This window comes from Solibacillus merdavium, assembly GCF_014836935.1.
Classification (GTDB): Bacteria; Bacillota; Bacilli; order Bacillales_A; family Planococcaceae; genus Solibacillus; species Solibacillus ferritrahens.
Window position 1 is genome coordinate 173,014 of record NZ_JACSPW010000001.1, and the last position, 115,343, is coordinate 288,356.

At 37.1% G+C, this 115,343-nt stretch carries 121 protein-coding genes, 1 pseudogene and 1 other annotated feature (2 of these 123 only partly in view); of the genes and pseudogenes, 96 read left to right on the plus strand and 26 right to left on the minus strand.

Annotated elements, in window-relative coordinates; translation table 11 throughout:
* On the minus strand, nt 1-25 hold the beginning of the coding sequence (locus H9632_RS00700; protein WP_191702214.1) for a B12-binding domain-containing radical SAM protein. 1,709 nt of this gene lie to the left of the window's left edge; the window shows 25 of its 1,734 coding nt (coding positions 1-25); its start codon is at nt 23-25; the stop codon falls past the left edge of the window.
* A gap of 166 nt (nt 26-191) precedes the next feature.
* Here H9632_RS00700 and H9632_RS00705 point away from each other — a divergent pair, with 166 nt between their 5' ends.
* The gene (locus H9632_RS00705; protein WP_191702215.1) at nt 192-1,652 is read left to right on the plus strand and encodes an ATP-binding protein; all 1,461 of its coding nucleotides are present in this window, start codon (nt 192-194) and stop codon (nt 1,650-1,652) included.
* A gap of 65 nt (nt 1,653-1,717) precedes the next feature.
* Nucleotides 1,718-2,164 carry a MarR family winged helix-turn-helix transcriptional regulator gene (locus H9632_RS00710; RefSeq protein ID WP_191702216.1) on the plus strand — a complete coding sequence of 149 codons (447 nt, stop codon included), beginning with the start codon at nt 1,718-1,720 and terminating at the stop codon, nt 2,162-2,164.
* 175 nt (nt 2,165-2,339) lie between these two features.
* Here the strand turns inward: H9632_RS00710 and H9632_RS00715 are convergent, their stop codons facing one another.
* From H9632_RS00715 to H9632_RS00725, 3 genes are all read right to left on the minus strand, one after another.
* Nucleotides 2,340-3,032, minus strand: coding sequence for a chemotaxis protein (locus tag H9632_RS00715; protein WP_191702217.1), 693 nt, complete (start codon nt 3,030-3,032; stop codon nt 2,340-2,342).
* A gap of 63 nt (nt 3,033-3,095) precedes the next feature.
* On the minus strand, nt 3,096-3,707 hold the full coding sequence (locus H9632_RS00720) for a CPBP family intramembrane glutamic endopeptidase (RefSeq protein WP_191702218.1): 612 nt from the start codon (nt 3,705-3,707) through the stop codon (nt 3,096-3,098).
* 85 nt (nt 3,708-3,792) lie between these two features.
* Nucleotides 3,793-3,978 (minus strand): YkvS family protein, encoded by a 186-nt coding sequence (locus H9632_RS00725; RefSeq protein ID WP_191698577.1) that lies wholly within the window; start codon nt 3,976-3,978, stop codon nt 3,793-3,795.
* A 178-nt stretch (nt 3,979-4,156) separates the two neighbouring features.
* Between H9632_RS00725 and H9632_RS00730 the strand changes: the two genes are divergently transcribed.
* The 12 genes from H9632_RS00730 to H9632_RS00785 all read left to right on the plus strand — a co-directional run bounded on the left by H9632_RS00730 (nt 4,157) and on the right by H9632_RS00785 (nt 15,407).
* On the plus strand, nt 4,157-4,345 hold the full coding sequence (locus H9632_RS00730; protein WP_191702219.1) for a hypothetical protein: 189 nt from the start codon (nt 4,157-4,159) through the stop codon (nt 4,343-4,345).
* Between the two features lie 92 nt (nt 4,346-4,437).
* Nucleotides 4,438-4,641 carry an aspartyl-phosphate phosphatase Spo0E family protein gene (locus H9632_RS00735; protein WP_191702220.1) on the plus strand — a complete coding sequence of 68 codons (204 nt, stop codon included), beginning with the start codon at nt 4,438-4,440 and terminating at the stop codon, nt 4,639-4,641.
* A gap of 209 nt (nt 4,642-4,850) precedes the next feature.
* The gene (locus tag H9632_RS00740; protein ID WP_191702221.1) at nt 4,851-5,717 is read left to right on the plus strand and encodes an NAD(P)-dependent oxidoreductase; all 867 of its coding nucleotides are present in this window, start codon (nt 4,851-4,853) and stop codon (nt 5,715-5,717) included.
* Between the two features lie 91 nt (nt 5,718-5,808).
* Nucleotides 5,809-6,714, plus strand: a complete 906-nt coding sequence (locus tag H9632_RS00745; RefSeq protein WP_191702222.1) for a chemotaxis protein — start codon at nt 5,809-5,811, stop codon at nt 6,712-6,714.
* A gap of 198 nt (nt 6,715-6,912) precedes the next feature.
* Complete coding sequence (locus H9632_RS00750) at nt 6,913-8,454, plus strand: Ppx/GppA family phosphatase (protein ID WP_191702223.1); 1,542 nt, start codon at nt 6,913-6,915, stop codon at nt 8,452-8,454.
* Nucleotides 8,455-8,456: 2 nt separating this feature from the next.
* A complete protein-coding gene (locus H9632_RS00755; RefSeq protein WP_191702224.1) occupies nt 8,457-10,616 on the plus strand; it encodes an RNA degradosome polyphosphate kinase in 2,160 nt (719 codons plus the stop codon).
* A 171-nt stretch (nt 10,617-10,787) separates the two neighbouring features.
* Complete coding sequence (fadH, locus tag H9632_RS00760) at nt 10,788-11,555, plus strand: 2,4-dienoyl-CoA reductase (protein WP_191702225.1); 768 nt, start codon at nt 10,788-10,790, stop codon at nt 11,553-11,555.
* Between the two features lie 67 nt (nt 11,556-11,622).
* Nucleotides 11,623-11,853: a short-chain dehydrogenase gene (locus H9632_RS00765; protein WP_191702226.1), complete on the plus strand. Its 231-nt coding sequence runs from the start codon at nt 11,623-11,625 to the stop codon at nt 11,851-11,853.
* A 213-nt stretch (nt 11,854-12,066) separates the two neighbouring features.
* Entirely contained in the window at nt 12,067-12,510 is a 444-nt protein-coding gene (gene cbpB / locus H9632_RS00770) for a cyclic-di-AMP-binding protein CbpB (RefSeq protein WP_191702227.1), read from the plus strand.
* Between the two features lie 70 nt (nt 12,511-12,580).
* The gene (locus H9632_RS00775) at nt 12,581-13,486 is read left to right on the plus strand and encodes a LysR family transcriptional regulator (protein ID WP_191702228.1); all 906 of its coding nucleotides are present in this window, start codon (nt 12,581-12,583) and stop codon (nt 13,484-13,486) included.
* Nucleotides 13,487-13,560: 74 nt separating this feature from the next.
* Nucleotides 13,561-14,274, plus strand: a complete 714-nt coding sequence (gene dapD, locus H9632_RS00780) for a 2,3,4,5-tetrahydropyridine-2,6-dicarboxylate N-acetyltransferase (protein WP_191702229.1) — start codon at nt 13,561-13,563, stop codon at nt 14,272-14,274.
* A gap of 14 nt (nt 14,275-14,288) precedes the next feature.
* Nucleotides 14,289-15,407 carry an N-acetyldiaminopimelate deacetylase gene (locus tag H9632_RS00785; RefSeq protein ID WP_191702230.1) on the plus strand — a complete coding sequence of 373 codons (1,119 nt, stop codon included), beginning with the start codon at nt 14,289-14,291 and terminating at the stop codon, nt 15,405-15,407.
* A gap of 51 nt (nt 15,408-15,458) precedes the next feature.
* Here the strand turns inward: H9632_RS00785 and H9632_RS00790 are convergent, their stop codons facing one another.
* A complete protein-coding gene (locus tag H9632_RS00790; RefSeq protein ID WP_191702231.1) occupies nt 15,459-16,649 on the minus strand; it encodes an MFS transporter in 1,191 nt (396 codons plus the stop codon).
* A 177-nt stretch (nt 16,650-16,826) separates the two neighbouring features.
* On the opposite strand from H9632_RS00790, the gene H9632_RS00795 reads away from it, so the two are divergent.
* Nucleotides 16,827-17,288 carry an 8-oxo-dGTP diphosphatase gene (locus tag H9632_RS00795; protein ID WP_191702232.1) on the plus strand — a complete coding sequence of 154 codons (462 nt, stop codon included), beginning with the start codon at nt 16,827-16,829 and terminating at the stop codon, nt 17,286-17,288.
* A 55-nt stretch (nt 17,289-17,343) separates the two neighbouring features.
* Here the strand turns inward: H9632_RS00795 and H9632_RS00800 are convergent, their stop codons facing one another.
* Genes H9632_RS00800 through H9632_RS00820 form a run of 5 tightly spaced genes read right to left on the minus strand, consistent with a single transcriptional unit; the run spans nt 17,344 to nt 21,670 of the window.
* Entirely contained in the window at nt 17,344-18,417 is a 1,074-nt protein-coding gene (locus H9632_RS00800; protein ID WP_191702233.1) for an ABC transporter substrate-binding protein, read from the minus strand.
* On the minus strand, nt 18,414-19,214 hold the full coding sequence (locus H9632_RS00805) for an ABC transporter permease (protein ID WP_191702234.1): 801 nt from the start codon (nt 19,212-19,214) through the stop codon (nt 18,414-18,416). Before H9632_RS00805 ends, H9632_RS00800 begins: the two co-directional genes overlap by 4 nt.
* Nucleotides 19,214-20,020 (minus strand): ABC transporter permease, encoded by an 807-nt coding sequence (locus H9632_RS00810; RefSeq protein ID WP_191702624.1) that lies wholly within the window; start codon nt 20,018-20,020, stop codon nt 19,214-19,216. The genes H9632_RS00805 and H9632_RS00810 overlap by 1 nt, the downstream gene beginning before the upstream one ends.
* Nucleotides 20,010-21,110 carry an ABC transporter ATP-binding protein gene (locus H9632_RS00815; protein ID WP_191702235.1) on the minus strand — a complete coding sequence of 367 codons (1,101 nt, stop codon included), beginning with the start codon at nt 21,108-21,110 and terminating at the stop codon, nt 20,010-20,012. The genes H9632_RS00810 and H9632_RS00815 overlap by 11 nt, the downstream gene beginning before the upstream one ends.
* A gap of 17 nt (nt 21,111-21,127) precedes the next feature.
* Nucleotides 21,128-21,670, minus strand: a complete 543-nt coding sequence (locus H9632_RS00820) for a helix-turn-helix domain-containing protein (protein ID WP_191702236.1) — start codon at nt 21,668-21,670, stop codon at nt 21,128-21,130.
* 231 nt (nt 21,671-21,901) lie between these two features.
* Here H9632_RS00820 and H9632_RS00825 point away from each other — a divergent pair, with 231 nt between their 5' ends.
* Nucleotides 21,902-22,330, plus strand: a complete 429-nt coding sequence (locus H9632_RS00825; RefSeq protein WP_191702237.1) for a TlpA family protein disulfide reductase — start codon at nt 21,902-21,904, stop codon at nt 22,328-22,330.
* 59 nt (nt 22,331-22,389) lie between these two features.
* Entirely contained in the window at nt 22,390-23,052 is a 663-nt protein-coding gene (locus H9632_RS00830) for a potassium channel family protein (protein WP_191702238.1), read from the plus strand.
* A gap of 102 nt (nt 23,053-23,154) precedes the next feature.
* Here the strand turns inward: H9632_RS00830 and rnjA are convergent, their stop codons facing one another.
* Together rnjA and H9632_RS00840 are read right to left on the minus strand one after the other, a co-directional pair.
* Nucleotides 23,155-24,822, minus strand: a complete 1,668-nt coding sequence (gene rnjA / locus H9632_RS00835) for a ribonuclease J1 (RefSeq protein ID WP_191702239.1) — start codon at nt 24,820-24,822, stop codon at nt 23,155-23,157.
* A gap of 5 nt (nt 24,823-24,827) precedes the next feature.
* A complete protein-coding gene (locus tag H9632_RS00840) occupies nt 24,828-25,037 on the minus strand; it encodes a DNA-dependent RNA polymerase subunit epsilon (RefSeq protein WP_191698555.1) in 210 nt (69 codons plus the stop codon).
* 337 nt (nt 25,038-25,374) lie between these two features.
* Between H9632_RS00840 and H9632_RS00845 the strand changes: the two genes are divergently transcribed.
* Nucleotides 25,375-26,145, plus strand: coding sequence for a Cof-type HAD-IIB family hydrolase (locus tag H9632_RS00845; RefSeq protein ID WP_191702240.1), 771 nt, complete (start codon nt 25,375-25,377; stop codon nt 26,143-26,145).
* A gap of 150 nt (nt 26,146-26,295) precedes the next feature.
* Here the strand turns inward: H9632_RS00845 and def are convergent, their stop codons facing one another.
* Nucleotides 26,296-26,853 (minus strand): peptide deformylase, encoded by a 558-nt coding sequence (def, locus tag H9632_RS00850; protein WP_191702241.1) that lies wholly within the window; start codon nt 26,851-26,853, stop codon nt 26,296-26,298.
* Nucleotides 26,854-27,215: 362 nt separating this feature from the next.
* Between def and pdhA the strand changes: the two genes are divergently transcribed.
* The 6 genes from pdhA to H9632_RS00880 all read left to right on the plus strand — a co-directional run bounded on the left by pdhA (nt 27,216) and on the right by H9632_RS00880 (nt 33,360).
* Complete coding sequence (pdhA, locus tag H9632_RS00855) at nt 27,216-28,331, plus strand: pyruvate dehydrogenase (acetyl-transferring) E1 component subunit alpha (protein ID WP_191702242.1); 1,116 nt, start codon at nt 27,216-27,218, stop codon at nt 28,329-28,331.
* Between the two features lie 3 nt (nt 28,332-28,334).
* Complete coding sequence (locus H9632_RS00860) at nt 28,335-29,312, plus strand: alpha-ketoacid dehydrogenase subunit beta (RefSeq protein ID WP_191702243.1); 978 nt, start codon at nt 28,335-28,337, stop codon at nt 29,310-29,312.
* Between the two features lie 18 nt (nt 29,313-29,330).
* The gene (locus H9632_RS00865; protein ID WP_191702244.1) at nt 29,331-30,707 is read left to right on the plus strand and encodes a dihydrolipoamide acetyltransferase family protein; all 1,377 of its coding nucleotides are present in this window, start codon (nt 29,331-29,333) and stop codon (nt 30,705-30,707) included.
* A gap of 4 nt (nt 30,708-30,711) precedes the next feature.
* The gene (gene lpdA / locus H9632_RS00870) at nt 30,712-32,124 is read left to right on the plus strand and encodes a dihydrolipoyl dehydrogenase (protein ID WP_191702245.1); all 1,413 of its coding nucleotides are present in this window, start codon (nt 30,712-30,714) and stop codon (nt 32,122-32,124) included.
* A 170-nt stretch (nt 32,125-32,294) separates the two neighbouring features.
* Nucleotides 32,295-32,708 carry a CidA/LrgA family protein gene (locus tag H9632_RS00875; RefSeq protein ID WP_191702246.1) on the plus strand — a complete coding sequence of 138 codons (414 nt, stop codon included), beginning with the start codon at nt 32,295-32,297 and terminating at the stop codon, nt 32,706-32,708.
* Nucleotides 32,668-33,360 (plus strand): LrgB family protein, encoded by a 693-nt coding sequence (locus tag H9632_RS00880; RefSeq protein WP_191702247.1) that lies wholly within the window; start codon nt 32,668-32,670, stop codon nt 33,358-33,360. The genes H9632_RS00875 and H9632_RS00880 overlap by 41 nt, the downstream gene beginning before the upstream one ends.
* 39 nt (nt 33,361-33,399) lie before the next feature.
* Here the strand turns inward: H9632_RS00880 and H9632_RS00885 are convergent, their stop codons facing one another.
* Entirely contained in the window at nt 33,400-34,869 is a 1,470-nt protein-coding gene (locus H9632_RS00885; protein WP_191702248.1) for an aminotransferase class I/II-fold pyridoxal phosphate-dependent enzyme, read from the minus strand.
* A 124-nt stretch (nt 34,870-34,993) separates the two neighbouring features.
* On the opposite strand from H9632_RS00885, the gene H9632_RS00890 reads away from it, so the two are divergent.
* Both H9632_RS00890 and H9632_RS00895 read left to right on the plus strand, forming a co-directional pair.
* Nucleotides 34,994-35,956, plus strand: a complete 963-nt coding sequence (locus H9632_RS00890; protein ID WP_191702249.1) for an NAD(P)H-dependent flavin oxidoreductase — start codon at nt 34,994-34,996, stop codon at nt 35,954-35,956.
* Between the two features lie 20 nt (nt 35,957-35,976).
* Nucleotides 35,977-36,249, plus strand: a complete 273-nt coding sequence (locus H9632_RS00895; RefSeq protein ID WP_191702250.1) for a UPF0223 family protein — start codon at nt 35,977-35,979, stop codon at nt 36,247-36,249.
* A 155-nt stretch (nt 36,250-36,404) separates the two neighbouring features.
* Here the strand turns inward: H9632_RS00895 and H9632_RS00900 are convergent, their stop codons facing one another.
* Nucleotides 36,405-37,034 (minus strand): YktB family protein, encoded by a 630-nt coding sequence (locus tag H9632_RS00900; protein WP_191702251.1) that lies wholly within the window; start codon nt 37,032-37,034, stop codon nt 36,405-36,407.
* Between the two features lie 188 nt (nt 37,035-37,222).
* Between H9632_RS00900 and H9632_RS00905 the strand changes: the two genes are divergently transcribed.
* Nucleotides 37,223-37,420 (plus strand): hypothetical protein, encoded by a 198-nt coding sequence (locus H9632_RS00905; RefSeq protein ID WP_191702252.1) that lies wholly within the window; start codon nt 37,223-37,225, stop codon nt 37,418-37,420.
* Between the two features lie 138 nt (nt 37,421-37,558).
* On the plus strand, nt 37,559-38,353 hold the full coding sequence (locus H9632_RS00910) for an inositol monophosphatase family protein (protein WP_191702253.1): 795 nt from the start codon (nt 37,559-37,561) through the stop codon (nt 38,351-38,353).
* A 38-nt stretch (nt 38,354-38,391) separates the two neighbouring features.
* Here H9632_RS00910 and H9632_RS00915 read toward each other — a convergent pair whose 3' ends face one another.
* Nucleotides 38,392-38,607 carry a DUF5325 family protein gene (locus tag H9632_RS00915; protein WP_191702254.1) on the minus strand — a complete coding sequence of 72 codons (216 nt, stop codon included), beginning with the start codon at nt 38,605-38,607 and terminating at the stop codon, nt 38,392-38,394.
* Nucleotides 38,608-38,736: 129 nt separating this feature from the next.
* Between H9632_RS00915 and typA the strand changes: the two genes are divergently transcribed.
* From typA to H9632_RS00930, 3 genes are all read left to right on the plus strand, one after another.
* The gene (gene typA / locus H9632_RS00920) at nt 38,737-40,587 is read left to right on the plus strand and encodes a translational GTPase TypA (protein ID WP_191702255.1); all 1,851 of its coding nucleotides are present in this window, start codon (nt 38,737-38,739) and stop codon (nt 40,585-40,587) included.
* 26 nt (nt 40,588-40,613) lie between these two features.
* Nucleotides 40,614-41,000 (plus strand): YlaH-like family protein, encoded by a 387-nt coding sequence (locus H9632_RS00925; protein ID WP_404829001.1) that lies wholly within the window; start codon nt 40,614-40,616, stop codon nt 40,998-41,000.
* Nucleotides 41,001-41,127: 127 nt separating this feature from the next.
* The gene (locus tag H9632_RS00930; protein ID WP_191702257.1) at nt 41,128-41,766 is read left to right on the plus strand and encodes a fucose permease; all 639 of its coding nucleotides are present in this window, start codon (nt 41,128-41,130) and stop codon (nt 41,764-41,766) included.
* A 107-nt stretch (nt 41,767-41,873) separates the two neighbouring features.
* Here H9632_RS00930 and H9632_RS00935 read toward each other — a convergent pair whose 3' ends face one another.
* Complete coding sequence (locus H9632_RS00935) at nt 41,874-42,077, minus strand: YlaI family protein (protein WP_191698537.1); 204 nt, start codon at nt 42,075-42,077, stop codon at nt 41,874-41,876.
* A gap of 12 nt (nt 42,078-42,089) precedes the next feature.
* Nucleotides 42,090-42,590: a peptidyl-prolyl cis-trans isomerase gene (locus H9632_RS00940; RefSeq protein ID WP_191702258.1), complete on the minus strand. Its 501-nt coding sequence runs from the start codon at nt 42,588-42,590 to the stop codon at nt 42,090-42,092.
* A gap of 171 nt (nt 42,591-42,761) precedes the next feature.
* Between H9632_RS00940 and H9632_RS00945 the strand changes: the two genes are divergently transcribed.
* Genes H9632_RS00945 through pyc form a run of 3 tightly spaced genes read left to right on the plus strand, consistent with a single transcriptional unit; the run spans nt 42,762 to nt 47,728 of the window.
* On the plus strand, nt 42,762-43,043 hold the full coding sequence (locus tag H9632_RS00945; protein WP_191702259.1) for a YlaN family protein: 282 nt from the start codon (nt 42,762-42,764) through the stop codon (nt 43,041-43,043).
* A 60-nt stretch (nt 43,044-43,103) separates the two neighbouring features.
* Entirely contained in the window at nt 43,104-44,276 is a 1,173-nt protein-coding gene (locus H9632_RS00950) for an FtsW/RodA/SpoVE family cell cycle protein (RefSeq protein WP_191702260.1), read from the plus strand.
* A gap of 17 nt (nt 44,277-44,293) precedes the next feature.
* On the plus strand, nt 44,294-47,728 hold the full coding sequence (gene pyc, locus H9632_RS00955) for a pyruvate carboxylase (RefSeq protein WP_191702261.1): 3,435 nt from the start codon (nt 44,294-44,296) through the stop codon (nt 47,726-47,728).
* Nucleotides 47,729-47,953: 225 nt separating this feature from the next.
* On the opposite strand, the gene H9632_RS00960 is transcribed toward pyc, so the two are convergent.
* Entirely contained in the window at nt 47,954-48,865 is a 912-nt protein-coding gene (locus tag H9632_RS00960; RefSeq protein ID WP_191702262.1) for a COX15/CtaA family protein, read from the minus strand.
* 691 nt (nt 48,866-49,556) lie between these two features.
* Here H9632_RS00960 and coxB point away from each other — a divergent pair.
* From coxB to H9632_RS00990, 6 genes are all read left to right on the plus strand, one after another.
* Nucleotides 49,557-50,639 carry a cytochrome c oxidase subunit II gene (gene coxB / locus H9632_RS00965; RefSeq protein ID WP_191702263.1) on the plus strand — a complete coding sequence of 361 codons (1,083 nt, stop codon included), beginning with the start codon at nt 49,557-49,559 and terminating at the stop codon, nt 50,637-50,639.
* 38 nt (nt 50,640-50,677) lie between these two features.
* A complete protein-coding gene (locus H9632_RS00970; protein ID WP_191702264.1) occupies nt 50,678-52,618 on the plus strand; it encodes a cytochrome c oxidase subunit I in 1,941 nt (646 codons plus the stop codon).
* Entirely contained in the window at nt 52,618-53,244 is a 627-nt protein-coding gene (locus H9632_RS00975) for a cytochrome (ubi)quinol oxidase subunit III (RefSeq protein WP_191702265.1), read from the plus strand. Before H9632_RS00970 ends, H9632_RS00975 begins: the two co-directional genes overlap by 1 nt.
* Nucleotide 53,245: 1 nt before the next feature.
* On the plus strand, nt 53,246-53,596 hold the full coding sequence (locus tag H9632_RS00980; RefSeq protein WP_191702266.1) for a cytochrome C oxidase subunit IV family protein: 351 nt from the start codon (nt 53,246-53,248) through the stop codon (nt 53,594-53,596).
* Between the two features lie 547 nt (nt 53,597-54,143).
* On the plus strand, nt 54,144-55,058 hold the full coding sequence (gene ctaG, locus H9632_RS00985) for a cytochrome c oxidase assembly factor CtaG (protein ID WP_191702267.1): 915 nt from the start codon (nt 54,144-54,146) through the stop codon (nt 55,056-55,058).
* An 82-nt stretch (nt 55,059-55,140) separates the two neighbouring features.
* Entirely contained in the window at nt 55,141-55,602 is a 462-nt protein-coding gene (locus H9632_RS00990; RefSeq protein ID WP_191702268.1) for a DUF420 domain-containing protein, read from the plus strand.
* 93 nt (nt 55,603-55,695) lie between these two features.
* Here the strand turns inward: H9632_RS00990 and H9632_RS00995 are convergent, their stop codons facing one another.
* Entirely contained in the window at nt 55,696-56,052 is a 357-nt protein-coding gene (locus H9632_RS00995) for a YugN family protein (RefSeq protein ID WP_191702269.1), read from the minus strand.
* 150 nt (nt 56,053-56,202) lie between these two features.
* Here H9632_RS00995 and H9632_RS01000 point away from each other — a divergent pair, with 150 nt between their 5' ends.
* From H9632_RS01000 to H9632_RS01010, 3 genes are all read left to right on the plus strand, one after another.
* Complete coding sequence (locus tag H9632_RS01000; protein WP_191702270.1) at nt 56,203-57,252, plus strand: CAP domain-containing protein; 1,050 nt, start codon at nt 56,203-56,205, stop codon at nt 57,250-57,252.
* Nucleotides 57,253-57,325: 73 nt separating this feature from the next.
* Nucleotides 57,326-58,795, plus strand: a complete 1,470-nt coding sequence (locus H9632_RS01005) for a UDP-N-acetylmuramoyl-L-alanyl-D-glutamate--2,6-diaminopimelate ligase (RefSeq protein ID WP_191702271.1) — start codon at nt 57,326-57,328, stop codon at nt 58,793-58,795.
* A gap of 59 nt (nt 58,796-58,854) precedes the next feature.
* Nucleotides 58,855-59,301, plus strand: a complete 447-nt coding sequence (locus H9632_RS01010) for a YlbF family regulator (protein ID WP_191702272.1) — start codon at nt 58,855-58,857, stop codon at nt 59,299-59,301.
* Nucleotides 59,302-59,421: 120 nt separating this feature from the next.
* On the opposite strand, the gene H9632_RS01015 is transcribed toward H9632_RS01010, so the two are convergent.
* Nucleotides 59,422-60,330: a glycerophosphodiester phosphodiesterase family protein gene (locus tag H9632_RS01015; RefSeq protein ID WP_191702273.1), complete on the minus strand. Its 909-nt coding sequence runs from the start codon at nt 60,328-60,330 to the stop codon at nt 59,422-59,424.
* Between the two features lie 278 nt (nt 60,331-60,608).
* Here H9632_RS01015 and H9632_RS01020 point away from each other — a divergent pair, with 278 nt between their 5' ends.
* Nucleotides 60,609-60,881 (plus strand): YlbG family protein, encoded by a 273-nt coding sequence (locus H9632_RS01020; protein WP_191702274.1) that lies wholly within the window; start codon nt 60,609-60,611, stop codon nt 60,879-60,881.
* A 5-nt stretch (nt 60,882-60,886) separates the two neighbouring features.
* On the opposite strand, the gene H9632_RS01025 is transcribed toward H9632_RS01020, so the two are convergent.
* A complete protein-coding gene (locus H9632_RS01025) occupies nt 60,887-61,276 on the minus strand; it encodes a DUF7147 family protein (RefSeq protein ID WP_191702275.1) in 390 nt (129 codons plus the stop codon).
* A 52-nt stretch (nt 61,277-61,328) separates the two neighbouring features.
* Here H9632_RS01025 and H9632_RS01030 point away from each other — a divergent pair, with 52 nt between their 5' ends.
* From H9632_RS01030 to coaD, 3 genes are read left to right on the plus strand one after another with little or no spacing between them, the layout of a single operon-like run.
* Nucleotides 61,329-62,744 (plus strand): RNA polymerase II, encoded by a 1,416-nt coding sequence (locus H9632_RS01030; protein WP_191702276.1) that lies wholly within the window; start codon nt 61,329-61,331, stop codon nt 62,742-62,744.
* A gap of 24 nt (nt 62,745-62,768) precedes the next feature.
* Complete coding sequence (gene rsmD / locus H9632_RS01035) at nt 62,769-63,341, plus strand: 16S rRNA (guanine(966)-N(2))-methyltransferase RsmD (RefSeq protein ID WP_191702277.1); 573 nt, start codon at nt 62,769-62,771, stop codon at nt 63,339-63,341.
* The gene (gene coaD, locus H9632_RS01040) at nt 63,338-63,826 is read left to right on the plus strand and encodes a pantetheine-phosphate adenylyltransferase (RefSeq protein WP_191702278.1); all 489 of its coding nucleotides are present in this window, start codon (nt 63,338-63,340) and stop codon (nt 63,824-63,826) included. Before rsmD ends, coaD begins: the two co-directional genes overlap by 4 nt.
* An 81-nt stretch (nt 63,827-63,907) precedes the next feature.
* Here coaD and H9632_RS01045 read toward each other — a convergent pair whose 3' ends face one another.
* Nucleotides 63,908-64,786 (minus strand): hypothetical protein, encoded by an 879-nt coding sequence (locus H9632_RS01045; RefSeq protein ID WP_225223639.1) that lies wholly within the window; start codon nt 64,784-64,786, stop codon nt 63,908-63,910.
* A 101-nt stretch (nt 64,787-64,887) separates the two neighbouring features.
* Between H9632_RS01045 and H9632_RS01050 the strand changes: the two genes are divergently transcribed.
* Nucleotides 64,888-65,937, plus strand: a complete 1,050-nt coding sequence (locus tag H9632_RS01050) for a SepM family pheromone-processing serine protease (protein ID WP_191702279.1) — start codon at nt 64,888-64,890, stop codon at nt 65,935-65,937.
* A 3-nt stretch (nt 65,938-65,940) separates the two neighbouring features.
* Here H9632_RS01050 and H9632_RS01055 read toward each other — a convergent pair whose 3' ends face one another.
* Complete coding sequence (locus H9632_RS01055) at nt 65,941-67,149, minus strand: nucleotidyltransferase (RefSeq protein ID WP_191702280.1); 1,209 nt, start codon at nt 67,147-67,149, stop codon at nt 65,941-65,943.
* A 185-nt stretch (nt 67,150-67,334) separates the two neighbouring features.
* On the opposite strand from H9632_RS01055, the gene H9632_RS01060 reads away from it, so the two are divergent.
* From H9632_RS01060 to H9632_RS01230, 35 genes and pseudogenes are all read left to right on the plus strand, one after another.
* Nucleotides 67,335-67,868 carry a YceD family protein gene (locus H9632_RS01060; RefSeq protein WP_191702281.1) on the plus strand — a complete coding sequence of 178 codons (534 nt, stop codon included), beginning with the start codon at nt 67,335-67,337 and terminating at the stop codon, nt 67,866-67,868.
* Between the two features lie 23 nt (nt 67,869-67,891).
* Nucleotides 67,892-68,065: a 50S ribosomal protein L32 gene (gene rpmF, locus H9632_RS01065; RefSeq protein WP_008403415.1), complete on the plus strand. Its 174-nt coding sequence runs from the start codon at nt 67,892-67,894 to the stop codon at nt 68,063-68,065.
* Nucleotides 68,066-68,250: 185 nt separating this feature from the next.
* Nucleotides 68,251-69,015 (plus strand): enoyl-CoA hydratase/isomerase family protein, encoded by a 765-nt coding sequence (locus tag H9632_RS01070; protein ID WP_191702282.1) that lies wholly within the window; start codon nt 68,251-68,253, stop codon nt 69,013-69,015.
* A gap of 207 nt (nt 69,016-69,222) precedes the next feature.
* A complete protein-coding gene (locus tag H9632_RS01075) occupies nt 69,223-69,609 on the plus strand; it encodes a transcriptional regulator (RefSeq protein WP_191702283.1) in 387 nt (128 codons plus the stop codon).
* Between the two features lie 136 nt (nt 69,610-69,745).
* Complete coding sequence (locus tag H9632_RS01080; protein ID WP_191698509.1) at nt 69,746-69,958, plus strand: biotin/lipoyl-binding carrier protein; 213 nt, start codon at nt 69,746-69,748, stop codon at nt 69,956-69,958.
* 17 nt (nt 69,959-69,975) lie between these two features.
* Nucleotides 69,976-71,514 (plus strand): acyl-CoA carboxylase subunit beta, encoded by a 1,539-nt coding sequence (locus H9632_RS01085; RefSeq protein ID WP_191702284.1) that lies wholly within the window; start codon nt 69,976-69,978, stop codon nt 71,512-71,514.
* 68 nt (nt 71,515-71,582) lie between these two features.
* Nucleotides 71,583-72,476: a ketopantoate reductase family protein gene (locus H9632_RS01090; protein WP_191702285.1), complete on the plus strand. Its 894-nt coding sequence runs from the start codon at nt 71,583-71,585 to the stop codon at nt 72,474-72,476.
* Nucleotides 72,473-72,868 carry a DUF3397 domain-containing protein gene (locus tag H9632_RS01095; RefSeq protein ID WP_191702286.1) on the plus strand — a complete coding sequence of 132 codons (396 nt, stop codon included), beginning with the start codon at nt 72,473-72,475 and terminating at the stop codon, nt 72,866-72,868. The genes H9632_RS01090 and H9632_RS01095 overlap by 4 nt, the downstream gene beginning before the upstream one ends.
* Nucleotides 72,869-72,974: 106 nt before the next feature.
* Entirely contained in the window at nt 72,975-74,591 is a 1,617-nt protein-coding gene (gene bshC, locus H9632_RS01100) for a bacillithiol biosynthesis cysteine-adding enzyme BshC (RefSeq protein WP_191702287.1), read from the plus strand.
* A 175-nt stretch (nt 74,592-74,766) separates the two neighbouring features.
* A complete protein-coding gene (mraZ, locus tag H9632_RS01105) occupies nt 74,767-75,198 on the plus strand; it encodes a division/cell wall cluster transcriptional repressor MraZ (RefSeq protein WP_191702288.1) in 432 nt (143 codons plus the stop codon).
* A gap of 26 nt (nt 75,199-75,224) precedes the next feature.
* Nucleotides 75,225-76,175 carry a 16S rRNA (cytosine(1402)-N(4))-methyltransferase RsmH gene (gene rsmH / locus H9632_RS01110; RefSeq protein WP_191702289.1) on the plus strand — a complete coding sequence of 317 codons (951 nt, stop codon included), beginning with the start codon at nt 75,225-75,227 and terminating at the stop codon, nt 76,173-76,175.
* Between the two features lie 3 nt (nt 76,176-76,178).
* Complete coding sequence (gene ftsL, locus H9632_RS01115) at nt 76,179-76,559, plus strand: cell division protein FtsL (protein ID WP_191702290.1); 381 nt, start codon at nt 76,179-76,181, stop codon at nt 76,557-76,559.
* Nucleotides 76,560-76,597: 38 nt separating this feature from the next.
* Nucleotides 76,598-78,514 (plus strand): annotated as a pseudogene (locus H9632_RS01120) (penicillin-binding transpeptidase domain-containing protein); the annotation flags it as partial.
* 329 nt (nt 78,515-78,843) lie between these two features.
* Nucleotides 78,844-80,760: a penicillin-binding transpeptidase domain-containing protein gene (locus tag H9632_RS01125; RefSeq protein ID WP_191702292.1), complete on the plus strand. Its 1,917-nt coding sequence runs from the start codon at nt 78,844-78,846 to the stop codon at nt 80,758-80,760.
* 141 nt (nt 80,761-80,901) lie between these two features.
* Entirely contained in the window at nt 80,902-81,876 is a 975-nt protein-coding gene (mraY, locus tag H9632_RS01130) for a phospho-N-acetylmuramoyl-pentapeptide-transferase (protein ID WP_191702293.1), read from the plus strand.
* Nucleotides 81,873-83,225 carry a UDP-N-acetylmuramoyl-L-alanine--D-glutamate ligase gene (murD, locus tag H9632_RS01135; protein ID WP_191702294.1) on the plus strand — a complete coding sequence of 451 codons (1,353 nt, stop codon included), beginning with the start codon at nt 81,873-81,875 and terminating at the stop codon, nt 83,223-83,225. The genes mraY and murD overlap by 4 nt, the downstream gene beginning before the upstream one ends.
* A gap of 45 nt (nt 83,226-83,270) precedes the next feature.
* The gene (ftsW, locus tag H9632_RS01140) at nt 83,271-84,326 is read left to right on the plus strand and encodes a putative lipid II flippase FtsW (RefSeq protein ID WP_404829002.1); all 1,056 of its coding nucleotides are present in this window, start codon (nt 83,271-83,273) and stop codon (nt 84,324-84,326) included.
* A 7-nt stretch (nt 84,327-84,333) separates the two neighbouring features.
* The gene (locus H9632_RS01145; protein WP_191702627.1) at nt 84,334-85,185 is read left to right on the plus strand and encodes a cell division protein FtsQ/DivIB; all 852 of its coding nucleotides are present in this window, start codon (nt 84,334-84,336) and stop codon (nt 85,183-85,185) included.
* Complete coding sequence (locus tag H9632_RS01150) at nt 85,175-85,915, plus strand: DUF881 domain-containing protein (protein WP_191702295.1); 741 nt, start codon at nt 85,175-85,177, stop codon at nt 85,913-85,915. The genes H9632_RS01145 and H9632_RS01150 overlap by 11 nt, the downstream gene beginning before the upstream one ends.
* Nucleotides 85,916-85,938: 23 nt before the next feature.
* Nucleotides 85,939-86,646 carry a DUF881 domain-containing protein gene (locus tag H9632_RS01155; protein ID WP_191702296.1) on the plus strand — a complete coding sequence of 236 codons (708 nt, stop codon included), beginning with the start codon at nt 85,939-85,941 and terminating at the stop codon, nt 86,644-86,646.
* A 14-nt stretch (nt 86,647-86,660) separates the two neighbouring features.
* Entirely contained in the window at nt 86,661-87,014 is a 354-nt protein-coding gene (locus H9632_RS01160) for a small basic family protein (protein ID WP_191702297.1), read from the plus strand.
* Nucleotides 87,015-87,127: 113 nt separating this feature from the next.
* Nucleotides 87,128-88,423: a cell division protein FtsA gene (gene ftsA / locus H9632_RS01165; RefSeq protein ID WP_191702298.1), complete on the plus strand. Its 1,296-nt coding sequence runs from the start codon at nt 87,128-87,130 to the stop codon at nt 88,421-88,423.
* 40 nt (nt 88,424-88,463) lie between these two features.
* Nucleotides 88,464-89,624, plus strand: coding sequence for a cell division protein FtsZ (gene ftsZ, locus H9632_RS01170; protein ID WP_191702299.1), 1,161 nt, complete (start codon nt 88,464-88,466; stop codon nt 89,622-89,624).
* A gap of 184 nt (nt 89,625-89,808) precedes the next feature.
* Entirely contained in the window at nt 89,809-90,630 is an 822-nt protein-coding gene (locus tag H9632_RS01175) for a sigma-E processing peptidase SpoIIGA (RefSeq protein WP_191702300.1), read from the plus strand.
* Between the two features lie 13 nt (nt 90,631-90,643).
* Nucleotides 90,644-91,351 carry an RNA polymerase sporulation sigma factor SigE gene (gene sigE / locus H9632_RS01180; RefSeq protein WP_191702301.1) on the plus strand — a complete coding sequence of 236 codons (708 nt, stop codon included), beginning with the start codon at nt 90,644-90,646 and terminating at the stop codon, nt 91,349-91,351.
* A 90-nt stretch (nt 91,352-91,441) separates the two neighbouring features.
* A complete protein-coding gene (gene sigG / locus H9632_RS01185; protein ID WP_191702302.1) occupies nt 91,442-92,212 on the plus strand; it encodes an RNA polymerase sporulation sigma factor SigG in 771 nt (256 codons plus the stop codon).
* Between the two features lie 102 nt (nt 92,213-92,314).
* Nucleotides 92,315-92,554: a PRC-barrel domain-containing protein gene (locus H9632_RS01190; RefSeq protein ID WP_191702303.1), complete on the plus strand. Its 240-nt coding sequence runs from the start codon at nt 92,315-92,317 to the stop codon at nt 92,552-92,554.
* 75 nt (nt 92,555-92,629) lie between these two features.
* The gene (locus H9632_RS01195) at nt 92,630-93,298 is read left to right on the plus strand and encodes a YggS family pyridoxal phosphate-dependent enzyme (RefSeq protein ID WP_191702304.1); all 669 of its coding nucleotides are present in this window, start codon (nt 92,630-92,632) and stop codon (nt 93,296-93,298) included.
* 12 nt (nt 93,299-93,310) lie between these two features.
* Nucleotides 93,311-93,847: a cell division protein SepF gene (locus H9632_RS01200; RefSeq protein ID WP_191702305.1), complete on the plus strand. Its 537-nt coding sequence runs from the start codon at nt 93,311-93,313 to the stop codon at nt 93,845-93,847.
* A 25-nt stretch (nt 93,848-93,872) separates the two neighbouring features.
* Nucleotides 93,873-94,130 (plus strand): YggT family protein, encoded by a 258-nt coding sequence (locus tag H9632_RS01205; RefSeq protein WP_191702306.1) that lies wholly within the window; start codon nt 93,873-93,875, stop codon nt 94,128-94,130.
* 141 nt (nt 94,131-94,271) lie between these two features.
* Nucleotides 94,272-95,060 carry a YlmH family RNA-binding protein gene (locus H9632_RS01210; protein ID WP_191702307.1) on the plus strand — a complete coding sequence of 263 codons (789 nt, stop codon included), beginning with the start codon at nt 94,272-94,274 and terminating at the stop codon, nt 95,058-95,060.
* Nucleotides 95,061-95,156: 96 nt separating this feature from the next.
* On the plus strand, nt 95,157-95,702 hold the full coding sequence (locus H9632_RS01215; RefSeq protein ID WP_191702308.1) for a DivIVA domain-containing protein: 546 nt from the start codon (nt 95,157-95,159) through the stop codon (nt 95,700-95,702).
* A 67-nt stretch (nt 95,703-95,769) separates the two neighbouring features.
* Nucleotides 95,770-96,091 (plus strand) — a binding site (T-box leader).
* Between the two features lie 257 nt (nt 96,092-96,348).
* Entirely contained in the window at nt 96,349-99,114 is a 2,766-nt protein-coding gene (ileS, locus tag H9632_RS01220) for an isoleucine--tRNA ligase (protein ID WP_191702309.1), read from the plus strand.
* A gap of 90 nt (nt 99,115-99,204) precedes the next feature.
* A complete protein-coding gene (locus H9632_RS01225; RefSeq protein WP_191702310.1) occupies nt 99,205-99,921 on the plus strand; it encodes an AzlC family ABC transporter permease in 717 nt (238 codons plus the stop codon).
* A complete protein-coding gene (locus H9632_RS01230) occupies nt 99,918-100,244 on the plus strand; it encodes an AzlD domain-containing protein (protein ID WP_191702311.1) in 327 nt (108 codons plus the stop codon). The genes H9632_RS01225 and H9632_RS01230 overlap by 4 nt, the downstream gene beginning before the upstream one ends.
* Before the next feature lie 152 nt (nt 100,245-100,396).
* On the opposite strand, the gene H9632_RS01235 is transcribed toward H9632_RS01230, so the two are convergent.
* Together H9632_RS01235 and H9632_RS01240 are read right to left on the minus strand one after the other, a co-directional pair.
* Nucleotides 100,397-100,612 carry a hypothetical protein gene (locus tag H9632_RS01235; protein ID WP_191702312.1) on the minus strand — a complete coding sequence of 72 codons (216 nt, stop codon included), beginning with the start codon at nt 100,610-100,612 and terminating at the stop codon, nt 100,397-100,399.
* Nucleotides 100,613-100,629: 17 nt separating this feature from the next.
* Nucleotides 100,630-100,806 carry a DUF2642 domain-containing protein gene (locus H9632_RS01240; RefSeq protein ID WP_191702313.1) on the minus strand — a complete coding sequence of 59 codons (177 nt, stop codon included), beginning with the start codon at nt 100,804-100,806 and terminating at the stop codon, nt 100,630-100,632.
* A 155-nt stretch (nt 100,807-100,961) separates the two neighbouring features.
* On the opposite strand from H9632_RS01240, the gene H9632_RS01245 reads away from it, so the two are divergent.
* The 13 genes from H9632_RS01245 to H9632_RS01305 form a co-directional block, all read left to right on the plus strand.
* Nucleotides 100,962-101,660 carry a glycosyltransferase family 2 protein gene (locus tag H9632_RS01245; RefSeq protein ID WP_191702314.1) on the plus strand — a complete coding sequence of 233 codons (699 nt, stop codon included), beginning with the start codon at nt 100,962-100,964 and terminating at the stop codon, nt 101,658-101,660.
* Nucleotides 101,653-102,795, plus strand: coding sequence for a glycosyltransferase family 4 protein (locus H9632_RS01250; protein ID WP_225223612.1), 1,143 nt, complete (start codon nt 101,653-101,655; stop codon nt 102,793-102,795). Before H9632_RS01245 ends, H9632_RS01250 begins: the two co-directional genes overlap by 8 nt.
* A 345-nt stretch (nt 102,796-103,140) precedes the next feature.
* Nucleotides 103,141-103,617, plus strand: a complete 477-nt coding sequence (gene lspA / locus H9632_RS01255) for a signal peptidase II (protein ID WP_191702315.1) — start codon at nt 103,141-103,143, stop codon at nt 103,615-103,617.
* Nucleotides 103,617-104,519, plus strand: a complete 903-nt coding sequence (locus H9632_RS01260; protein ID WP_191702316.1) for an RluA family pseudouridine synthase — start codon at nt 103,617-103,619, stop codon at nt 104,517-104,519. Before lspA ends, H9632_RS01260 begins: the two co-directional genes overlap by 1 nt.
* 517 nt (nt 104,520-105,036) lie before the next feature.
* A complete protein-coding gene (locus tag H9632_RS01265; RefSeq protein WP_225223613.1) occupies nt 105,037-105,633 on the plus strand; it encodes a sigma-70 family RNA polymerase sigma factor in 597 nt (198 codons plus the stop codon).
* A complete protein-coding gene (locus H9632_RS01270) occupies nt 105,626-106,318 on the plus strand; it encodes a hypothetical protein (RefSeq protein ID WP_191702317.1) in 693 nt (230 codons plus the stop codon). Before H9632_RS01265 ends, H9632_RS01270 begins: the two co-directional genes overlap by 8 nt.
* A gap of 399 nt (nt 106,319-106,717) precedes the next feature.
* Nucleotides 106,718-107,263, plus strand: a complete 546-nt coding sequence (gene pyrR / locus H9632_RS01275; RefSeq protein ID WP_191702318.1) for a bifunctional pyr operon transcriptional regulator/uracil phosphoribosyltransferase PyrR — start codon at nt 106,718-106,720, stop codon at nt 107,261-107,263.
* Between the two features lie 25 nt (nt 107,264-107,288).
* Nucleotides 107,289-108,587, plus strand: coding sequence for a solute carrier family 23 protein (locus H9632_RS01280; protein WP_191702319.1), 1,299 nt, complete (start codon nt 107,289-107,291; stop codon nt 108,585-108,587).
* Nucleotides 108,588-108,830: 243 nt separating this feature from the next.
* Nucleotides 108,831-109,709, plus strand: coding sequence for an aspartate carbamoyltransferase catalytic subunit (locus H9632_RS01285; protein ID WP_191702320.1), 879 nt, complete (start codon nt 108,831-108,833; stop codon nt 109,707-109,709).
* A 1-nt stretch (nt 109,710) separates the two neighbouring features.
* On the plus strand, nt 109,711-110,985 hold the full coding sequence (locus H9632_RS01290; RefSeq protein ID WP_191702321.1) for a dihydroorotase: 1,275 nt from the start codon (nt 109,711-109,713) through the stop codon (nt 110,983-110,985).
* Nucleotides 110,985-112,085 carry a carbamoyl phosphate synthase small subunit gene (locus H9632_RS01295; RefSeq protein WP_191702322.1) on the plus strand — a complete coding sequence of 367 codons (1,101 nt, stop codon included), beginning with the start codon at nt 110,985-110,987 and terminating at the stop codon, nt 112,083-112,085. Before H9632_RS01290 ends, H9632_RS01295 begins: the two co-directional genes overlap by 1 nt.
* Nucleotides 112,078-115,275: a carbamoyl-phosphate synthase large subunit gene (gene carB, locus H9632_RS01300; protein ID WP_191702323.1), complete on the plus strand. Its 3,198-nt coding sequence runs from the start codon at nt 112,078-112,080 to the stop codon at nt 115,273-115,275. Before H9632_RS01295 ends, carB begins: the two co-directional genes overlap by 8 nt.
* 1 nt (nt 115,276) lies before the next feature.
* A protein-coding gene (locus H9632_RS01305) for a dihydroorotate dehydrogenase electron transfer subunit (protein ID WP_191702324.1) crosses the window boundary here: on the plus strand, nt 115,277-115,343 show its 5' portion. It continues 707 nt past the right edge of the window; only the first 67 of its 774 coding nucleotides appear in the window; the start codon lies at nt 115,277-115,279; the stop codon falls past the right edge of the window.

Here is a 115,343-nt window from a genome sequence, read left to right on the forward strand (position 1 = left end):
TAAGTGTACTTAATATGATTTTCATTATTTTATTCTCCTCTTCATAGACTCTATTGTAGCAGTGTAAACAGCTTCAAACAATATGGGATAATATACCCATTTTATTACAAATGTAAATATGAAATAATATAATAATAACAAGTATATTTCAGAAAATTCTATAACTTCTAAAAAATGGGGGAAATAATGTATTGGAAGGACAATTGCCTATGATGGTAGAAGCGCTTTTTAATGAATCGAATGAGCAAATTATTATCTTTAACCGCCTTGGAAACTTAGAATTTATTAATAATAAGGCGGAGGAAACTTTAAGATCTGTGCATCTTCTTTCAAACTTTTGGAGTAACACTGATAAAAATAATAGCGAATGGGAACGATTTATACGTACCGTAATAGAAAATTCAACTTCGAGTACTACTTTGTTTTTAGTAAATAAATATCATCAAAAAATGCCAATAAAGATTTGGGGATATTATCTTCAGCAGAAACAGTTGATTTTTACGCGAATTCAATTAAACCCATCTAAAGTTATTTCATTTGAAGAAAAAAATGAGATGCTACAATTTCAGAATTTAATTAACGGGATGGCACAGGGCGTTATATTGACGATGCTAAATGGAAAGATATTATCGGTGAATGAGATGGCCTTACATTTATTGGATAGAAAGCCTGCGCAAATAGAAAACAGAAGCTATGATTATCTGTTTGAAGATTGCCAATATGAGTCTTCGGTTATTGTCCAGTATTATAAAAAGATTTCAAACCGTGAAATGGCCAGCCTCTTTGTGAAAAGGGAAACCGCTGACGGCAAAACAGTTTATTTGAACTTCATAAGTAAAGTAGATGAAAATCTGGGGCTTTTAGTAACAACAATTATTGATCAGACAGAAGAGATGATGTTGCTTAAAAAGATTGAGCATCAGCAGTCACTATCTTTCATTGGGCAAAACATTGCATCAATTGCTCATGAAATTCGTAATCCAATGACTTCTATCCAAGGATTTATTCAAATGATTAAAAGCAGTTTGAATGAGGAGCAAAATCCTTATTTTCAAATTGTAGAATCGGAACTAAAACGAATGGATGACTTGCTCGTGGATTTATTGAGTATCGCTAAACCTAAAAGGCAGGTCTTTAAAAACCTAGATATGAAATTGCTCGTTGATGAAGCGATTCAACTTATGCAGCCGACGGCAATGAGTACCAATGCTATGATTGTATTTGAATATGAGGAAGAAATTGAATATATCATGATGGGAGATTATAGCCGTTTAAAACAAATGGTTATAAATATTCTTAAAAATGCTATAGAATCAGTGGAATACAATAATTATATTGTTGTGAAATTACATTATTCTAAAGGTGACTTTATTAAGCTCTCCATTAAGGATAGTGGGAAAGGCATGGACTCTGTTGATTTGGAAAATGCATTGAATCCGTTCTATACAACGAAAGAATATGGTTCTGGATTAGGGCTTTTACTCGTTCAGTCAGTTATAAAAGAGCATAATGCGACCCTTCATATTGAGAGTGAGGTCGGTGTTGGTTCCAATTTTATAGTTGAATTTAATTTACAGAGTGATATAGAATATTTGAATCCTTTGCATGCCTACAAAATAGGTGAGAATAAAATTTCGGCATATATGAAGTGATTTTGACAAAACTTTCAATCCATCGCTATAATAAGCATATTACTCAAAAATAGAGGATGGTATTTATGGCTTCAGAGGAAGTAAAACAATCGTTGAAATTATTTATTGTATTATCAAGAGCTCATAAAGCAATAAGTGAAGCGACGAATCAATTTATACAAAAAAATGGATTAAATCCAACAGAGTTCGCAGTACTTGAGCTTTTATACCATAAAGGTCGCCAGCCATTGCAACAAATAGGAACAAAAATTTTATTGGCTAGTGGTTCTATTACATATGTTGTTGATAAATTGGAGAAACGCGAGTTTTTGGCTCGGATATCCTGTCCAAACGATCGACGTGTAACATATGCGGAAATTACCGATTTAGGTGCTGAATTCATGGACAAGTTGTTTCCTGAGCATGAGCAGCATTTACATGAGTTGTTGGGCGCTTTATCAGGAGAAGAAAAGCAAACAGCAATTGAATTACTAAAAAAACTCGGGCTTTCTATAAAAGATTTATCTTATTAAAATATAGGGTCTGGAATAAAATAATAGTTCTAGTTCTTACAGAAAGGGGGCTGTGTTAAAAGTTGAATTAACTTTTATCACAGCCCCCTTAACATTTGTATGGTTAATCCTAAAATTGAATCTTAAAAAGCAATTAGGACGGAGGAATTCCGCTTATATTACTTTACCGGCAATATTATTGAATTGTTAAACCCATTTGTAAAAAGGCATCTGTTAAGTCTGCTTGAGGTGTATCGTAAATAGTTAATGTAGCAATTAAATTAGTACGTTCAAGAACTACTTTTACGACTTTTTCTCCGTCTACTACGCCTTCATATCCCGTAATATTTAAAATCTCTGGACGTTCTGTTAAAATTGTTGAGAAATCAAGATCCTTTACATTATCTGGTGCAATTGCAGAAATCGCTTCTTTTGCTGTTGCTTTCATTTGCTCGAAAGTAGCCTCTTCTTTATTGACAACTTCAATTTGCATTGAAAGGCCATCATCCTTACTAAAAATAAGTTGATCTACACCAGGTTCCTCTGCTACTAGGGTATAATTTTCAAAATGCTGAATTGAATAATTCATTTCCTCACTTTTTGCTTCAACTACTTCCTCAGTAAAAGGTTGACTATTGGAAGAATAAGTTAATGTTGTAATCTCTTCTTTATTTACTTCCTGTTCATCCTGTGTTTCTTCAATTGGTTCTGTTGATTCGGTTTTTTCTTCTTGTTGTTCCTCTTGCTGTACCTCATTTTGAGCATTTTCGTTTTCTAACTGCTCTTCGCTTGCGGATGTCGTAATAGGCTCATCTGTGTCTGTATTACAAGCTGCTAATACAGTAGATAGAATAAGTGCTGCACTGATTGCTGTTAATGATTTTTTCATATTGCTCCCCCTCTTTAAATGTATAGACGGAATTTTGAAAGATAAGTTTCTGCTTTAATTGTATCAGAATAAAGGTAAAACTAAAAATAATAGCAAAACAAACACGATATGGGAAACGATAATTAGTGGTAAACTTTTCTTCCATTCGTATAGAGTGCCCCATAAAATACCTGCGACAATAGCTGCTAATGCACCTGGGAGAAAGCCGCTAACCGCTAGTGAAAGCGAAAACAAAATAGAGGTAACAATAACCGCCCAAAAAGGTGATGTGAACTGTTTTAATTGTTGTTGTACATAGCCACGCCAAAATATTTCTTCCCCAACAGCAACTATAAATATTAACATTAGGTAATGAAAAATATTTTGTGGACCGTACACATCCAAAAATTTTGTGATTTCATTTACAGCATTTTTATCGATATAAGGCAGGAGCATATAGCCGAGTTTTACGAGACCATATGTAATCGTTCCATAACCTATACCAAAAATTAAATATTGCCAGGTTGGGATACGATCTTCAAATTTCCCCGCCACTAAACTTATAGCGATTCCTACTAGCAATGTAAACGCATATAAATACCAAAATACAGATTTTTCTTGAAATGTAAAATACATCATACTAAAAATAAAAACTAATGATACAAGGAGAATAATAATTTGTTTCTTGTTTTTCAATGATTTCAGCCTCCTTTAACGTATGTTAACAAAAAATACCCCTTTTATCATCATCTCAATGTTAAAAAGGGTATTTTGCATTAAATTATTCGTTATTAGCTAATATTTTATACCGTTTGTGATTAACAACTGTCTTTTCTTCCATTTCTAAATCATGAAAATTATCCGTAATTGTAATATCTACAATGACCGAATTCTCATTCACCTTTTCAACGACACCTTTAATGCCGTCTTTAAACTCGATTATATTTCCAACTTCAGCAATTTTCATACACAGTCAGCCCCTTCATCGACTATTAATTAACAGTTTGTTTGAAATTATACTATAAAGTTCTGTTAGTTTGAATAATTTTGTCATTTTAATATTATTTATTTATTTTTTCTTTTAGATTAGGAGCTTAATATATGGGATAATAAAAGGAAAAATTAGAAGAAGGAAGTGTGTTTAAATGGCTGACTATCAAGCGATACTAGACCAATTAAGAAACGGAGAAGTCAAGTCTGTATTAATTAAGAAGAGTGAATTTTTACAATTTCGTGAACATTTGGTGAAAGATCAGCAATTTAAACATTTCCGCGGAGTAGCCAAGCAAGGCGGAGACGTTGAATACACATTTTTAAAAAATCCAAGAACATAATTATTGTCGAATTTTGCATAATGATTTTTTTGTAAGATCCTTACAAAGAGAGTATAATAATGGTAATCCACTATGATGAGGAGGGTGTAGGATTGGGTAGAGCAATGCAGGATAGGGCGCTACTAATCGAAATTGAATTGAAACGCAAACAAATGATTCAATCAGGCTTAGAAAATGGATTACAAAGTGATATTACCCTTCAATTAAGCAAACAAGTTGATCGCTTAATAAATACTTTTGATCAATCACAAAATGCAAAAACAATGATACATTCGGCAAATGAAAATAATTTATAATTTTATGTTTAAATTTCTAATAAGGGGGAATAATATCTTTGAACACAGCAACATTCTCATTTCCCCCTTTAGAGTAGAAGCGGACAAACGCTACTGCTCTCTTTTTTTATGTATAATACATAAAACTATTCTCAATATTTAGAAATTACTGACATTGAAGTTTATCCTAGGTTTGTTAAAATAAAAGAAAATACTAAAGGGGAATAATTATGGAATCAAAAAAGATTGGCTTCATAGGCACAGGGGTAATGGGAGCAAGCATAGTAAAGCATTTACTCAATGCAGGTCACGAAGTTACGATATACACAAGAACAAAAGCCAAAGCGGATGGTCTAATTGAATTAGGAGCGAAGTGGGCGTCATCACCCGCAGAGGCTAGTAAAGAAAAACAAATTATATTTACGATGGTTGGATATCCAAAAGATGTAGAAGAAGTATATTTTGGTATCGATGGCATTTTCTCTGTTGTAAAAGAAGATTCGATTCTCGTAGATATGACTACTTCCGAACCAACATTTGCGAAGAAAATTTATAATGAGGCAAAAAATAAAGGTATACATAGTTTAGATGCGCCTGTGTCAGGTGGCGATATTGGAGCAAAGAATGGAACACTATCCCTTATGGTAGGTGGCGACTTAGATATATTCGAAAAAATGAAACCTATTTTCGAAGTGTTTGGTCAAAATATAATTTATCAGGGGGAAGCTGGCAATGGTCAACATACAAAAATGTGTAATCAGATAGCAATTGCTTCAGGAATGATAGGCGTATGTGAATCGATGGCTTATGGGCTAAAGGCGGGTCTTTCAATGGATGAAGTTCTTCGCTCGATTACAGCTGGGGCAGCAGGCTCGTGGTCCTTATCGAACCTTGCTCCGCGCATACTTAAGGGTGATTTGGATCCTGGTTTTTATATTAAACATATAATTAAAGATATGAAGATTGCTCTTGATGAAGCAGAACGTATGAATCTCCAACTACCTGGTTTGGCATTAGCCAAATCGATGTATGACCAATTGCTTGAACAAGGGTATGGCGATAACGGTACTCAGGCATTAGTTAAATACTATAAGTAAGTAATTTGACATAATATTTATAGTAGATACAAATGCTGCGTGGTACAATAGAGTTATTGTAAACCTGGGAGTTTGGAAGGAGAGTCATGTATTGGAAAATCAAAAAGGAATTTTACTGGAAAGTGGAACAAATGAACTTGAAATTGTTGAATTTGAAGTAGCAAATAATAAATTTGGTATTAATGTAATTAAAGTGAAGGAAATTATTCAACCAATTCCAGTCACATTTATTCCACATGCACATCCACATGTAGAGGGAATTATACAATTACGTGGAGAAGTGTTGCCGGTGGTTGATATGCTTAAAGTGTTGGGGATTCCGACAGAAAACCGAAATTCACAGCAAAAGTATATCGTGGCAGAATTTAATAAGCAGCGTGTAGTATTTCATGTAGATAATGTTACGCAAATACACCGTATATCCTGGGATCAGATAGAAAAGCCTTCTGATATGTATCAGGGAGGGACATCACAAGTAATTGGTGTTATAAAGCATAACAGTGAAATGATATTACTTTTAGACTTTGAAAAAATAATGGTTGATATTAATCCTGAATCGAGTATCAGTGTAGAAGCAGTGAAAAAGCTTGGTAAGCGTGAGCGAACTGAAAAGAAAGTCATAATTGCAGAAGATTCACCATTGCTCCGTAAATTATTGTACGATACGATGATCGAAGCAGGCTATGTCAATACAGAGTTTTTTGAAAATGGCCGTGATGCTTACGATTATTTGGAAGCATTAGTCAAAGCGGATAAAGAAATTGAAAAGTATGTCCAATTGGTTGTTACAGATATTGAAATGCCCCAAATGGATGGACATCATTTAACGAAGAAAATTAAATCCCATCCGGATTTACAAAAGCTCCCTGTAATTATTTTCTCTAGCCTAATTACCGACGATTTACGTCATAAAGGGGAAAAAGTAGGAGCAGAAGATCAGATTTCCAAGCCTGAAATTACAGAGTTAATTTTACGTATGGACAAGCTGATTCTGTAAATGTTCATTCAATGAATTGATACTTCCTTATAAAATGTATAGAATAATGAAAAAGCCGGGTACTTGTAAAAGTAATTCCGGCTATTTTTGTATAATGAAATGTAAAATTTCTTTAATGATAGAGTAGCTCTTATACAAATTTGGAAATTTACACCTACTTATGAATTGGAAACATGAAGAAAGAGGCGATATGCACCTATGAAAAAAATAAAAACAGCAATTATTGATATAGGTTCAAATACAATTCGACTTGTACTCTATTCTTATAGTAAAAATGAAGGATTAAAGGAATTTGGAAATATTAAAACAGTAGCACGCCTTCGCACATACCTTATGCCTAATGGAGAAATGTCCGAAGAAGGGATTCAATTATTGGCAGAGACGCTTAAGTCATTCCGATTAATATTGGCAGATTATGAAGTGACCGATATAAAGGCCGCTGCAACTGCTGCGGTTCGCCAAGCGATAAACAATGAAGCAATCATTAGCCGTATGAAAGTAGAGACAGGCATTAATGTGGAGATATTATCAGAAGAAGAGGAAGCATATTACGGTTTTGTTGCAGTAGCACAATCGATGGATACACCCTCTGCCGTGACAATAGATATTGGTGGGGGATCTACCGAAATTACATTGTTTACAAATAAAAAACTTCAAAAAACAATCAGTTTTCCATTTGGAACCGTTACATTAAAACAGAAATTTGTAGGCAATACCCTTATAAGTGAAAAGGAACGAGAGAAGCTTCGTACTTTTCTGCTGGAACAATTTTCTTCTTTAAAATGGATTGTGGATGCTAAATTACCAGTTATCGCAATTGGTGGCAGTGCCCGTAATATCGCGCAAGTTCACCAACAGCAAATAGGCTATCCATTATCAGGTGTCCATCATTATGAAATGAAGCATAATGAGCTAAAAAAGCTAGGCGGCTTTTTAATAGCATTAACGTACGAAGAATTAATGCAGCTCGATGGACTTTCCTCAGATCGTGCAGATACGATTGTACCCGCTCTCGAAGTATTTATTGCGCTCATGTCAGTTGTAGATACAGAAATTTTTCAGATTAGTAAGAAAGGTTTGCGAGAAGGTCTAATTATTAGCCGCGTATTGCAAGGAAATCCAAAAGCATATGATAAATATAATGTTTTTGAAGAGAGCGGTCGGCAGCTTGCTTTAGCTTATGGGCGTTCTGAAGAAGAAGCTGCCACATTAGAAAAACTGACAGAGCAATTTTATGTAGAATGCTGTAATGGTAAATTATTTGAATACAATGAAGTTGACTTACAGCTCTTAAAAAAATCCGCTAAAGTTTATGCAATAGGAGAATATATTGAACTGGATTCCTCAAGTCAGCATACATTTTATTTAATTTCAAACCAATCTATAGCTGGTTTATCCCATTTAGATAGAGTAAAGCTTGCCCTGCTCGCATCTTATAAAAACCGGGATTACTTTGCAAGGTTTGCCAAACCATATGAGACATGGATTTCAAAGGAAGAATTGAAGAAGCTCCGTGATTTTGGTGCCATCCTGAAATTCGCTTATGCTCTCAATATGACGAAGCGTAATGTTGTAAAGAAACTAACGATAAAAAAAGTAAATGATTATCTTCAAATAGAAGTAATTACAACAGAACGCGCTATTGCCGAATTGGCACAAGCAGAAAAACAAAAAAAGCATATAGAACGTGTTTTCAAAAGTGAAGTGAAACTTTTATTCAAAGAAGAAGGGTGGAATTAGTTATGACTAAGAATATTGAAACAGATTCCTTTTTCGAAGAGAATAATGAGGAACTGAATTCTAGAATTCATATTCTTGAGGAGATTGCCAAGCCCCAATATTATAATAACCGTGAATTGAGTTGGTTGGCATTTAATGAGCGTGTTCTGGAAGAAGCGGAGGATAAGAACAATCCGCTATTAGAGAGATTGAAATTTTTGGCAATATTCAGTTCGAACCTGGATGAGTTTTTTATGGTTCGTGTCGCGGGGTTGCAAGATCAAATTCGTGCAGGATTCCACAAACCTGAAAATAAATCGGGATTGACACCAAAAGAGCAACTTGCAAAAATTGCTGAGCGTACACAAGCATTAGTTCGTCGTCAAACTGAAGTATATCGCTATTTAGTATATGAATTATTGCCGAAAGAAAATGTGCATATTCGCGATTTGAAATTATTGAATCCCGAGCAGAAAAACTTCGTAAATGAATTATTTGAAGAGACTATTTTCCCTGTATTAACACCAGTTGCTGTCGATGCTTATCGCCCATTTCCAACTTTGTTAGGACGTACGCTTAACTTACTTGTCCGGTTGGAAAACAACATTCCGGACCCAGAAAATATGGATAGAGTGGCAATAGTACAGGTTCCGTCTGTATTGGACCGTTTTATTAAAGTACCATCAACAGGGAATGAAACGGTATTCGTATTATTGGAGGATGTAATTTCAAACAATATAAACCGTTTGTTTTTCGGTTATAAAGTAAAATCGACCCAAGCCTTTCGTTTAACAAGAAATGCTGATTTAACGATTCACGAGGAGGGCGCACAGGATCTTTTAGTAGAAATCGAAAAAGAGCTGAAAAAGCGTAAATGGGGCGTTGGTTCACGTTTGGAAGTCCGTGACGGTGAGATGAATGATGATGTTTTAGAGTATTTATTGGATGAATTTGAAATCGAGGAATCCGATGTATTTAAAATTGATGGACCGCTTGATTTAACAGCTATGTTTGCTTTTGTAAAGGTGATATCAGCGGGAAGAGAGCATTTAGAATATGAAAGCTTTATTCCTCAGCCACCCCAAGATCTACAATCAGATGAAAATATTTATGAAAAAGCATTAACGCAGGATTTATTTTTCCATCATCCTTTTGAATCGTTTGTACCTATTGTCGACTTTATTTCTGAAGCAGCTGAAGATCCGAGTGTATTAGCAATTAAGCAAACCTTATATCGAGTAAGTGGAAATTCGCCCATTATACAAGCATTAAAACAAGCTGCAGAAAATGGCAAGCAGGTGACTGTGCTGGTGGAACTTAAGGCACGTTTTGATGAAGAAAATAATGTACATTGGGCAAAGCAGCTAGAACAGGCAGGCTGTCTTGTAATATATGGAATGAATAATTTGAAAACACATTCAAAAATTACACTAGTCGTGCGTCGAAGACAAGGAAAAATTGAGCGTTTCGTTCATTTAGGTACGGGCAATTATAATGATGCAACAGCGAAAATCTATACAGATATGGGTATTATTACTTCAAATAAAGAATTTGGTATTGATGCGACTAACTTCTTTAACTATTTGAGTGGCTATACGAGTAAGCCTAAATTTAATCATATTGTCGTTGCTCCTTTTGATATCCGCGATGAGTTCCTAAATTTAATCGAAAGGGAAATTGCGTTACATAAACAGCATGGCAATGGCTTTATCCGAGCAAAAATGAACTCATTAACGGATAAGGATTTAATGATGAAACTTTATGAAGCTTCTATTGCAGGGGTAAAAATCGAGCTTATTATTCGAGGGATTTGCTGCATTCGCCCAGGAATTCCCGGAATTTCGGAAAATATAACTGTGTTAAGTATTGTAGGGCGATTCCTTGAGCATTCAAGAATTTTCTGGTTCCATCACAATGGAGAAAATAATATATATTTATCATCTGCTGATATGATGACAAGGAATATGATTAAACGTGTAGAAATTCTATTCCCGATATATTCCGAGGAAATTAAAGAACGTATCCAACGAATTATGCTGACACAAATCGAGGACAACCAAAAGGCAAGAATTCAAGACTCGAATGGTAATTACCGTTATAGGGAAGATCATAATAGTGAGCTTCGCATTAATAGTCAAGAAATCTTTTTAATTGAATCGCTTGGTACGATTGTAGAGGAATAAACAAAGTAAAACTACTATGGGTGAAAAGACCATAGTAGTTTTTAAATTTAAAATATAGAAAATTCCTGCTTAAAACAGAAAAATTTATATTTTAGTATGTATTTGCAGTCTATTGTAGTAAAATATAAATATGAATGGTTGTTCATTTTATATTCAAAGGGGATGTATGGAATGCTACAAAATAAGACGATTATTATTACAGGTGGCTCTAGCGGGATGGGGCTTGGGATGGCGAAGCAGTTCGTGAAAGAGGGAGCAAACATTGTTATTACCGGCCGCGATACAGAACGCCTTGAAAATGCAAAGAAAGAAATTTTAGCGATTGGTTCAACTATTGAGGTATTTCAAATGGATGTTCGTGAACCAGAGCATGCTCAGGCAATGGTCGCTTTTACTGTAGAAAAATTTGGTCAAGTAGACGGCTTGGTAAATAATGCAGCGGGGAATTTTATAGTCCATGCTGAAAAATTATCGCCAAATGGTTGGAAAGCGGTTATTGATATTGTTTTAAATGGTACATTTTATTGTTCTTCAGCAGTAGGGCGTTATTGGATTGAAAACGGTATTAAAGGTTCCATTCTTAATATGGTAGCAACATATGCATGGGGCGCAGGAGCAGGAGTTGTCCATTCTGCGGCTGCTAAAGCGGGTGTATTATCACTGACGCGCTCACTAGCTGTTGAATGGGGAGGGCAATATGGTATTCGGGTGAATGCTATTGCTCCAGGTCCAATTGAACGTACAGGTGGCGCGGATAAATTATGGGAATCAGAGGAACAGGCAAAGCGTACAATTAATTCTGTACCTTTAAAACGACTTGGTACCCCAGAAGAAATCGCGGATTTAGCAACATTTATGCTATCTGATAAAGCAAGATATTTAAATGGTGAGTGCATTACATTGGACGGTGGTCAATGGCTGAATCAACACCCGTTCTAAAAAGTATAGTCTGCCATTAATTGCTACATACTATTGCTAATCGTAGAAGGAGGCGATCGCGATAGGTATGTGGCTATATCCAACGATTTTCGTTGTGATTCTTCTTAGTTTTATTGGCTACTATTTGACGGTTCGTGTTGGTCATAATATAGAGGATAGTGGGCAAGAGCGAGATTCTGAAGTGCCTGAAGAAATTCAGGAGCACCCTTTTTTGCTTAATCCGATTATTTTATCCTATGTTGTTTTTGGAGCATTTACCGGGGTTATTATTTTCTATTACTGGGCAAGAGGATACTGACTTTTATGCATAATGAGACGTTTTTACTCGTCTAATTATGCTTTTTCTTTTTTTGAATAGGCACCTTTCTTAGTAATAAAGTTGATTGGTATGGTATTATAAGTATGAGAGAAGTTGTTTTGTCATAGGGCAGAACATACGAATGACGGTAGTGGTTTTAGGTTATTGACTATTGGGCTACTTGTTATTAGCGGGAAAAAGGAGTAGAATGTCATGATTTCAACGAACAACAGAGCTTTACTAGATATGCCTATTAAAGACTTTATTATTTCATCTGAGAAGGTAGCACATGTACAAAGTGGCAATAGCGCAGAGCATGCATTATTAGTATTAACGAAAACCGGATATTCTTCCATTCCAGTATTGGACGTAAAGTATCGCTTAAAGGGGTTATTAAGTACAAAAATGATTACAGAGTCGATTTTAGGGCTAGAGCGAATTGAATATGATAAATTGGCTGATATTCGTGTCGATGAAGTAATGAATCAAGAAGTCGTGTATTTAAAAGTTTCTGATACGTTCCAGCGTGCCCTTGATTTAGTCATTAACCATGCCTTTTTATGTGTTGTCGATGACGAAGGTACATTTGTCGGTATAATGACTCGTAGAATTATTTTAAAACAATTAAAAAAATATATTTATCAACATAACGCTTAAATAGGAGATCGGCAAAGTCCAAATGGATTTTGTCGATTTTTTAATCGATTAGATAGAAGGGAGAATGGCAATGACAGCAACGGAAGCCGAAATTATTAAAGTATTGGCAGAAGAAAAAAACATGCGAAAAGCGGCAGAGCGTCTATTTTTAACACAGCCTGCTTTATCGCAAAGATTACAATCAATTGAAAAGGAATGGGGGGCCCAACTTTTTATACGTTCCCAAAAGGGGCTGACACCGACACCTGCGGGAGAGCTCGTTATTCAATATTCGAGCGAAATGATTATAAAGCGGGAAGACATTTTTGAAACAATCCAAGCATTGAATTCAAAGGTTCATGGTACATTAAAAATTGCGTGTGCCTCGATTGTAGGGCAAAATTGGTTACCAAAAGTGTTAAAGGATTATGTAACAAAATATCCTGATACAAAAATCTCTCTCATGACTGGCTGGAGCTCGGAAATCGTAAAAGCACTCTATGATGGAGAAGCGCATATCGGTATTGTCCGCGGTCAATCGGAATGGAAGGGAAAAAAGATACACTTATTTCGAGATACAATGTATTTAGTAGATAAAGAAATTAAAGATATGGAAGATATTATTACATCGGATAGACCTTTTATTCAGTTTAAAAGTGATTCAAACTATTATCAGGAAATTCAGCAATGGTGGCAGCGTCATTTCAACTATAATCCAAAGCATCAAATTATCGTGGATCAAATTGAAACATGTAAGCAAATGGCATTGAACGGAATTGGCTATGCAATTTTACCTTCTATTACGTTAAACGGTGAGGAAAATGTTCATAAAATTTCCTTAACAAATAATGAAAAAGATGATGGTTTAGGTTTAACACGTGATACTTGGCTGATAGGCTATGAATCAACATTTGAACTGCGTCAAGTGCAGGCATTTGTTGATGTGGTGCAAGATCATGCGCGCTGTCTTTATGATTATTCAAAAGAAACCAATTAAAAAAGTTTTAATTTGGCTGAAAATTTAGTACAATTAGTCGTGTTAAAAAAACTAACATGCAGTGGGGTGTCTATATGGAAAAATTAAATGCACAACAAATTATTGATTTTATTTCTCAATCTAAAAAGGTTACACCAGTAAAGGTTTATGTAAAGGGTAACGGTGTTGCAGATTTATCATATGGTGAACAAAGTAAAGTTTTTGGTGAAGGGAACCATGCTGTTGTATTCGGTGAATGGTCAGATATTGAGGCTTCGTTAAAAGAACATGCTCAACACATTGAAGATTATGTTGTAGAAAATGATCGCCGTCATTCAGGTGTTCCACTTTTAGATTTAAAACATGTAAACGCACGTATTGAACCAGGTGCAATTATCCGTGATCAAGTAACGATTGGCGATAATGCAGTCATTATGATGGGTGCAATTATTAATATTGGTGCTGAAATCGGAGCAAAAACGATGATTGATATGGGCGTTGTATTAGGTGGTCGCGCAACAGTCGGAGAAAATTGCCATATTGGTGCCGGATCGGTACTAGCAGGTGTCGTGGAGCCACCTAGTGCTTTACCAGTTGTAGTAGAAGATGATGTAGTAATCGGTGCTAATGCGGTTGTATTGGAAGGTGTGCGTATCGGTAAAGGAGCGGTTGTAGCAGCTGGTGCGATCGTTATTAAAGATGTAGAACCATACACAGTCGTGGCAGGCGTTCCTGCTCGTGAAATTAAAAAATTAGATGAAAAAACGAAGTCAAAAACAGAAATTATAGATTCATTAAGACAGTTATAAGAAGGTAGGGTGTTATGAGCCATCTCATTGATATAAGACGGGACCTACATAAAATTCCGGAAATAGGATTTAAGGAATTCAAAACACAAAGCTATTTATTGCAGTTCATTTCAAGCTTAAATCAACAATATCTGCAAATCACAACGTGGAAAACGGGTATCGTCGTTTATATAAAAGGAACGAATCCAACAAAACTAATCGGTTGGCGAACAGATATTGATGGGCTTCCAGTACAGGAGGAAACGGGATTACCGTTTTCTTCGGAGTTTGGAGGGTATATGCATGCCTGTGGACATGATTGTCATATGGCGATTGCGCTTGGTTTAGTTGAAGCTTTTTCAAAACAGCCTCCAATACAGAATGTCGTAATCTATTTTCAGCCGGCAGAGGAAGGACCAGGGGGAGCAGAACCGATGCTTGAGTGGTTAAGAGCCGAACACCCACTGCTTGTTGCCGATGAAATCTATGCACTGCATATTGCTCCTGAGTATCCTGTAGGGACCATTGCGACTAAGCCAGAACTATTATTTGCGAATACGTCTGAGCTATTCATCGATTTAAAAGGTATTGGCGGGCATGCAGCCTACCCACATAAGACACGAGATATGACAATTGCAGCGGCGAATTTACTTTTGCAGCTCCAAACAGTTATTAGCCGGAATGTTGACCCGATGGATAGTGCAGTTATTACGGTAGGAAAAATGACAGCCGGCACAGTACAAAATGTAATTGCTGAAAATGCGCGGTTGGAAGGTACTATTCGAACATTGAATGCAGACGCAATGGCAGAGGTGAAACGACGTATTGAGGCAATTTGTGCAGGTATTGAAGCAGCATTTGAATGCGCTGTTTCAATTGATTATGGCTCGATGTATTATGAAGTAAATAATGATACCGATTGTGCGAATGCACTGCTTCAGTTTGCCGAACAATTCGACGGCGCTATAGCATATGAATGTCCTGCAGCGATGACAGGTGAGGATTTTGGTTATTTTATAAAGGATATACCAGGTGCGATGTTTTGGACTGGGGCAAATTCATCATATGGCCTTCATCATGCGAAAATGGTGCCGGATGAATCGTTAATCCCACTCAATTGTAGATTTGTAGAACAATTTTTGCGACAACGTTAAGAGTTTAATAAAGTAAAAGGGATGCCAGGAATTTTCCTGGTCATCCCTTTTTCAATCTGTGGAGGCTTTCAGCAAATGTGGAGCTTTTTTTGCTGTCCACATATAGGCAAGCATGAAGCAACCAATTAAAACGACTGCTCCCAAAATATAAGGAGAATTACGGTTCCAATCGAAAAGAACGCCTGCAAGTGCAGGTCCGAACATATTGCCTAGACTCATATACGCGTTATTCATACCAGCTGCAAACCCTTGTTCATTACCGGCAAGTTTTGAAATGAGCGTATTAACTGCCGGACGAATAAAGGTTGTAGCGATCGAGAATAAGGTAGCAACAACTAAAATTATGAAGAAACCACTAATATAAATAAACAACAGCATAGTCACTGCAGCCAGGAGCAAGTTTACTAAAATAACTTTTACTTCCCCGAAACGCTTAAATAATTTGTTGACAACATACATTTGCAATACAACACCTGCAAAGCCGCCAACAGTTAATATTATCGCTATTTCACCAGGTGTGTAGCCAAACTTATTATCTAAATATAGCGTTAAAGTCGCTTGGAAATTTGATATTCCAAAACTAAATGTAAAGACGACTATTAAAAAGACGAAATAGGAGGTTTTTACTGATTTAACTAATTGCTTTGATAAGTTTTCTCTTGGAGCTAAAACTGCCTGGCTATTTTTAATGTTTGGTAAATATAAAGCTGATAAAGTGGCTGCAATAAATGCAACAACTCCGGCTAAGAAAAATGGAAACGTTAAATTTACATTTGATAAAAACCCGCCGATACCTGGCCCAATCATAAAGCCTAAAGACATAGCTGCTCCAATCATGCCCATTCCTTTACCGCGTTCTTCGTGGGTTGTTATATCGGCTACAAAGGCCATAATAGGAGGCATAATAAACGCCGCGCCGGCACCACTTAAAAAACGTGATAAAAACAATACCCATACTTCAGTGGCAAGTCCAAATAAAATTTGAGCGCAGCCATAGACGATTAAACCTGCTATAATGAACATTTTTCGACCATGCCGATCCGATAAATCCCCTGCAATCGGTGAAAGTAGAAACTGGGCAAGTGCAAACCCTGCAATTAAAAATCCAAGGACTTGTCCCCCAACACCGAATAATTGCAAATAAGCCGGCATAACAGGGACAATAATACCAATCCCACCCATTGTAATAAACATATTAAACATTAATAAATAAAGAGCCAATTTATTCGATTGTTGTGTCATATAAAGCCAGCCTTCCTATTTAAATATTTCGGTTACGGAAATATATATTTCCAATAGCATACCATATTGTACAAACTTTCACGATAAAATACATCAATCCTTTGAAGGATATTATATATTGAAAATTTACCTGAATATTGCCAAAATAAATATAGAATAATTGAAAAGAGGTAGCTTATGAATTATAAATTTTGGACAGTTGTGATGGTACAAAAAGAGGATAAAGTACTGTTGCTCAATCGTCAGCATGATCATTTTAAAGGCTACATACCTCCAGGTGGCAAAGTGGATTTTCCGGAAGGTTTTGCGCAAGGGGCCATTCGTGAAGTAAAAGAGGAGACAGGGTTGGATGTACATTCTTTAACATTTAAAGGGATTTCCCATTATACAAATGAAGTAAAAAAAGATCATTTTATTATTTATAATTACTGGACTGATGATTTTACAGGGGAGCTGATCAAAACATGTGAAGAAGGGATATTGGAGTGGGTAAAAATTAGTGAAGCAAAAAACTATCCGATGCAGGAAGATATACAGGTCCGTTTCGATTACTTTTTCGAGCCAGGGACATTTGAAATTCATATGATTTGGGATGAAGAAAATGATTGTCTTGATCGACGAATTATACATAAGTTATAAAAATGGGGCAGCCAAAAGTCAGGATTAAATTGACTTTTAGGCTGCCCTAAATTTTTTAAAAACTCATTTTAAATTCCAAGAAGTATTCGTTATATTTCCCTAGCCATTCAAGCCCTAGATTTTCGTATACTTCCAACTTTTCTCGTTGCTCATGTGAAGGGTAGAAGCGTTCATCATCTACTACTTCTTCATCCAATAGCTCCCAAGCTGCTTCATTTGGTGATGAATATCCAACATAGTCAGTATTTTGAGCAGCATTTTCTGCATCTAACATAAAGTTAATGAATTTATGTGCACCTTCAATATTCTTTGAAGTTTTAGGAATAACCATATTATCAAACCATAAGTTGGAACCTTCCTGTGGAACAGCAAATTCCAATTCTTCATTTTCCCACATCATATCTGCAGCTTGCCCCGAGAATGTAAGTGCTACTGAGGCTTCGTTATTAATCATAAGCGGTGTAATTTCATCGCCAATAATTGCCTTAATGTTTGGAGAAAGCTTGATTAAATTATCTGTAGCTTCACGCAGCAACTTGTCATCTTTCACGTTTAGGGAATGGCCGATTGAGTTAAGCCCCATACCGATTACTTCCCGCGAGCCATCCACTAAAAATATTTTTCTTTCCAATGAAGGGTCCCATAGATCATCCCAAGATTCGAACGTTAAATGGTCCTCGATGAGATTAGGGTTATATACAATTCCAACCGTGCCCCAGAAATATGGTATGGAGTATTCATTGCCGGGATCAAACGGTAAATCTAAAAAGTCTTCGTTAATATTTTGCAAATTCGGTACTAAACTATGATCGATTGGAATCAGTAAGTCATCATCCTTCATCGATTCAATTGTATACTCGGAAGGAACAGCAATATCATATGCCGAGCCCCCTTGCTGTACTTTTGTTAACATGGCTTCATTTGAATCAAATGTTTCGTACGTTACTTTAATACCTGTTTCTTCTTCGAATTTATCGATTAACTCTGGATCGATATATTCGCCCCAGTTATACACTGTTAATGTATCCTTGCTTCCAGCAGACCCGGCAGACTGCATACGGTCCACTGCAACAAACAGAAGGGCACAAACAATGACTATGGCAACTGTTGCTTGAATTAAATCTCTCATCGATGTCCCCCCGTTGCTACTGATTTTGAACGTTTGTTAATGAAATAATACCCAATAACGATTAAGACCGTCACAGCAAATACCAATCCTGAAATAGCATTGATCGTCAAGGAAATTCCGGCACGGGCCATTGAGTAGATTTCTACCGACAATGTACTAAACCCATTACCTGTAACAAAGAAAGTAACTGCAAAATCATCTAGCGAATACGTTAAGGCCATAAAAAACCCTGCGAAAATACCAGGTGAAATGTAAGGTAGAATAACACGCATCAATACATCGCGTTTTGTCGCTCCTAGATCTCTTGCAGCATCAATTAATGATGTATTCATTTCAAGTAATTTTGGTAAAACCATGAGCACCACAATCGGTACACTAAATGCGACATGCGATACTAAAACAGAAGCAAACCCTAATTTTACACCAATCATTGTAAATAAAATGAGGAAACTTGCCCCGATCACAACATCCGGTGAAACGATAAGAACATTATTTAATGAAAGTAATGTATTACGCATTTTCTTATCTTTTATTGAAACAATACCAATAGCTCCCAGTGTTCCGATGATTGTTGCAATTAAGCCTGATAAAAGGGCAACGAGTACAGTGTTAAGTAAAATAATGATTAACCTTGAATCTTCGAATACTGCTGCGTAATGCTCCAGTGTGAACGATTCGAAATTATTCATACTGCCACCGCTATTGAATGAGTAAAAAATTAAATAAAATATCGGAGCATAAAGGACCGCGAATACGAAAATTAAATACATTTTCGACATAGCTGATAATTTTTTCATTAAACGCGTCCTCCTTTTGATTTTTGTCTAGTAAATAACATTGTAAGAACCATAAATAGAATTAAGAATACGGCAATTGTTGAACCCATTCCCCAGTTTTGAGATACAAGGAATTGCTGCTCGATGGCAGTACCTAAAGTAATGACTTGATTTCCGGCGATTAAACGTGTAATCATGAACAAAGATAAAGCCGGAATAAAGGTAACCTGAATACCTGATTTTACGCCATCAATTGTTAATGGGAAAATAACTCGGCGGAAGGTTGTCCAGCTAGATGCACCTAAATCACGTGCGGCATAGATTAACGATGGATTCATTTTGTCCAATGAATTGAAAATCGGAATTATCATAAATGGAATGAAAATATATACCGATACGAAAACAAAACTAAAGTCTGTAAATAAAATTTGCTTTGGGTTAAAACCAAACACTTCAATCATTGCATTAATAGGGCCATATAAACCAAAAATACCGATGAATGCATAAGTTTTTAAGAGCAGGTTAATCCAAGATGGAATGATAATGAGCATAAGCCATAATTGCTTATGTTTCGTTTTTGTTAATAAGTAAGCAGTAGGGTAGGCAAATAACAACGTAAATAGCGTAATCAGAAATGCATACCAGAAGCTGCTCAATGTCATTTTTAAATAAACAGGTGTAAAAAATTTTGCGTAGTTGGTTAAAGTGAAGTTGCCATTCAAATCAAGAACAGAATAATAAACGATTAACGCAATTGGTGCAATAACGAATAATAAAATCCAAAAAATATAGGGAATTAACGGGCCTTTTGCTGTCTTATTCATAATCTTCGTCCCCATATGCTTCCAAACGTTTGTCGAAGTCCGCTTCTGTCTCATTTAATCGCATAACGTGAATAGCTTCAGGATCAAAGTCCAATCCAATTTCTGCTCCAACATCCGCTTTTTTCAATGAGTGGACTAACCATTCATTTCCGTCCTGATCATACGTTGATAATTCGTAATGAACACCTCGGAATAATTGAGTATCAACGGTAACAATTAACTTGCCGTTTTCCGGTGTTGTGATTTCCAAATCCTCCGGACGAATGACAACGTCAATTTTTTCGTTTGGCTTCATCCCACCGTCTACACACTCAAACTCTTTTCCAGCGAATCGAACTTTATAGTCTTCAATCATTAATCCATCTACAATGTTGGACTCTCCGATAAAGTCTGCTACAAAACGGTTAATTGGCTCATCATAAATATCTACTGGAGTTCCCGATTGTTTAATTTCCCCATTAGAAAGAACAAAAATTTCATCACTCATTGCCAAAGCTTCTTCCTGGTCATGTGTAACAAAAATGAATGTTTTACCCAATCGCTGCTGTAATTCACGTAACTCATACTGCATTTCTGTACGTAATTTTAAATCGAGTGCTGATAATGGCTCATCTAATAAAATAACTTCCGGATCATTAACGATAGCACGTGCGATAGCGACACGTTGACGTTGACCACCGGACATCTCTGAAATTTCACGGTTGCCATAGCCTGCTAAATTGACGAATTTTAATGCCTCTTGCACTCGGTCATTTATTTCTGTTTCTTTCACTTTTTTAATACGTAAGCCAAATGCCACATTTTCAAACACATTTAAGTGAGGGAATAGCGCATAATCCTGGAATACAGTATTTACTTGGCGTTCATTTGCCGGTACATCATTCATACGTTTCCCATTAAAAAATACATCACCTGTTGAAGCATCAGTAAAACCAGCAATAATACGTAAAATAGTTGTTTTACCACATCCGGATGGACCGAGTAATGTGTAGAACTTACCACGCTCTAGTTCGAAGTTAATATTTTTTAAGACAACTGTACCGTCATCATATGATTTTGTAACATTTTCAAAGCGAATAATCGTGTTATTCATTTAAGTAGCCTCCTGATTTATAAGTAAGATTGAGTTGCGACAAGGAGTAACTTTGTTATCCCATTATGCGCATTAAAAATTTGATGGTTGGAAGATGCTTCGTAATAAACAGCATTTCCTTCACTTGCGATATATTCGTCGTTTCCGAGAACAACACGGATTCGCCCTTTTACTACATAAATAAATGTTTCCGCTAATGATGGTTCGAATGATTTAAATTCCGCATCCTTTTGTAAGGTAATAAATACAGGTTCCATTTCCTTTTCATTTGATGTAGGAATCAGCCATTCAATTTCATAGTTTTTATCATGGTCGGTAAAACTAGTTTGATCATCTTTTGTAAATACAATTTTTTCGTTTTTTTGCTCATCATCAAAAAAGTCCCGTGGCGAGCACCCGAGAACTTCCAATAAGTTGAATAATGTTTCAATTGAAGGTGAGTTTAAATCCCGTTCTAATTGTGAGATATAGCCTTTTGTTAAATCAGTACGTTCTCCAAGCTCTTCCTGGGTTAGACCCTTTTTTATGCGTAACGCTTTAATCTTGGTTCCGATTTGCATATTGTCACGCTCCTTATCCATTAATCGATTGAGTTTACATATGATAAACATCCAGTAAGGAAGTTTACTATTACAAAACTTTTAGTTTACGAAAATAATAATAATTATACATAATATACGGGGATTTTCAAGTGTATTTGTGAAATGAAAGATATTATTTGTTTAGTTACTGGACATTTGTTCGGTACAGAAAAAAACTCCTTTACATATGTTACAGCGAGGAGGATGCGATTGAGAATTCGGACAATAATGCCTTCGCTAAGCGGGGCAACAAAAATTATTAATAAAAAAAATATGAATGAGCTATCGGATATGCCGACATTAATTTATTTTTGGGCAATGAGTTGTTCGCAATGTGAACAATCCATAGAGAAATTGAATATTATTGGTAATATTTTCAGTGACAAATTAAATATTCAAGCGATTCATATGCCAAGGGAAGAGCTCGACTTTACTTCTGAATTAGTAAGGCGAAAAGTAAAGCAATTAGGTATAAATTACCCTATTCACCTAGATAATGAACTTATCATTAGCGATAGGTTTGGAAATAAAATTGTACCAGCCTATTATTTATTCGATCAACAACAGAAATTGCGCTTCTATCACGCTGGAGCTCTAGCGACAAAATCCCTGCAAGGAAAAATTGAGCGTATTATTTAATGACAATATACATTTTTATAAGTTAAAATGATGGCAACAGGATGTTCGGAGGAGAGACAATGAAAAAAGAGTTTGTAGTAATAGGATTAGGGCGATTTGGTGGGAGTATTGTTCGCGAACTGGTTAAACAAGGGGCGAATGTAATGGCTATCGATACAGATAGTGAACGTGTCGATGAATATGCCCGTATTGCCACTCAATCAGTAGTAGCAGATACGACAGAGGAAGAAACAATTAAATCACTAGGACTCTGGAATTTCGAACATGTTATTGTAGCAATTGGCGAAGATATTCAATCAAGTATTCTAACGACCCTTATTTTAAAAGAGCTGGGTGTAGCTCAAATCACTGTTAAAGCACAAAATGATTATCACGAAAAAGTGCTACGTAAAATAGGTGCTGATTTTGTTGTGCATCCGGAACGGGATATGGGCATTCGTATTGCTAACAATATGATGTCGAATAGTGTACTTGATTATTTGGAGATTTCCAGCGAGCACTCGATTATGGAAATTAAAGCGAATGAAAAAATAGCTGGTAATTCGTTGATTGAGCTGGATGTACGCGCAAAATACGGTGTGAATATTGTAGGCATTACACGTGGCGATGAAATTATGATTTCTCCAGCAGCGACTGAGCGTATTGAAGTAGGGGATATTCTACTGATGATTGGTGCGGATGTTGATATAAATCGCTTTGTGAAGAAAGTTATTCAAAAGTAGCAGTTACTTAAATCAAAAAATCAAATAAAAAAATGCCCGCCTACAATAAGTAAGCGGGTATTTTTTATGGAAAAACTATTTTGGTGACTTTACCAATTTTAATTATACTTCCATTATAATTGGTAAAATCATAGGGCGACGTTTTGTCTTTTCGTATAAATAAGGGCCCAATACGTCCGTAATTTCGTTTTTCAAATCATTCCATTGTGTATCTTTTTCCTGAATCGTGCTATTTAAATGATAATTCAACATTTTTTGTGCTTCGTTAATCATCATGCCTGATTCACGCATATAAACAAATCCTCGAGAAATAATATCCGGACCAGAAACGATTTTGTTTTTCGCCATATCAACACTTACAACAACGATAACTAAACCTTCCTCAGAAAGAATACGGCGATCTCGCAATACGATATTTCCGATATCTCCAATCCCATTTCCATCAATATACACATCACCTGAAGGAATGCGACCGGCAACATGTGCTTCATTTGCACTCAATGCCAATACATCACCATTTTCCATAAGGAATGAGTTTTCTAATGGTACTTCACAAGCTTCCGCCAATTCTGTATGAATTTTTAACATACGGTATTCACCGTGAATTGGCATAAAGAATTTTGGCTTCATTAAACGTAACATTAGTTTTTGTTCTTGCTGCGAGCCGTGACCTGAAGTATGAATATTATTTAATGCACCGTGGATAACTTCAGCACCAGCACGGAATAATAAGTTAATAATTTTGTTTACGCTCATCGTATTTCCTGGTACTGGAGAAGAAGAGAATACAACTGTATCACCAGGCTGAATTTGAATTTGACGGTGTGTTCCGTTGGCAATACGTGATAAAGCTGCCATTGGCTCACCTTGAGAACCTGTACATAAAATCATTACTTCATTTGCAGGTAAACGATTTAAGCTTTGCACATCGATAAAAGTTTCTTTTGGTGCAGTAATATATCCTAATTCACGGCCGATAGTAATGGCGTTATCCATTGAACGTCCGAAAACGGCAATTTTACGACCATATTTTACAGCTGCATCTGTCGCTTGCTGCAGACGGTGAATATTCGAAGCAAATGTCGCAAAAATAATGCGACCATCAACTTTACGGAAAATTTCGTCAATGCTTTTCCCGACAGTACGCTCTGACATTGTAAAATCCGTTTTTTCGGCATTTGTACTATCTGAAAGTAAACAAAGTACACCATCGCGACCAATTTCGGCCATTCTTGTTAAGTTGGCAGGCTCGCCAACCGGAGTAAAGTCAAACTTAAAGTCGCCTGTATGCACAATATTACCTGGTGGTGTTTTAACGACTACACCATATGCATCGGGAATACTATGTGTCGTACGGAAGAAACTTACGGCTGTTTTACGGAATTTAATAACATCGTCTTCTTTGAATTCGATTAATTTTGTAGAGCGTAATAAGCCATGTTCATCCAATTTGTTGCGAAGCAGTCCCAATGCAAGCTTTCCACCATAAACAGGGATATTAACTTGACGCAATAAATAAGGAATACCGCCAATATGATCTTCGTGACCATGTGTTATAAATAAGCCTTTAATTTTGTCTACGTTTCGAACTAAGTACGTATAGTCTGGAATTACGTAGTCAATTCCAAGTAAGTCGTCCTCAGGGAATTTAATACCTGCGTCAATTAAAATGATTTCATCTTGGAATTGTACTGCATATGTGTTTTTGCCGATTTCGCCCAGTCCGCCGAGTGCGAATACAGCCGCTTGATCATTCTTAACGAATTTCATAACAATTAAGCGTTCTCCAGACGGAAATTAGGGCTATTTTGTTCATATTCTAAATAGTTGCCTTCTAGAAGTTGAACAAGTTCAATATTGTAATTTCGGTCTTTTAAATAGTGACGTACTTCACGCTCAGATGACGCCTCTAAATAAAGAGTTTTTGTGTTTTCGCGAACTGGAATCTCAGTAATGTTTTCTTGATAATAAACTTTGTAAATCATAGTTACTCTCCTTTAATTACGAACATTATTACTGCATTTCTAATAAGTAGAAAAATGCATTTCCTTTATATTATCATGGGAGTCCTTTAAAATAAAGAAAAGCCCATCAAATACATGAACATACTGATTGAATAAAAATAAAAAAATGGCACGTCCTTAAATAGGGCGCGCCAATCAATGAAGTGTTTAGGCAATTAATTTTTTACCGAGGATGCCTTTTAATCGTTCCCGCCATTTCCTTTTGAGACGTTTTAACATAGGTCATCACTCCTCTACCTCATTATACTAAATATTCAGATTTCTGTAAAGGGTCTTTGAAAATAAAGGAGAATTTAAGTTGAAAAGATTATTATTTTTTGATGTAGATGGCACGCTGTACAATTCCGAAAAAAAATTGCCGAATTCTGCAAAAGAAGCGATTCTCAAAGCGCGCGAAAAAGGTCATGAAATCGCTATTGCAACAGGTCGTGCTCCATTTATGATAAAAGATATATTGGAAGAACTACAGATTGATACATATGTGACGTTCAATGGTCAATATGTCGTTTATAAAGGTGAAGTTATTTATACCAACCAAATTGTAAATGAAATGTTAGCGACTATTTTAAAATTTGGTTCACAAAGAAATCATCCATTCGTTTTTCTTAATGAGAAAGAAATGATTGCCACGGAAGGTGATTATGAGAGTATCGAGCAAAGCCTGGCTACACTTTATTTTCCATATCCACAAATTGATGCAAATTATTATTTGCATACGCCAGTCTATCAAACTTTAATTTTTATAAATGAACAGGAACAGCCTATTTATGAACAACAGTTTCCTGAAGTACAATTCGTTCGATGGCATCCACTTTCATGCGATATGTTGCCAAAAGGGGGATCCAAGGCAAATGGTATTAAAAAATTGCTGGAGTATACCGGTTTTTCAGAAGAACAGATTGTAACTTTTGGGGATGGGCTTAATGACATCGAAATGCTTTCGGAATTCCCTCAAAGTGTCGCAATGGGGAATGGTCATAAAAAGGCGAAGGAAGCCGCATCAATGATAACGGCACACGTAGATGAAGATGGGTTGGCTCTGGCGATGGAAAAGCTTAAACTAGTATAAGGTAAAGAAATTGATTTCGTTCATTCGTTTGATTTTCACTGGTAAACTTTATTTTAATCAAAAAAGACTGTAGGCAAACTCGAATTTCTTCGAGTTCGCCTGACAGTCTGAAACGCGTGTGAATATTTAATTCACACGCGTTTTTTACAATTAATCTCTACCAAATGGGATGCTATTTTCAATTACCGCGAATGGGTCCTTTTCGTTAATTCGGTCATAAAACATGATACCGTTTAAATGGTCCAGCTCATGTTGAAAGGCGATTGCAGGGAGTCCTGATAAACGCATTTTCTTTTCTTCTCCGTCCACAGTCATAAATTTAACTGTAATACGGGCATAACGAGGGACGTAGCCTGGAACAGCGCGATCTACAGATAGGCAACCCTCACCACTTGTAATATACGTCTGCTCCACAGAATGGCTTACAACTCTAGGATTGATTGCAACGAAGCTTAATAACTCACCGTCCTCGTTTTCCAAGTGTAAGGCAAACATCCGCTTTAAGCTGTTAACTTGGTTAGCAGCCAAGCCAATACCTCCGCGTAGATTATATTTTTCAGCAATTTCAGGATTTTGGCTATTAATTAAATACTGTAGTAGATCCTCAGCAAGTTTACGGTCTTCCGCAGATAATGGAAAATCAATTTCCTCCGCCCGAGTGCGCAATGTCGGATGTCCTTCGCGAATAATATGTTCCATTAATATCATGTGAAACTTCCTTTCAGTTAGAACTTATAGGAATAAGTATACACGACTCTACAGAATGGAAGTAGAAAAAACTTCGGGATTTCCGATTTAAGAATTCGAATTAAGGGAATAAATATTGTTGAAGTGCTATTAAACGAATAATATTTGGATGTTTTAAAAGTTTCTATTATAGTACAGTAGCGGCGAACTTGTGGTACAGATGATGTAACTGTATTAATTTGATGTTAATTATGAAAATTCTTTAATAAAGATGGTAAACAATGATTGACCGATAGATTTTTATTCATTATACTCGGGGTAGAGTTATATTGTACTAGTGAAAATAATGATTTTTTTAATACAGTTTAAAGGGGATGTAAACAATGGCAGATAAAATGATGAATCAATTGGACCCAGCTGGAACGTTACAGGAAATTGAAGGCAAGTTCGAGATGTTCCAAGTGTTAAATGAGCAAGGGGAAGTTGTAAACGAAGCAGCTATGCCGGATTTAAGTGATGAGCAATTAGTTGAATTAATGAGTCGTATGGTTTATGTCCGTATTTTAGATCAACGTTCAATTTCATTAAACCGACAAGGACGCTTAGGTTTCTACGCACCAACTGCTGGTCAAGAAGCATCACAACTTGCTTCCCATTATGCATTGGAAAAAGAAGACTGGATTTTACCGGGCTATCGTGATGTTCCACAAATTGTTATGCATGGTTTGCCATTATGGAAAGCATTCTTATTCAGTCGCGGTCACTTTATCGGAAACCAAGTTCCGGAAGGTGTAAATATATTGGCACCGCAAATTATAATTGGTGCACAATATATTCAAACGGCAGGTGTGGCACTTGGTTTACAAAAGCGTGGTTCAAAAACGGTTGCAATCACATATACAGGGGATGGTGGTTCTTCGCAAGGTGATTTCTATGAAGGGATTAACTTTGCAGGTGCTTTCAAATCGCCAGCTATCTTCATCGTGCAAAACAACCAATTCGCGATTTCAACACCGCGTGAATTACAGACTGCCGCAAAAACTATCGCGCAAAAAGGTATAGCAGCCGGCATACCGTCCGTATTAGTGGATGGTATGGATCCGTTAGCTGTTTATGCAGCGACTAAGGACGCCCGTGACCGAGCAATTCGCGGAGAAGGTCCAACACTTATTGAAACAATGTGTTACCGATATGGTCCTCATACAATGGCAGGTGATGACCCAACACGTTATCGTACTACTGATACTGATAATGAGTGGTCAGCAAAAGATCCATTAGTACGCTTCCGTAAATACCTTGAAGGTAAAGGGTTATGGGATGAGAAGAAAGAAGAAGAAGTAATTGAGCGTGCTAAAGAGGAAATTAAAGAAGCAATCAAACAAGCCGATAAAGCTCCGAAACAAAAAGTAACAGAGTTAATGGATAATATGTATGATGGTGAAATGCCATCAAACTTAAAAGAACAGTACGCGATTTATAAAGAGAAGGAGTCGAAATAAGCCATGGCACAAATGACAATGATTCAAGCAATTACAGATGCATTACGTTGCGAATTAAAAAATGACGAAAACGTTTTAGTATTCGGTGAAGACGTTGGTGTAAACGGCGGGGTTTTCCGTGCTACAGAAGGTCTTCAAAAAGAATTTGGCGTTGATCGTGTATTTGATACGCCACTTGCAGAATCAGGAATCGGCGGTTTAGCAATTGGTTTGGCGTTAACTGGATACCGTCCAGTGCCTGAAATTCAATTTTTCGGCTTCGTTTTTGAGGTAATGGACTCAATTAGTGGTCAATTAGCTCGTATGAAATACCGTTCTGGTGGTACGTACAATGCACCTGTAACAATTCGTTCTCCATTTGGCGGTGGTGTACATACACCGGAAATGCATTCGGATTCTTTAGAAGGTTTAATGGCACAATCACCAGGTTTAAAAGTGGTAATTCCATCAACACCATATGATGCAAAAGGTTTACTAATTGCATCAATTCGTGATAATAACCCAGTTATTTTCTTAGAGCATTTAAAACTTTACCGTTCGTTCCGTGAAGAAGTTCCGGAAGAATCATATACAATTGAACTTGGAAAAGCAGATGTAAAGCGCGAAGGAAAAGACCTTTCAATTATTACTTATGGCTTAATGGTTCACGAAAGTTTAAAGGCGGCAGAAGAACTTGAGAAAGAAGGCTATTCGGTAGAAGTGATCGATTTACGTACGATTCAGCCTTTAGATATTGAAACAATTATAGCTTCTGTTGAAAAAACAGGTCGTGCAATCGTTGTTCAAGAGGCTCAAAAGCAAGCTGGTATTGCAGCAAATGTTGTCGCAGAGATTACAGAGCGTGCCATTCTTTCATTAGAAGCTCCAGTATTACGTGTTGCTGCACCAGATACAATTTATTCATTCCCTCAAGCAGAGGGTGTATGGTTACCAACATATAAAGATGTAATGGAAACTGCGAAGAAAGTTTTAACATTCTAAGAATTGAGGGTGAGAAATATGGCATTTACGTTTCGATTACCAGATATCGGAGAAGGTATACATGAAGGTGAAATCGTCAAATGGTTCGTTAAAGCTGGCGATCAAGTCAAAGAAGATGATATTTTAGCTGAAGTTCAAAATGATAAAGCAGTTGTGGAAATTCCGTCACCAGTAGAAGGTACAGTTGAAGAGATTTTGGTGGAAGAAGGTACAGTAGCGATTGTTGGAGATGCCTTAATCCGCTTTGATGCACCAGGCTATGAAGATTTAAAATTAAAAGGTGATGACCACCACGAATCAAATGAATCAAGTAAAACAGAAGCCCAAGTACAATCCACTGCTGAATCAGGCCAAGATATGAAAAAACAGGAAGCACCAAAGGCAAAAGAGGAAGCAGCGAAGCCAGAAGCTCCATCCCAAACAGAAAAAGCTACACCGCAGAGTGAAGAGGATACTTCAAACAAACGTATTATTGCAATGCCGTCAGTACGAAAGTATGCTCGTGAAAAAGGTGTCGAAATTCAGCAAGTTTCAGGTACAGGTAAAAATGGCCGCGTTTTAAAAGAAGATATTGAAAGCTTCTTAAATGGCGGGGGACAACCTGATGCTGCATCTGAAGAAGTTAATGAAACAAAACAGACAGAAGCTGTAGAGACGCAAAAAGAAACAAAACAAGTTGCACCTGAAGGGGAATTCCCTGAAACACGCGAAAAAATGAGCGGCATTCGTAAAGCCATTGCTAAAGCGATGGTTCATTCAAAACATACAGCTCCGCACGTAACGTTAATGGATGAAGTGGATGTAACAGAGCTTGTTGCGCATCGTAAACAATTCAAGGATATTGCAGCAGAGCAAGGTGTTAAATTAACGTATTTACCGTACGTTGTGAAGGCTTTAATCTCGACTTTGCGAAAATATCCTGAATTCAACCGTTCGCTAGATGACGCAACACAGGAAATTATTCAGAAACATTACTATAATATAGGTATTGCTGCCGATACAGAAAAAGGTTTATTAGTTCCAGTTATTAAGCATGCTGATCGTAAGTCGGTATTTGGCCTTTCACAGGAAATTAATGAACTGGCTGTAAAGGCACGTGATGGTAAGTTAGCATCTCATGAAATGAAAGGTGCTTCAATATCCATTACAAATATCGGTTCTGCAGGTGGTCAATGGTTTACACCAGTAATTAATCACCCTGAAGTTGCGATTTTAGGAATTGGTCGAATTTCAGAGAAACCAGTAATAAAAAATGGTGAAATTGTAGCGGCACATGTGTTAGCATTATCATTGAGCTTTGATCATCGTATGATCGATGGTGCGACTGCACAAAACGCTTTAAATCATTTAAAACGTTTATTAAGTGAGCCGCAACTATTATTAATGGAGGCGTAAAAAAATGGTAGTAGGAGATTTTCCAATTGAACTAGATACTCTTGTAGTAGGTTCGGGCCCTGGTGGATATGTTGCAGCAATTCGTGCAGCACAAACAGGTCAAAAAGTTACAATCGTTGAACGTGGAGCACTAGGTGGAGTTTGTTTAAACGTAGGCTGTATCCCGTCTAAAGCGTTAATTTCAGTAGGTCACCGCTTTGAGCATGCACAACATTCAGATGATATGGGTGTTACTGCATCAGAAGTAAAACTTGACTGGTCTAAAGCACAAGCATTTAAAGACAGCGTTGTTAAAAAATTAGTAGGCGGCGTTGAAGGTTTATTAAAAGGGAATAAAGTAGACATCGTAAAAGGTGAAGCATATTTCGTAGATGCAAACACTGTACGTGTTATCGATGGCGATAACGCCCAAACATATACATTCAAAAATGCAATCTTAGCAACAGGATCTCGTCCAATCGAAATCCCAACATTCAAATTTACAAAGCGCGTAGTAAGCTCAACTGGTGCATTATCTTTCCCTGAAGTACCAGGTAAATTAGTAGTAATCGGTGGCGGTTACATCGGAACTGAGCTTGGTTCAGCTTATGCTAACTTAGGTTCTCAAGTAACAATTATCGAAGGCGGTAAAGATATTTTAGCTGGTTTCGAAAAACAAATGACGCAAATCGTTAAAAAAGGTCTTAAGAAAAAGGGCGTTGAAGTAGTAGTAAACGCATCTGCTAAAGGCGTTGAAGAAAACGAAAATGGCGTTGTAGTTACTTATGAAGCAGGCGGCGAAGAGAAAACAGTTGAAGCGGATTACGTTTTAGTAACTGTAGGTCGTCGTCCGAATACAGATGAAATGGGCTTAGAAGAAGTAGGAGTTAAATTCGCAGAACGCGGTTTATTGGAAGTTGACAAACAAGGTCGTACTTCAGTTTCTAACATCTTTGCAATCGGTGATATCGTTGCAGGTCCACAACTTGCCCATAAAGCTTCTTATGAAGGTAAAGTTGCTGCAGAAGCAATTGCTGGTGAACCATCAGTAGTTGACTACTTAGCGATTCCAGCAGTATGCTTCACAGATCCAGAAATGGCAACTGTAGGATACTCTGAAGAAACAGCTAAAGCAGAAGGTCTTGAAGTGAAAGCTGCTAAATTCCCATTCGCTGCAAACGGTCGTGCATTAGCACTTAACCAAACTGAAGGCTTTGTGAAATTAGTTGCTCGTAAAGAAGATGGCTTACTTGTAGGTGCTCAAATCATCGGTGCTGGTGCATCTGATATGATCGCTGAAATGGGTCTTGCTATCGAAGCTGGTATGACAGCTGAAGACGTAGCATTAACAATTCATGCTCACCCAACTTTAGGTGAAATTACGATGGAAGCTGCTGAAGTATTATTAGGCAACCCAATCCATATCGTATCTAAATAATAATGATTAAAGGCTATGCAGTTGAAAATACTGCATAGCCTTTTTGTTGTCTATATAGATGGATATATTCAAAAGTAATATTGGAATATTTTATATTATAGTAAGAGAATGAAATAGACAGAAATTTCTAATAGTCGTACAATGAAAGTGTGCGCAAGGGGGTTTTTTAAGTGGATATTATACGTACAATCGCTCAAATAGGTATCATCATTTTATTTTATTTAGTAGGAGAATACATAGTTTCAATAACTGGAATTATCATACCGGGAAGTATCGTTGGACTTGTATTATTATGGTTATCACTTTATTTCAAAATATTGAATGTGAAATTCATTCAAAAGGGTGCTAGTTTTATGTTGGCATTTTTAACCTTATTTTTTATTCCTTCCACTGTAGCGGTAATTAACTATCCGGAATTACTTACGGTGTCTGGTGGGCTCCTCATATTGGCGGTAATTATAAGTACAATATTAGCGTTAGTCATTACAGGGAAAGTTAGTAGAATTATTGAGGAAAAAGAAAAGCAAAAAAAGGAGGGGGAACATGTTACCGCAAGTTCTGCTAAGTCTATTTATCATAAGTAGTACGGTGTTACTTTTCGTTTTACTGAATAAACTGTACTTGAAAATTGGCAATCCTTTCTTGTTGCCTATTCTAACTGTTACTTGCATTACGGTAGCGGTTTTGTTGATCTTTAACATACCGTACGAAACTTATATGGAAGGCGGTCAATGGCTATCAAAAATGCTCGGTCCTGCAGTTGTAGCATTAGCCTTTCCGCTTTATAATCAACGGGATATTATTTTTAAATATAAATACTCAATTATAATTAGCATTATTGTGGCAATGTTAGCAGGTCTTATAAGTGTTGTAGCGTTTCTTTTACTGTTTGGATCGAGTAAAGCCTTTATCTATACTTCTTTACCTAAATCATTGACGACACCTGTTGCGATGCAAGTAAGCGATCTTATAGGAGGAATCCCACCTCTAACTGTCGTGTTGGTGATGGTTGCAGGTTTTACAGGTGCTATTTTGGGGCCTGTATTATTTAAAGTCTTTAAAATTGATACAGCTATTAGCCGAGGTGTTGCTATGGGAAGTGCTTCACATGGTGTTGGTTTAACGAAGCTAAAAGAATACAGTGAAGAGGATTTGTCTATAGGATCATTATCTATGGGGCTTAGTGCAGTTGTAGGGGCATTTATAATACCGCTTATTTCTTTTTATTTCATTTAAAAAAGACAGACGACATAAATGAGTCGTCTGTCAAACATATTAATATATTGCTTTTCTCTCTTTTATAACTCGTATATTTTGTAACGTACTATCTTCAGGCCCTTGAACAGGAAGACCCGCTTCAACATTCATCTTAATGAAATCAATATTACTTTGCGTAATGATTTCCCCGGGAATAAAAATCGGAATTCCAGGTGGGTAAACCATTATAAACTCAGCACAAATGTAACCTTCAGAAAGTGCAAGCGGTATGCTTTCTGTTTGTGCATAAAAAGCATCCCGTGGTGACATAGCAAGTGCCGGTATTTCTGGAATTTGAACATTTGTTTCTGTAATTGAAGCATCTGATTCAAACGTTTTTGACATACGTCTTAAAGCATTTATAAGTAAATTTACTTCTTTTTTCGAATCTCCAATCGTTACTAAACATAGAATATTGTAGAGATCCGATAGTTCAATTTCTATATTGGCGTTTACTCGAAGCCACTCTTCAGCAACATGACCTGTAATACCTAAATCTTTTACACTGATTAATAGTTTCAATGGATCCATATCGTAAGTTGCAGATGTACCAAGCTTCTCACGTCCTACACAATGAAGATGTGGTATGGAATTAATACGTTTACGCGCATCTTTTGCTAAATGAATCGCATCGTCCAACAAAGTCTGCCCATGAACAGCTAATTGACGACGGGCTGTATCAATTGAAGCAAGCATAGGGTAGGAAGTGGATGTTGTTGTTAACATTGAAAATACAGATTGTACACGTTTAGCGGACACAAGGCCCTCTCTAACGTTTAATACTGAACTACCTGTCATTGAGCCACCTAACTTATGTGTGCTCGTTGCAGCCATATCTGCGCCTGCTTGCATTGCCGATAAGGGTAAATCATCATGGAACTTAATATGAACGCCGTGAGCTTCATCTACAATTACAGGAATGTTTCTCGCGTGAACAATGTCAACAATACGTTTTAAATCTGCTACAAAACCAAAATAAGTAGGGTTAATAACAAGTACTGCTTTCGCATCCGGATATTTCAATAGTGCACGCTCAACTGACTCAGGTGAAATCCCATGGGAGATGCCAAGCTCACTATCTACTTCAGGATGGATAAAAATTGGGATAGCACCCGCGAAAACAATCGCTGACATAATTGATTTATGTACATTCCGCGGTACTATTATTTTATCGCCCGGACCGACGACGGTTAAAATCATCGTCATAATGGCGCCACTAGTACCTTGTACGGAAAAGAATGTATGGTCAGCCCCAAAGGCTTGGGCAGCAAGGTTTTGTGCTTGCATAATCACACCTTTAGGAGCGTGTAAATCATCTAGTGGAGCAATATTAATTAAATCAATTGATAAAACGTTGTCGCCTACAAATTCTCTGTAAGCTGGATCCATTCCCTGTCCTTTTTTGTGACCTGGAATATGGAACTGAATAGGATGTCTGTTGCGATGCTTGAGTAATGCATCAAACAAAGGAGTCTCTAACTGTGACAACGCAGGTACCACCTCACTATATTGTAATTTTAAAACAAGTGAATTATAGCACCTATTAAAGATGCTGACTATATAAATATTTCGAATACTTGAAATGAAGACACTAATTTTAGGAGGAATGGCTATGAATTGGCATACAAAGGTAACAGAATTATTACAGGTTCAATATCCGATTATCCAAGGTGGACTGGCATATTTAGCTTACTCAGAGCTTGCTGCAGCTGTTTCTAATGCAGGTGCATTAGGGCAAATTACCGCAATGAGTTTATCGTCGCCCGATGCTTTAAAGGAAGAAATAAAAAAAGTGAAAGAAATGACAAATAAACCATTTGGAGTAAATTTTGCGATAGGTATGCATGGAAAAGGGTATGAAAAAATGGTAGAAGTCGCTGCGGAAATGGACGTTCCTGTAGTAACGATTACAGGGGGCAATCCAGCGCCTATTTTTGATATATTAAAAGATGCATCTTGTAAAAAACTAGTATTGGTAGCAGCAAAGCGTCAAGCGCAAAAAGCAGAACAGCTCGGAGCGGATGCTGTCATGGTTGTTGGACAAGAAGGAGGCGGTCATTTAGGAAGAGACGATGTTGGAACGATGGTATTGGTGCCTCAAGTAGTAAATAGTGTATCGATTCCTGTTATAGCTTCTGGGGGCATAGGAGACGGTCGGGGATGGATGGCTGCTCATGCACTGGGTGCAGACGGAATTGAGATGGGGACGCGTTTTATTGCTACTAAGGAATGTGTTCATGCCTCATTGGCGTACAAGCAGGCATTAATTGAAAGTGAAGAAACTGATACGGCAATTATAAAACGTTCGATTGGTGCACCTGCCAGAGTAATTCGCAATGAATTTACAGATAAAATCTTGGGAATTGAGCAACATTCTCCTACTTATGAAGCTTTAAAAACTTATATTAGTGGAGAAGCAAACAAAAAATTTATATATGATGGTGATTCAGCAAATGGATATGGATGGGCAGGCCAAGTGACAGGTTTGATAAATGATATTCCAACTGTTGAGGAATTAATTCAGCGTATGGTTGTACAAGCAGAAGAAATCCGTTTAAAATGGGGGCAGCAATAATTAAAGGCAGGTAATAATCTATGGAATATTCATACCCATTATCAACAGATTGGACTACAGAAGAAATGGTCGATGTCGTACATTTCTTTGAGGTAGTGGAAATGGCATACGAAAAAGGTGTAAAGCGTGAAATCGTTATGGAACGCTACAAAAGCTTTAAAAAAGTTGTTCCGTCACAAGCTGAAGAAAAAACGATTTGCCGTGATTTTGAACAAGCTAGCTCCTACGTACCATATCGTGTTGTAAAGCTAGCGAAGGAATTGGCTGATGGACAAATTGTAAAAATGAAATAAGAAAATGAATGTGGAACATAATTTGTTTCAGCATCAAAAAAGAGAAATTGCACTTCAACTGTGCAATTTCTCTTTTTAGTTTATTAATTTTTTTGAAAATTCTTTTAGATTATTGGAATGTTTAGCAGTCTTTTGTACATATTAATAATAAATGGTTAATTGTTACCTTTGATGATTTCATAAATTGGGAGAAGTTCATCAAATGTCGTTTCCACTAGTTGTAAAAAGTGCTCTGCAGACATTTGAATAGCATCGTTGGCGGGAATATGTCGACCAATCAGGAATTCTCCTTTTTTTACATCGCGGAGACGTACAAGGAGCTGTTCCAGTTTCTCATCGCGTGCTTCCTTTAAAGGAATGGCATCCGGCTGCATATGGTCCCCGGAAATCACGTAATCATCTGATAAATCTTTAATGGTATTAATATTAGTTAATAGACGCTGTGCCATTTCATTCTTTTGTGGTGCTTCATAAATAACTGCAATAACGATGAAAAGATGTGTACCCCAGAGTCCGATCTGAAAATGCGGTAAAGCTTTATAGCCACGCTTGTACGGGGCAAATGCAACCCAAGAATCTTTTGGTGGGTTAACAGTACGACGTGCATGTTTTGCGACATGACCAAAGAATTCTTCCCCTGTCTGTGCACTGAAATAACCTGTGAAAGTTTCCGAAAGCTCATGAAACTTTGGGCGAATTAGATTTGTTAAAGCTTCCATGCGTTCATCTAAACCATCAATTTCAAATACTTGGAAGTCTTCTGCGGTCCATTTTACATTACTCAAATTTTTCAAATCCTTTCGAATTAATGTTTATTTTATTAAGTTTTTGGGAAAAAATCTGTTAATAGAAACTTTATACCGTTATATTTTACAAATGGTGTGGATATTATTATAAGTAATTAGTCATGGTATCCAAACCTTTTTATAAAAGTAGGGAAAAGTTCAAATAATATGATGAGGAAGTGATTTTTATGAAACAGATGATTAAAATTATACGCAAAGTCGATATTGAAAAGCAATATGAAGAGATTTTAATGTTGGAAATGGATTACGAGCTAGCAACACTTTATTCAGCTATGAATGATAAAAATCAATCTGAAATTGAAAAATCCAAAAAACGTTTAACAGAAATTCAAGAGGAACTAAAAGGTCTACATGTATATGCATAATAAAAAAATGTTACCAAAATAAAAAATCACTTGCCAAAGTTAGATAGCAAGTGATTTTTTGTTATAATGAAGTTATTAAAAAAAGTTCCATATATTACATATTAAAATTAGCAATGGTTGTCGGAAGGTGGATGAACGATGGATGTAAAACAGCTAGATGAATTTGCGAAAAAAATTATTATTGAAGCGGGGCAAAATATCCGTGCAGCATTTTCATACGATATTGAAATCGAAACAAAATCTAGTCCCAATGATTTAGTGACGAATATTGATCGGGAAACAGAGTTATTTTTTATCGAAAAAATCAAAGCATTTAATCCGGATCATCGTATTTTAGGTGAAGAGGGAATGGGTGAAAAAGTCGAAAATCTAGAAGGGGTCGTATGGATTATTGATCCAATTGACGGAACCATGAATTTTGTTAAGCAACATCGCCATTTCATGATTACAATTGGCATTTATGTGGATGGTGTTGGAGTTTTAGGCTACATATTTGATGTAATGCGGGAGGATCTATTTAATGCCATTTCTGGGGTAGGAGCATGGTATAACGATTCTCCACTTCGCAAACTTCAGCCTGTAAAAATTGAACAGGCTGTTATCGGAATCAATGCAAGTTGGGTAACACCGAATAATCGTATTAATCACGAAAAAATAACTGAGTTAGTCCGAACAGTTCGTGGTACTCGCTCTTATGGATCTGCTGCGATGGAAATAGCTTTTGTCGTAAGTGGAAAGCTGGATGCTTATATTTCAATGCGTTTAGCACCATGGGATATTGGTGGCGGGGTCATTATTGCTAAAGAAGTAGGAGCTATTGCAACAAACTTTAATGGGAAAAATTTCGATTTCTTATCAATGGATACATTTTTAATTGCGAATCCTTCTATCCATCAGTTAATTTTAGACAAATATATTGAAGAAAAAAAATAAAAACTTCGGTGCGTATACGCACCGAAGTTTTATGCATTTTAGAGTAAGCCTTGGTCTCTAAATTTACGTTTCGTTTTAAATGCCATTCCAAAGATTGCACACATAACGACAACCCCTACAACAACACCAATCCAACCTATCGTTTCATATTTATCGCCAATCATAAATACAAGTGAAAAGGCAAATCCAATACTGATCATTGATAGAATCGCTGCCAATGCATAAATAAACATTACAAATTTTGCTTTATTCATATTTCCTGCCTCCGGACATCTTTTATATGTGACTAAAAAATGATATTAATTATTGTGAAAAGACATTTAATCTTTCATGTGCTATAATATCACAGTTAAACAATTGAAAAAAGAATATGGAGTGGAATAATGACAAATTTACGTCAAGATATTCGTAATATCGCAATTATAGCTCACGTTGACCATGGTAAAACAACGTTAGTAGACCAATTATTAAAGCAATCAGGTACTTTCCGTTCAAATGAACGTGTAGAAGAACGTGCAATGGACTCTGGTGATATAGAGCGTGAACGTGGGATTACGATTTTAGCTAAAAATACAGCAGTAGATTATAACGGTACTCGTATCAACATCCTTGATACGCCTGGACACGCAGACTTCGGTGGAGAAGTTGAACGTATCTTAAAAATGGTAGATGGCGTTTGTTTAGTTGTCGATGCGTATGAGGGTTGTATGCCTCAAACACGTTTTGTATTAAAGAAAGCATTAGAACAACGTTTAACACCAATCGTTGTAGTAAACAAAGTAGATAAAGATTCAGCTCGCCCACTTGAAGTAGTAGACGAAGTATTAGAATTATTAATCGAGCTAGGTGCAGATGAAGATCAATTAGATTTCCCAGTTGTTTATGCTTCTGGTGTAAATGGTACAGCATCTTTAGATCCAGACCCAGCAAACCAAGAAGAAAACATGACTTGCTTATTCGAGAAAATTATTGAAGCAATCCCAGCACCAATTGATAACTCAGAAGATCCATTACAATTCCAAGTAGCATTACTTGACTATAATGACTTCGTTGGTCGTATCGGTATCGGTCGCGTATTCCGCGGTAGAATTTCTGTAGGTCAACAAGTTTCTCTTATGAAATTAGACGGTACAGTGAAAAACTTCCGTGTAACAAAAATCTTTGGTTTCTTCGGTCTTAAACGTGAAGAAATCCAAACAGCTATTGCTGGTGACTTAATCGCGGTTTCAGGAATGGAAGACATCAACGTTGGTGAAACAGTTTGTCCAATTGATCATCAAGAAGCGTTAGTACCATTACGTATTGATGAGCCAACATTACAAATGACATTCTTAGTAAACAACTCACCATTCGCAGGTCGCGAAGGGAAATGGGTAACTTCTCGTAAAATTGAGGAACGTTTACTTGCACAATTACAAACTGACGTATCTCTACGTGTAGAAGATACAGAATCTCCGGATGCTTGGACAGTTTCTGGTCGTGGTGAGCTTCACTTATCAATCTTAATCGAAAATATGCGTCGTGAAGGTTTCGAATTACAAGTGTCTAAACCACAAGTAATCATCCGTAACATCGATGGCGTGAAGTCTGAGCCAATCGAGCGCGTTCAAATCGATGTACCTGAGGATTCTGTAGGTTCGATCATCGAATCAATCGGTACTCGTAAAGGTGAAATGTTAGATATGGTAAACAACGGATCAGGACAAGTACGTTTAATCTTTAACGTACCAGCACGAGGTTTAATCGGTTACACAACTGAGTTCATGTCAATCACAAAAGGTTTCGGTATGATGAACCATACATTCGATCACTACGCTCCAGTAGTAGCAGGTAAAGTTGGCGGCCGTCACCAAGGTGTATTAGTATCTATGGAAAACGGTAAAGCAACAACTTACGGTATGATGGGTGTAGAAGATCGTGGTACATTATTCATCGAGCCAGGTACTGAAGTATACGAAGGTATGATCGTTGGTGAAAATACACGTGATTCTGATATTACTGTTAACATTACAAAACAAAAACAAAAAACAAATATCCGTTCGGCAAACAAAGACCAAACGAATGTTATTAAAAAGCCTCGTATTTTATCACTTGAAGAAGCATTAGAATACTTAGGTGATGACGAGTATTTAGAAGTAACACCAGAATCAATTCGTTTACGTAAACAGATTCTTGATAAAGGCGAACGTGAACGCGTTGCTAAAAAGAAAAAGAACGCTGAGTTAGAAGCTTAATTGGCGTCAATAAGGAAAGGTGAATGATGTTGGCTGTGTTAAGTAGCTATTTTGATTTAGTATTACTAGCATCTATATCTAGTAGTGAAAATGAATATGTCTTTAATCGTATGTCAGGGATTACAAGTTATTTATACCAAAATTTACCAAACTACGACATGGCTGGTTATGTAACATTTATTCTCGTGTTCCTTATGTCGGCAATAGTTTACAAACTAGGGTTTGCGAAAAAACTAACATTAGGAAGAAATATTGTTATCTATGCGTTCCTATTTATCGGATGTATGATATTAACTTTTCTAGCGTTATTCCTACCGATGATTGAAGGTTTAATTGTCGCTGCGTTGATTCTAATTGTTTATAAATCACGTTTATGGCGAGAAAAACGAGAAGAAGCGAAGCAGGCAAACTAATACTTTTAAAGAGGTGTGTTAATTTAACACACCTCTTTATTTTTAAGTGTGTTTATTTGAAACCGCTTCAATGGAAACGTTATAATTCATTAATGGGGATAATAAATTAAATGGAGTAGAGAATAAAATGAATTTTACTAAAAAACAAGTCATTATAACAGTCGCTTTAGCGCTAGTTATCATATCTTGCATTATCTTCGTTCCCGCTGTTCTAACAGCAAAAAACGAAGATAATGCAGCGGCAGAATTAAGCAATATTTACAATGATCAATTTGTCGTAACAAAATCGACAGCACCTGCAATTGTTGATGATTTTGAAATTACTGTCCAGTCGGAAAAGACAAATGCAGTGTATGATTTTGAAGTAAAAGACGGTGAATATTTTGGTGAATACTTTGCTGAAAATGTTAACATACAAGTTAACGAAATGATTCAACCAATTGTTGGAGAAGATATTTTAGTTATGTCCAATGTATTCCAGGATGGCTTAAAAGAAGAAGCGACTTTGGAAGAAGTAAATGTCGAGAAAGCTACGGTTCATTTAGTGGTGGATGAAGATATTTCAGAAGATACAGCCAAGAAAATTGCCGATACATTAAAAGCTCAATTTGGGGAAATCGCAGTTACGGTAGAAGCTTATGTTGTAGATGAAGAACGTGTATTTGAAGGGGTAAAAACAGAAGTAATCAATTTTTTCCAACTAAGCAAAATTAATGCACAAAGCTTTGTTGACTTCAAGTTCCACAATCAGTCATTTCAATTTTAATTAATGAAGATATTATGTATGTCTAACTGAAATTAATAAGAATAAGAAAAAATATCAATTTTCTCATGGGAGAGAAAATTGATATTTTTTGTTTTGTTCCCGACTCTTTAAAATTCTTCATCAAATTTAGACGATGTTCTGAAGAAGCGGAAATTTCCTGTTTCAATACGTTTCTGCGTATTATCTGTGATGCGTTCTGAGCACGGTGGACACATAAACGTATGAATTGGGCGATTTCGCAATTTTTTTGCTAAAGGTAGATCGTTTGGCAAATCATGTAGTGTATCACAAATGACACATTTTACACGCATGACGAATTCCTCCTATTGAATACGAATCGCACGCACATTTTTTATTGGATTTTCCACATTTGAACCGTCTGCAAAAAGTACATGTACTGGACCGTCCTCTACAAGCGGTTTACCATCTTGGCTAAATTTAAAAATAAAGTTTTCAGCCTGTTGCAGTGGGAATACAAACTCTTCATCTGTCGTACATTCGAAAACGACTTCGTTTGCACCATCTATAATTTGTGCATTATTTAAAAACGGCTTAATTTCCATTCCGAATGTTCCTGTAAGCATACCTTTTCGATCAAATTTACGCTCTGTTTTTAAAGTCGGCGGAAATACAGCACCTTCCATAATCTCGCGTGACCAGTGTGCACCCATATCACGTAAGTATTTTTCATTATCTTCTTCAACTTTTTCCGAAACAAAATACGTTTTCAGATTAAGTTTACGATCATCAAAAATCCATACGGTAGGGTCTAACGTCAATTGGAATTTGACAGCGCCTTTTATAGGAATGATTGTTTCGACCATTTGTAAGTCCCCCCTAAACTATTTTCCTTCATCATTATAACGCTATTCCCGGTAGAAAGAAATATAATTGAATTGAATGTAAATCATACAAAGACGCTTGCATTTTTGAATGTAAAAAGATACACTTTATTAAGATAGAATCGAAGAAATATCATAGATGGGGGCGTCCTCATGGATACGAAAGCACAAGCTTCCTTTCAGGAAAAAGCATTAGAGCTACTAACTGCGGATGCAGATAAAATTGCTCGATTAATTCGCGTACAAATGGATAATTTAACTATGCCGTCTTGTCCGTTATATGAAGAAGTATTAGATACACAAATGTTTGGTTTATCACGTGAAATAGAATTTGCTGCAAGGCTTGGGCTAATTGAGCGTGAACAGGGAAAGAAAATTCTCGATTCTTTAGAGAAAGAGCTTTCTTTATTACATGATGCGTATACAGACAAATAAAAGAAAACTCAAACGCTACATTGCGGTTTGAGTTTTTTTTTCAAAGAAGAGGTTTATAACATGAAACATTACTTTAAAAATTATTTTCGCAATTTCGATTACAGTCTGTTGTTTGTTTACATTCTATTAATGTTATTTGGACTTGTTATGATTTATAGTTCGAGTATTTGGATTTCTATTATTCAATATGATGCAAATCCTAATTTTTATTATAATCGCCAGCTCGTCAATATAATTTTAGCGTTAATTTTGTTTACGGTCGCTGTCATTACGCCTTATAAAAGATTATCAAGCAAAACAATTTTAGGTGTACTCCTTGCTGTTATGTTTATACTAGAGTTATGGCTTATAGTTGCCGGCAAAAATATTAACGGATCAAAAAGTTGGATTAGCCTATTTGGCCTTATGAATTTCCAACCATCCGAATTTGCAAAGCTCTTTATTATAGTATTCTTTGCGGGTACATTTTATCGTAAAAGCGTGAATCGTGGTTCAATGCAGCTACTAACATTTGATGATGTGTCGTATCCTTTGGGCATGTGGCTATTTATCGTTCTTGTTGTTGGATTTGAAACAGATCTAGGCGCACTGGTTATCATTGTTGCCATTGCACTGGTCGTTGTTATTACGAGCGGACTTAAGGGTAAAACGCTCGGCAGAATTTTTGGATTATTATCGGCATTGGGTGTTGTCGGAATGATTGGGATTTTAATATTTAAATGGGATACGGTTTTTAATGCGAGTCGTAGAGGCCGTATTACTTCCTTTTTGGACCCTTTCAGCGATCCGCTCAATTCGGGGTATCATGTTGTGAACGGCTATTACGCAATCGGTGCAGGGGGTTTGGAAGGACGTGGGCTCGGACAATCGATTCAAAAGCTGGGATATGTACCAGAACCCCAAACTGACTTTATAATGGCAATTATAGCCGAGGAATTGGGGATTTTGGGGGTATCAATTGTTATAATTGGATTAGGCTATATTGTTATGCGCGGTTACTATATCGCGATGTCAACGATGGATCCGCTTGCACGAATGTTAGCGGCGGGCATTTCTACATGGATTGGATTACAAACTTTTATTAATTTAGGTGGATTATCGGGACTTATCCCGTTAACCGGAGTAACGCTTCCTTTTATTAGTTATGGCGGTACTTCTATATTATTGCTTTCAGTAGCAATGGGGATACTTATAAATGTCTCCACACATCACAAATTGGAAAAAAGAAAGTAATTGGGGGATGAGGAGAAATGAAGTCGATTAAAAAGATTCTAGTTGCAAACCGGGGCGAAATAGCCATTCGTATTTTACGAGCATGTAATGAATTACATATTAAGACGGTAGCGATTTATTCACGTGAAGATAGTGGTTCATATCACCGTTATAAAGCGGATGAAGCTTATCTTGTCGGCATGGGGAAAAAGCCGATTGATGCATATTTGGATATTGAAAGCATCCTGAAAATTGCTAAAGATGCGAATGTGGATGCAATTCACCCAGGGTACGGATTTTTATCTGAAAATGTTGTTTTTGCAAGACGTTGTGAAGAAGAAGGCATTCAATTTATCGGTCCTACTTCGGCACACCTTGATATGTTTGGCGATAAAGTAAAAGCTCGTGAACAAGCAATTTTTGCTGATATTCCTGTTATCCCAGGTACAGATGGGCCTGTAGATAGTTTACAAGAAGTTGAGAAATTCAGTGAAAATTATGGTTTCCCAATTATGATTAAAGCAGCTCTTGGCGGCGGTGGGCGTGGAATGCGTTTAGTAACCTCGAAAGAAGAGCTTCAATCGTCCTATGAACGAGCAAAATCAGAAGCAAAAGCAGCATTTGGCTCAGATGAAGTATACGTAGAAAAGGCAATTATTAAGCCGAAGCATATTGAAGTGCAAATTATCGGTGATACACACGGTAATATTGTGCATTTATATGAGCGGGACTGCTCGATTCAACGACGACATCAAAAGGTTGTTGAAATCGCACCATCCAATTCGATTTCGGAGCAATTGCGCAACGAGATTTGTGAAGCAGCTGTTAAATTAATGAAAAATGTAAATTATATTAATGCAGGTACTGTGGAATTTTTAGTAGCGGATGATAAATTTTATTTCATCGAAGTAAATCCGAGAATTCAAGTAGAACATACAATTACAGAAATGATTACCGGAATTGATATTGTACATGCTCAAATTAAAGTAGCAGAAGGGCGTAACCTGCACTCGAAGGAAGTTGGCGTACCTGCACAAAATAAAATTCCACTATTCGGATACGCAATCCAATCTCGTGTAACGACAGAAGATCCGGCAAACAATTTTATGCCAGATACAGGTAAGTTGATGGTATATCGCTCAAGCGGTGGTTTTGGTGTACGTTTAGATGCTGGGAATGGTTTCCAAGGTGCTGTTGTAACACCATATTATGATTCATTGTTGGTTAAGATTTCAACGTGGGGTATGACGTTTGAAGAAGCAGCAGCAAAAATGGACCGTAACTTGCGCGAGTTCCGTATTCGTGGAGTTAAGACGAATATTCCGTTTTTAGGCAATGTAGTATTGCACAATAAATTTTTATCAGGCGAATTTGATACGAGCTTTATCGATACAACGCCTGAATTATTTGAATTCCCGGAACGCAAAGACCGTGGAACAAAACTATTAAACTATATCGGCAATGTAACATTGAATGGTTTCCCAGGTGTTGAGAAACGTACGAAGCCAATATTTGTACAGCCTGAAAAGCCGAAAGTGGATATTTTAATACCTTCAGCTTCTGGAACAAAGCAAATTTTGGATTCCCATGGCGCGGATGGACTAGTGAAATGGATTAAAGAGCAGGAAGATGTACTTTTAACAGACACAACATTCCGCGATGCACATCAGTCGCTGCTTGCTACACGTGTGCGTTCACAGGATATGCTTGAAATTGCGGATGAAACGTCACGTTTAATGCATAACTATTTCTCGCTTGAAATGTGGGGCGGTGCAACATTTGATGTAGCATATCGCTTCTTAAGCGAAAATCCATGGGACCGGTTAGAAAAATTACGCAAAAAGGTTCCAAACGTTTTATTCCAAATGCTATTGCGTGGAGCAAATGCAGTCGGGTATACGAATTACCCGGATAATCTAATCCGTGAATTTATTCAGGAGTCAGCAGCTTCTGGAGTGGACGTTTTCCGTATATTCGATTCACTAAACTGGATTAAGGGCATGGAAGTAGCAATTGATGAAGTGCGTAATAGCGGAAAAGTTGCAGAAGCGGCGATTTGCTATACAGGAGATATTTTAGATGATTCCCGTGCAAAATATACAGTTCAATATTATAAAGATATGGCAAAAGAGCTTGAAGCAACAGGTGCGCATATTTTAGCGATTAAAGATATGGCAGGTTTACTTAAACCACAAGCTGCATATCGCCTGATTTCAGAGCTTAAAGAATCTACAAGTCTACCAATACATTTGCACACACATGATACGAGCGGGAATGGAATTTATTTATATGCAAAAGCAATCGAAGCGGGCGTAGATATTATTGATACAGCCTTAGGTTCTATGGCTGGTTTAACATCACAGCCAAGTGCCAATTCCTTATACTATGCGATGAAAGGTTCAGAACGAAATGTAAGAGCCGATATTGAAAGCTTGGAAAAGCTATCATATTATTGGGAAGATGTACGTAAATACTACGTTGATTTTGAAAGCGGTATGAATGCACCACATTCTGAAATTTATGTACATGAAATGCCTGGTGGCCAATATAGTAATTTGCAGCAGCAAGCAAAAGCTGTAGGGCTAGGCGACCGTTGGGATGAAGTGAAATCGATGTATTCTCGCGTAAATTTAATGTTTGGTGATATCGTAAAAGTAACGCCTTCTTCAAAAGTTGTTGGCGATATGGCATTATTTATGGTCCAAAATGAATTAACAGAAGACAATATTGTTGAGCGTGGGCAAACAATCGACTTCCCTGAGTCTGTAATTGAATTTTTCCAAGGTTATTTAGGTCAGCCACATGGAGGATTCCCAAAGGAAATTCAGCAAGTTGTATTAAAAGACCGTACACCAATAACGGTGCGACCAGGAGAGCTATTGCCACCGGTTGATTTTGATAAATTGTCAGAGGAGTTAACAGAAAAGTTCGAACGTACACCATCCAAACAAGATGTACTGGCATATGCATTGTATCCGAAGGTGTTCGAGCAATATATGCAAGCGGTAGAATCATTCGGTGATATTTCTGTACTCGACACAGCAACATTCCTATATGGTTTAAGGCTGGGTGAAGAAATTGAAGTAGAAATCGAAAAAGGAAAAACACTTATTATCAAACTTGTTTCAATAGGCGAGCCTCAACATGATGGTACACGCGTACTTTATTTTGAAATGAACGGTCAATCCCGTGAGCTAGTTATTCAGGATTTAACAGTTGAAGTAGATGGCAGCATTGCGTTAAAAGCCGATCCTTCCAACCCTAATCAAATAGGCGCAACAATGCCCGGAACGGTATTAAAAGTTGTGGTGAATAAAGGAAGCTCAGTTAAACGCGGCGAACATTTATTAATCACGGAAGCAATGAAAATGGAAACGACAGTACAGGCGCCAAAAGATGGTATTGTAAAAGAAGTGTACGCTAAAGCAGGCGACGCTATTTCAACAGGTGATTTATTAATAGAATTAGAGTAATTAATAGTGATAGCGCTACTTTATAATTAGTTCAGATAAAAAGAGAAATTGCACAGTGCAATTTCTCTTTTTACGTATGGGGGATTAGGTTCAAGCATACTTTTCGGGAGGGTCCGCCCTCAATGAGTACATAAAAAAATAATAAAGCGCCGCAAATTTCAGAACAAAAATTTGCGGCGCTTTTTATTTTAAAATTGACTAGTCCTACTAATCTCTGTTTCTTTTCTACTTCGATCTTGAAACTATCATAATTAAATAACATAATAATCCGAATAATAGGGTAATCAATAAAGAATGCATTAAAGATACAAACAACTGTAGCTTTAAAAGTACTACAAGCATTCCAGCGATAACTTGTAAAATAACAATTGAAAGGGCAATAATCCAGCCCCAATAAATAACGCGTTGCTGTTTATAGTTTCTAATGACATGGATGGCAATATACGCAATCCATATAACGAATAGTAATACTGCAAAACGGTGACCCATTTGAACCCATTCGTACATATTGTATGGCAACGCAAATGGCTGATTGTTTCGGCAGAATGGCCAATCTGGACATACAAGGCTTGCATCAGTATGGCGCACTAGAGCACCCGTGTATACAACTATATATGAATATAAAGTAACGCATATTGTATGTATTTTTAATTTCTTGCTCATGTATAAGCGGTCAGCATCAAATTTTTTATCAACCTCAAATACTATTAATGTAAGAAGTAGAACCGCAGCAAAAGAGATTAATGAAATACCGAAATGCAACGCTAATATAAAGTCGCCTTGACCCCAAAGAACTTGGGCAGCACCAATTAACGCTTGGAGAACTAAGAAGAACATTGCTAAAAAGCCTAATAATTTTACTTCACGAATATGACCTAGAGTACGCCACGTCCAAACAACTAAAATTAAAATGAAAATTGATACAGATCCAGTAACAAGACGATGTGAAAATTCGATTAATACTTCCGTTGTTATTTCTTTGGGAATCAACGAACCATTACAGTCAGGCCAGTTTCTTCCACACCCAAGACCGCTGTCAGTCTTTGTAACAAGTGCTCCTCCTTGAAGGATGAGTAGCATACCGAGTGTAGACAATACAGCAAACCATTTTAAAAACTTATGATATTTTTGATGCATATAGTGAGCCCACCTACTTTAATTTTCAGGTCGCTACAAAGAGCGTCTCTAGTTTTAGATGATAGCGAAAAAATGTTAAAAATACAACTTCTATCAAGGTTTGTAATGTAAACGTATCCATTTTTTCACAAATTGTTCATAAATTCGTCTCCTATCCTTCACAAATATTGGCAGAAAATGCATTACTATAAAGATGTTGTTTTAGATTTCTGTACGCTTCGACCTGTTTGGCATGGTGAAATTTGAAATTTCTCGAAACGTGTAGAAATCCGATACAAATTTAGATATAGTTATGGTAGCGGAATATGCTTACAAATTTGAAAGGAGTAGTAATATATTGGACACATTTACCATAGTGCATGTAACACTATAGCTTTAACGATAATACTTCTAATAAGTTTTCTTGCACTTATAGATTGAAATTGGTAATCAAAACCAGTGAAGACTTAAATGAAGATTAAAAGTTAAATAGTCTAAAACGCTTCTCGCCATGCCAATAGTACGTGAGAAAGATTCGCTAAGTGAAGAAGACAGCAGGTAAAGGTGTAACCAAAATTACAATATCCTTCCTCATACGTAGGCGAAATTTTGTAAAAGATGGCATGATTCGCTGCCGGCATGTGGGGACTTATAAACATTCAGTCCCGGTTGCACATGAAAATATAATGAAGAAAGAGGGGTTTAATAAGCTATGATGAAAGGGCTTAAAAAATGGCGACTATTTTCGCTATTAACAGTAATGACAGTATTCCTTTCAGCATGTGGTGAAGAATATATTTCAACTCTTCGCCCAGCAGGTGCGGTCGGTAAAGAGCAATTAGATATTTTAATATTATCTATTTGGATTATGACATTAGTAGTAGTTGTAGTTTCGGCTATCTATTTAGTAGCATTCTTCAAATTCCGCCGTACAAAAGTTGGCGAAAACCATATGCCAAAGCAAGTGGAAGGTAGCCACACATTGGAAGTTATCTGGACAGTTATTCCGATTATTCTATTAATAATCTTAGCTGTACCGACATTAACCTATACTTATAAATTTGCAGATGTAGCTGCAATGGATGAGGTAGACGAAGAAGGTAATAAAACTGCACTTACAGTAAATGTAACGGCAAAGTTATATTGGTGGGAGTTTGAGTATCCAAACCAAGGAATTATTACAGCTCAAGAATTAGTAGTTCCAACTGGAGAAAAAGTATACTTCAACCTAATCGCATCTGACGTTAAGCACTCATTCTGGATTCCTGCAGTAGGCGGTAAGATGGATACAAACGTTGATGGCATTAACAAATTCTATTTACAGTTTGATAAAGAGTCTGCAGGCTTAAATGATGGAGAAGGCGTATTCTACGGTAAATGTGCTGAATTATGTGGTCCTTCCCATGCATTAATGGACTTTAAAGTAAAAGCGCTTGAGCCAGAAGCATTTAATGCTTGGGTAACAGCAATGCAAGCAACAGAAGGCCAAACAGCAGATAGAGAATCATCTGATATTGGTGAAGCAACATTTGCTAACTCTTGTTTAGGATGTCACGCAGTATCGGCAGTTGCCGGTAATGGTCTTGGCCCTAACTTAACAACATTTGGTGACCGTAACCGCGTAGCTGGTTTCATGGATCATACGGTAGAAGATACTACTGAATGGATTATGGATGGTATGGAGCCTGAATCAAAACTAAAACCAGGTAACTTAATGACTGGTAAATATAATGTTACTCCGGAAGAAGCAAAAGCAATTTCAGAGTACTTAATGACATTAACAGTTGAAAAGTAATTTAAAACGAGAGAGAAACTTTGAAGGAGGTTAAAGTTGTGAGCTCTGTTACACAGAAAAAGGGCTTCGGGGCACATGTATGGGACTATTTAACAACGGTCGATCATAAAAAGATCGCCATTATGTATTTAGCCGCCGGTACACTGTTCTTCGCAATTGCAGGATTTGAAGCGTTACTTATGCGTATTCAATTAATGTTCCCAGAAAGTACATTCATTTCTGCAGGCCTATTTAACGAATTATTAACAATGCACGGCACAACGATGCTGTTTTTAGCAGCAACACCTATTATATTTGCATTTATGAACGCGATCGTTCCACTTCAAATTGGTGCGCGTGACGTTGCATTCCCGTTTTTAAACTCATTAGGATTTTGGTTATTCTTTATTGGTGCGGTATTCCTTCACCTATCATTCTTTTTAGGTGGAGCACCTGATGCAGGTTGGACTTCGTATGCATCATTATCTTTATACTCACCGGGCCATGGTATTGATTTCTATATTTTAGGTCTACAAATTTCTGGTGCGGGTACGTTAATCTCAGGTATTAACTTTATCGTAACAATCATTACGATGCGTGCACCTGGTATGACGTTTATGCGTATGCCACTATTTACTTGGACTACTTTAGTTTCAAGTTCATTAATCTTATTCGCTTTCCCTCCACTTACAGGTGGATTATTCTTAATGTTAGTTGACCGTATGTTCGGAGCAAATTTCTTCGATCATACAATGGGTGGTAACACAATTATTTGGGAGCATTTATTCTGGATTTTCGGTCATCCTGAAGTTTATATTTTAGTATTACCAGCATTTGGCCTATTCTCTGAGATTATTCCAGTGTTTGCTCGTAAACGTCTATTCGGATACTCTTCAATGGTATTCGCAACAATCTTAATCGGTTTCCTAGGGTTCATGGTATGGGCTCACCACATGTTCACAGTAGGTTTAGGTGCTACTGCGAACGCAATCTTCGCTGTTGCAACAATGGCGATCGCTGTTCCGACAGGGATGAAAGTATTCAACTGGATTCTTACTATCTGGGGCGGTTCAATTAAAGTTACAGTACCAATGCTTTATGCACTTGGTTTCATCCCGTCATTCGTTGCGGGTGGGGTAACAGGTGTAATGCAGGCAACTGCACCACTTGACTACCAATTACATGATTCTTACTTTATCGTAGCCCACTTCCATTATGTAATTGTAGGTGGTATCGTAACAGCATTATTCGGTTCAGCACACTTCTACTGGCCGATTATGTTTAACCGTGCGTTGAATCCGAAACTGGGAGTACTTACTTTCTGGATATTCTTTATTGGTTTCCATTTAACGTTCTTCGTACAGCATTTCTTAGGATTAATGGGTATGCCACGTCGTGTATTCACGTACATGGGTGGTCAAGGTTGGGATTTATTCAACTTTATTTCATCAATCGGTGCTATTATGATGGGTATCGGGGTAATAATATTAGTAATCGATGTATTATTATCAATTAAATCAGAGCCGGTTAACCGTCGTGATTACTGGGGCGATGGTCGTTCTCTTGAGTGGGCAATCGAAACTCCACTGCCATTCTATAACTTTAAACAAACTCCACTTGTTCGTGGATTTGATCCTTATTGGATTGAAAAAGAAGAGGGTAACAAAGAAGGTATGGTCTATGCAGAGCCACTAGGTGAAATTCATATGCCAAACAATTCAATTTTACCGTTCATTATGTCAATTGGTACGATGATTGCTGCATTTGGTGCGTTATATAGCCCATGGGGTGATCAAGTGCAAGCAGGTACAGCTACAGGTGCTCCAGCAGTGGTTTCATTAGCATTGATTATTGGTGGATTAGGTTTAACTATTGCATGTATGATTATTCGTTCATTCAAAGATGATTTAGGATTCCATGTAACAGTTGCCGAAATTGAAAGCATTGAAGCAGATTTAGCTAACTACCGTGCAACAGGTAAAAAAGGGGGTAACAAGTAATGGATATTAATCAAAAATTTACTCCACAAACTTGGCCAAAACACCCTGAACAAGCTACATTGGAAGGGAAAAACAAGTTAGTTGGACTTTGGATTTTCCTTGCATCGGATACAGTGTTATTCGCGAGTGTATTTGCTACATATATCGCACTTAAAGATAGCGGTCCAGCAGGTATGGAGTTCGCGGCAAGAGATCTATATGAATTACCGTTAGCATTTATTATGACAATGCTGCTTTTAACATCATCGTTGACATCGGTATATGCAATGTACCATATGAAAAATTACAACTATTCAGGTGTTCGTACTTGGATGGGGATTACAGTTCTTTTAGGCTTAGGTTTCTTATGCTTGGAAATTTACGAGTTTTACCACTATGTGCATATTGGATTTGGTTATACACAATCTGCATTCTCCTCTGCATTCTTTACACTTGTAGGGATGCATGGGCTTCACGTAGTCATTGGTTTAGTTTGGATTACAGGTTTAATCATCCGTAACAGTAGTCGTGGATTAAACTTATACAATGCACCGAAGTTTTTTGCCGCTTCTCTATACTGGCATTTCATCGACGTTGTATGGGTATTCATCTTTACAGTAGTATATCTGATGGGAGTGTTGGGATAATATGGGACACGAAACTCATGTAGAAGTACGTACTCAGGCACAATATGAATATGATAAAGCTCATTCAAGAGCTCATATGCGTAAACAAGTAGTAAACTTTGCGATCATGATTTTCTTAACATTTATCGCGTTTGCTGCTGTATTAGCAGATTTTTCACCAACTTTTATCATTCCAATTATTTTATTGTTAGCTGGAATACAAGTGGTGCTGCAACTATATGCTTTTATGCACTTGGAAGATCGTTCAACTCATATGGTTGGCGTAATTGAATTCTTTATTTGGAGTGCAGCCTTTATTGCGTTTACGTTCTTCGTAGCGTTTACAACAATTATTTGGTGGGGCAATTACTAAACCAGGCGTCCTTAGCGAAAGCTAAGGACGTTTTTTTATTTTTTGGCTCAAGCCGCTTGCGCTATCGCGAGGCGCGGAGAGCGGAAATACTATGTTTTATATCTTTATTTTTGCAGAAATTCACTTTATACCAAAGCAGAGTGACGCGGAGTGAAGGGTGAGCTGCCAAAATACTTCCTTCAATGAAAAGAGTTATGCGAAGTATAGGGTGGACTCCTTGGCGATTAAGCGTGCACGGAAAATGGGTTACTCCTGTCGCTGATGCTTTCATTGCAAGGAAAGACTACCACGGAACGTAGTACAACAGACTCGAACTTCAAAAACACATGCCTCAACGCCTTTTCCCCACAGCGCAGCAGAATGGTTTTAATTGGAAAATCTTGTTTTTCAATTTTGTCATCTCCTACGTATGGTGATGAACTAATTTTTTATTATAAATAATATTAAAAAAACATGTTTAATTTCAAGCAATTGTCATAGTTCTTTCATTGATGTTGGAGAAGTTGCCATCTATAATGAAGTTACTGAGGTTAAAGGAGCGGTTCATATGCCGATAAGTATATTTGGTTTTCAAGCATTATGGAGTCCCTATTTATTGGTGGGCTTACTATTCATAACAATTTTCTATTTTTTAATAACAGTCAAGTGGCAAGGTAAATTTAAAGAAAGTGAACCTTTAAAGAAAAACGAGGCAGTATACTTCATTCTTGGAATCATTTCTTTTTATATTATTAAAGGATCTCCTATTGATTTGCTTGGCCATATTATGTTTACAATGCATATGGTGCAAATGGCATTTTTATTATTATTAGTTCCGATCCTATTTATAAAAGGAATTCCTTGGTGGGTTTGGAAGGTAGTCGTGGAGGCACCAATTATCCGGACAATTTTTCAGGTTTTCACTAAACCATTAGTTTCGATTGTAGTATTTATTGGTCTATTTTCGGTTTACCATTTACCATCTGTTTTTGACACGATAAAACTAAATGAGCTTTATCATTTAGCGTATACATCGATCTTATTTATTTCCGCTATTTTTATGTATTGGCCACTATTAAATAATGTAGAGGGTCAGCATGAAATGAAAAATATGAATAAATTAGCTTACATTGCATCGAATGCGGTTTTAATTACACCTGCATGTGCACTTATTATTTTTGCTACAAGTCCGATGTATGGTACATATAGCGATAGTGATATGTGGCTGAAGGCAATGGAATTATGTGTACCTTCTACAACATTGTCAGGGCTTACGTTATCAGGGCCAGAGTTATTCTCGAATATGGATTTAATAAGTGACCAGCAAGTAGGCGGTGTATTGATGAAAATAATTCAGGAAATTATTTTCGGAGTTATTTTATTTAAGATTTTCCGTAGATGGTGGAATACAGAACGTAAAAATCCAGAGGAAATTACAGAAAATGCTTTAAAAGAGTTCCAAAATAGAACTCGATATCAATAGCATGGTAAACTGTTTATACATGTTGGAAGCATCAAATAATTGGATTTATATTGGACATATTATTTAGATTGGGGATTTGAAAATGAATGTACCTATTTTACCGACAATAAGCACAGCGTTTATCGTCATCAGTGCGGTGCTCGTTGCAATTGGTTGGGTATTAATTGCAAAAAGAAATATAGAAGCACATAAAAAAGTGATGATGGCAGCTGGTGCATCAGCTTTGATTTTCTTTATAATCTACGCATCACGTACAGTATTCATTGGTAACACAGCTTTCGGTGGTCCAGATGAATTAAAAGGATATTATACATTCTTTTTAATTTTCCATATCACTTTAGCAACAGTGGGGGCAGTGTTTGGAATTACGAGCTTACTTTCTGGTTTTAAGAATAACCTGAAGTTGCATCGCCGTATCGGACCGATTACAAGTATTATTTGGTTTTTCGTAGCTATTACAGGTGTGGCCGTATATTCACTGTTGTATATTATATATGAAGGTGGAGAAACAACTTCTGTATTCAAAGCCATTTTAGGCTTCTAATTCAAAAAGTTCCTATACAGTATTTTGTATAGGAACTTTTTTGTATTTAATCCAAAATAAAAAAGCTGGATATTTGCCAGCTTTTTAAAAGGATTATATACCGTATGCAGCAAGCTCTCTTCGAACATCTGCCAATACTTTTTCGCATTCTTTTACAAGATGGCCAGGGAATACTTCATCAGTGTATTCAACGCCATGTGGATAATAGTATTTTCCAATTGCAGGCTTGTTAATGTTTAAAGTGGCATTATGAGCACCTACGTCACCTGATACTGCGTTACAAAAAACACGTAAATAAAAACGGCCTTCACGTACATCATAACAACGATCAAATGCCATACGGTCATAATCCCATGCACCATGGCACTCTAAACCGAATTTGCCCATTACTGTCGTTAAAACTTCTTGATCAACCTTTACATTTTCGAGTTGTGTGTCTTCAAAATACATTTCATAATCCTCCTTTTGCCTAACATACATAAGTATATGGTCAAATTTAATAATAGAACAAAATGGTAATCGATGCAATGACAACATTGTGTCATCGTGACCAAAATTGGTATAATTATACTAAGTAAAATAGTGTTATGGGGGACTTCTATGAAGGTGATGTTTCAAATATTAATAGTAGCGACGTGTCTTGTTATTCTTGTCTATTATACAGAGGGTAACTCACCACAAACGGAATTATTGGAAGGACCGCCTGTCATAACAAAACCGATTGCGGATGTAGAAAGCCAGCAGAGAGATCTTGAATATCAACCGCGTCCCGCATCAGGGATTTCTAATTTTATCGGCAAAACACCGAATGATATCCTGGAAACCTACAATCGACCAAATCGCATTGATCAATCAGAATTTGGCTATGAATGGTGGATTTATAATTTAAAGAATGGGTTGTTAATGGTCAGTATAAAAGATAATAGAGTTAATCAAATCTATACGAACAACATGAGCTTTCACTCAAGTCCGTTTGTAATAGGACAAACATTGGAAGAAATTTATCGGACAACTGTTTTTGGGCAGGAGGTAACTGTGGAGATTGATGAAAATATGTATATTTTTGCAATGAATGAACAGGATTTACATAATAGAATTTTAGTAAAATACGATGATCTATATGCCCAATTATACATAGATGACATTACAAAACAATTGCATAGTGTCCGTTTTCTGGATGGAGAAACACTTGTATTGCATAAACCTTATGAAATGCAATTTTTTGGGGAACTTTACGAGGCAAGTACACCATCAAGCTATAAGCAGATTGATATAAATTTGGCCAACAGAAGGCAATTGACTGACTTGGCTAATTCATTTCGCATAAAATATAATTTACCAGTATTATTGCCGCTGGATAGTCTATCATCATTAGCTAGTGAAAACAGCGAGGAAATGTTTTTGCAGACGATGGAGTCGCATTCTACGAATGGTGAAAACTCAATAGAGCAGCAACTAAATGAATTGCAACAGCAATATAACCAGCACGGGATAAATGTTGCAACAAATTATAAAGATGCAATCGAGGTGTTGCACGGGTGGCTAAACTCCAAAGAGCATCGGGCATTGCTAACAGATGAGCAATTTACGCATATTGGTTCGGGTGCTTATTTAAATTACTTTACACAACTTTATGTTGAACAAAAATAAAATAATGAAAATTAAACGCTGCATTTGTAGCGTTTTTTTATTGTCTTCATAAAGTATGGTAAGGAGTGAAACCGTGCAAATTGGAGAATTAATTAAAGATTGGCCTTGCACTATGAAGGGCTCCATTAGAGTGGAAATAAATCGAGTGGAAGATAACGCCAACCATATTTTACCTGGAGATATTTTTATAGCAAGAAAGGGAAATAAATCGAGTGGTATTTCTTTTATTGATAGCGCGTTGGAAAAAGGGGCGGTTGCTGTAGTCGTAGATGATGAAGCGTATTTTAATACGTCTGAATTATCTGTTCCGATAATATGGGTGCCAAATTGTTTAAGTTTTATAGCCTATGCAAGTGCAAAAATGCATAACTTCCCTGCGGAAGCCTTAAAAGTGATTGCAGTAACAGGAACAAATGGTAAAACGACTGTCACACATTTTATAGGACAAATTTTGAATAATCTTAATAACAGAGCAATGGTAATTGGAACAAATGGGGTTTTTATAGATGGGGAAAAATACTACCCGGATATGGAATCATTAACTACGCTGCAAGCAAAAAATATTCATTTTTTGTTCAGTGAAGCAATCCGTCTCGATATTCCGTACGTCATTTTAGAAGCATCTTCTATAGGGTTGGAAAAACATCGATTGGATTATTGTGATATTGATCTTGGCATTTTCCTAAATGTAACGGAAGATCATATTGAAGACCATGGAAGCTTTGAACGATACAAAATGTCGAAGCAAATTTTAGCAACTTTGGCGAAAAGAAATATTATTAATAGTGATGATAGTGTTTGTCGTTCAATCGGTTTAGCAACTAAAGGAAAGCGTATTTTCTTTGGGAAAGGGAGCCATGTCGATTATTTTTTGCAAACACTGGTCGACGGTCCGTCATCCACTACATGTTGTATTCAGCATAAAAAAGAAAAGCATATTGTGAATATTCCTTTAGTAGGAGACTATCAATGCAGTAATGTACTTGCTGCCATTACTTGTGTGAACCAACTGGATTTCCCATTGGTGGATATTTGCAACGCGGCTCAAAAACTACTATTACCAGAAGGTAGATTCGAACGGGTAGAAAACCAATTAGGTATATCAATTATCGTAGATTATGCCCATACACCTGATGCGATGAAGATGATTTTACAGACATTAAAAAAGCATACGACAGGTAGATTAATTGTTGTATTTAGCTGTGGAGGAAACCGGGATCGAGCTAAACGTCCGAAGATGGGAATGATCGCGTCTATATATGCCGATTATATTATTTTAACAACAGACAATGCGCGTGATGAAAGTCCGCAGCTCATTAATAAGCAAATTCGGCAAGGCTTTTCTTCAACGCAATCCTATATTGAACGATTGAATCGAAAAGAAGCGATTGAGCATGCATTAAACTATGCAGAAGCTGGAGATACAATTGTTTTATTAGGAAAAGGTCATGAAAAAACTCAACAAATTGGTGATAAACAAAAGTATTTTTCAGATAAGGTGTTCGTCCAGGAAATGGTAAAACAACTAGAAAAGCGGGTTTAACAACATTGATTTTCCTTTCATTTCTGTTATGATTAAAGTGAGATGGGAGGAATAAACAAATGCTCATGACTTCTGATTGGGTTTTTATTTTAGATGAGGTCGATGAATTAAGTGCGATGATCCTTTCCTCTAAACAAGCCGAAAACTTACGCCTTGCAAAGCAGGCGGTATATGAGGATATAGAATTAAGCGCACAAATTATGGCCTTTCAACGTTTAAAAGATCAATATGAGGATGTAGAGCGCTTTGGCAAATATCATCCTGATTACAATACAATTATGAAAAAAATCCGAACAGAAAAGCGTCGGATTGATATGATCGAACAGATTGCGACACTCAAGGTTGCAGAAAATGATTTTCAGGATTTATTGGATGAAATCAGCCTGATTATCGGACGCTCCGTTTCGGAAGCCGTTAAAGTTCCGGTAAGCAATCCCTTTTTTGCTAGTAGTTCCTCTTGTGGCACAGGTTGTGGCACAGGTGGAGGGTGTTCTTGTTCGGCCTAACAATAGAAACACAAAGCTCCCGTAAAAAAACGGGAGCTTTTGTGTTTTAAAATAAAGTTAATCATTGAAGCCCATTAAAGCAATATACATGGTAAACTTTAACGAATTTATTAAGCAGTCTTACTGTGAAATTTTTTGAATTAAAACTTCTGCTACATCCGGGCGGTTTGTTACAATTCCCATAGCACCTTGACGAAGAAGGCGGTTCATCGTCACTAGATCATCTATATCGCTATAGATTGTTGGTACATTTAATTCCGATAAAAACTTTACAAAACGAGTCGAATCAAAATTGAACATTCCCTGTTTAAGAGGGACTACAAATAAATCGACTTTCGGATGATACAAATGTCCGAATTGACTTGTAAAAGAAGTCATTGCCTTTTTGATATCCCCCTCGCCTGCACCTAGAGCGATGCGATTTTGTGCATACAGATTGAAACGGTCAATTTGTTCGCTATAAGGGCTGGAAACGATAATTTGATACTGAATATCTAATTCTTCTATTAAGCGCCATAGTTTAGAAGGCATTAAACTTCCTTCATACGTATCTGGACTATCCTGAATGTTAACGATAAACAACTTGTCCGGATAGGCTTCAAATAATTCACGTAACGTAACTGCAGCAACATGCTGTTCTCTATAAGGGAATGTACCTTGTAAATCTTCGAAATTATAGCCAATATTAAATTCTTTTAGTTGTTCGAATGTAAAGTCTTTCACAAAACCGGAGCCATTTGTTGTACGATCTATAGTTTCGTCATGAAAAGCAATAATTTCCTCATCTTTTGAAAGACGGACACTGACTGTAAAACCATCGACACCAATTTTCTTTGCTTGATCAAAGGCAAGCAAAGAATGTTCAGGTGCTAAACCTGCTCCACCGTGTTGTGCGATAATAATTGGACGTTCAAATTGCAATGCTTCTTTTGATTCACGCTTTTGTGGTTTCGAAATCGCTTTTGTTCCTGCCCATGCCGCTGCACTTGCCGCAGCAATTGCTAAAGCAACTTTTGTTTTCTTTCCCATTAAATTCGTCCTCCTCTAACCGTACATTGTTAATTGTAAGTTATGTGCAAAAAATAAGGTGTTGAAATCTTAGAATAGTATAGTGTGTTTATGACACGCTACTATTTTCCATTATAACGGAAAATACGTGCAACTGTCTAAACTCTGTTGCTAACAAATTGTACATTTGGTATGCTTTTATTGGATAAGAAGGTAGAAAAACAGAGGGAATTTGTAGAAATTTGTTGTATGAATTGGCTAAATATAAATTTTTTTATAGTAGAAATGGGGAGTTTTCCATGAATGAAAGACAAGGGTTAATTATATACGTTCATCAATTAAAGCACGCGAAGTCGTTAAGAAAGTATGGACATGTAAATTTCATCTCAAGAAAATTAAAGTATGTTGTAATTTATTGCAACCGAGATGAAATCGAAATGCTGAAAAATAAACTACAACGTCTTCCGTTTGTGAAAGACGTTGTAGAATCATACCGTCCATTTGTAAAAAATGAATTTGAAAATGCAAAGCCTGATAAAGCAAAAGAGTATGATTATAAAATTGGATTATAAATTGCTTATTGCATAGGTGGTATATAATGATTTAATCGTAAAATGCCAATTAGGTATTGATAAAATTGATTTTTTTCCGAAAAAATAGATGAGTGTTTAATTTCGAGGATATTTTCCTGTTGTCCAGCTGCCTGGATTGTTTGTTTAAATATTTGGATTCGCTTTGAAAGTTTTTCCTCATTATAAGGGATCCCTTCGCGGCAAATATAAATTGGCATGAATTTGCTTTCGCCTGATGGTTTAAATGCAACGGCAAGTGAAGCAACAGAAACACCCTCATGGTTCGCAGTAAAAACGAACGCGTTATGGAAACGGGTCTCATTTGTTTTAATCAGTTCACAAAGCTCGTAAATATCTCCGTAGCCTTGACCTAGTTCGATAAATTGTTGAATCAATTATAGCACATCCTTTCTTTACAATAGTATCATGACGCAGGAGGATAGGCACTTGAAAATTGCCGTAAGTATTTTTTCGTTTTTAGCCATTTTAATTGGAACTGTACTTTTTATGCAGTTCCAAGTTTATTCAGATGAAGTGGGGAGTGTAGATAAAGGCTACAAGTATTCACAGGAAATTGAAATAGTATATCGTGGGGGAAGCTTGGATATTCGACAACATTTCAAAAATTTGCCGAAAGAAGAGCTAACAATAGAATGGCCGAGAAACTCTATTAACCCGAATTGCTTTATAGAAAATGAACATAGCTGTGCGCGCTTAAGTGAGGATTCCAAGAAGTTTAAAGAAGGGGAAACTAGGGCACAATCTATTTCCTACGTTATTCCATTGGAGAATGGACTGCAGTCGCGGAAATTAATGAAAAATGTATTAGCCACATTAAAAAATGGCAATGTTCAATTTTCAACTGTACATATTACAACAGAACAGGAAATTGAAGGTCAATGGGTAACAGGCTTACCGTTAATTGGTGAGCAAAAACTATCCTTAGTCAACTATTCCATGTTCAGTGGGGAAGGTCCTGTTAAAGATTTATTCTGGCAAGATGGCGGATTTCGATTGCAAAATGAGATAGGTGCTTTATCCATCTATTCAAAAACCCCATTAAAACCAGGATTTTACGAAAAACTGCAAAATGTGAAATTTATAAGTGAAGAGCATTTGGCTGTTATTAACGGTACAAATGTAGACGGTATAGAAGGATCTCGTATGCTCTTTTTGCCAAATATAACCGTAGAAAAAGTACAGCAAAAAGTCATTATTACTCAGGTTGAAACAAATTATGATTTTGGAGAAAGTCCACATTGGCTAAAAGAGATGGTCGCATCATTTTTAACTGGTACAGTATTCGGAAGTGAAAAAACGAAATATGTCTCTGCGACAATTACCTCCCAAATGACGGATGATCAGTTGGCAGAGTGGAAAGAGCGTTTACGTGAAATGGAAGGCAAAACCTTGAATACGGAATCATTGGATGCACTATTGTCTGAAGTTTTAGGTGCTTCAACAAAATATTTAACGATGAATGCCCAAACGAATCAACCATACCCATTTTTATTTAATGACCCAAGAAAAATTTATGTGAACGAGGAAAAACAATCCGATATTCAAGTCGTTTTAAAAGATGCCGAAGTTCTTTATTCTGCAGATTCATTATTAAAACATTTAGGTTATGATGTGAGTATTGGTGAAAATGGGTATTATGTTACGAGTGAGACTCGTGCGTTCCGATTCCCGAATGACTCGGGATTCTATGTATTCAACCAAAGACGTTACAATACGGTTTCATTACCGGTTAAACAAGTTGCGGGACAGTACTTTATTGAAGAGTCATGGTTGCAGCGTCTATTTTTAGTTGAATTAAAAAAGTCGGAGGAACGTATTACAATTACGGCACCTGGAAATTAGTTATCAGAAAGTTTGGTGGAAATCATGCGCGTTGTTGCAGGGAACAGAAAAGGTATGCCTTTAAAGGCGATTACGGGAAATACGACACGTCCTACTACAGATAAAGTAAAAGAATCCATATTTAATATGATTGGACCGTTTTTTGATGGTGGTACAGCAGTGGATTTATTCGCAGGTAGTGGTGGACTTGGAATTGAAACTTTAAGTCGCGGGGCTGCGCATGCTTTATTTATCGAGAAGGATGCACGAGCTTTTCAAGTGCTCCAGGAAAATATAAAAAAATGCCGCTATGAAGAGATATCGGAACTTTTTAGAACAGATGCAATGCGTGCGGTAAAAGCATTACTAAAAAGAGATATCGTAATTGACTATTTGTTCGTAGATCCTCCCTATCATAAAAAGGAATATTATGATTTAGTGGAAACACTTGTAGAAGGCGGAAAATTGTCCAAAGATGCCATCATTATGTGTGAACATTCTAGAGAAGTGACATTGCCTGAAAGATATGGTGTATTCAACCTAGTGAGACAGGAAGTTTATGGTAGTACAATCATTTCAATTTATCGTCATGTAGAGGAAGAGGGAGAAATCGTTTGACAGAGAAAATTGCAGTAGTACCTGGAAGTTTTGACCCAATAACAAATGGCCATATTGATATTATCCGTCGTGCAGCAGATGTTTTTGATATTGTATATGTTGCTGTATTGAATAATTCTTCAAAGAACCCATTGTTTTCAATTGAAGAGCGTACCGCATTAATAACAGAAGTTACAAAAGATTTGCCGAATATTCGAATTGAAACATCATCGGGACTGCTTATTGATTATGCTCGCGAAAAAAAAGCAAAAGCAATTGTCCGTGGTTTACGCGCTGTTTCGGATTTTGAATATGAGATGCAAATTACATCGATGAACCGAGTGCTTGATGAAAATATTGAAACATTCTTCATAATGTCAAAAAACCAATATTCGTTTTTAAGTTCAAGTATTGTCAAGGAAGTAGCCAAGTATGGCGGTAAAGTGGGCGAGCTTGTACCATCTGTCGTCGAAAAAGCATTAAAAGAAAAATTTAATCAAAAATAAGAGCTTTTGCGGACGAGAAAAACCTCCGCAAAAGCTCTTTTTGTGAATTCTCTACCACAAGCTTTTACTACCAAATCTCTTCTATAGAAAAAATAAAGCAAACAGAAGAGGAATAACAATGCTGTATAGAACTCTAATCATAATATAGGGGCGAATAGCGATATTGGCAGTGCGTGCAATGACGATTACTTGTAAGTGAATACTTAGACTTTGGGTAGTTAATAATACTACAGTAAAAAATAGCAGCATATCCCCATACAAATTTTGGTGAAGCAAAAATAAACCATTTGTCATTTCAAGAAAGCTTGCAATCGCAAGTTCCAAATAGGTAGGAATTGAATCAAATACGACTTCAACACTATGTAAAAACACGTGATAAATCGTCGTGAAAAAAATAATTGTTGTTGCTACAATTAATATTGTCGGAGCGCTTTCTCGAATGCTCGTAGTGAACGGAGTAGGATCTTTCGGCACTCTATGAACTTCATTGGAAAGAGTAGGAACATTTAAATATACGATGATCAGCAAAATGAATGAAAAGCTATGTAAAAGAATTAAATATTGCCAACTAAGTGTAGAGGAATTTAATAGGTCACTACCGACAAATCCAAATAAGAAAAGTGGGCTTGGACAATGGCATATTCCTAGTAAATAGGCAGCTTGTTTTTTGGTAATCGAATTACGCTTCACGAGTTGCGTAATTGTCGCAGCACCTGTAGGATACCCACCAATTGCACTAATGCCATATGTCTGTATAAATACAAGGAAAGATACGTTTTTATGAGAATGTGTTAATTTCAAAAGCCAATTTGTTAATACTAAATATGGTAATAAATAGGGGAATAATGCCTCCATAAATAGGTTAATGCCAATATCTGCGCCTTCATGCGTTATTTCTGGAAAAAATAATAATAAACTAATTAGTGTAATACATAAAAGGATTGTCCAAATAATTTTCATCCTTTTCAATATTTTGTCATTCGCTCGTTCAAATGCTACACTAATTGTATGCAGACGACGATTGAATTAGTCTTTCAACAAATTTGGGGGCGTTATAATAAATGGGAAATAAAGCTAAATACGCGTTCGGTATTTTTTTCATTATATTAATGGGCTTATCTTTTTATAGGTTGGATTTTTATATTACAAAACCGGGTGGTACATATAATGTAAGTGAGTTTCTGGCAATTCAGAATGGTGATCAGGATGATCAGGGGTCATTTTATATGACGACTGTAGCAATGGGGCAGGCAACACCATTATCCTATGCGATGGCGGCAGTAACAGATTACTATGATGTCGTTAAAATGACCGATGTGCGCCAGGAAGAAGAAGACGATGAAGAATATACGGTGCGCCAATTAAAATATATGACCGATTCGCAGTTTAATGCAACATATGTAGCATTTGACCGAGCGGGGCTTGATTATCAAGTAACATATAAAGGACTATACGTATTGAATGTGCTTGCAGAAGGAGCAGCAGCCGGGCATTTAAAGCCTGGGGATGAAATTGTCGAAGTAGACAATGAGCGTATTGATAGCTTGGAAACGTTTCGTACTATCATTACACCGAAAGTTAAGGGAGATAAGGTTCATCTTGTTGTAAAGCGTGATGGAAAGCTTATTGATCAAAATCTGGAAATAAAAGAAATCCCCGGCTCAGATGGGCGATTTGGAATCGGAATAACCTATTCTGAAAGTAAATCCATTAAAACTGATCCGAAAGTGACGGTAAAAACAGAAGATATTGGTGGTCCATCTGCCGGATTAATGTTTACGTTAGAGCTGTTGAATCAATTAATCGACGAAGATATTACAAAGGGCTATAAAATTGCAGGCACTGGTGAGATGTTGGAGGATGGAACGGTAGGACGAATTGGAGGTATTGAGAAAAAAATTGTTTCTGCTGATAAAGAAGACATCGACATTTTCTTTGCACCTGACGATACCATAACAGAAGCAATGCTTGAGTATAACCCGAGCATTACCTCAAATTATGAAGTCGCCTTTCAAACAGCAAAAGCCATCGATTCAGACATGAAAATTATTCCTGTAAAAACGATAGATGATGCGCTAAACTATTTGAAAAATCTACAACCAAAAAAATAAAAATTAGTAACGTATAGGCGGAGTTTTATAATCTTCGTCTATTTTTTTATTTGAAAATTGTTGTATGCCTAATTGATACATTTGTGTGGCACGTAGGTCAATTGCTAATATCGGGTCTGTAACCGCTCCGACTCTACTTATTAGAGGCAGCGATAGTGACCTCTTAATACCTGAAATATATTGTTGTCCTGTTGTTGTCATTCCTAATATACGAATGTATCGGGGTTCCGAATAGGCATGGAGCTGTTCTTTCGTTACACCGGTATAAATATGTGTAAGCATCCTTTGGAGACGTGTCCACGTATAGCGTTTTGATTTAAGTGCATTCATGAAATCCATATAATTTGAGCTTGAAGCGGCATATTTAATTAACGAATTTTCAAGCCCTTCTGATACATCTGCATACTGTTTTAATTGTTGCGGAGTATGTCTTAAAATAGCATATTTTAACAAAGGCCAAAAGCTTTCCCAGCTGGCGAAATTCTTATGCTCTGCCAGCCAATTTTGCAGTTGATCCGTGCTGGCAGAAGGTAAATATTTAGTAACTTCCTGGAGCGATTGTCCACTGAATAATGCCTGTCGAATACCTGTAGCGCTTGCAATTTCATGATTTGTATCAATCGCGTCATGATAGCCCGCTACTATGCGCTGAACTGTAGCAGGTCGCATCGAGCAATGAAGCTGCTCTATTGCTTCGACATAATGAAACCCTAAAATATTGTTTGGTTTACCTAAATCAATGTATGCATTTGGGGAAAGTTGTTTAAGCTGTTCGTAGGCAATAAAGAGTGCTTGTGGGTAGCTTTTTCCGAGTTGAATATTTTCTTTTATAATTTCGTTATAGCGTGCACGATTGTTCTCTATTAAATGATATGTGCTGAGAAAGGGCTCAATGGTACCCTGTTCGCTTCCGAATGCTAATGTTGTACATTGCATTGCCTCTAACAGTTGAACAGCTCCTGAAGCAAATCCAGTGGCCTGTGCGGTACTGAAAATATAAGGGAGCTCAATGACAACATCAACTCCACTTGCGAGTGCCATTTTTGTGCGGTGCCATTTGTCGACGAGTGCTGGTTCGCCTCGCTGTAGAAAATGACCACTCATTACGGCAACGGCAACATCGCTATTTGTTGTACACTTCGCTTCTTTTACATGATGTAAGTGCCCGTTATGAAAAGGATTATATTCAACGATAATGCCAACTGCTTGCATAAACTTCCTCCTTACGATAAAATAAATTTTTGTTCGCATTATTACAATTATAAAAGAATGTAATAATGCATTATGTTAGAATTAACTTGATTATAAGCATGTTTTAAAAGAGTGACAAGAAATTATCTTGACATCTTTTTTTGTAAGCTATATAATCAACAGTGTTGTCTCGAGGTGATTAACGAATGAAATGGTCAATTCATCAATTATCAAAGTTTCGAAAAGACGGAATGCCGATTGATACTTATGTACAATTGGATGATGTAAAAACTCGTAACACAGATATACGTAACGTTTCACCCGTTCATGTAAAAGGGCTTTGCACTTTAGGTGCATCGCAAATGACTTGTCAATTAACGGTAAGCACTACGTTGACGCTTCCATGTGCTCGCACGTGGGAAGATGTTGAATTTCCTGTGAACATCGATACAGTTGAAATTTTCAGTTGGGTAGATGAAGAAAATCGCGGGGATATTGAAGGCGATATCCATTATGTTATTGGAGACGTCGTTGATATGAAACCAGTCCTGGAAGAATTAATTCTTCTGGAAGTACCGATGCAAGTATTCAAAGAGGATACCGAAGGACAAGTGCAAGGCGGTAAAGGCTGGGCCTATTCAACGGATGAAGATGTAGAAAAAGCTAAGGAAGTTGACGAACCAAAATTGGATCCAAGACTGGCTGCTTTAGCTAAGTATTTTGATCAAACAGATGAATAAATATCTGTAAGGAGGTGCCATCAATGGCTGTACCATTTAGAAGAACTTCTAAAACTGCAAAAAGAAAGCGTCGTACGCATTTCAAATTATCTGTACCTGGTATGGTAGCTTGCCCAAACTGTGGAGAAGCTAAATTATCTCACCGCGTTTGCAAAGCTTGCGGACAATACAAAGGTAAAGAAGTAGTAGCGAAATAATTCAGTATTTACGCTATATAAAGACTAGTTAAGAGGCCATGGCTCTTAACTAGTCTTTTTTCTATATATTCATGGTTTTGCGTGGATAGATTGTCAAACGAATCATGCTCCATTACTATTATGTTAGATTGAAAAAATAACAAAATATATTTTCTGCTATATTAAAAGTAAAAGGGGATGGGTGAATGGATTACTTAATTCATAATGAAGGCGGAATTATGACATTTACGATTAATCGAGAAGAAAAACGAAATGCAATTAACTATGCTGTTATGGATGGGTTAAAGGAAGTTATTACATACATAAAAAGTCATGATGATGTACGTTTTCTAGTTGTCACGGGTGCCGGTGAAAAATCATTTTGTTCAGGTGGGGATTTATCTGAATTTCATAGTTTGGAAACAGAAGAAGAAGCTTTTGGTATGCTTAATAAAATGGGACAGATTTTATATGATTTAGCGACATTGCCGGTTCCGACAATTGCGTTAATAAATGGTACGGCTGTGGGTGGTGGATGTGAAATTGCGACAGCTTGTGATTTTCGCTTAATCGCCTCTCATGCAAAAGCCGGCTTCATTCAGGGTTCTTTGGCGATTACATCTGGATGGGGTGGTGGAACGTATTTATTTGAGCGAGGTTTACGTCATGACCGAGCTTTGAAGATGTTGGTCGATGCAAAGCCGTATGATGCGCAAACCTTATTTGATATAGGTTGGGCTATGCGTGTATATATTGAAGGGACAAAAGAACAGGCGCTTGCGGATTTTATCGAACATATGGCAAAAATCCACCCTTCTGTCCACCAGGCCTACAAAGAAATTGAATTAAGGAAATGGCGTGAACGTAACATGTATGAGCGCGTCATGGAAGAAATTAGATTATGTGCAAAGCTATGGGAGTCCGAAGCGCACCATAAAGCGGTACAAAATTTCCTGAATAAGAAAAAATAAATTTGTATAAGATTTATTAATGAACAATGTTATATAAAGCAAGTTGATTGGAGTGGAGGGGGTGACTTTTGTGGAATTGTCCGAACCCAAATGGCAATCAATTCCCCTAGTTACGATGAAAACTATTTTTCTCGTAACTTTTTTTGTTTTTAAGTCTATTTTGTTCATCATGGCATATAGTAGTAAAAAATATGAGGTGGTGCAACTGTGGAACAAAAAAGAAGGAAAGATCAATGGACAATTACAGATGATGAAAAGTTAGCTGAAATTGTTATTCAAACGGTGCAAAATGGACGTACACAATTAGAAGCGTTTGAAGAGGCAGCACAGCAATTGAACAGGACAAAACAAGCGTGTGGTTTCCGCTGGAATAAAACATTACGTGCACAGTATGGACAGGTGCTAAATAGCGTCAGAAAGCGTCCTAAGCAATTAATGCGCAGTCATCTGAAATTAGCCCTATCCAGCTTCGAAGAATTGACAGAGGCGTATAACGATCTGGAAATGAAATATTCAGAACTGCAATCGGACTATGACAAAATTTCGAAGTGGCTTCAACAAGGAGTTACTCTGACAAAAGGTAAAACAAGTTGAAGGAAATGAGGCAATAGATAGAAATAAAATTATTTTTCGAGAAAATATTTGTAATTAATTTTAAGGCTACTTACAATAGAAGTAGAAACATAGCGTAATAATGCGCAAATATCTTCTAACAAGGGGGCCTTTTAGTATGGCAGAAGTAAAAGCACAAATGGCAGGTACGGTATTTGAAGTAAGTGTTAAAGAAGGGGACAGTGTGACAAAAGGGCAAACGCTTATTATTTTGGAATCTATGAAAATGGAAATCGCTCATGATGCAGAATCCGATGGAACAGTTGCGAAAGTTGTAGTAGCTGAAGGAGATTTTGTTGAAGAGAATGATGTATTAGTAGAACTAGCATAAGCGATGGAGGAATGATAATGACACAGCCTACTTATAATGAGCATTTACAGCAAAAAGTAGAAGAAATATATGAAGGCGGACAAAAGAAGTATCACGAAAAGTTAAAAGAAACAAACAAACTTTTTGTCCGTGAACGCTTAAAACAACTATTTGACGATGGAGAGTATGAGGAAGATGCTCGTTTTGCCAATTGTGAGGCTGGAGATTTACCGGCAGATGGCGTCGTAACGGCAATTGGCCAAATTGATGGACAGACCGTTTGCGTTATGGCAAATGATTCGACAATTAAAGCAGGATCATGGGGTTCGCGCACGGTTGAAAAAATAATACGTATTCAAGAGACTGCAGAAAAAATGCAGGTTCCAATGCTGTATTTAGTTGATTCTGCAGGTGCCCGAATTACAGATCAGCTTGAAATGTTCCCGGGCCGCCGTGGTGCGGGACGTATTTTCCATAACCAAGTGCGTATGAGTGGAATGATTCCTCAAATATGTATTTTATTTGGTCCATCTGCTGCAGGGGGGGCATATATCCCAGCCTTTTGCGACATAGTTATAATGGTGGATGGTAACGCTTCAATGTACTTAGGATCTCCGCGTATGGCTGAAAAGGTAATAGGTGAAAAGGTTTCGCTGGAAGAAATGGGCGGGGCCCGCATGCATTGTACCGTAAGTGGCTGTGGAGATGTATTGGCGGAAAATGAAGAACAAGCAATACTTGAAGCAAGACGCTATGTGAGCTACTTCCCTGCGAACTTTGCAGAGTTTCCGCCGGTTGACGAAACAAAGTCTCCGAAAAGCGGTAAAACATTGGAAGAAATTATTCCTGAAAATCAAAATGCTCCCTTTGATATGTATGACTGTATCGATCAATTAATAGATGAAAACAGCTTCTTTGAAATAAAAAAACTATTTGCACCAGAGTTGATTACTGGGCTCGCTCGTATAGATGGTCAGGTAGTAGGGATTATTGCAAATCAGCCGAAAGTTAAAGGTGGCGTATTGTTCATAGATTCAGCAGACAAAGCTGCGAAGTTTATTACGCTATGTGACGCATTTTCAATTCCACTATTATTTTTGGCTGACGTACCAGGCTTTATGATTGGTACGAAAGTTGAAAAAGCAGGAATTATTCGACATGGTGCGAAATTCATTTCTGCCATGAGTTCAGCGACTGTACCGAAAATTTCAGTTATTGTTCGTAAAGCTTACGGTGCTGGTCTTTATGCGATGTGCGGTCCTGCATTCGAACCTGATGCAGTCATTGCTTTACCAACTGCACAAATTGCGGTAATGGGTCCGGAAGCTGCTGTAAACGCTGTTTATTCAAATAAAATTGAGGCGATTGAGGATCCAAAAGAGCGCGTTCAATTTGTAAAACAAAAAATAGAAGAATACAAAGAAGAAATTGATTTATATAAATTGGCTTCAGAAATGGTAATTGACGATATAGTTGCACCAAATCAACTGCGCAATACATTAATTCAGCGCTTTAATTACTATAATTCAAAACAAATTGTTTTACCGTATCGAAAACATCCGGTGTATCCAGTATAATAATGTAAGCTGAAGGTCTGTCTTGAAGGCAGACCTTTTTAATTCGAAATAAATTTGAGGTATAATAAATGCGAATTGAAATCATAGGTGCAGGTGCAGTTGGTTTATTACTAGCAAGTTATTTTACGGAAAAGAAAATGGATGTATTTATTGTCAGGAAAACATCTAAACAAGAGATGAATTTAGACTTTAAATATATACGTACAAATTTGGATCAATCTATTACTACTATTCAAGGTAAGTATATTTCTGCAGTTTCAAATAAAGCGGATTTAATAATCGTGGCTGTAAAATATGGACAACTTCATGAAGTGTATGCAAGTATGGAAGGTGTAAAAACCTCTATTCCTGTTTTGTTTTTGCAAAATGGATTGGCTCATTATGAGGAAGCACTTGCACTGAACATGCAACATATTGCATTTTGCTCAATTCAATTTGGTGCGCAGAAACTTTCAGCAAACCATGTTGCACATAAAGGTAAGGGTGTGATGAAAGTTGCGGTAGCTAAAGGTGACAGTGATAAATTTGCTTTTTTAGAAAAACTTTCATCTATACAGCTTCCAATAATATTTGAGCGGGATGCAGAACTGATGTTGATGGAAAAAGCGTTATTAAATTGTTTTATCAATCCATTGACTGCGATACTAAAAGTAAAGAATGGCCAATTAATTTCCGACAACAGTACTTTTTTGTTGTTGAAAAGTCTATACAGTGAAATAATATTTACATTTCCGCAATTTGAAAAAACATTCCAATTTGATCAAGTTGTCGCATTGTGTGAACAAACAGCGGAAAACAAATCATCCATGCTGGCGGATAGACTGGCGAATAGGAGAACAGAAATTGATACAATTGCAGGTGCGGTCTTAAAAAAAGCAGAGCAAAATAATAAAAAAATGCCTATTTTACAGACGCTTTATTTGCTCGTGAAAGCATTTGAAGAGAGTGGTGAAAAAACGTGATCGTATTCCTTCAATTCGCGTTGGCGACAATTATTATATGTCCTATCATTGCTTTTATCGCCGTAGTAGCCGTTTGCCGTAAGCTGAGAATGAACAAACGTAGAACGATTGGTTTGGCGGCGGATATAACGACATTTCTTTTATTTTTTTCAATTCCGATTGCGATGAGGGGACTATGGGATATTGGAGTGTTGATGCCAATGCTCATTATGGTGCTTGTTATTGCGATTGTATTTACATATATTGATTGGCGAACGAAGAAAGAGATTGAAATAAAGCCGCTTTTAAGGAAAATTTGGCGTATTTACTTCCTATTGTTCAGCTTCAGTTATTTCCTGATTTGGATTGTTGGAATTACCCATTCAGTTATGGTATTTATGATGATAGATTAAATAGTATTGCTTGCTTCTTTTGCTGTAATTAAATGGCAAATAGGGGATAAAAGCATTTATTAAATGGTTTTAAAATTGAGTAAGAGAGAAGTAGAGGAGAATTTTCATGCAGCTAGAACAAATCCATTCCCCCGTGACGAATAAGCTATTGGAAGATTATTGGTCGGAACACGCTAATATACATTCTTTTTTTGAATACAAATACAATGTGGAATCTTTTGGGAAAAGGATGGCGTATTTAAAGAACCGTTCATACCGTTCAAAAGAATTATCTCAAGTGATACGAAGTTATATGGAACGATACGGCTTATCGGAAAAGGCGAATCATTACTTAAATGAATTGGAGCAAGGAGCTGTAGTTGTAGTAGGTGGTCAGCAAGCAGGTCTATTAACGGGACCGCTTTACTCTATCCATAAAGCAATTTCGGTCATTTTACTTGCCGAACAGCAACGAAAAGCTTTAAATACACCAGTCGTACCTGTGTTTTGGATTGCCGGTGAAGATCATGACATAGAAGAGATAAATCACACGTACACAATGGTGAATGGAGAAATAAAAAAGCGCGGCTATAGTGAACGTTCTAAGCTGAAAAAAATGGCATCTACGACTGAATTGAATGGCGAGGCCCTACAGCAATTTATCGTTAATGTTTTTAAAGATTTTGGAGAAACACAATATACAGAGGGATTACTGAAAAATGTATTGCAGCATGCGAGCAATAGTAAAACATTTACTGATTTTTTCACATTATTGATGAATGATTTGTTCGAAAAACATGGTTTATTAATGTTGGATGCAACATTTGAGCCGTTTAGACAATATGAAAAAATGTATTTTGCACAATTGATTGAGCGTAATGAACAAATTGCGAAAGGTGTCGTTGCTCAAGAGCAAAAGCTTGCTCAAGCAGGATATTCTATGCCTATTGAAGCGACAGAGCAAAATGCGAATTTGTTTTACATTAGAGAAGGAGAGCGTTTTTTATTGGAACGCCAAAAAAACTTCTTCAAAAACAGTGCTGCTTCTGTAAAATTTTCGAAAGAGGAGCTGTTAGCCTTTGCGAGCGAATCTCCTCAAAATTTAAGCAACAATGTTGTTACTCGTCCTTTAATGCAGGAAATGGCACTTCCAGTACTAGCTTTTGTTGGTGGTCCTGGTGAATTAGCCTATTGGGCAACATTAAAGCCTGCCTTTGAGACATTGCAACTGCAGATGCCGATTTTTGCACCGCGATTAAGCATGACATTGATTACACGTCAGGTAGAAACATTGTTGAAGCAAAAAGAGCTTACGGTAACAGATGTATTTACAAATAAAAATGAGCAAAAGATGGCACAATTCGTAGAAAGCTTAAAAGACGATCGCGTAAACAATGCTATTGAACAGATGAAGATGCAATTGCACCGTCAATATGAAGAACTTACTGACTATTTACGAAGTGAAAACTATCATCGAGAGGATTTATTAGAAAAGAATAAAAACTACCATGAAAGACAATTTAACTATTTGAAAACGAAGCTCGAGAAGCAAAATATTGATAAGCATGAAACTGAAATTCGGCACTACAAAACGATCCAAGCTTCATTATATCCAAATAACCAGTATCAAGAACGATTTTATAACCCGTATTTATTTCTTAACACCTACGGAGAGTCTTTGATTGATGATTTATTAGAACTTCCGATGGGTATTTCAGATCAACACAACCTAATTTCATTATAAGAAACAAGAGTTATCTCATATGAAGATAACTCTTTTTTGGGTCTTTTTTCACCGAACGTATGTGTGAGAATATGCTCATTTACTTAATTTATTTTTATTGGTATTAGAAGTAATGAAATAAGTGGTGGAAAGTGGGGGAATGTGGTACATTATTTATTAAAGTGGGGTGAGTAGCATGTTCATGGGAGAATACCAACATTCTATTGATACAAAAGGTCGAATGATAGTCCCGGCAAAGTTTAGAGATTCGCTTGGCGAACACTTTGTACTGACACGTGGGCTAGATCAGTGTATTTTTGGATATCCTATGGATGAATGGCGAAAACTCGAAGAAAAATTAAAAGATTTACCAATGACGAAAAAGGATGCTCGTGCATTTGCACGGTTTTTCTTTTCAGGAGCAACAGAGGTAGAAGTGGACAAGCAAGGCCGAATTAACATTCCATCTACACTAATCGGATACGCTAATCTTGAAAAAGAGTGCGTTGTTTTAGGAGTATCGAGTAAAATTGAGATTTGGGCTAAGGAAGCTTGGCAGCAATACTTTGAACAGTCTGCTGAATCTTTTGGTGACATAGCAGAGAATTTAATTGGTTTTGATTTTTAACTACTAAGTAAGAGGTGCTTTAAATTATGTTCGATCATACAACTGTATTATTGAAAGAAACTGTTGATGGGTTGAACATCAATCCAGATGGTATATATGTAGACTGTACATTAGGTGGTGCGGGACATAGCGAATACCTTGTACAGCAATTGTCAGAAAACGGCCGTTTGATCTGTTTCGATCAAGATACAACAGCCATTGAAAACGCAAAAGTGCGATTAGCCGATTATTTAGATCGTGTCATATTCGTACATGCAAATTTCCGCTATTTAAAAGAGGAATTACACAAACTGAATATACATCAAGTAGATGGAATTTTATATGATTTAGGTGTCTCTTCACCACAACTTGATACACCAGAACGAGGGTTTAGCTACCACCATGATGCGCCACTTGACATGCGTATGGACCAAACGGCAGAAATTAGTGCATATCATGTCGTGAACGAATGGTCATACGAAAATTTAGTACGTATATTCTTCAGGTATGGAGAAGAAAAGTTTTCAAAACAAGTTGCGCGTAAAATTGAACAAGCTCGTGAAATTGCTCCTATTGAAACGACAGGGCAATTGGTAGAGCTTATTAAAGATGGTATTCCAGCTCCAGCACGTCGAAAAGGTGGACATCCCGCAAAACGAATCTTCCAGGCAATTCGAATTGCTGTAAATGATGAGTTAGGTGCAGCAGAAGATTCATTAGTAGATGCTATCGATTTATTGAAAATTGGCGGTCGTATTAGTGTTATCACATTCCACTCATTAGAAGATCGTTTGACAAAAACACTATTTAAAGAGGCTTCATCATTACCGGATTTACCTCATGGATTACCGGTTATTCCGGAACATATGAAACCTATCCTTAAATTAGTGACGAGAAAGCCTATTTTACCAACAGACGAGGAGTTAGCTGCGAATAATCGTTCACGTTCAGCAAAATTGCGCATCGCTGAAAAAATTAATGACAAAGGACGTGGGTAATAAATGGCATTAAGAGCTAGGCAAGTATATATTCAACAGCAGCCAGAACTACCTCAACATCAGCAAGAAGAACAAAGACAACCTGTCATTAGAAAAAAGCCGAAATTAAAGCTTTTTTCTGCACGGGAAAAGTTTTTGTTCGTAATCTTTACAGTCATAGTAGCATTTTTCGCTGTTTCCATATTACATACTCAAGGAGAAATCCAAACACTTAGTATGGAAATCCAATCAATTGAACGAGACATAGCTGAGGTAAATAATAATAATACTGATTTAAAAGTTCAAGTAAGTGAACGCTCCACTCATCAACGTATTTGGGAAAAAGCGAAAGAACTCGGATTAACACTAAATGAGAAAAATGTGAAGGTAGTGCCGGGGGAATGAAAAAGAGAAGATTTCGTTACCAGTATGGAGCCTTTCTAATGTTTTTAATCTTTGGAGGGCTCTTTTTACTATTATATTGGCGCTTCGTATCGATACAGGCAACTGGGGTAGTAAAAGGGCATGAGCTAGAGGCTGAAGCTTTAGCAAGGTACGAGACGGGCTATGTACTATCGGCAGACCGTGGGAAAATCTTAGATCGTAATGAAAATGTAATTGCTGAAGATACGCTAAGCTATCGGCTCGTGGCCGTGATTAATGAATCTGCAACAGAAAATAAAAATAAACCTCGTCATGTTGTGGATAAGGCAGAAACAGCCAAATTGTTAGCTCAATTTATCCCAATGGATGAAGAAAAAATATTGGCCCGACTAACTCCAAAGTCTGGAGCAAACACATATCAAGTTGAATTTGGACTTGCGGGGCGCGGGATTAGTCATGAAGTGAAAAAGAAAATTGAAGAACTCGAATTACCTGGAATCATTTTATATAGCGACAAAAAGCGCTATTATCCGAATGGTGCTTTCGCTTCCCATCTAATCGGTTTTGCATTGCGCGAAACGGATGATAAAGGCAATTCCTCTGTCGTAGGCAAAATGGGGCTTGAATCTATTTATAACGAGCAGTTAACAGGTAAAGATGGTAAATTGTCATACCAACGAGATGCTCGTAATTATTTATTGCCAAATAGCGATAAAATTATACAGGATGCGCAAGATGGTAATGACATTTATTTGACAATCGATAAAACCATTCAAAATTTTTTGGATGAGGCGATGTCCCGCGTAAATGATCAGTACAAACCTCAATCAATGGTTGCTGTCGTTGCGAATCCTAAAACAGGAGAGATATTGGCAATGTCACAGCGGCCAACATTTAACCCGGATACACGTGAAGGTTTGGAGGGTAACTGGCTGAACGATGTGATCGAAAACACGATTGAGCCAGGTTCTACTTTTAAGGCATTTACGGTTGCAGCAGCAATCGATTCTGGAAATTGGTACCCGAATGAAAAATACCAGTCGGGACAGTATAAAGTTTATAAAGATACGGTGAAAGACCATAATACGTACGGTTGGGGAAGGATTTCCTATTTAGAAGGTTTCCAGCGCTCATCCAATACAGCAATGACAAATTTGCTTGATATTATGGGATGGGAAACTTACGAAGGCTATATAAAGGAATTTGGCTTCGGTCAAAAAACGGGTATTGATCTTCCAAATGAAGCAAGTGGAATTATTAACTCGCGTTATCCTTTGGAAAAGTATACAACAACATTCGGACAAGGCTCAACTGTTACACCAATTCAGTTAATTCAAGGTATAACTGCAATTGCGAATGACGGTGAAATGATGCAGCCATATGTTATTGATAAAATCGTAAATCCAAACACAGGTGAGATTATAGTAGATTCTGAGCCTACAAAAAAAGGACAACCCATTTCTGCAGATACAGCAAAAAAAGCGCGAGAGCTCCTAGCTTCCACAGTTTATGGTGAAGCAGGTAATGCGAAACGTTTCCAAATTGAAGGGTATAATGTTGCTGGGAAAACGGGAACAGCGCAAATGCCTAAAGTAAGTGGTGTGGGCTATGACTGGGGGAAAAATGAATTCCTTTATTCATTTTTAGGGATGGCACCTATGGAAGACCCGCAGCTGGTTATGTTTATTTCAGTGGCAAAACCGAAACTTGGTAAGACAGAAATCGGTTCTGACCCGGTATCTCAAGTATTTAATTCAGTTATATTAAATAGTTTGAAATACATGAATATTAATCCAGCGGACGTAGCAGAAGTGCAAACGAGCAAAATTACGAATTATATAGGACAACAAACCGATACAGTAATGACTAAACTACAGGCAGATGGGCTACAGCCAGTATTAATCGGTCAAGGCGGAGAGATTTCAGAACAGTTCCCGGTTGCCGATACTTCATTGACAAAAGGAAGTATCGTATTTTTAAAAACAGATGGTGACATTACGGTACCTTCATTTGAAAACTGGTCATTGCGTAATTTACTTGTCTATAAATCATTGTCAAAACTTCCGATTGAAATTGTTGGTGAGGGGTATGTAGAAAGTCAGAGTATATCCCAAGGGACGATAATTGTTGACGATGCTCCAATTGTTGTAAAGCTGAAAACACCTGAAGAGAAACATTCGATACCACCAGCAGAAGATATGGAATTGGAAGACGAAGAAATTGAAGAAGAACTTCCACAAGATTAGAGAGAGTTGAATACAAACTTCATTTATAACATACGCTATTTTAGGTGAGGTGTCATAAAATGAAGTGGGTAACAACAAAATCAAAAAAACGCTTAACATGGATCGCCATCGCACTAGTAGTATACGGCGTGGCGATTTTTGTTAAGTTAGTGTCCGTTCAGGTTATTCAGTATGATAAGCTTTCGACAATGGCGAAAGAGAATTGGGACCGGGAAATTCCATTCCATGCGGAGCGAGGAAAAATTACCGATCGAAACGAAGAGGTAATCGTCTCTAATGAATTAGCACCAACGTTGTACTTCATGCCATCACAAAATGAAGATAAAGAGTATGTAGCAGATGCCATATCCAAAGTACTGAACAAAGATCGAGCCAAAATTTTGAAAAAACTGGAGCAACGCATCTCTTTAGTAAAAATAGCACCGGAAGCAAAAAATATTTCATATGATCAAGCGGTAACAATCCAGCAAATGCAAATTCCAGGCTTGTACAGTGGAGTCGATTATGTGAGGTCCTATCCACACGGGAATTTGTTAGCGCGTTTTTTAGGTTTTACAGGTGTTGACAATCAAGGTTTAGCAGGAATTGAATACGAATATGATGAATTATTAAAAAGCTCGGATGCAGCAATTCGATTATTCACTGATGCAAAAGGGAATACGTTAGAGCATGTAGATGACGAATGGAAAAACGGTAAGGATGGGGCAACAATCCAGCTGACGATTGATTTAAAGCTCCAAAAGATTGTCGAACGAGAATTGTCGCAGGCAATGGTGGAATATGATGCTGATCAGGCGCTGGCGATTGCCATGAATCCGAACAGTGGGGAAATACTGGCACTTGCTTCTTTTCCAACGTATGATCCAACCAAATTTTCAGAAGTGGATCCAAGTATATATAATCGTAATCTGCCTGTATTTATGTCGTATGAGCCAGGTTCAACATTCAAAATTATTACACTGAGCGCTGCTATTGAAGAAGATGTTGTAGATATGGAACATGACCATTTTCATGATGCGGGCTATACAATGGTTGAAGGAGCACGTTTACGCTGCTGGAAACGTGAAGGGCATAAAGACCAATCATTTTACGAAGTCGTACAAAACTCCTGTAACCCGGGATTTGTCGAGCTTGGACAACGAATTGGCTCGGATAAATTACTCGAGTATATCCATCGATTTGGTTTCGGTAAAAAGACAGGTTCCAATATAGCGGGTGAATCTTCAGGTATATTGTTTTCAAAAGAGGCATTTGGTCCTGTAGAACACGCTACTACGTCCTTTGGTCAAGGTGTTTCCGTAACGCCAATTCAGCAAATGCAAGCGGTCGCAGCTGCTATCAATGGTGGCACACTGTATAAGCCGTATACGGTAGCAAAAATTTTGGATGGAAATACAAATGAAGTAATTATGGAGCAGAAACCTGAGGTGAAAGCCCAGGTAGTTAGTGAAGAAACATCGGAGAAAGTCCGTCATGCTTTAGAGTTAGTTGTAGCAAAAGGATCCGGCCGCCAAGCTTTCCGAGATGGATTGCGTATTGCAGGCAAAACTGGGACTGCCCAAAAAGTTGAGAATGGACGTTATAAGGATGGAGATTATATCGTTTCTTTCATCGGTTTTGCACCAGCGAATGATCCGGAAATTATCGTTTATGTAGCGGTAGATAACCCAAAAAGTGGATTGCAGTTTGGTAGTGTAATTGCTGCACCGATTGTCGGTCGCATTATTGAGGACGCGGCACCACTATACAATATAGAAAAGCAAGAGAATCAAATAGAACGAAACTATGTTTGGGGCGATGAATTGACAGAGCGCATACCAAATTTTGTTGGGTTGACAAAGGAAAAGGTTATACCGAATTTGTATCCTTATAGAATTCAATGGCACGGAGAAGGAAATGAAGTGATCGAGCAAGTGCCGAAACCAGATAGCCAAATTCTTCAAACCGACATTGTTCATTTATATTTAGGAAATTAATTGGATTTCAGCCTTTTAAAATTCCTCTAAAACAACTATTATAGTGAGGGTTGTTTTTTCACAATAACATATACAGATACAAACCGTTGAAAAATCAAACGTTCCATCATATCCAGACAGAAGTTTTAAAGGAGATATATTATGACATTATCAACAACATTGACCATACTTTTTTCATCATTTTTATTGACGGTCATTTTAGCACCAATAGGGATACCGCTTTTACGTAGATTGAAGTTTGGGCAAAGTATTCGAGAAGAAGGACCTCAATCCCACATGAAAAAAGCTGGGACACCTACAATGGGTGGATTAATTTTCTTATTAGCCATTATAATTTCGACAATAATTGTCGCAATTATTTTCGACTTATTTACAACACAAACGGTTGTATTATTACTTGTTTTAGTTGGGTTTGGGGTTATTGGCTTTTTGGATGATGGTTTAAAAGTTATTTTTAAACGTAATTTAGGATTAACTTCACTACAAAAGTTAATTGGTCAAATTGCTATTGCTATTGCAGCATTTTTGCTATTACGTTTAGGATCTTTTGACACATCAGTAGGAATTCCATATACAGATATGTCCATTGATTTAGGAATCTTGTATGTAGGGTTTTTAATTTTTTGGTTAGTAGGCTTTTCGAATGCAGTTAATCTAACAGATGGGTTAGACGGACTTGTATCAGGTACAGCTTCAATCGCGTTTGCAGCATTCGGTGTTATTGCGCTGTTTAATGAGCAGCCCGATATTGCACTATTTGCATTCGCTGTAACAGGTGCTCTGCTTGGGTTTTTAATTTTCAATGCAAACCCGGCAAAAGTATTTATGGGAGATACAGGATCTCTTGCACTTGGTGGTGCATTGGCAATGATTTCGGTATTAGTAAAGCAGGAGTTGCTGTTATTATTAATCGGGCTTGTATTCGTCATCGAAACATTGTCGGTTATTTTACAGGTAGGAAGTTACAAACTTCGTAAAAAGCGCATTTTTAAAATGAGCCCTATTCATCATCACTTTGAATTATCAGGTTGGTCTGAATGGAAAGTCGTCCTTGTATTTTGGTCGACTGGTTGTGTCGTAGCACTTATAGCAGTTTTAGCGGAGGCGTTAATATGATGAAGTTTGAAGGATTGCAATCAAAAAAAGTACTAGTGTTAGGTTTAGCAAAAAGTGGGGTTGCGGCTGCAGAACTACTTCATCAATTAGGAGCATTTGTAACAGTCAATGATGCAAAACCATTTGATGCAAACCCGGAAGCGCAAGAGCTACTATCAAAAGGGATTACAGTAATTTGTGGACGTCATCCAGAAGATTTGTTGGATGAAGGATTTGAACTTGTCGTTAAAAATCCAGGTATTCCTTATACGAACCCAATTATTGCGGATGCCGTTGAAAAGGGCTTGCCAGTCATAACAGAAATGGAACTTGCTTATTTAGTAAGTGAAGCACCTTTCATCGGTATAACGGGTTCGAATGGTAAAACGACAACAACGACTTTGCTTTATGAAATGTTGAAAGCTGGCCAATTGAAGCCGCTAATTGCTGGGAATATTGGTACTGTGGCTTGTGGTGTTGCGGCAGAAGCAAGCGCAGAAGAGGTCATTGTGACAGAATTATCCTCTTTCCAACTAATGGGCACTAAAAGTTTCCGACCACGTATTGCCATTTTAACAAATCTTTATGAAGCCCATTTAGATTACCATGGGACATTTGAGGAATATGCAGAAGCAAAATTCGGTGTAACACGTAATCAAACGAGCGACGACTATTTTATTTATAATGCTGATCAGCAAATTGTTGCTAATTATGCTCGAAAGTCAAAAGCGCAATTAGTACCTTTCACAACTAAAGGCCGGTCGGATAATGGCATTAGTGCAGATACTAATAATATTTACTGGTACGGAGAAGCGATATTAAGTCGTGAACAAATCGTTTTACCAGGTGAACATAATTTGGAAAATATATTATGTGCCGTAGCAGCCGCTAAGCTGCAAAACTGTCCGATTGAAGCGATTCAGGAAGTGCTTGCAACTTTTGCAGGAGTTCGCCATCGTACACAATTTGTGCGAGAATGGCAAGGACGAAAAATTTATAATGATTCAAAGGCAACAAATGTACTGGCAACAAAAAGTGCATTAGCAGCCTTTAACAGCCCAATTGTTTTGTTGGCCGGTGGATTGGATCGTGGGCATTCATTTGAAGAGCTTCGTAAGGAAATGACACGCGTAAAAGCAGTTGTCGCATTTGGGGAAACTGCACTTCGCTTAATTGAATTTGCAAAGTCATGTGGAATTACAAATATTGTACGTGCAATTGATGTAGAGGACGCAGTCGGTTATGGAGCAAAAATATCTGATGAAGGTGACATTATTCTATTGTCACCTGCATGTGCAAGCTGGGATCAACATGAGAGCTTTGAAATTCGTGGCGACTTATTTATTGATCGTGTTATGAAACTTTCATAAGAAAGGATAGTTACACTGTCACAAAAGTTACAGCAATATTTTTTTATAAGTGCCATCGTTTTGTCAATAATAGGAATAGTTTTTATATTTTCTGCGGGTACATATTGGGGTAATGTTCACTATACTGGACAAACCCCATTTTACCAAAAGCAGGCTATATATTTTATTATTGCGCTATTTGTTTGTATAGCCATGATGAAATGGGAATTATTGAGAAGTCAACAGGTATGGGGCATGCTTTATATTGTCTCGATTGTGTTACTTATTGCAGTATTGATTCCTGGTATCGGAATTGTTAGAAATGGATCACAGAGCTGGATTGGAATAGGGCCATTAACCGTTCAACCTGCAGAAATTGCCAAAGTAACAACAATTATTTATATTAGCGCATTATTATCTCAGCGTAAATCGTATGAACGTATTGTTCAATTGAAACATTTTGTAATTTTAATGATTCCATCTGCACTTATTATGTTGCAGCCAGATTTTGGTGCTGTCTTTATTTTAGTAGTTGTTGTTTTAATTGTGTTTTTTATTGCGCAATATCCATTGCGACTCTATGTAATTCTAATAAGTCTTGGAATGGCTGGATTGGTCGGGTTAATCATTGCTGCCCCATACCGGCTAAAACGTATTGAAGCTTTTATCAATCCATGGGCCGATCCTTTGGGCAGTGGATTCCAGGCAGTACAATCCTTATTTGCAATAGGACCCGCAGGATTATTTGGACATGGCTTACTAAAAAGCAGACAAAAGTATTTATATTTACCAGAGCCGCAGAATGATTTTATTTTTGCCATTATTTTGGAAGAAGTCGGACTTGTTGGCGGGATGGGACTACTGCTTATTTTTGCGTGCTTTTTAGTATTTGGTTATCGATTGGCTTTACAGTGTGATCATGTATTTCACTTTTATGCAATATGCGGACTAACAACGATGATTGCTGTTCAGGCAGGTCTTAATATCGGGGTTGTTATTAATTTATTACCCGTAACGGGTGTTACATTACCATTTGTTAGCTATGGAGGGACTTCGTTGCTTGTAATATGGGTCACCGTAGCGCTCATTTTGAATCTTTCAAATGATAAAAGAAAGGAGTAGGAAGATGATGGAAAAAATAATCGATATTACAGAGCGCGTACCTACTATGAAAAAACGTAGAAGACGACGTACAAATTTAAAATTTCTTGCATTAGTTACGGTATTTCTTTTCATCATCATGATACTTCTTTATTTTCAATTACCTTATAGCGATATTAAAAAAATCAATATAAAGGGCGCACAGCTTAAAGAAGATACATTTTATATTGAGCAGTCAAATCTAAATGTTGATGATTCTTTATGGGGATTTAAAATACCTGATGTGCAGGAATTGATTGCTCAGCATGAATGGGTCAAATCGGTAGAGGTACGACGGAAGTTTTTAAATGAAATTGAAATTACGGTCGAGGAATGGCAAAAAGTTGCCTATATCTCAAAGGATGGAGAATTTCACCCAATGTTGGATAATGGGGTTGTTTTTAATGAACCTAATGAAATTGTTCCAATCGACGCCCCAATTTTTTTGAAATTTGAAGATGAGTCATTACGGAAAAAGCTATTAAAGGAGCTTGCAAAATTAAAGCCTGAAGTATTGTCACTCATATCCCAAATTAATGCAAATCCTTCCGAGGCTGATCCTTATTCGATTACACTTTATATGAATGATGGTTATGAAGTAAGGGCAGATGCAAATACTTTAGCTGAAAAGCTTAATTACTATCCGTCAATTGTCGCTCAAATTGAAAATGAGGAAGCATTTGAAAAAGGGGTTGTAGATATTGAAGTGGGTTCTTACTACAGACCTTTTTCAGATGAATACTCTTTATTGGGCAAGGATTCAGAAAATCCGGAGTTAAATGATGAAGGTAGTGCGGAGACCGAAGAAGGGGGGCAACTGGAAGAACAAAATGATGAATAGCGATAACAACAACAGTAAGCAACCTAAGCAAAAGTCATTATTGTTGTCTCGTAAATATATTGCTTTACTAATTGTATGTATAATAACCGGTTTTATAATCGGTTTTTCTTATAATTTATCAAAGGACAAGCGTACGCTAAGCTCTGCCTCGCCACAATTTGAGCAAGAAAATCAGTACAGAGAAGATTTAATTGCAAAAAAGGAACGCAACAAAGAGTTGGCAGAAGAGCTCGCACAATTGGAAGATAAAATTCGAGCATATGAAAAGCAATTTTCCTCTAATGAGGCTCAATATGAACAAAATCGACAGGATGCAGAACAATTACGATTATTATTAGGATTATCGGCAGGAGTAGGACCAGGAATCAAAATTACACTTCGCGATGGTGATTATAATCCCAATACAACGAATCCAAATGAGTATATTGTTCACGAAAGTCACATATTTAAATTATTAAATGAATTAAAAATTGCTGGAGCTGAAGGCATCTCAATTAACGGACAGCGGTTAAAACCAAATTCGTATATTATTTGTAACGGACCAGTCATTACGATAGATGGACAACAGTATCCAGCACCGTTTGTTGTGGAAGCAGTAGGAAACCAAGAGGTGTTAGTCTCCTCATTGGAATTGTCAGGTGGGGTCTTTGACCAGTTGATAAATGAACAAATTGTCGTGACGGTAGAAAAAAGCGACTTAATAGAAATGAAAACTATCAGCGATGAGTAAGGCATAATATCGGAGGGAAGATGATGACGAAAAAAATGTACCGTAATATTACGATGATCTCGTTCATCATTGGCTTTATGCTGGCAGTGCAATACAACACTGTTCAAAGCCCAGCTGAACGAAACACAGTAGATATATGGGAAATACGTCAACAACTTTCAGTGGAACAGGAGCGTCATTCAGAGCTTCTGACAGCAATTAGTGACCTGTCTGACACAGTAAGTAAATACGAAGATGCGGAATTTAATAATCCTGAAATTCTATTAGAACAAACAGTAGATAATTTAAAAGAGAGTGCAGGTATATTACCAACAAGGGGACCAGGTTTGACATTGACAATCGAGCCTTCGCAGGAGCTAATGAACTTTGGTTATGAAATCAAGCCCGTATCCCCTGAATTATTAATTCGCCTTATTAACGATTTATATCGCAGTAATGCACAAGCAATTGAAATTGATGACAAAAGATTGACGTATAATACCGCCATTCGTGATATTAACGGAAAAACAACTGTAAATAGTGAGCCGATAGAGGATACAAATATAGAGATAAATGTAATAACCCCTACTTATGAGCAAGCTGAAAAATTAAAGAATCATTTATTGGCATCGTCATTTCAGGATGAATTCTACATTGACAATCTTGTGTTGACGATTCATGAAGCAGAAAAAAATGTACGAATAAACTCAGTCGTAACCGTACAAAAAAGTAATTATCTATCTGAGAAATAGAAGGGGATGCGAATATGTGGTTACCACTTTTAGGACTTATATTTGGTGTGGTATTGGGTATTTTAACAGATATTCAAATTCCATCCGTCTATGAAAACTATTTATCAATTGCTGTGCTAGCTGCTCTCGATACAATGGTCGGCGGAATTCGCGCACAACTTCAACAAGTATATGACGATAAAGTATTCATTTCAGGGTTTTTCTTTAATATAATTTTAGCTGCAGGGTTAGCTTTTTTAGGAGTTCATATAGGGGTAGATTTGTATTTAGCAGCAATTTTTGCCTTTGGAGTACGACTATTTCAAAATATTGCGGTAATTCGTAGGCTAATTTTGACAAAATTTGAAAATAGAAAACTTAATAAGTAGGAAAACTCATAACAATCACGTTAAAATATCATTACAATTTATCGTTTTACTTAGACAATCATGTAAATTTACAATAGAATAAACTATAGGAGTAATCGAAGGAGGTGCAGAAGTTGAATCATCAAGAAATTTATGTCTCACTCGATATAGGATCTTCTTCAATAAAGGTCCTAATCGGAGAAATGAACGATGATCAATTGCACGTAATTGGTGTAGGTCATGTGAAATCAACTGGTATAAGAAAAGGTGCAATTGTTGATATAGATGCAACTGTACAGTCGATAAAAAAAGCTGTGGACCAAGCAGAACGAATGACTGGTATAAAAATAGAGGAAGTAGTGCTCGGTGTACCAGCAAATCAAACCATATTACAGCCTGTAAAAGGAGTTGTGGCGGTAAATGGGGAAGACCGTGAAATTACGGATGATGATTTGGCACGGGTAATTGACTCTGCACAAGTTATGTCGATTCCACCAGAGCGAGAGCTAGTAAACTTAATTCCTAAACAATTTATAGTAGACAACTTAGATGAAATTAAGGACCCGCGCGGTATGATTGGTATTCGCTTAGAGATGGATGCAACGATGATTACAACCTCGAAGACGCTTGTACATAATGTATTAAGATGTGTAGAACGTGCAGGTTTACAAATTCGTGAAATTTATTTACAACCGTTAGCAGCAGGAAATTTTGCGCTGACGGAAGACGAAAAAAACCAAGGAACAGCTTATATAGATTTAGGTGGCGGCTCCACAACGGTCGCTGTATTCCAGGATGGTTTATTGAAGAATACAGCTGTTATCCCAGTCGGTGGAGATCATATTACAAAAGATTTATCAATTGTATTAAAAACACCAACTGAACAAGCGGAAAAAATTAAAAAGCAATATGGACATGCTTTTTATGATGATGCTTCCGATGAGCAATTATTTGATGTACCTGTCGTTGGAACAGATACAACAGATCAATATAGCCAACGCTATATTTCGGAGATTATCGGTGTACGTTTAGAAGAGTTATTTGAACTAGTTTTAGATGAATTAGCTCGAATGGGTATACAGGATTTACCCGGTGGTATAGTGATTTCTGGTGGAGTAGCACAGCTGGAGGGCATTGCCCAATTGGCACGTCAAATTATGCTGACGAGAGTTCGTATTTATACGCCGGATTATATCGGTGTTCGTGAACCAGCCTTTACAACTTCGGTTGGTTTAATACGATACGCGAATGCAGAAGACGACTTTTATGGAAGAAGTGAGCCAGTAGACGCTTCTTCATATGCAGCACCTTATCCTACTCAATCAACTCCTTCTAAAAAACAAGCAAATGGGCCGGAGAGAGTAGAAAGCGCAAATAAAGTAAGTGTGATTGATCGCGCAAAAAACCTGTTAAACAAATTTTTCGATTAATACGAAAATGAATGACGTGAACAATTAGGAGGAGAAGTGTATGTTAGAATTCGAAACGGATATGGACCAATTAGCCGTTATTAAGGTAATAGGCGTTGGTGGGGGCGGTAACAATGCTGTAAACCGCATGATAGAGCATGGTGTACAAGGCGTAGATTTTATTGCAGTCAATACAGACGCACAAGCTTTAAATCTATCAAAAGCTGAATATAAATTACAGATTGGCGGTAAATTAACTCGAGGACTTGGCGCAGGTGCCAACCCGGAAGTAGGAAAAAAAGCCGCTGAAGAAAGCCGCGAACAGTTGGAAGAAGTATTGCGCGGAGCAGATATGGTATTCGTTACTGCTGGAATGGGCGGAGGTACAGGTACAGGTGCAGCGCCGGTAATCGCTTCTATTGCGCGTGATTTAGGTGCATTGACGGTAGGTGTTGTAACACGTCCATTCACATTTGAAGGCCGTAAACGTCAGACTCAGGCAATTGGCGGTATTACTTCCATGAAGGAAGCCGTTGATACATTAATCGTTATACCAAATGATAAATTATTGCAAATTGTAGATAAATCAACACCGATGCTAGAAGCCTTCCGTGAGGCGGATAATGTATTGCGTCAAGGTGTACAAGGTATTTCGGATTTAATCGCTACACCGGGTTTAATCAACCTGGACTTTGCTGACGTGAAAACAATCATGTCCGATAAAGGTTCTGCATTGATGGGTATTGGTATTGCTGCAGGTGAAAATCGCGCAGTAGAAGCAGCTAAAAAGGCTATTTCTTCTCCATTACTTGAAACATCAATTGATGGAGCAAAAGGTGTTATTATGAACATCACAGGTGGAACGAACTTAAGTCTATTTGAAGTTCAGGAAGCAGCAGATATCGTACAATTAGCTTCAGATGAAGAGGTTAATATGATTTTCGGTTCTGTTATTAATGACAACTTAAATGATGAAATAATTGTTACTGTAATTGCAACAGGGTTCTCTGACGACTTTATTGTCCAAAAACCACAGCCTGTGCGCCCGTCAATTGGAGCGCGCCAACAAGCTGCGACACAACAGCAACCTACACGTATGCAAGAACAGGTACAACAAGAAGCGCCGCGTCAACCACAACAACAACAGCAGCAGCAAACAAGCTATCAGCAGGATGATGCGCTGGATATTCCGACGTTTTTACGTAACCGTCGCAATCGCTAATTATCAATTAAATATACAATTTAAAAGCTAGTTTAACGTTTCGGAATTGAAGCGTTAAACTAGCTTTTTTGTCGAATGATTTTGAATGAAGTAATACTATGTCATACGATTATTGGATTTTACTGCAACGGTTAGACAAAAATCTCGCATTTGCTTTGATAACCTTGTTTTAGGAGGACAATACATGTATGCAGAATGGATTCTTTTAATGAACTTTTTAATGAATCTCGTATTATTAAAATTTACAGCAACTATGACATACACCATCATTCCAATTTGGAGATTAATTTTAGCGGCCTTTAGTAGTGCGATGATTGCTGTGTTATTTATGGGAAACATCTTTATGTTGCTTGTAAGTTTCATCTTACTATTAGGCATTGCTTTTTCATTTAAATGGAAAATATTTTTTGAGCAAGGCAAGTGGATTGTGATCGCTACTTTGCTCGCTGGTGGATTATTAACAGCATTACAGCCATTTTTGCTTGCATCTCCATTTTTCGCATATATTTTTATATGTTTCGGCATAGTATGTATTAGTTTGACAATAATGAGAAAAGGTTGGTTTCAAAAATTGCAGCAAGTTGCACAAAGTCGTTATGTGACAACTAGTAAAGTTGAATTACTGGATATGCAATTAGAGCTATTAACTTATATAGATACAGGGAATGAAAGCACGGAGCCTTTTAGCCAAGCACCCGTACATTTTATCTCATTTAAATCTGTTCAATCTATGTTATCTCAGGAATTTAATGAACGTTTACTTGCATGGAGTGAAACTGAACCTTACTCATTGACAATGTTTTCAAAAGAAGTACAAAAACGAATACGTATAGTTCCGATTACCACGGTACAAAAAGGCACAGTACTCGTACCAGCTTTTCGTGCTTCGATTACTGTTGGTGATAAAGCGTATCCAAACCACTATGTTGTTTTTACGAAAAATGATGCGCGTTTTCCGCAAAATGCACAAATGATTGCACATGTGTTTGTCCTAACGAATTCATAAGGGAGGATCGATATTGTTTCGAAAAATTCAATCAATAATTTTAAACATACTGAGCTACTTTAGAAAAAAAGGGACATACTATATAGGGGGACATGATTCATTGCCTATTCCATTAACTCGAGAAGAAGAAGTTGTCGTAGTCGAAGCTTTTATGAATGGTGACTTGCATGCCAGAGACATGTTAATTGAAAGAAATTTACGTTTAGTTGTTTATATTGCAAGACGTTTTGATAATACAAGCACACCGATAGAGGATTTAATTAGCATCGGTTCAATAGGTCTTATTAAGGCGATCGAAACATTTAATTTGGACAAAAATATAAAATTAGCCACATATGCATCACGTTGCATTGAAAATGAAATTTTGATGCATCTACGTAAGACGAGCCGTATGAAAGGGGAAGTTTCCTTTGATGAGCCGTTAAATGCCGATGCAGATGGCAACGAATTACTACTATCTGACATACTAGGTACTGAGGAACATATTATTACATTGGACGTAGAACGTAAAATCGAACGTCAGCACATGTTCAATGCCATTAATCAACTAACACCAAGAGAAAAATACATTATGGAATGCCGTTTTGGATTAAATGGAAAGGACGAAATGACGCAAAAGGAAGTAGCGGATCATTTAGGCATATCGCAATCATATATCTCTAGATTAGAGAAAAAAATTATTTTAGATTTACGGGAATATTTAAACGAACCAATTGCATAAGATGGTTAATTTTGGCGCGCATAGCGACGAACATTTCGGACAAAATGATTGAAAAGACAAAAGACAATCAAGTTCGGAAGGTGAAGTTGTATGCGTACAAAAGTGGAATTATGTGGTGTAGATACATCAACATTACCGGTACTAAAGCCAGATGAAATGAAGGATTTATTTATCCGATTACAGCAAGGGGAATTGATTGTTCGTGAGCAATTGGTATTTTGCAATCTACGTTTAGTGCTCAGCATTGTCGGCCGCTACGCCTATCGTGGTGAACAGGCGGATGATCTATTTCAGGTAGGCTGCATTGGCTTAATGAAAGCAATTGATAATTTTGATTTAAAGCATAATGTACGATTTTCGACATATGCTGTACCGATGATTATGGGTGAAATTCGCCGTCATTTGAGAGATCACCATGCATTACGTGTTTCCAGATCATTACGCGATATTGCGTATAAGGCGATGAAAGCGAAAGAGCAATATATTGCAGAACATTTAACAGAACCAACTATCGAACAATTAGCTCAGGCTATAGAGATGAAAAAAGAAGATGTACTATTTGCACTGGATGCAATTCAGGACCCTATGTCATTACAGGAACCGATCTATTCCGATGGCGGTGATGCAATCTTTATGATTGATCAGATTAAAGACAAAGTTACAGAAGAACATTGGGTGGGGTCGATCTCACTGCAAGAAAGTATGAAAAAATTAAATAGCAGACAAAAAATGATTATAGAAAAACGTTTTTTCCTAGGTGAGACACAAACAGAAATTGCCCAATCTTTAGGTATTTCACAAGCACAGATTTCAAGATTGGAAAAAAGTGCAGTAGAAATGATGAAACGTGATTTTCGTTAAATAGAAATGATGAGGACTGTCCAACTATGTAGGGCTGTCCTTTTATTCTATATTCAAATACTTATGCAAGTGTAATTTAAATTTCAAAGAGAGGATGGAGGAATGCGTTTTTCAACCGTTCAAGAGAAGGAAATCATTGAAGCAACAAGCGGTAAATTTATAGGTTATATTGTGGATGCAGAGGTAGATGAAAAAGAAGGAGTTATCACTGCCTTTATAATATCTCCACCTAAAAAGTTTTACCATTTATTTCAAGGGGAAGAGTTAGTGAAGAAGATTGCATTTAGTCATATACTCACAGTTGGAAAAGATGTTATATTGGTGAAATCATATGATGAATAATTCACCCTATTCATTGAAAATTCCAGTGTCCCTTGTTACAATGTAAGAAACTATTGTTGTAAAGTTGGGAAAAAAGTGGCGAAAATCGAGGATAATCTGTTAAATATTCAAAAACAAATAGTAAATGCTAAACAACGTGCAAATACAGATCAAACAGTAAACATTATTGCAGTGACAAAAGAAGTAGATGTCAATCGTACTAAAGAGGCAATAGAAGCTGGGTTAACAAACTTGGGAGAAAATCGCCCTGAAGGCTTGACGAATAAATTGCAATCTATTAATTCAAATGTCTCCTGGCATTATATTGGCTCTCTACAGACGAGAAAAGTAAAACAAGTTATCAATGATATTGACTATTTACATTCACTTGATCGTTTAAGCTTAGCTGAGGAAATTGAAAAACGAGCAACAAAAGCTGTGAAATGTTTTATACAAGTGAATGTTTCTGGAGAAGAATCCAAACACGGCTTAACTAAGCAGCAAACGCTGGAATTTGTGAAGCAACTTGGGCAATTTTCAAAGATTATAGTAGTGGGTTTAATGACAATGGCTCCTTTTACAGAAGACGAAACCGTTATAAGGCAAGTGTTTAAACAGTTAAAACAATTGCAACAGGAAGTGTCACAATTGAACATACCAAATGTACCTTGTACTGAATTATCGATGGGCATGTCAAATGACTACGAAATTGCAGTTGAAGAAGGGGCGACATTTGTTAGAATTGGAACAGCTCTTGTTGGTTAAGGAGGGTTTAATATGAGCATTAAAAACATTTTTGATAAATTCTTTTATTTAGAAGAATTAGAAGAAGAATATGATCAGGCTCAAACGCAAACATCGCAAAAGCAAGCACCAAAAGCTGTACAAAGTGATTCACAACAGTATTATCAGGATTCGGGGCAAAAGCATCAACCACAACTCATTCAAAATCGAATGAAAAAGGAGCGTAAAATGCAACAGCAACCACCGCGCAATGAAGTTGTTACGCAAAATCATAACAATGTTGTGAGCTTACAGGCTGCATCGTCATCAAAAAATTCAAAACTTGTTTTAATTGAGCCTAGAGTATATGCCGAAGCACAGGATATCGCAGAACATTTAAAAAACAAGCGTGCTACCGTAGTTAATTTACAACGGATTGATCGTGACCAAGGGAAACGAATAATCGATTTTTTAAGCGGAACAGTGTATGCTTTAGGTGGAGATATTCAACGTATTGGAAATGATATTTTCTTATGTACACCAGAAAATGTAGAAGTTTCAGGAGAAATATCCAATTTAACGTTTGAGTAATTAAATTTTGTGAGGTAAAAAAATTATGATTTTTCAATTAGTATCAACAGCATTTCTAATATATCGTTTTATGCTGATTGGTTACATATTAATGTCTTGGGTTCCAGCGCTACAAGATTCACCCGTTGGTCGTTTCCTTGAAACAGTATGTGAACCGTATTTAGGATTTTTCCGTAAGTTTATCCCACCGATTGGCATGATTGATATATCACCAATTGTAGGTTTATTTGCATTAGTATTTATTGAGCGTGGCGTTTATAGCGTACTAGCATTTTTCTTATAATATAGTTGAACGAACTCCTGCTAATGTAGGAGTTTTCTTTATTTTTAATAAAAAGTAAAGTAATTATGTTTTACGAGAAGTTTATATTAAAAGAAAAATGGAAAAAATAGAAATATATTCTATAAGAAAGTAGGCATAGTGATGGAGCATTTAATACAACATTTCCGCAAAGATGAGCAGCCATTTATTGAGCAAGTAATCGGTTGGCAACGTGAAGTAGAGGATCGTTACGCCCCGAAGCTCACTGATTTTTTAGATCCTCGCCAACGTTTTATCGTTCAATCCATCATTCATCAATCGGAAGAAATTCAAGTGTTTACAGAAGGAGTCTTTGAAGATGCAGAGCGCAAACGTATGTTGATTGCGCCTTCCTATTTACAACCGGAAGAATCGGATTTTCAAATAGAAGTTTATGCGTTGAGTTATCCATCAAAGTTTGTGCAGCTTCGCCATCCTGATGTATTGGGTGCACTTTTATCAATTGGTTTGGATCGTGGGAAGTTTGGGGATATCCGTCTTGCTGAAAATACAGTGCAATTTGCTTTGGCAACAGAAATAGCTGATTATGTAAGAGCGAATTTATCGGGAATTGGCAAAGTAAAGGTGCATGCTGAAGTAGTGAATCCTGGTACAGCTCTTATTCTAAACGAGGAACAATGGAGCGAAAGTTCACATACTGTTTCATCGATGCGATTGGATGTTGTACTTGCAACGATCACAAATATTTCACGGCAAAAGTCGCAAAGCTTAATCCAGGGCGGCAAGGTTAAAGTAAATTGGACAGTGCGTGAAGCAGTCGCCTTTGAACTACAGGAAGGAGATATTATTTCTGCGCGCGGATATGGACGCATGAAAGTCATTATGACAGAAGGGCGAACGAAAAAAGATAAAATACGTTTACAAGTAGGACGTTTAGAGCAAAAAGTATAATTTTTCATCAGTTTTTGGGGAAATATGATGTTATTCAGTAGAGAAACGATTATAATACTCTTAAGAACATACGCAAAAAAAGGAGAGTAGAACGATATGCCATTATCCCCTCTTGATATACATAATAAAGAATTTACACGCGGATTCCGTGGATACGCTGAAGACGAAGTAAATGAGTTTTTAGATCAAATAATTAAAGACTATGAAATTATTTTACGCGAGAAAAAGGATCTGGAAGAGAAAGTAAAAATGATGTCTACTCAAATGAATCACTATAATTCTTTGGAAGACACATTACAAAAGTCGATTATCGTTGCACAAGAGGCTGCAGGTGAAGTGCGTCGCAACTCAGAAAAAGAAGCGAAGTTAATCGTCAAGGAAGCCGAGAAAAATGCAGATCGTATTGTAAATGATGCCTTAACAAAAGCACGAAAAATTGCAATTGAAATTGACGAATTAAAAAAACAATCTAAAGTATTCCGTAATCGTTTTAAAATGCTAGTAGAAGCTCAACTCGATTTGTTAAATACTGATGATTGGGATCGTTTGTTAGAATACGATGTCGATTTAACGGAAATTCAGGATAACAATCGCCATGAAACTAATGAAGATAGTCAAAATGATGAAAATGCTGTCTATTAATGGTGGGGACTTGACATTTCATCTTGCCTTTTCATATACTGAAAAATAATGAATAGGATGCATATTGCATCATGCGTTGACGGAGACAGTAAATTTAACAGTGTGGGTTAGCGATTCGAGGATGGTGGGAGCTCGAACGAAACAGGTTAAATTGAAAATCACTCTCGAGCTAAATAGCTGAAACTCTAATAAAGAGAAGCCTCTGGCAGATGTCACAGATTTTTTAAAGGGAATTTTTGAGTTTACTCAAAAAAACCTGGACACAATTACACCAAGGCGTAATTGATTAGTAAGCTATTTCGTAGAACACGACGTTACAGTGTCTAATGAGGCTATATTTTTAGCGAATTTAGGGTGGTACCACGAGATTAATGCTCCTCGTCCCTTTTTTATAAGGGATGGAGGGGCTTTTTTGTTGTTTAAAAAGTAACCAAATCCTTAAGAGCGTTAAAAAAATTATAATTAATATAGAACGCTAAATCATTTGCTTAAACGTTGATTGGAATGGAGGGGAGGCGACTCCAGCGGGAATAGCGTGACGCCTGAGACTACAGGCTCAGGCCACGCCCGCGGAAAGCGTCCGCCCCGGAATGGAAATCAACAATCAGTAATCAGCAATCAATAAGATAATTAGGAGGAATTTTAAATGGTAGAGTATAAAGATACGTTATTAATGCCGAAAACCGACTTCCCGATGCGTGGAGGGTTACCAACGAAGGAGCCGCAAGTTCAGGCACAATGGGATGAAATGGACATCAATAAATTGGTGTTAGAGCGCACAAAAGATCGTCCACACTATGTATTACATGATGGTCCTCCATATGCCAATGGTGATATCCATATCGGGCATGCATTGAATAAAGTAATTAAAGACATGATCAATCGTCAAAAATCGATGACAGGTTTCCATGTACCTTATATTCCAGGGTGGGATACACACGGTTTACCAATCGAACAGGCGTTAACGAATAAAGGTGTTAAGCGTAAAGAAATGTCGGTTGCAGAATTCCGTCAGCTTTGCGAAAAATATGCATATGAACAAGTCGAAAATCAAAAAGGTCAATTCCGTCGTCTAGGTGTACGTGGTGATTGGGAAAATCCGTATATCACATTAAAACCAGAGTTCGAAGCACGTCAAATCGAAGTTTTCGGTAAAATGGCGGAAAAAGGCTATATTTACAAAGGTTTAAAACCAGTTTACTGGTCACCATCTTCTGAATCTGCACTAGCAGAAGCGGAAATTGAATATAAAGACGTTGAATCTTATTCGATCTACGTAGGATTTGGTATTAAAGATGCAAAAGGTGTTGTTCCTGCAGATGCAAAATTTGTTATTTGGACAACGACACCATGGACAATTCCTGCAAACTTAGGAATTTCAGTAAATCCGGAATTCACATATGCTGTAGTAGAAGCAAATGGTGGCAAATATATCGTAGCGAAAGATTTATTAGATAAATTAGCTTCTACGTTTGGTTGGGAAGATGTGCAAATCGTTCAGGAAGTAAAAGGCGCAGAGCTTGAAATGATCGTAGCGGAGCATCCAATTTATAAACGCGATTCATTAGTAATGGTTGGTGAGCACGTTACGGCTGAAGCGGGTACTGGATGTGTACACACAGCACCAGGTCATGGTGAAGATGACTATCAAGTTGGTAAACAATACGGCTTGGATATTTTATCACCAGTCGATAACGGCGGTTGCTACACGGACGAAGCACCTGGCTTTGAAGGATTATTCTATGAAAAAGCTAATCCAATTGTAATTGAAAAATTAAAAGAAGAAGGCGCGTTATTGAGTGTTTCTAAATTCCAACACTCTTACCCACATGACTGGCGTACAAAAAAACCAGTAATTTATCGTGCAACACCACAATGGTTCGCATCTGTAGAAATGTTCCGTAATGAGTTATTAGATGCGGTTTCTGCAACTGAGTTTACACCTGCATGGGGTGAGACACGTCTTTACAATATGATTCGTGACCGTGGTGACTGGGTAATTTCCCGCCAACGTGCATGGGGTGTACCGATTCCAATCTTCTACGCAGAAAATGGCGAGCCGATCATTACTCCAGAAACTATTGCTCATATTTCAAAATTATTCCGTGGGCATGGTTCAAATATTTGGTTCCAGCGTGAGGCGAAAGAATTATTACCGGAAGGCTTTACGCATGAAGGTAGCCCGAACGGTAAATTTACAAAAGAAAATGACATTATGGACGTATGGTTCGACTCAGGCTCATCTCACCAAGGTGTACTTGCAGAGCGTGGTATGAAATATCCAGCTGACCTTTATCTAGAAGGTTCCGACCAACACCGTGGCTGGTTCAACTCTTCTCTAATTACATCTGTAGCTATTAATGGTCATGCACCATATAAAGGTCTATTAACTCATGGTTTCGTATTAGATGGAGAAGGACGTAAAATGTCAAAATCACTTGGCAACACGATTGACCCAATCAAAGTGATGAATCAATATGGTGCCGATATTATTCGTATGTGGGTAGCATCAGTTGATTATACAGGGGACGTTCGTATTTCAATGGATATGTTGAAGCAAGTTTCTGAAACATACCGAAAAGTGCGTAATACCCTGCGCTTCTTACACGGAAATGTGACAGACTTTAACGAAACGACTGACCGGGTAGCATATGAAGATTTGCGTGAGATGGATCAGTACATGTATATGCGATTACAAGATGTGATCAAAACAATTCGAGCTGCATATGACCGTTATGACTTCTCGACAGTATATACAACTGTGAATAACTTTGTAGCAATCGAGCTTTCTTCTTTCTATTTGGATATTGCAAAAGATGTTGTATATATCGAAGGGAAAGATAATAATTACCGTCGTGCAATGCAAACAGTGATGTATGATACGTTAATGGCGTTAGTAAAATTATTAACTCCAATTATTCCACATACTACTGAAGAATTGTGGAGCTATATTGAATTTGAAGGCAAGCCACAATCTGTACAATTAACAGACTTCCCTGAAGCGGTAGAGAAAGAAAACTTTGCCGAATTACGTGCAAAGTGGTCGAAAGTTATTGCAGTAAGAAATGAAGTATTAAAGGCGCTAGAAGAAGCGCGTAATGCAAAAACAATCGGTAAATCATTAGAAGCAAAAATTTCAGTTTATGCAGACAGTGAAACAATCGAATTGTTAAATGATGCAAATATCGACTTTGCACAGCTTTCTATCGTTTCTCAATTCTTTATCGCCGGCAGTAAAGAAAATGCACCGGAAGAAGCTTTAGTACTAGAGAAAACAGCTTTAGTAGTAGAAAAAGCGGACGGTGAAAAGTGTGAGCGCTGCTGGACAATTTCAGAAACAGTCGGGACGAGCGAATTACATGCGACTTTATGTAAACGCTGTGCGGATGTTGTAGAAAACTATTACGTATAAAAAATTCAGAACGCTGTTGCCGAATAGGTAATGGCGTTCTTTATAGCTTTTTGTTTTCTGAAAAATAAAAAAATTAGGAGAGATATAGCTTTGGAACAAGTAGAACAAAAGCAGCTTACACCTGATACATTTATACAGGGTGTAAAAGATTGTATCCCAACTTTACTCGGCTATATAAGCATCGGTGTAGCATTTGGAGTTGTTGGAATTGCATCCGGAATTTCTGTACTTGAAGTGTTTTTACTGTCGATGCTTGTTTATGCAGGATCAGCTCAGTTTATATTCTGTGGACTCTATTTAGCGGGTGCACCTGTTACTGCTGTCATCATCACTATTTTCATCGTAAATTTACGTCATTTACTTATGTCTTTAACGATTGCTCCTTATTTTACTAAGTATTCAACATTGCGCAACATAGGCTTTGGTACGTTACTAACCGATGAGACGTTCGGCGTATCCGTTGTCGCTGCTGGGAAAGAAGGACGTCTTGGCGGGAAATGGATGGATGGTCTTAATATTACAGCGTATACGACTTGGATTGCGGCGTGTACAATAGGTGGAGTCATCGGTCAATGGCTACCGAATCCTGAAAAATGGGGGCTGGACTATGCGTTAGTGGCAATGTTTGTCGCATTGCTTGTTCTAACACTCGCGAGTATCCCAAAAGAAAAATTAATGCATTACATAAAGCTGATTCTCATTATGGTCTTCAGCATGTACGGAATGCTCTACTTTATGCCGGGACATTTAGCCGTCCTATTATCGACTGTTGTAGTAGCAACGATTGGGGTGGCATTGGAAAAATGACAACTTCTATAGCAATGGTATTATTAATTTTAGGCTGTGCCCTTGTAACATGGATCCCTAGAATATTGCCGTTTATATTAGTGAAAAATATGAAATTGCCAAAAATTGTCCTGCGCTGGCTTGCATACATACCCGTTTGTATATTATCAGCATTGGTAATTGAAGGTTTTTTCAAAAAAGATTCTACTATTGTAACGGTACAATGGATAAATATACTTGTGTTTATCCCGACATTACTTGTCGCATTACTTTCAAAAAGTTTATCGAAAACAGTGATTGCCGGAGTCGTGACAATGGCCGGATTTCGATTTTTTTTCAGTTAAAGTGAAAAGCTGATATTTTGTAATCCTAAACATAATTGCATCAAAAATTACACTTCTATATTAATAAGGCTATCCATAAAAATTGAACTATAGGATAGCCTTTTTTTTACAGTATCCTTTTGTATTCCATCACATCAACTTTGTTCATTTACTTATGCTAACTGTTCGGCTACTTGTACAAAGCTTATTTGTGAGAAAATGATGATTCTAGTTCTAGATTCTCTTTCATAATGTTCTGTTGATTCAGTTAGTATTAAAAAATCCGTATTTACCGATTCTAATGTTCCAGTAATTAGTTCTTCACCTACTGCAACGGTTATTTCCCTATTCAAATATTCTCCAAGCTGTAAAAATAATTTTGTATTCAATCCAATCACCCCCTATTTTAATAAGCTATATTTTGAATACTCCCTAATGGAATATACAGTAAACTAGAATTTGACCTTAGCGTGATATAGTCAGGTTTAACTTCTATTAACGTCCCAGAAACTTTTGAATATTCCGTTGTAACTTCTAAAGTTGAATCTTTTAAAGAATTAAGAACTGCACGAAGCTGCTGCATACTAATCCCCCTTCTATAATGGAATCTTAAAGTATATGTTTGTAATAAAAAGTTACTTAGGTATATATTCTAACTTTTGTTATTTTAATAAAAATTGAGTATTGCGCACAAAGTATATGAAATAAAATTCATATCATACCTGTGAGGTGATCATTATGAAGGATAGACAAGATGGATTAGTAAGTGTTGTTATTCCGTGCTATAATGCTGGCCCATATATAGTAGATTGCCTAAATTCACTACAAGCCCAGTCATACGAAAAAATGGAAGTAATACTCGTGAACGATGCCTCGACTGATCAAACGCAAAATATAGTAGAAAAGTGGATAGAAGAATCAAATCCAACTTTCCCAATAATCGTATGTAATCTTCCTAAAAATACAGGGTTTGCAGGAGCTCTGACAATCGGATATTTTATGAGTTCAGGTGAGTATATTGCGGTTAATGATGCGGATGATATTTCACATCCATTTCGTTTTGAAAAACAAGTAGACTTTTTAGAAAAAAATCAAGAGTATGATCTAATCGGAACAAATTATCAGGTGTTTACTGATATCAATTTAAAAGAAAATGGGCAAACGGCAAATTGGTTAGTATATGGGGATGATATTCGGAAGATTTATGCAGAAGGTGGTCACTGTATCTGTCATGGAACCATCTTGTTCCGTGGAAAGGTTTTTGACATGCTTGGCGGTCCGACTCGAAGAATTCTTGGTGCAGAAGACTATGAATTTATCGTGAAATTTTTAAATGCGAATTTAATGGTTGAAAATTTAAATGAGGTCTTATATTACTATCGGCAACATGATCAACAACGATCTAAAACATTTTATGGCGGTGATAATATTGGATAGGGTAAGAATTTTACTTGTAATTGATGCATTATATATTGGAGGAACTGAAACACATGTATTAGGTTTAGCAAAAGAATTAATTAAAAATAATATTTTTGTTGCTATTGCAGCTCAAAAAAATGGAAGTTTAGTTAATTCCTTCGAAGAGTTGCAATGTCCTATTTATCATATAGATTTCCCAAAAACGATTTCCCTTTCAAAAAATCATGAATTAGAGTTAGTTCAAAAAATAGAACAGATCATAGACTTCGAAAATATTTCTCATATTCATATTCATCAGACACCATCAGGTTATTTAGCTGGGCAGGCAGCAAATAATAAAGGTATTGCTACAGTCTTAACCATACATGGAACCTATTATCCAAACCATGAAATAGAGGAACTTTTTAAATTAGCCGATGCAGTGATCTGTGTTAGTCCTCCCTTATGTAATTATGCAAAGACATTTAATATAGAAAATCCTTACTTAGTACCAAACGGAATTGATTTAGAAGATTATCCAGGAAATTCCTCTTCTGAAGAGATTAGAAATGATTTAAAAATACCTAAAGACTCTATTGTCCTTCTGTACGCAAGTAGAATTGCATGGGCAAAGGCTCATGTTTGTAGTATCTTTTTACGAGCCTGTAAAGATTTGAAATTGAATTTATTTCCTAATCTTCATGTAATTATTGTAGGAGGTGGCGATAAATTAGATGACATTAAATTCTTATCCCGAAAGATTGAAGAAACATGTAATGACACGTTCATTCACGTCGTAGGTGAACAAAAAAATTTGAATGCTTTTTATGGAGCTGCTGATTGTATAGTCGGAACAGGACGCGTGGCTTTAGAAGCAATGGCATCGGAAAAACAAATTATTGCGATTGGAAACCATGGCTATTTTGGGATTGTGAATAATGACAATCTAGAAGAAGCATGGAACCATTACTTTGGAGACCATGGATCAATAGTGCCTTGTAGCAGACACATAGTAAGAGACGATTTAACAAAATTATTGACGGATCAAGAACAGCTCAAGCTAAATGGAAAGAAATCTAGAGAGATTATCAAAGAGAAATTTAACATTCAGACAGTCACACAAGAAATTTTGAAAATCTACTCTGAAACTAAAAAAGATGACATTTCAAAGTGAAAAAATTATTTTATATCGGATGGATTGGATTAATTGTTTATCTCCGGTCCATCGATTACATAATAATGGCTCGATTCCTAAATCAGTGGAATTGAGCCATTTTCGTAAATTTTAGAATTCATAAACCTTTGCTGTATCAATTTCCTTTCCCTAAAAATTTAGTACATAAGATTAGCCCAATTTGCCCCAAATACAAACATTAATATATATTTTATTGCAAAGTTGAAGCTAATAATATAAATAGAAAACCTTGATATTATAAGGCTTTGAGCTTGTGTTTTTGTAGCTTGTTGCATTGTCTATATGATAAGATAGGAAAGATATATCGTAAACGGAGGATTTGCTGTGTATAAATATTACGGAATAGCTATAGTTGCAGTCATTTTAGATCAATGGACAAAATGGCTAGTCGTTAAAAATATGGAATTAAGTGAACGCATCAGTGTTTGGGATCCTTGGTTTGGCATCTTATCGCATCGTAATCGAGGTGCTGCTTGGGGCATGCTGGAAGGACAAATGTGGTTGTTCACAATCGTAACAGTTGCTGTCATTATCGCCATTATTTATTTTAATCATACAGAAGCAAAGGGTAAGCCACTTTATCATATTAGTTTAATGCTACTTTTAGGTGGTGCGGTTGGAAACTTTATTGACCGTTTATTCCGTGGAGAAGTTGTTGATTTTGTCGATGTTTATATACCGGTAGTCAATTATCACTTCCCAATCTTCAATATAGCTGATGCAGCATTGACAATTGCTGTAGTCATGCTCTTTATTACGATCATTCTAGAAGAAAAAAAGGATAAGAAAAAGGTGAAATAATGGCAGTAGTCACATTAACGATAGAGGAACTAGCTGGAGAACGTATTGATAAGGCACTTTCACAAATGGAAGAATCATGGTCACGTTCACAAATTGGCAATTGGCTTGAAGAAGAGCGCATTTTAGTAAATGGCGTGAAAGTAAAAGCAAAATACAAAGTAAGACAAGGGGACGTCATTGAAGTAGATGTTCCTGAAGTGGAAGATTTAGAAATCGTCCCAGAAGATTTAAATTTAGAGATTATTTATGAAGATGCAGATGTATTAGTTGTAAACAAACCACGTGGCATGGTAGTACACCCAGCACCTGGACATGCTTCAGGCACTTTAGTAAACGGTTTAATGCATCATTGCAAAGACTTATCAGGCATTAACGGTGTCGCACGTCCTGGAATTGTGCACCGAATTGATAAAGATACATCGGGTTTATTAATGGTTGCAAAAAATGACGTTGCCCATGAAGGATTAGTAAATCAATTGGTCGATAAATCGGTAACGCGTAAATATACAGCTCTTGTACATGGTCACATTGCTCATGAAAAAGGGACAATTGATGCTCCAATCGGGCGTGATCAAAAAGATCGACAAAAGCAAGCAGTTGTAGATAAGGGCAAACATGCAGTGACACACTTCCAAGTAATGGAGCGTTTTGGTGAGTTTACTTTAGTAGAATGTCGCTTAGAGACGGGAAGAACACATCAAATCCGTGTACACATGAATTATATCGGCTACCCATTGGCAGGCGATCCAAAATACGGTCCAAAGAAAACAATCGATTTTGGCGGGCAAGTATTACATGCAGGTGTATTAGGATTCATCCATCCAGTAACAAAAGAATATTTAGAGTTCGAGTCCCCAATACCGGAAGACTTCAAACAATTAATAGAAGAATTACGCGGGTAATTTATTTCCTATAAGAGCAACCGAATCCTTTAGAGGGTTCGGTTTTTTTTGTATTTTTTAGGTGAATCATCACCATAAGTTGGAATGACAAAATTGAAAAAATAAAAATTTCTACTGAAGTTCGATCTGCTACGCTACGAGAGAAATGCGTTGAAGCGAGTGTTTTTGAAGCTCGTGTCCGTTGTAATCCTTTCCGGCGGCTTGGCTCCAAAGCTTTTGTAGATTGAATTGCATAACGAGATAAATAGAGGAATGAATTTCCGTTATTTTTAAAATAACATAAAAAATAGTGAAAATAAGGGGAGGAATTTCCGTTATTGACCTAAAAAACATGAAATTTCAAGATTTTATTTAAAATAACGGTAAAACGTTCCCTTATTTAACCTAAAAATGAACAATTAATTAAAATAACGGTAAAATATTCCCTTATTTTAGGGGGAAATGAAAAACTTGGTTTTTTGATGGTAAAATAATACAATATATACCATATTATTGATCATGCTGAGAAGTTAAAACATTGAAAACAATTATTTTTATAAATCCAAACTCTTACATATTGGAAATCGTTAATAATCTAGAGAAAGGAGTTGTATTCTTGTTAACTATTCATGATTTAAAAGAAATAATGAATCACTATACAGAACCGTTGATCCGTTTAGCTTATTACTACGTAAAGGATCGCCAAGCAGCCGAGGATATTGTACAGGAAGTATTTATAAAAATATATCATGCTCAATATAAATATGAAGAACGTGGGGAACTAAAAGCTTTTTTATATAAAGTAACCGCCAATAAAAGTAAAGATTACTTGAAAAGTTGGACTTATAAAAAAGTACAGCTGCAAAATAAAATCTTTCCTTCGACGAGTAGAATAGAATCAGATGAAATGGTTAGAAAAGATGAGCAAACAATCGTTGGTGAGGCAATCCTTAGATTGCCGTTAAAACATAGAGAAGTTCTTATCTATTATTATTTTAATGAAATGAAAATTAGTGAGATAGCCCAGTTATTATTTACTCCAGAAAGTACAATTAAAACGCGATTAAGAAGAGGAAAAGAACTATTAAAGGATGGATTGAAAGACATAGAATGGGAGGTGCTGCTAAATGGATAACTATACACCTAATGAGATAAAAGATTTAAAAATAATTAAACAACGTGTTATGCAAAATGTAGTGCATGAAATCGAGAATAAATCACCAAAACCAAAATATAAATGGCGTTTTATTATAATTAGTGCAGTTTTTACATTATGTGTGATGTTCTTTATGTTAAACCAAATAATGAATGATAATCAGCATTCAGCTAATGTTCCACAATTTGACTTTACTCAACCAGAATTTTATGAAGAACAAGGCTTATTTTTTATTAATGGATTCACTTTAGGCGACTCAAAATCAAAAGTAATAGAACGCTTAGGAGAAAAGGAGTCAACAAAAATTCAAGTAGCAGAACTATTTGCGGATAATGAAATAACAGAAATTCAAGAGGACGGCAATGGTGCTGATTTTATATTAGATTATAAGGGAGAGGCCAGATTTTATTTTTATGATGAGAAGTTATTTTTAATGTTACTTCTGAATACAAATGAAGAACAGTTAGAAAAAATATATAATGCATACAATGGAATGAAATTTACGGCTTATGGAGACCATTACCTTTATTCAAGTGAAACTTCTCATATAATAAAAGCTGAGACAACTCCTATGGGGAATTTGTATTTATATTTATCAATTGCCGAACCAGAACAACTAATGGAGAATGAAGGGTATATAAAATTGATAGAAAGTACAGATTAGCTTTATATATACTTCAAGATAATAGGTTATGTAGTTTTGATTTAAAATAACAGATAATTACGATTGTTTAAACATTATTTTCAGTTGTCTGACCTTCAGAATGTTTATTGACTTCTAAATTGATGAGGCATATACTGACTACAGTGAGCTACAGACCTTGACGAGAGCAAGCAAGTAGACGCTACTAATCAGAATATTGTTCACCTTTAATGGCAGTCCAGAGAGGCTGAGAAGGGATAATGTAAGCATTACGGAACTTTTGTGCGCAAAAATACCCGTATGCAGTTTTTTCAACATGACCTTTTCAAACCCTCTAGAACTTCTAGAGGGTTTTTTGTTTTGAGATGAAGACATTGAACATCCCCGTGAACATTACTAAAAAATGAAAGGAGAATGAACATGGAACATATTTCAGTGTTACTGGATGGCCCATCGATGAACCGTGCAATTACAAGGATTGCACACGAAATTATTGAACGTAATAAAGGTATTGATGAAGTAATTCTAGTAGGAATTAAAACGCGCGGTGCCTATTTAGCCAAACGTCTTGCAGAAAGAATTGAAACAATTGAAGGGAAAGCGATCCGAACAGGGGAGCTGGATATTACATTGTACCGCGATGATTTATCCACAAAGCAAGTGGATGATCAGGCTCAAGTACAGCAAGTAGATATTGAATATCAAGTAAGCGACCAAAAAATTGTTCTTATTGATGATGTTCTTTATACAGGAAGGACAGTACGGGCGGCTTTGGATGCTGTCATGGATTTAGGAAGACCTGCGCAAATTCAGTTAGCAGTTTTAGTGGATCGTGGTCATAGGGAACTTCCTATCAGAGCAGACTATGTAGGGAAAAATATCCCGACATCTAGTGCAGAGCGTATACTAGTGAATTTAGAAGAAACAGATGGACAAGATATTATCACGATTCATAAAGTAGATTAATTAGAGCGTACAGGGAGAGAAAATAATGTCAAAAGCAGTATTAGATATTCATGAGAAACCAAGAGCCGGTCAACTTATAACGTTCAGCTTCCAGCACATGTTTGCCATGTTCGGATCAACAATTTTAGTGCCGAAATTAGTTGGGTTAAGCCCTGCAATTGCACTTTTAACAAGCGGGATTGCCACAATTATTTTCCTGCTCGTAACGCAATTTAAAGTGCCAGCTTACTTAGGCTCTTCCTTTGCTTTTATCTCACCAATTCTTTTAGTAACAGGATTTGGTCAAGCAGGTGTGGAGGTGAATCCGGGAAATGCCATGATCGGAGCAATGGCGGTCGGGGTAGTATACGGAATTGTATCTTTATTAATTTGGAAAACAGGTTATAAGTGGCTAATGAATATATTACCACCAATCGTTGTAGCACCGGTTATTATCGTTATTGGATTAGGACTTTCAGGTGTAGCAGTCGATATGGCGATGAACGTGGATGGGGAATACAATGGACTTCACTTCTCGGCAGCATTGGTAACATTAGCAGCAGCTATTATTTTCAACGTATTCTTTAAAAATATTTTAAGTGCAATGCCAATTTTACTTGGAATCGTAGTGGGTTATATTTACTCAGTAATTGTTGGTATCGTTGACTTTACAGCAGTGCAAAATGCGAATTTTTTGGCAATGCCGGACTTCCTGATTCCAGGCGTTGATTATGAATTCAAAGTTACAAGTGCTATTTTAATCGGTATGGTACCAGTTGTTATTGTAACGATTTCAGAACATATCGGTCACCAGTTAGTATTAGGAAAAGTTGTAAACCGTAACTATGTTAAAGATCCAGGCTTACATCGCTCCCTTTTAGGAGATGGACTAGGAACATTTGCATCAGCGTTAATCGGGGGACCTCCAAAAACAACGTACGGCGAAAATATTGGTGTACTTGCGATCACACGTGTTTACTCGGTTTACGTTATTTTAGGTGCAGCGATAGTCGCAATTATCGTGTCATTCTCAGGGCAGTTAATGGCTTTAATAGAAACAATTCCAACAGCAGTGCTTGGCGGGATTTCAATTTTACTGTTCGGTATCATTGCAGCAAGCGGTTTACGTATGTTTGTGGAGAACAACATAGACTTTGGAAACAACCGTAATATGGTAATTGCCTCTGTCATTTTAGTAGTAGGAATCGGCGGAGCGGCAATGCGATTCACAGAAAGCTTTGCAATTGAAGGTATGGCGTTAGCGTCGATTATCGGTGTTGTTTTAAATCTAGTATTACCTGGTCGTGAAATAGTTGAAAAAGATATATATGAAATAGAAGAATAAGCAATACCTTTTAAAGATTTGTCCAGAGAGGCAGCGAAGGGTATGACATGCAAGGTTCATTAACAGAATGATACCTTAGTTTGTTACACCCTTTAAGCCTCGCTAACTATGATAGCGAGGCTTATTTATGAACAGTGTATGCATATTTAAACAATCAGTAGATTAAATATACATAATGTAATAAAATAAAATTACGCTATCAGTTATGCTGACATGTAAATGATAGTAGCGGAGGGCGCGGGCATGAAAAATTTATTATCAATGGATCATTTATCGAATGAAGAAATAATGTCTATTTTAGAACGAGCACAAAGTTTCGAAAATGGAAAAGAACCGATTCTAAAGCGCGCTTACAATGTAGCAAATATATTTTTTGAACCTAGCACTCGGACAAAAACAAGCTTTGAAATGGCAGAACGCCGTCTAGGTTGTACGGTAATACCCTTTGATGCAGAATTTTCGAGCACTACAAAAGGGGAAACCCTGTACGATACTGTCAGAACATTGGAAATGATCGGAATCGATGCAGTCGTAATCCGGGATAAGGAAGATGAATATTACAACGAGCTTTTAGAAGGAATCGGGTGCGCGGTTATTAATGCAGGTGATGGTGCTGGTCAACATCCTTCCCAATGTTTACTCGATCTTTATACCATTCGAAAAGAGTTTGGTGAATTTGAAGGCTTAAATATAACAATTGTCGGTGATATATCACATAGTCGCGTAGCAAAGTCGAATGCGACAGCACTACAACGTTTAGGGGCAAATGTCCGATTTTTATGTCCCCCTGCCTGGGCGGGGGATTTTGAAGCAGCACATAGCTGGGATGAAGTGCTCGAAGATAGCGATGTCATTATGCTATTACGAATTCAACACGAACGGCATTCAGTAAGTAAAAATTTCTCAAAAGAGAGCTACCATGAAGAATATGGTTTAACGGTTGAAAGAGAAATACGGATGAAAGAAAATGCGATTATTATGCACCCGGCCCCGGTTAACCGTGATGTAGAGATTGCTGATGCTCTTGTAGAATGCGAACGTTCCCGAATTTTTCAACAAGTACGAAACGGTGTTTACACACGAATGGCTATTTTAGAAACGATTTTGAAAGGGAGAGAATAAGATGACAACAGTAATACAGGACGTAAACTTGCTAAATGAAAAAGGAGAATTAGTAATTTCTACTATTGTAATAGAAAATGGCAAAATCTCTTCAATTAATGGGGACATTCCATCTAATGCCGCAATTATAGACGGAAAAGGTCTTTTCGCATCACCAGGTTTTGTAGACGTACATACACATTTACGCGAGCCAGGATTTGAACATAAAGAAACGATTGCAACAGGATCAGCTTCAGCTGCAAAGGGCGGCTTTACAACGATCTGTGCCATGCCAAATACAAAACCTGTACCAGATTCTGTAGAAAATATGCAGCTGATTAATAATTTAATTAAAGACAGTGCAATCATTCGCGTATTACCATATGGATCACTAACAAAGGATATATCAGGGGAAGTCCGAACTGACATGGAAGAGTTAAAAGCACATGGTGCAGTAGCATTCTCTGATGATGGGGTTGGTATTCAGTTGGCTTCTACAATGTATGAGCAAATGCAGCAAGCAGCAAAACTTGATGCCGTAGTCGTTGCACACTGTGAAGATAACTCGCTTATTTACGATGGTGTTATGCACGAAGGAAAACGAAATAAAGAACTAGGCTTACCGGGGATTCCGTCAATTTGTGAATCTGTTCAAATTGCACGTGATGTACTGCTAGCTGAAGCTGCAGGTGCACGCTACCATGTATGCCATGTATCAACGAAAGAATCTGTACGTGCAGTAAGAGACGCCAAAGCAGCAGGAATTAAAGTGACAGCGGAAGTTTGTCCGCACCACCTATTATTAGAAGAAATGGACATTCCATCAGACGATGCCAACTGGAAGATGAACCCACCATTACGTGCTGCAGACGATAAAGATTCACTGTATGCAGCATTACTTGACGGAACGATTGATTGTATCGCAACAGACCATGCCCCACATACAGTAGAAGAAAAATGCTGTGGCATGGTTGGTGCACCATTCGGAATTGTCGGTTTTGAAACAGCATTCCCATTACTATATACAAACTTTGTAGCAACGGGAAAATGGACATTAAAACAATTAGTAGATTGGATGAGTGTGAAGGCGGCTCAAATTTTTGATCTTCCATACGGAACATTGGAGGTAGGAGCTTCAGCGGATATCGTACTAATCGATTTAGAAAAAGAGCAGACGATTGATGCAGAAGGTTTTGTATCAAAAGGACGCAACACGCCATTTAATGGATGGGCCGCAAAAGGCTGGCCGGTAGTAACAATTTTTGAAGGCAATATTGTATATCAGGAGGCAGAATAATGAAGAAACGTTTATTAATTTTAGAAGACGGTACTGTATTTACAGGTACGGCATTCGGTAGTGATAAAGCAAGTCAGGGAGAAGTTGTATTTACAACAGGGATGACGGGCTACCAAGAAACATTATCTGACCCTTCATTTTATGGTCAAATCGTTACATTAACGTATCCTTTAATCGGAAATTACGGCATTAACCGTGATGACTTTGAATCCATTACACCAGCTATTAGAGGATTTGTAGTACGTGAATTGGCGGATTACCCATCAAATTGGCGATCGGATATGTCGTTGGATGCGTATTTAACAGCGCAGGACATCCCTGGGATTGAAGGAATAGATACACGTAAATTAACACGGATTATTCGTGCAAAAGGTGCGGTGCGTGCCATTTTAACTGAAGCAGATGCTGAAGTAAATGTAGAAGAAACAGTTGCACAACTTCAGGAAACACCATTTATTACACACCATGTTCGTGAAGTGTCGCCTAAAGCAGCATATCCATCACCAGGTCGTGGTAAACGAGTTGTTTTATTGGATTTTGGTATGAAACATGGGATATTACGCGAGTTAAACAAACGTGATTGCGACGTACTCGTTGTTCCTTATAACACAACAGCTGAACAAATTTTAGCATTGCATCCAGACGGTATTATGCTATCAAACGGACCAGGTAATCCGGAAGACGTATCAGAAGGTATTGAAACAATTAAAGGTCTAATCGGAAAAGTGCCAATCTTCGGTATTTGTCTAGGTCACCAACTATTCTCATTAGCATGTGGCGCGCGAAGCTTTAAGTTGCCATTTGGTCACCGAGGGGGCAACCATCCAGTAAAAGATTTACGAACAGGTCGTACCGATTTAACGAGCCAAAACCATGGCTATGCAATTGATATCGATTCATTAAAAGATACAGATTTAGAATTAACACATATCGCATTAAATGATGGTACTTGTGAAGGAGTACGTCATAAAAAATATCCAATCTTCACTGTGCAATACCATCCGGAAGCTTCACCAGGTCCGGAAGACTCGAATCACTTATTTGATGAATTTATTGAAATGATGGAAATAGAAGCAGCAAAGGAGAACCAACATGCCTAAACGTACAGACATAAATACAATTTTAGTAATCGGATCAGGTCCCATTGTTATCGGACAAGCAGCAGAATTTGACTATGCAGGAACACAAGCTTGTCTTTCATTAAGAGAAGAGGGCTATAAAGTAATTTTAATTAACTCAAACCCAGCGACAATTATGACGGATACAGAAATTGCAGATAAAGTGTACATCGAGCCAATATCTTTAGAATTCGTATCCCGTATTTTACGTAAAGAGCGTCCAGATGCAATCCTTTCTACTTTAGGTGGTCAAACAGGTTTAAATATGGCGATTGAGCTTGATGAGTCGGGTATTTTAGATGAGTTAGGAATCGAGATTTTAGGGACAAAATTAGATGCCATTCATAAAGCTGAAGACCGCGATCTTTTCCGTAATTTAATGTATGAGCTAGGAGCACCTGTTCCAGAATCAGATATCATCCACAATATGGAAGAAGCGAAAGCCTTCGTTGCAAAAATTGGATACCCGGTAATTGTGCGTCCAGCATTCACGCTTGGTGGTACGGGCGGGGGAATATGTCATAATGACCAGGATTTACAGGAGATTGTAACTTCAGGTTTGAAATATTCTCCAGTTACACAATGCTTACTTGAAAAATCGATTGCAGGATTTAAGGAAATTGAATATGAAGTAATGCGTGATGCTGCAGATAATGCAATCGTTGTTTGTAATATGGAAAACTTCGACCCAGTAGGTATTCATACTGGAGATTCAATCGTAGTAGCCCCGACACAAACATTATCGGATCGCGAAAACCAAATGCTGCGCAATATTTCACTGAAAATTATTCGTGCATTAAAAATTGAAGGTGGCTGTAACGTACAATTAGCGTTAGACCCATATTCATTCCAATACTATGTAATTGAAGTAAACCCGCGTGTATCTCGTTCATCGGCATTAGCTTCAAAAGCAACAGGCTATCCGATTGCGAAATTAGCTGCAAAAATTGCAGTAGGTCTTACTTTGGATGAAATTAAAAACCCGGTAACTGGTTCAACATTTGCATGTTTCGAGCCGGCACTTGATTATATCGTAGCTAAAATTCCCCGTTGGCCATTTGATAAGTTCGAGTCTGCAAAACGTAACTTAGGTACTCAAATGAAGGCAACAGGTGAAGTAATGGCACTTGGTCGTACATTTGAAGAAGCATTATTAAAAGCAGTACGTTCATTGGAAACAGGTCATGTACACATTGAGATGAAAAACGCTGAAGAGTTATCGGATTCTTGGATTGAAAAGCGTATTAAAAAAGCTGGGGACGAGCGCTTATTCTTCATTGGAGAAGCGATTCGCCGCGGTGTATCTGTGGAAAAAATTCATGAGTGGTCTGCCATCGACTTATTCTTCTTGACAAAATTGAAGAAAATTGTCGATATGGAAAATACACTTGTCGAAAATAAAATGAATAAAGAAGTATTACGCACAGCAAAACGTTTAGGCTTTGCAGATAAGAAAATTGCCCAGCTATGGGAGATGAAAGAGCAAGAGGTGTATGCATTCCGTAAAGAGCAGGGCATTATCCCAGTATATAAAATGGTGGATACTTGTGCGGCCGAATTCGAATCGAACACACCGTACTTCTACGGCACATACGAGGAAGAAAATGAATCAATCCGTACAGACAAACCATCTGTGGTAGTACTTGGTTCAGGCCCGATTCGTATCGGTCAAGGGGTAGAGTTTGACTATGCAACAGTTCACTCGGTATGGGCAATTCAAGAAGCAGGCTACGAAGCGATTATCATCAATTCAAACCCTGAAACGGTATCAACAGACTTCTCGATTTCGGATAAATTATACTTTGAGCCATTAACAATCGAAGACGTTATGCATATTATCGATTTAGAGCAGCCAATTGGCGTTGTTGTACAGTTCGGTGGTCAAACGGCAATCAACTTAGCTGACAAGTTGGAAGCGAACGGTGTAAAAATTTTAGGTACGACATTGGAAGATATTGACCGTGCTGAAAACCGTAATAAGTTTGAAGCAGCCTTGCAGGAACTTGGTATTCCACAACCTGCTGGGGAAACTGCGGTATCAAAGGAAGAAGCGTTAGTAATCGGTGAAAAATTAGGCTTCCCGGTATTAGTCCGTCCTTCTTATGTCCTTGGTGGACGTGCAATGGAAATTGTCTACAATATGGAAGAACTGGCGCATTATATGGAGCATGCAGTAGAAGCATCTCCAGATCATCCGGTGCTAGTTGACCGTTATTTAACAGGTCAGGAAATTGAAGTTGATGCAATCTGTGACGGAGAAAACGTTTTGATCCCAGGCATAATGGAACACATTGAACGCGCAGGGGTACACTCTGGTGACTCCATTTCAGTTTATCCACCTCAAAAATTAACAGATACACAGAAAGAAACATTAGTAGACTATACAACACGTCTTGCAAAAGGTTTGGGAATTGTTGGGTTAATGAATATCCAATATGTCATGAGTGAAGGGGAGATTTACGTAATCGAAGTAAACCCACGTTCTTCTCGTACAGTACCATTCTTAAGTAAAATCACAAATATCCCAATGGCAAACATTGCAACGAAAGCGATTCTAGGTCAAACAATCGTCGAGCAAGGTTACCCTACAGGATTAGCTTCTGAAAAACGAGGCGTATTCGTGAAAGTTCCGGTGTTCTCGTTTGCAAAATTACGTCGCGTGGATATTACTTTAGGACCTGAAATGAAATCGACAGGTGAAGTAATGGGGAAAGATGCAACTTTCGAAAAAGCATTATACAAAGGCTTTGTAGCGGCAGGTATGGAAATTAAGACACACGGTACAATTCTGTTTACAGTTTCGGATAAAGATAAAGAAGAGGCTGTTAATTTAGCAAAACGCTTTTCAACAGTTGGCTACCGCATTGTAGCGACAGAAGGTACAGCTAAGCTATTTGAAGAAAATGGTGTGAAAACCGATGTCGTTGAAAAAATCGGCGGTAAAGGGAAAACGTTAATTGATATGATTCAAAATGGCGAAGCACAATTAGTTGTTAACACATTAACTAAGGGAAAACAACCAGCACGTGATGGCTTCCGAATTCGCCGTGAGTCAGTGGAAAATGGTGTACCTTGTTTAACATCACTTGATACAGCAGAAGCAATGCTGCGTGTTATTGAATCCATGACATTTACAGCAGAAGAAATGCCGAAAGCGGAGGTAGTACATTAAAATGATTCGTCAAGAGAAAATGACTGTTATTTTGCAGAAGCAAATTGCCACGAATATTTTCGAATTGA

Excerpts from the sequence above, each read along its gene's own strand:
- H9632_RS00880 (WP_191702247.1), top strand. The coding sequence starts at position 32,668 with ATGTTACCGCAAGTTCTGCTAAGTCTATTTATCATAAGTAGTACGGTG.
- H9632_RS00930 (WP_191702257.1), top strand. The coding sequence starts at position 41,128 with ATGAATTTTACTAAAAAACAAGTCATTATAACAGTCGCTTTAGCGCTA.
- sigG (WP_191702302.1), top strand. The coding sequence starts at position 91,442 with ATGCGTACAAAAGTGGAATTATGTGGTGTAGATACATCAACATTACCG.
- H9632_RS01155 (WP_191702296.1), top strand. The coding sequence starts at position 85,939 with ATGACGAAAAAAATGTACCGTAATATTACGATGATCTCGTTCATCATT.
- H9632_RS00715 (WP_191702217.1), bottom strand. The coding sequence starts at position 3,032 with ATGAAAAAATCATTAACAGCAATCAGTGCAGCACTTATTCTATCTACT.
- H9632_RS00915 (WP_191702254.1), bottom strand. The coding sequence starts at position 38,607 with ATGAATAAAGCAAAATTTGTAATGTTTATTTATGCATTGGCAGCGATT.
- H9632_RS01210 (WP_191702307.1), top strand. The coding sequence starts at position 94,272 with ATGGAGCATTTAATACAACATTTCCGCAAAGATGAGCAGCCATTTATT.
- H9632_RS00815 (WP_191702235.1), bottom strand. The coding sequence starts at position 21,110 with ATGAATAACACGATTATTCGCTTTGAAAATGTTACAAAATCATATGAT.
- H9632_RS01245 (WP_191702314.1), top strand. The coding sequence starts at position 100,962 with ATGAAGGATAGACAAGATGGATTAGTAAGTGTTGTTATTCCGTGCTAT.
- ftsL (WP_191702290.1), top strand. The coding sequence starts at position 76,179 with ATGGCATTAAGAGCTAGGCAAGTATATATTCAACAGCAGCCAGAACTA.
- murD (WP_191702294.1), top strand. The coding sequence starts at position 81,873 with ATGATGAAGTTTGAAGGATTGCAATCAAAAAAAGTACTAGTGTTAGGT.
- def (WP_191702241.1), bottom strand. The coding sequence starts at position 26,853 with ATGATATTAATGGAACATATTATTCGCGAAGGACATCCGACATTGCGC.
- H9632_RS01175 (WP_191702300.1), top strand. The coding sequence starts at position 89,809 with ATGTATGCAGAATGGATTCTTTTAATGAACTTTTTAATGAATCTCGTA.
- mraY (WP_191702293.1), top strand. The coding sequence starts at position 80,902 with ATGACATTATCAACAACATTGACCATACTTTTTTCATCATTTTTATTG.
- H9632_RS00755 (WP_191702224.1), top strand. The coding sequence starts at position 8,457 with ATGACTAAGAATATTGAAACAGATTCCTTTTTCGAAGAGAATAATGAG.
- H9632_RS00980 (WP_191702266.1), top strand. The coding sequence starts at position 53,246 with ATGGGACACGAAACTCATGTAGAAGTACGTACTCAGGCACAATATGAA.
- H9632_RS01060 (WP_191702281.1), top strand. The coding sequence starts at position 67,335 with ATGAAATGGTCAATTCATCAATTATCAAAGTTTCGAAAAGACGGAATG.
- H9632_RS01145 (WP_191702627.1), top strand. The coding sequence starts at position 84,334 with ATGGAAAAAATAATCGATATTACAGAGCGCGTACCTACTATGAAAAAA.
- H9632_RS01215 (WP_191702308.1), top strand. The coding sequence starts at position 95,157 with ATGCCATTATCCCCTCTTGATATACATAATAAAGAATTTACACGCGGA.
- H9632_RS00785 (WP_191702230.1), top strand. The coding sequence starts at position 14,289 with ATGAGCCATCTCATTGATATAAGACGGGACCTACATAAAATTCCGGAA.
- rsmD (WP_191702277.1), top strand. The coding sequence starts at position 62,769 with ATGCGCGTTGTTGCAGGGAACAGAAAAGGTATGCCTTTAAAGGCGATT.
- H9632_RS00805 (WP_191702234.1), bottom strand. The coding sequence starts at position 19,214 with ATGAAAAAATTATCAGCTATGTCGAAAATGTATTTAATTTTCGTATTC.
- H9632_RS01270 (WP_191702317.1), top strand. The coding sequence starts at position 105,626 with ATGGATAACTATACACCTAATGAGATAAAAGATTTAAAAATAATTAAA.
- H9632_RS01190 (WP_191702303.1), top strand. The coding sequence starts at position 92,315 with ATGCGTTTTTCAACCGTTCAAGAGAAGGAAATCATTGAAGCAACAAGC.
- ctaG (WP_191702267.1), top strand. The coding sequence starts at position 54,144 with ATGCCGATAAGTATATTTGGTTTTCAAGCATTATGGAGTCCCTATTTA.
- lpdA (WP_191702245.1), top strand. The coding sequence starts at position 30,712 with ATGGTAGTAGGAGATTTTCCAATTGAACTAGATACTCTTGTAGTAGGT.
- H9632_RS01150 (WP_191702295.1), top strand. The coding sequence starts at position 85,175 with ATGATGAATAGCGATAACAACAACAGTAAGCAACCTAAGCAAAAGTCA.
- H9632_RS00730 (WP_191702219.1), top strand. The coding sequence starts at position 4,157 with ATGGCTGACTATCAAGCGATACTAGACCAATTAAGAAACGGAGAAGTC.
- H9632_RS00840 (WP_191698555.1), bottom strand. The coding sequence starts at position 25,037 with ATGATTTACAAAGTTTATTATCAAGAAAACATTACTGAGATTCCAGTT.
- H9632_RS00940 (WP_191702258.1), bottom strand. The coding sequence starts at position 42,590 with ATGGTCGAAACAATCATTCCTATAAAAGGCGCTGTCAAATTCCAATTG.
- coxB (WP_191702263.1), top strand. The coding sequence starts at position 49,557 with ATGATGAAAGGGCTTAAAAAATGGCGACTATTTTCGCTATTAACAGTA.
- H9632_RS00990 (WP_191702268.1), top strand. The coding sequence starts at position 55,141 with ATGAATGTACCTATTTTACCGACAATAAGCACAGCGTTTATCGTCATC.
- H9632_RS01280 (WP_191702319.1), top strand. The coding sequence starts at position 107,289 with ATGTCAAAAGCAGTATTAGATATTCATGAGAAACCAAGAGCCGGTCAA.
- H9632_RS01125 (WP_191702292.1), top strand. The coding sequence starts at position 78,844 with ATGAAGTGGGTAACAACAAAATCAAAAAAACGCTTAACATGGATCGCC.
- H9632_RS01085 (WP_191702284.1), top strand. The coding sequence starts at position 69,976 with ATGACACAGCCTACTTATAATGAGCATTTACAGCAAAAAGTAGAAGAA.
- H9632_RS01055 (WP_191702280.1), bottom strand. The coding sequence starts at position 67,149 with ATGCAAGCAGTTGGCATTATCGTTGAATATAATCCTTTTCATAACGGG.
- rsmH (WP_191702289.1), top strand. The coding sequence starts at position 75,225 with ATGTTCGATCATACAACTGTATTATTGAAAGAAACTGTTGATGGGTTG.
- H9632_RS01050 (WP_191702279.1), top strand. The coding sequence starts at position 64,888 with ATGGGAAATAAAGCTAAATACGCGTTCGGTATTTTTTTCATTATATTA.
- H9632_RS00765 (WP_191702226.1), top strand. The coding sequence starts at position 11,623 with ATGTGGCTATATCCAACGATTTTCGTTGTGATTCTTCTTAGTTTTATT.
- H9632_RS00865 (WP_191702244.1), top strand. The coding sequence starts at position 29,331 with ATGGCATTTACGTTTCGATTACCAGATATCGGAGAAGGTATACATGAA.
- H9632_RS00950 (WP_191702260.1), top strand. The coding sequence starts at position 43,104 with ATGAAACATTACTTTAAAAATTATTTTCGCAATTTCGATTACAGTCTG.
- H9632_RS00800 (WP_191702233.1), bottom strand. The coding sequence starts at position 18,417 with ATGAGAGATTTAATTCAAGCAACAGTTGCCATAGTCATTGTTTGTGCC.
- H9632_RS00725 (WP_191698577.1), bottom strand. The coding sequence starts at position 3,978 with ATGAAAATTGCTGAAGTTGGAAATATAATCGAGTTTAAAGACGGCATT.
- H9632_RS01020 (WP_191702274.1), top strand. The coding sequence starts at position 60,609 with ATGAATGAAAGACAAGGGTTAATTATATACGTTCATCAATTAAAGCAC.
- H9632_RS00750 (WP_191702223.1), top strand. The coding sequence starts at position 6,913 with ATGAAAAAAATAAAAACAGCAATTATTGATATAGGTTCAAATACAATT.
- H9632_RS00795 (WP_191702232.1), top strand. The coding sequence starts at position 16,827 with ATGAATTATAAATTTTGGACAGTTGTGATGGTACAAAAAGAGGATAAA.
- H9632_RS00740 (WP_191702221.1), top strand. The coding sequence starts at position 4,851 with ATGGAATCAAAAAAGATTGGCTTCATAGGCACAGGGGTAATGGGAGCA.
- H9632_RS00860 (WP_191702243.1), top strand. The coding sequence starts at position 28,335 with ATGGCACAAATGACAATGATTCAAGCAATTACAGATGCATTACGTTGC.
- H9632_RS01080 (WP_191698509.1), top strand. The coding sequence starts at position 69,746 with ATGGCAGAAGTAAAAGCACAAATGGCAGGTACGGTATTTGAAGTAAGT.
- pyrR (WP_191702318.1), top strand. The coding sequence starts at position 106,718 with ATGGAACATATTTCAGTGTTACTGGATGGCCCATCGATGAACCGTGCA.
- H9632_RS00995 (WP_191702269.1), bottom strand. The coding sequence starts at position 56,052 with ATGTATTTTGAAGACACACAACTCGAAAATGTAAAGGTTGATCAAGAA.
- typA (WP_191702255.1), top strand. The coding sequence starts at position 38,737 with ATGACAAATTTACGTCAAGATATTCGTAATATCGCAATTATAGCTCAC.
- ileS (WP_191702309.1), top strand. The coding sequence starts at position 96,349 with ATGGTAGAGTATAAAGATACGTTATTAATGCCGAAAACCGACTTCCCG.
- rpmF (WP_008403415.1), top strand. The coding sequence starts at position 67,892 with ATGGCTGTACCATTTAGAAGAACTTCTAAAACTGCAAAAAGAAAGCGT.
- pdhA (WP_191702242.1), top strand. The coding sequence starts at position 27,216 with ATGGCAGATAAAATGATGAATCAATTGGACCCAGCTGGAACGTTACAG.
- H9632_RS01160 (WP_191702297.1), top strand. The coding sequence starts at position 86,661 with ATGTGGTTACCACTTTTAGGACTTATATTTGGTGTGGTATTGGGTATT.
- H9632_RS01230 (WP_191702311.1), top strand. The coding sequence starts at position 99,918 with ATGACAACTTCTATAGCAATGGTATTATTAATTTTAGGCTGTGCCCTT.
- mraZ (WP_191702288.1), top strand. The coding sequence starts at position 74,767 with ATGTTCATGGGAGAATACCAACATTCTATTGATACAAAAGGTCGAATG.
- H9632_RS00925 (WP_404829001.1), top strand. The coding sequence starts at position 40,614 with ATGTTGGCTGTGTTAAGTAGCTATTTTGATTTAGTATTACTAGCATCT.
- H9632_RS00775 (WP_191702228.1), top strand. The coding sequence starts at position 12,581 with ATGACAGCAACGGAAGCCGAAATTATTAAAGTATTGGCAGAAGAAAAA.
- cbpB (WP_191702227.1), top strand. The coding sequence starts at position 12,067 with ATGATTTCAACGAACAACAGAGCTTTACTAGATATGCCTATTAAAGAC.
- H9632_RS00975 (WP_191702265.1), top strand. The coding sequence starts at position 52,618 with ATGGATATTAATCAAAAATTTACTCCACAAACTTGGCCAAAACACCCT.
- H9632_RS01205 (WP_191702306.1), top strand. The coding sequence starts at position 93,873 with ATGATTTTTCAATTAGTATCAACAGCATTTCTAATATATCGTTTTATG.
- H9632_RS01295 (WP_191702322.1), top strand. The coding sequence starts at position 110,985 with ATGAAGAAACGTTTATTAATTTTAGAAGACGGTACTGTATTTACAGGT.
- H9632_RS01045 (WP_225223639.1), bottom strand. The coding sequence starts at position 64,786 with ATGAAAATTATTTGGACAATCCTTTTATGTATTACACTAATTAGTTTA.
- H9632_RS01290 (WP_191702321.1), top strand. The coding sequence starts at position 109,711 with ATGACAACAGTAATACAGGACGTAAACTTGCTAAATGAAAAAGGAGAA.
- H9632_RS01240 (WP_191702313.1), bottom strand. The coding sequence starts at position 100,806 with ATGCAGCAGCTTCGTGCAGTTCTTAATTCTTTAAAAGATTCAACTTTA.
- pyc (WP_191702261.1), top strand. The coding sequence starts at position 44,294 with ATGAAGTCGATTAAAAAGATTCTAGTTGCAAACCGGGGCGAAATAGCC.
- dapD (WP_191702229.1), top strand. The coding sequence starts at position 13,561 with ATGGAAAAATTAAATGCACAACAAATTATTGATTTTATTTCTCAATCT.
- H9632_RS00790 (WP_191702231.1), bottom strand. The coding sequence starts at position 16,649 with ATGACACAACAATCGAATAAATTGGCTCTTTATTTATTAATGTTTAAT.
- bshC (WP_191702287.1), top strand. The coding sequence starts at position 72,975 with ATGCAGCTAGAACAAATCCATTCCCCCGTGACGAATAAGCTATTGGAA.
- H9632_RS01260 (WP_191702316.1), top strand. The coding sequence starts at position 103,617 with ATGGCAGTAGTCACATTAACGATAGAGGAACTAGCTGGAGAACGTATT.
- fadH (WP_191702225.1), top strand. The coding sequence starts at position 10,788 with ATGCTACAAAATAAGACGATTATTATTACAGGTGGCTCTAGCGGGATG.
- carB (WP_191702323.1), top strand. The coding sequence starts at position 112,078 with ATGCCTAAACGTACAGACATAAATACAATTTTAGTAATCGGATCAGGT.
- H9632_RS00820 (WP_191702236.1), bottom strand. The coding sequence starts at position 21,670 with ATGCAAATCGGAACCAAGATTAAAGCGTTACGCATAAAAAAGGGTCTA.
- H9632_RS01070 (WP_191702282.1), top strand. The coding sequence starts at position 68,251 with ATGGATTACTTAATTCATAATGAAGGCGGAATTATGACATTTACGATT.
- H9632_RS01015 (WP_191702273.1), bottom strand. The coding sequence starts at position 60,330 with ATGGGAAAGAAAACAAAAGTTGCTTTAGCAATTGCTGCGGCAAGTGCA.
- H9632_RS00910 (WP_191702253.1), top strand. The coding sequence starts at position 37,559 with ATGGATGTAAAACAGCTAGATGAATTTGCGAAAAAAATTATTATTGAA.
- H9632_RS00945 (WP_191702259.1), top strand. The coding sequence starts at position 42,762 with ATGGATACGAAAGCACAAGCTTCCTTTCAGGAAAAAGCATTAGAGCTA.
- rnjA (WP_191702239.1), bottom strand. The coding sequence starts at position 24,822 with ATGAAATTCGTTAAGAATGATCAAGCGGCTGTATTCGCACTCGGCGGA.
- H9632_RS01090 (WP_191702285.1), top strand. The coding sequence starts at position 71,583 with ATGCGAATTGAAATCATAGGTGCAGGTGCAGTTGGTTTATTACTAGCA.
- H9632_RS00905 (WP_191702252.1), top strand. The coding sequence starts at position 37,223 with ATGAAACAGATGATTAAAATTATACGCAAAGTCGATATTGAAAAGCAA.
- H9632_RS01000 (WP_191702270.1), top strand. The coding sequence starts at position 56,203 with ATGAAGGTGATGTTTCAAATATTAATAGTAGCGACGTGTCTTGTTATT.
- H9632_RS00895 (WP_191702250.1), top strand. The coding sequence starts at position 35,977 with ATGGAATATTCATACCCATTATCAACAGATTGGACTACAGAAGAAATG.
- ftsZ (WP_191702299.1), top strand. The coding sequence starts at position 88,464 with ATGTTAGAATTCGAAACGGATATGGACCAATTAGCCGTTATTAAGGTA.
- H9632_RS01010 (WP_191702272.1), top strand. The coding sequence starts at position 58,855 with ATGCTCATGACTTCTGATTGGGTTTTTATTTTAGATGAGGTCGATGAA.
- H9632_RS00960 (WP_191702262.1), bottom strand. The coding sequence starts at position 48,865 with ATGCATCAAAAATATCATAAGTTTTTAAAATGGTTTGCTGTATTGTCT.
- H9632_RS01285 (WP_191702320.1), top strand. The coding sequence starts at position 108,831 with ATGAAAAATTTATTATCAATGGATCATTTATCGAATGAAGAAATAATG.
- H9632_RS01200 (WP_191702305.1), top strand. The coding sequence starts at position 93,311 with ATGAGCATTAAAAACATTTTTGATAAATTCTTTTATTTAGAAGAATTA.
- H9632_RS00935 (WP_191698537.1), bottom strand. The coding sequence starts at position 42,077 with ATGCGTGTAAAATGTGTCATTTGTGATACACTACATGATTTGCCAAAC.
- H9632_RS00710 (WP_191702216.1), top strand. The coding sequence starts at position 1,718 with ATGGCTTCAGAGGAAGTAAAACAATCGTTGAAATTATTTATTGTATTA.
- H9632_RS00830 (WP_191702238.1), top strand. The coding sequence starts at position 22,390 with ATGAAAAAAGAGTTTGTAGTAATAGGATTAGGGCGATTTGGTGGGAGT.
- H9632_RS00890 (WP_191702249.1), top strand. The coding sequence starts at position 34,994 with ATGAATTGGCATACAAAGGTAACAGAATTATTACAGGTTCAATATCCG.